This is a genomic window from Veronia pacifica, from assembly GCF_001707825.1.
In the GTDB taxonomy this organism is placed as follows: Bacteria; Pseudomonadota; Gammaproteobacteria; order Enterobacterales; family Vibrionaceae; genus Veronia; species Veronia pacifica.
In genome coordinates, this window is record NZ_LYBM01000016.1 from 1 (window position 1) to 97,210 (window position 97,210).

At 48.5% G+C, this 97,210-nt stretch carries 92 protein-coding genes, 2 tRNA genes, 1 rRNA gene, 2 pseudogenes and 2 riboswitches; of the genes and pseudogenes, 65 read left to right on the forward strand and 32 right to left on the reverse strand.

Annotated features, from left to right (window positions below; genetic code table 11):
- Positions 1–18 precede the first annotated feature (18 nt).
- The 10 genes from rrf (at position 19) to thiH (ending at position 6,989) form a co-directional block, all read left to right on the forward strand.
- A 5S ribosomal RNA gene (rrf, locus tag A8L45_RS10080) occupies positions 19–134 on the forward strand.
- Positions 135–227: 93 nt separating this feature from the next.
- A tRNA-Asp gene (locus tag A8L45_RS10085) sits at positions 228–304 on the forward strand.
- 317 nt (positions 305–621) lie between these two features.
- A tRNA-Trp gene (locus A8L45_RS10090) sits at positions 622–698 on the forward strand.
- 248 nt (positions 699–946) lie between these two features.
- Positions 947–1,330, forward strand: a complete 384-nt coding sequence (gene crcB / locus A8L45_RS10095) for a fluoride efflux transporter CrcB (RefSeq protein ID WP_068901840.1) — start codon at positions 947–949, stop codon at positions 1,328–1,330.
- A gap of 49 nt (positions 1,331–1,379) precedes the next feature.
- Positions 1,380–1,478, forward strand: a riboswitch (TPP riboswitch).
- A 95-nt stretch (positions 1,479–1,573) separates the two neighbouring features.
- Positions 1,574–3,481: a phosphomethylpyrimidine synthase ThiC gene (gene thiC, locus A8L45_RS10100; protein WP_068901841.1), complete on the forward strand. Its 1,908-nt coding sequence runs from the start codon at positions 1,574–1,576 to the stop codon at positions 3,479–3,481.
- A gap of 10 nt (positions 3,482–3,491) precedes the next feature.
- On the forward strand, positions 3,492–4,145 hold the full coding sequence (gene thiE, locus A8L45_RS10105) for a thiamine phosphate synthase (RefSeq protein ID WP_068901842.1): 654 nt from the start codon (positions 3,492–3,494) through the stop codon (positions 4,143–4,145).
- Positions 4,129–4,917: a HesA/MoeB/ThiF family protein gene (locus A8L45_RS10110; RefSeq protein ID WP_068901843.1), complete on the forward strand. Its 789-nt coding sequence runs from the start codon at positions 4,129–4,131 to the stop codon at positions 4,915–4,917. Before thiE ends, A8L45_RS10110 begins: the two co-directional genes overlap by 17 nt.
- Entirely contained in the window at positions 4,898–5,098 is a 201-nt protein-coding gene (gene thiS / locus A8L45_RS10115) for a sulfur carrier protein ThiS (RefSeq protein WP_068901845.1), read from the forward strand. Before A8L45_RS10110 ends, thiS begins: the two co-directional genes overlap by 20 nt.
- 2 nt (positions 5,099–5,100) lie before the next feature.
- On the forward strand, positions 5,101–5,880 hold the full coding sequence (locus tag A8L45_RS10120; RefSeq protein WP_068901847.1) for a thiazole synthase: 780 nt from the start codon (positions 5,101–5,103) through the stop codon (positions 5,878–5,880).
- The gene (gene thiH / locus A8L45_RS10125) at positions 5,877–6,989 is read left to right on the forward strand and encodes a 2-iminoacetate synthase ThiH (protein ID WP_068901849.1); all 1,113 of its coding nucleotides are present in this window, start codon (positions 5,877–5,879) and stop codon (positions 6,987–6,989) included. Before A8L45_RS10120 ends, thiH begins: the two co-directional genes overlap by 4 nt.
- Positions 6,990–7,061: 72 nt before the next feature.
- On the opposite strand, the gene A8L45_RS10130 is transcribed toward thiH, so the two are convergent.
- Together A8L45_RS10130 and A8L45_RS10135 are read right to left on the reverse strand one after the other, a co-directional pair.
- The gene (locus A8L45_RS10130) at positions 7,062–8,843 is read right to left on the reverse strand and encodes an aminopeptidase P family protein (protein ID WP_068901851.1); all 1,782 of its coding nucleotides are present in this window, start codon (positions 8,841–8,843) and stop codon (positions 7,062–7,064) included.
- Between the two features lie 112 nt (positions 8,844–8,955).
- A complete protein-coding gene (locus tag A8L45_RS10135) occupies positions 8,956–9,924 on the reverse strand; it encodes a LysR substrate-binding domain-containing protein (RefSeq protein ID WP_068902004.1) in 969 nt (322 codons plus the stop codon).
- A 99-nt stretch (positions 9,925–10,023) separates the two neighbouring features.
- Between A8L45_RS10135 and A8L45_RS10140 the strand changes: the two genes are divergently transcribed.
- Together A8L45_RS10140 and tsrA are read left to right on the forward strand one after the other, a co-directional pair.
- Complete coding sequence (locus A8L45_RS10140) at positions 10,024–11,226, forward strand: multidrug effflux MFS transporter (RefSeq protein WP_068901853.1); 1,203 nt, start codon at positions 10,024–10,026, stop codon at positions 11,224–11,226.
- A 184-nt stretch (positions 11,227–11,410) separates the two neighbouring features.
- Entirely contained in the window at positions 11,411–11,701 is a 291-nt protein-coding gene (tsrA, locus tag A8L45_RS10145; protein ID WP_068901856.1) for an H-NS-like global regulator TsrA, read from the forward strand.
- Between the two features lie 155 nt (positions 11,702–11,856).
- On the opposite strand, the gene A8L45_RS10150 is transcribed toward tsrA, so the two are convergent.
- Entirely contained in the window at positions 11,857–12,750 is an 894-nt protein-coding gene (locus A8L45_RS10150; protein WP_068901858.1) for a DMT family transporter, read from the reverse strand.
- A 129-nt stretch (positions 12,751–12,879) separates the two neighbouring features.
- Here A8L45_RS10150 and rmuC point away from each other — a divergent pair, with 129 nt between their 5' ends.
- From rmuC to hemB, 9 genes and pseudogenes are all read left to right on the forward strand, one after another.
- The gene (gene rmuC, locus A8L45_RS10155) at positions 12,880–14,400 is read left to right on the forward strand and encodes a DNA recombination protein RmuC (RefSeq protein WP_068901860.1); all 1,521 of its coding nucleotides are present in this window, start codon (positions 12,880–12,882) and stop codon (positions 14,398–14,400) included.
- An 85-nt stretch (positions 14,401–14,485) separates the two neighbouring features.
- On the forward strand, positions 14,486–15,265 hold the full coding sequence (gene ubiE, locus A8L45_RS10160; RefSeq protein WP_068901861.1) for a bifunctional demethylmenaquinone methyltransferase/2-methoxy-6-polyprenyl-1,4-benzoquinol methylase UbiE: 780 nt from the start codon (positions 14,486–14,488) through the stop codon (positions 15,263–15,265).
- Between the two features lie 9 nt (positions 15,266–15,274).
- Positions 15,275–15,889, forward strand: coding sequence for a ubiquinone biosynthesis accessory factor UbiJ (locus tag A8L45_RS10165; RefSeq protein WP_068901863.1), 615 nt, complete (start codon positions 15,275–15,277; stop codon positions 15,887–15,889).
- Positions 15,886–17,520: a ubiquinone biosynthesis regulatory protein kinase UbiB gene (gene ubiB / locus A8L45_RS10170; RefSeq protein WP_068901865.1), complete on the forward strand. Its 1,635-nt coding sequence runs from the start codon at positions 15,886–15,888 to the stop codon at positions 17,518–17,520. The genes A8L45_RS10165 and ubiB overlap by 4 nt, the downstream gene beginning before the upstream one ends.
- Positions 17,521–17,605: 85 nt before the next feature.
- Complete coding sequence (tatE, locus tag A8L45_RS10175) at positions 17,606–17,848, forward strand: twin-arginine translocase subunit TatE (RefSeq protein ID WP_068901867.1); 243 nt, start codon at positions 17,606–17,608, stop codon at positions 17,846–17,848.
- Between the two features lie 3 nt (positions 17,849–17,851).
- Entirely contained in the window at positions 17,852–18,193 is a 342-nt protein-coding gene (gene tatB / locus A8L45_RS10180; RefSeq protein WP_068901869.1) for a Sec-independent protein translocase protein TatB, read from the forward strand.
- 32 nt (positions 18,194–18,225) lie between these two features.
- Positions 18,226–18,981 (forward strand): twin-arginine translocase subunit TatC, encoded by a 756-nt coding sequence (tatC, locus tag A8L45_RS10185; RefSeq protein WP_068901871.1) that lies wholly within the window; start codon positions 18,226–18,228, stop codon positions 18,979–18,981.
- 66 nt (positions 18,982–19,047) lie between these two features.
- On the forward strand, positions 19,048–19,827 hold the full coding sequence (gene tatD / locus A8L45_RS10190) for a 3'-5' ssDNA/RNA exonuclease TatD (protein ID WP_068901873.1): 780 nt from the start codon (positions 19,048–19,050) through the stop codon (positions 19,825–19,827).
- Positions 19,828–19,875: 48 nt separating this feature from the next.
- Positions 19,876–20,915 (forward strand): annotated as a pseudogene (hemB, locus tag A8L45_RS10195) (porphobilinogen synthase).
- A gap of 43 nt (positions 20,916–20,958) precedes the next feature.
- On the opposite strand, the gene asnC reads toward hemB, so the two are convergent.
- Positions 20,959–21,420: a transcriptional regulator AsnC gene (gene asnC / locus A8L45_RS10200; protein ID WP_068901876.1), complete on the reverse strand. Its 462-nt coding sequence runs from the start codon at positions 21,418–21,420 to the stop codon at positions 20,959–20,961.
- 142 nt (positions 21,421–21,562) lie between these two features.
- On the opposite strand from asnC, the gene A8L45_RS10205 reads away from it, so the two are divergent.
- The 3 genes from A8L45_RS10205 (at position 21,563) to A8L45_RS24575 (ending at position 25,791) form a co-directional block, all read left to right on the forward strand.
- The gene (locus A8L45_RS10205; protein ID WP_245680698.1) at positions 21,563–24,703 is read left to right on the forward strand and encodes an ABC transporter substrate binding protein; all 3,141 of its coding nucleotides are present in this window, start codon (positions 21,563–21,565) and stop codon (positions 24,701–24,703) included.
- 73 nt (positions 24,704–24,776) lie between these two features.
- Positions 24,777–25,547 (forward strand): class I SAM-dependent methyltransferase, encoded by a 771-nt coding sequence (locus A8L45_RS10210; protein WP_068901877.1) that lies wholly within the window; start codon positions 24,777–24,779, stop codon positions 25,545–25,547.
- An 88-nt stretch (positions 25,548–25,635) separates the two neighbouring features.
- Positions 25,636–25,791 (forward strand): hypothetical protein, encoded by a 156-nt coding sequence (locus A8L45_RS24575; protein WP_175401966.1) that lies wholly within the window; start codon positions 25,636–25,638, stop codon positions 25,789–25,791.
- Between the two features lie 432 nt (positions 25,792–26,223).
- On the opposite strand, the gene A8L45_RS10215 is transcribed toward A8L45_RS24575, so the two are convergent.
- The 4 genes from A8L45_RS10215 to hemC are packed head-to-tail and all read right to left on the reverse strand — an operon-like array spanning position 26,224 to position 30,263.
- On the reverse strand, positions 26,224–27,411 hold the full coding sequence (locus A8L45_RS10215; protein WP_068901879.1) for a heme biosynthesis HemY N-terminal domain-containing protein: 1,188 nt from the start codon (positions 27,409–27,411) through the stop codon (positions 26,224–26,226).
- Positions 27,408–28,571 (reverse strand): uroporphyrinogen-III C-methyltransferase, encoded by a 1,164-nt coding sequence (locus A8L45_RS10220; protein WP_068901881.1) that lies wholly within the window; start codon positions 28,569–28,571, stop codon positions 27,408–27,410. Before A8L45_RS10220 ends, A8L45_RS10215 begins: the two co-directional genes overlap by 4 nt.
- Positions 28,558–29,328 carry a uroporphyrinogen-III synthase gene (locus tag A8L45_RS10225; protein WP_068901883.1) on the reverse strand — a complete coding sequence of 257 codons (771 nt, stop codon included), beginning with the start codon at positions 29,326–29,328 and terminating at the stop codon, positions 28,558–28,560. Before A8L45_RS10225 ends, A8L45_RS10220 begins: the two co-directional genes overlap by 14 nt.
- Complete coding sequence (gene hemC / locus A8L45_RS10230; protein ID WP_068901885.1) at positions 29,325–30,263, reverse strand: hydroxymethylbilane synthase; 939 nt, start codon at positions 30,261–30,263, stop codon at positions 29,325–29,327. Before hemC ends, A8L45_RS10225 begins: the two co-directional genes overlap by 4 nt.
- Positions 30,264–30,649: 386 nt before the next feature.
- On the opposite strand from hemC, the gene A8L45_RS10235 reads away from it, so the two are divergent.
- On the forward strand, positions 30,650–33,217 hold the full coding sequence (locus A8L45_RS10235; RefSeq protein ID WP_489886350.1) for a class I adenylate cyclase: 2,568 nt from the start codon (positions 30,650–30,652) through the stop codon (positions 33,215–33,217).
- Positions 33,218–33,219: 2 nt separating this feature from the next.
- Here the strand turns inward: A8L45_RS10235 and cyaY are convergent, their stop codons facing one another.
- Positions 33,220–33,531, reverse strand: a complete 312-nt coding sequence (gene cyaY, locus A8L45_RS10240; RefSeq protein ID WP_068901889.1) for an iron donor protein CyaY — start codon at positions 33,529–33,531, stop codon at positions 33,220–33,222.
- Positions 33,532–33,607: 76 nt separating this feature from the next.
- Here cyaY and lptM point away from each other — a divergent pair, with 76 nt between their 5' ends.
- The 6 genes from lptM to yigB are packed head-to-tail and all read left to right on the forward strand — an operon-like array spanning position 33,608 to position 38,198.
- Positions 33,608–33,772 (forward strand): LPS translocon maturation chaperone LptM, encoded by a 165-nt coding sequence (lptM, locus tag A8L45_RS23800; RefSeq protein WP_083228289.1) that lies wholly within the window; start codon positions 33,608–33,610, stop codon positions 33,770–33,772.
- 26 nt (positions 33,773–33,798) lie between these two features.
- Positions 33,799–35,052, forward strand: a complete 1,254-nt coding sequence (gene lysA / locus A8L45_RS10250; protein WP_068901890.1) for a diaminopimelate decarboxylase — start codon at positions 33,799–33,801, stop codon at positions 35,050–35,052.
- A gap of 8 nt (positions 35,053–35,060) precedes the next feature.
- Positions 35,061–35,891, forward strand: a complete 831-nt coding sequence (gene dapF, locus A8L45_RS10255) for a diaminopimelate epimerase (protein WP_068901892.1) — start codon at positions 35,061–35,063, stop codon at positions 35,889–35,891.
- Positions 35,888–36,559 (forward strand): DUF484 family protein, encoded by a 672-nt coding sequence (locus A8L45_RS10260; RefSeq protein ID WP_068901894.1) that lies wholly within the window; start codon positions 35,888–35,890, stop codon positions 36,557–36,559. Before dapF ends, A8L45_RS10260 begins: the two co-directional genes overlap by 4 nt.
- Positions 36,556–37,464, forward strand: coding sequence for a tyrosine recombinase XerC (xerC, locus tag A8L45_RS10265; protein ID WP_068901896.1), 909 nt, complete (start codon positions 36,556–36,558; stop codon positions 37,462–37,464). The genes A8L45_RS10260 and xerC overlap by 4 nt, the downstream gene beginning before the upstream one ends.
- Positions 37,465–37,472: 8 nt before the next feature.
- The gene (yigB, locus tag A8L45_RS10270; RefSeq protein ID WP_068901898.1) at positions 37,473–38,198 is read left to right on the forward strand and encodes a 5-amino-6-(5-phospho-D-ribitylamino)uracil phosphatase YigB; all 726 of its coding nucleotides are present in this window, start codon (positions 37,473–37,475) and stop codon (positions 38,196–38,198) included.
- A gap of 5 nt (positions 38,199–38,203) precedes the next feature.
- Here the strand turns inward: yigB and A8L45_RS10275 are convergent, their stop codons facing one another.
- From A8L45_RS10275 to A8L45_RS10290, 4 genes are read right to left on the reverse strand one after another with little or no spacing between them, the layout of a single operon-like run.
- On the reverse strand, positions 38,204–38,638 hold the full coding sequence (locus A8L45_RS10275; RefSeq protein WP_068901900.1) for a DoxX family protein: 435 nt from the start codon (positions 38,636–38,638) through the stop codon (positions 38,204–38,206).
- Positions 38,631–39,404 carry an HvfC/BufC N-terminal domain-containing protein gene (locus A8L45_RS10280; RefSeq protein ID WP_083228290.1) on the reverse strand — a complete coding sequence of 258 codons (774 nt, stop codon included), beginning with the start codon at positions 39,402–39,404 and terminating at the stop codon, positions 38,631–38,633. Before A8L45_RS10280 ends, A8L45_RS10275 begins: the two co-directional genes overlap by 8 nt.
- Complete coding sequence (gene bufB / locus A8L45_RS10285; RefSeq protein ID WP_139122356.1) at positions 39,401–40,255, reverse strand: MNIO family bufferin maturase; 855 nt, start codon at positions 40,253–40,255, stop codon at positions 39,401–39,403. The genes A8L45_RS10280 and bufB overlap by 4 nt, the downstream gene beginning before the upstream one ends.
- A 33-nt stretch (positions 40,256–40,288) precedes the next feature.
- Complete coding sequence (locus tag A8L45_RS10290) at positions 40,289–40,552, reverse strand: BufA1 family periplasmic bufferin-type metallophore (RefSeq protein WP_068901907.1); 264 nt, start codon at positions 40,550–40,552, stop codon at positions 40,289–40,291.
- Positions 40,553–40,794: 242 nt separating this feature from the next.
- Here A8L45_RS10290 and uvrD point away from each other — a divergent pair, with 242 nt between their 5' ends.
- Positions 40,795–42,975, forward strand: coding sequence for a DNA helicase II (uvrD, locus tag A8L45_RS10295; RefSeq protein ID WP_068901909.1), 2,181 nt, complete (start codon positions 40,795–40,797; stop codon positions 42,973–42,975).
- A 56-nt stretch (positions 42,976–43,031) separates the two neighbouring features.
- Here uvrD and ggt read toward each other — a convergent pair whose 3' ends face one another.
- On the reverse strand, positions 43,032–44,798 hold the full coding sequence (ggt, locus tag A8L45_RS10300; protein ID WP_068901911.1) for a gamma-glutamyltransferase: 1,767 nt from the start codon (positions 44,796–44,798) through the stop codon (positions 43,032–43,034).
- Between the two features lie 104 nt (positions 44,799–44,902).
- Positions 44,903–45,826: an EamA family transporter RarD gene (rarD, locus tag A8L45_RS10305; RefSeq protein ID WP_068901913.1), complete on the reverse strand. Its 924-nt coding sequence runs from the start codon at positions 45,824–45,826 to the stop codon at positions 44,903–44,905.
- A 279-nt stretch (positions 45,827–46,105) separates the two neighbouring features.
- On the opposite strand from rarD, the gene recQ reads away from it, so the two are divergent.
- The 4 genes from recQ (at position 46,106) to A8L45_RS10325 (ending at position 49,612) form a co-directional block, all read left to right on the forward strand.
- On the forward strand, positions 46,106–47,947 hold the full coding sequence (gene recQ, locus A8L45_RS10310) for an ATP-dependent DNA helicase RecQ (RefSeq protein ID WP_068902008.1): 1,842 nt from the start codon (positions 46,106–46,108) through the stop codon (positions 47,945–47,947).
- Complete coding sequence (locus A8L45_RS10315) at positions 47,940–48,260, forward strand: DUF3630 family protein (RefSeq protein ID WP_245680699.1); 321 nt, start codon at positions 47,940–47,942, stop codon at positions 48,258–48,260. The genes recQ and A8L45_RS10315 overlap by 8 nt, the downstream gene beginning before the upstream one ends.
- A gap of 106 nt (positions 48,261–48,366) precedes the next feature.
- Positions 48,367–49,032 carry a 7-cyano-7-deazaguanine/7-aminomethyl-7-deazaguanine transporter gene (locus tag A8L45_RS10320; protein ID WP_068901917.1) on the forward strand — a complete coding sequence of 222 codons (666 nt, stop codon included), beginning with the start codon at positions 48,367–48,369 and terminating at the stop codon, positions 49,030–49,032.
- 148 nt (positions 49,033–49,180) lie between these two features.
- Entirely contained in the window at positions 49,181–49,612 is a 432-nt protein-coding gene (locus tag A8L45_RS10325; protein ID WP_068901919.1) for a GNAT family N-acetyltransferase, read from the forward strand.
- Between the two features lie 214 nt (positions 49,613–49,826).
- On the opposite strand, the gene elbB is transcribed toward A8L45_RS10325, so the two are convergent.
- Positions 49,827–50,477 (reverse strand): isoprenoid biosynthesis glyoxalase ElbB, encoded by a 651-nt coding sequence (gene elbB, locus A8L45_RS10330; protein WP_068902010.1) that lies wholly within the window; start codon positions 50,475–50,477, stop codon positions 49,827–49,829.
- A gap of 427 nt (positions 50,478–50,904) precedes the next feature.
- Between elbB and polA the strand changes: the two genes are divergently transcribed.
- The gene (gene polA / locus A8L45_RS10335; protein WP_068901921.1) at positions 50,905–53,679 is read left to right on the forward strand and encodes a DNA polymerase I; all 2,775 of its coding nucleotides are present in this window, start codon (positions 50,905–50,907) and stop codon (positions 53,677–53,679) included.
- 125 nt (positions 53,680–53,804) lie between these two features.
- Positions 53,805–53,852 (forward strand): small protein SpfP, encoded by a 48-nt coding sequence (gene spfP / locus A8L45_RS25820; RefSeq protein ID WP_438616993.1) that lies wholly within the window; start codon positions 53,805–53,807, stop codon positions 53,850–53,852.
- 462 nt (positions 53,853–54,314) lie between these two features.
- On the opposite strand, the gene yihA is transcribed toward spfP, so the two are convergent.
- A complete protein-coding gene (yihA, locus tag A8L45_RS10340) occupies positions 54,315–54,989 on the reverse strand; it encodes a ribosome biogenesis GTP-binding protein YihA/YsxC (RefSeq protein WP_068901923.1) in 675 nt (224 codons plus the stop codon).
- A gap of 149 nt (positions 54,990–55,138) precedes the next feature.
- Here yihA and A8L45_RS10345 point away from each other — a divergent pair, with 149 nt between their 5' ends.
- On the forward strand, positions 55,139–55,756 hold the full coding sequence (locus A8L45_RS10345; protein WP_068901926.1) for a c-type cytochrome: 618 nt from the start codon (positions 55,139–55,141) through the stop codon (positions 55,754–55,756).
- Positions 55,757–56,077: 321 nt separating this feature from the next.
- Here the strand turns inward: A8L45_RS10345 and A8L45_RS24170 are convergent, their stop codons facing one another.
- A complete protein-coding gene (locus A8L45_RS24170; protein ID WP_139122355.1) occupies positions 56,078–56,389 on the reverse strand; it encodes a hypothetical protein in 312 nt (103 codons plus the stop codon).
- Between the two features lie 96 nt (positions 56,390–56,485).
- Here A8L45_RS24170 and A8L45_RS10350 point away from each other — a divergent pair, with 96 nt between their 5' ends.
- From A8L45_RS10350 to hemN, 4 genes are all read left to right on the forward strand, one after another.
- Positions 56,486–57,130 (forward strand): class I SAM-dependent methyltransferase, encoded by a 645-nt coding sequence (locus A8L45_RS10350; RefSeq protein WP_068901928.1) that lies wholly within the window; start codon positions 56,486–56,488, stop codon positions 57,128–57,130.
- Entirely contained in the window at positions 57,127–57,678 is a 552-nt protein-coding gene (yihI, locus tag A8L45_RS10355) for a Der GTPase-activating protein YihI (RefSeq protein WP_068901930.1), read from the forward strand. Before A8L45_RS10350 ends, yihI begins: the two co-directional genes overlap by 4 nt.
- Positions 57,679–57,681: 3 nt before the next feature.
- Complete coding sequence (locus tag A8L45_RS10360; RefSeq protein ID WP_068901932.1) at positions 57,682–58,176, forward strand: DUF2489 domain-containing protein; 495 nt, start codon at positions 57,682–57,684, stop codon at positions 58,174–58,176.
- Positions 58,177–58,269: 93 nt separating this feature from the next.
- A complete protein-coding gene (gene hemN / locus A8L45_RS10365) occupies positions 58,270–59,643 on the forward strand; it encodes an oxygen-independent coproporphyrinogen III oxidase (RefSeq protein WP_068901934.1) in 1,374 nt (457 codons plus the stop codon).
- Positions 59,644–59,763: 120 nt separating this feature from the next.
- On the opposite strand, the gene A8L45_RS25500 is transcribed toward hemN, so the two are convergent.
- The 5 genes from A8L45_RS25500 to glnA all read right to left on the reverse strand — a co-directional run bounded on the left by A8L45_RS25500 (position 59,764) and on the right by glnA (position 65,185).
- On the reverse strand, positions 59,764–59,886 hold the full coding sequence (locus A8L45_RS25500) for a hypothetical protein (RefSeq protein ID WP_281181510.1): 123 nt from the start codon (positions 59,884–59,886) through the stop codon (positions 59,764–59,766).
- Positions 59,887–59,897: 11 nt separating this feature from the next.
- On the reverse strand, positions 59,898–60,902 hold the full coding sequence (add, locus tag A8L45_RS10370; protein WP_068901936.1) for an adenosine deaminase: 1,005 nt from the start codon (positions 60,900–60,902) through the stop codon (positions 59,898–59,900).
- A 106-nt stretch (positions 60,903–61,008) separates the two neighbouring features.
- Positions 61,009–62,418 (reverse strand): nitrogen regulation protein NR(I), encoded by a 1,410-nt coding sequence (glnG, locus tag A8L45_RS10375; RefSeq protein WP_068901938.1) that lies wholly within the window; start codon positions 62,416–62,418, stop codon positions 61,009–61,011.
- Positions 62,419–62,427: 9 nt separating this feature from the next.
- Positions 62,428–63,498: a nitrogen regulation protein NR(II) gene (gene glnL / locus A8L45_RS10380; RefSeq protein ID WP_175401967.1), complete on the reverse strand. Its 1,071-nt coding sequence runs from the start codon at positions 63,496–63,498 to the stop codon at positions 62,428–62,430.
- 277 nt (positions 63,499–63,775) lie between these two features.
- Complete coding sequence (gene glnA, locus A8L45_RS10385; RefSeq protein WP_068901943.1) at positions 63,776–65,185, reverse strand: glutamate--ammonia ligase; 1,410 nt, start codon at positions 65,183–65,185, stop codon at positions 63,776–63,778.
- 562 nt (positions 65,186–65,747) lie between these two features.
- On the opposite strand from glnA, the gene typA reads away from it, so the two are divergent.
- On the forward strand, positions 65,748–67,577 hold the full coding sequence (gene typA, locus A8L45_RS10390) for a translational GTPase TypA (RefSeq protein WP_068901945.1): 1,830 nt from the start codon (positions 65,748–65,750) through the stop codon (positions 67,575–67,577).
- 113 nt (positions 67,578–67,690) lie between these two features.
- Here typA and A8L45_RS10395 read toward each other — a convergent pair whose 3' ends face one another.
- Positions 67,691–67,939, reverse strand: a complete 249-nt coding sequence (locus A8L45_RS10395) for a GlsB/YeaQ/YmgE family stress response membrane protein (protein ID WP_068901948.1) — start codon at positions 67,937–67,939, stop codon at positions 67,691–67,693.
- A gap of 133 nt (positions 67,940–68,072) precedes the next feature.
- A complete protein-coding gene (locus tag A8L45_RS10400) occupies positions 68,073–68,708 on the reverse strand; it encodes a DUF2959 domain-containing protein (RefSeq protein WP_068901950.1) in 636 nt (211 codons plus the stop codon).
- Between the two features lie 51 nt (positions 68,709–68,759).
- Between A8L45_RS10400 and A8L45_RS10405 the strand changes: the two genes are divergently transcribed.
- Genes A8L45_RS10405 through A8L45_RS10415 form a run of 3 tightly spaced genes read left to right on the forward strand, consistent with a single transcriptional unit; the run spans position 68,760 to position 71,106 of the window.
- Positions 68,760–69,722: a virulence factor BrkB family protein gene (locus A8L45_RS10405; RefSeq protein WP_068901952.1), complete on the forward strand. Its 963-nt coding sequence runs from the start codon at positions 68,760–68,762 to the stop codon at positions 69,720–69,722.
- Entirely contained in the window at positions 69,694–70,128 is a 435-nt protein-coding gene (gene dtd, locus A8L45_RS10410; protein WP_068901955.1) for a D-aminoacyl-tRNA deacylase, read from the forward strand. The genes A8L45_RS10405 and dtd overlap by 29 nt, the downstream gene beginning before the upstream one ends.
- Before the next feature lie 30 nt (positions 70,129–70,158).
- Positions 70,159–71,106: a bifunctional GNAT family N-acetyltransferase/hotdog fold thioesterase gene (locus tag A8L45_RS10415; RefSeq protein ID WP_068901957.1), complete on the forward strand. Its 948-nt coding sequence runs from the start codon at positions 70,159–70,161 to the stop codon at positions 71,104–71,106.
- Here the strand turns inward: A8L45_RS10415 and A8L45_RS10420 are convergent.
- The 4 genes from A8L45_RS10420 to hslR all read right to left on the reverse strand — a co-directional run bounded on the left by A8L45_RS10420 (position 71,095) and on the right by hslR (position 76,430).
- Positions 71,095–73,011: an AsmA family protein gene (locus A8L45_RS10420; RefSeq protein ID WP_068901959.1), complete on the reverse strand. Its 1,917-nt coding sequence runs from the start codon at positions 73,009–73,011 to the stop codon at positions 71,095–71,097. The genes A8L45_RS10415 and A8L45_RS10420 overlap by 12 nt on opposite strands.
- Before the next feature lie 159 nt (positions 73,012–73,170).
- On the reverse strand, positions 73,171–74,799 hold the full coding sequence (gene pckA / locus A8L45_RS10425; protein WP_068901961.1) for a phosphoenolpyruvate carboxykinase (ATP): 1,629 nt from the start codon (positions 74,797–74,799) through the stop codon (positions 73,171–73,173).
- 325 nt (positions 74,800–75,124) lie between these two features.
- Entirely contained in the window at positions 75,125–76,000 is an 876-nt protein-coding gene (gene hslO, locus A8L45_RS10430) for an Hsp33 family molecular chaperone HslO (RefSeq protein WP_068901963.1), read from the reverse strand.
- A gap of 19 nt (positions 76,001–76,019) precedes the next feature.
- Positions 76,020–76,430 (reverse strand): ribosome-associated heat shock protein Hsp15, encoded by a 411-nt coding sequence (gene hslR, locus A8L45_RS10435; protein ID WP_068901965.1) that lies wholly within the window; start codon positions 76,428–76,430, stop codon positions 76,020–76,022.
- A 288-nt stretch (positions 76,431–76,718) separates the two neighbouring features.
- Here hslR and gspC point away from each other — a divergent pair, with 288 nt between their 5' ends.
- From gspC to cysQ, 14 genes and pseudogenes are all read left to right on the forward strand, one after another.
- Entirely contained in the window at positions 76,719–77,648 is a 930-nt protein-coding gene (gene gspC, locus A8L45_RS10440) for a type II secretion system protein GspC (protein WP_083228292.1), read from the forward strand.
- Positions 77,649–77,671: 23 nt separating this feature from the next.
- Positions 77,672–79,669, forward strand: a complete 1,998-nt coding sequence (gene gspD / locus A8L45_RS10445; RefSeq protein WP_068901967.1) for a type II secretion system secretin GspD — start codon at positions 77,672–77,674, stop codon at positions 79,667–79,669.
- A gap of 40 nt (positions 79,670–79,709) precedes the next feature.
- Positions 79,710–81,199 (forward strand): annotated as a pseudogene (gene gspE, locus A8L45_RS10450) (type II secretion system ATPase GspE).
- Positions 81,199–82,419: a type II secretion system inner membrane protein GspF gene (gene gspF / locus A8L45_RS10455; RefSeq protein ID WP_068901968.1), complete on the forward strand. Its 1,221-nt coding sequence runs from the start codon at positions 81,199–81,201 to the stop codon at positions 82,417–82,419. The pseudogene gspE and the gene gspF overlap by 1 nt, the downstream one beginning before the upstream one ends.
- Before the next feature lie 51 nt (positions 82,420–82,470).
- Entirely contained in the window at positions 82,471–82,908 is a 438-nt protein-coding gene (gene gspG / locus A8L45_RS10460) for a type II secretion system major pseudopilin GspG (protein WP_068901969.1), read from the forward strand.
- Between the two features lie 3 nt (positions 82,909–82,911).
- On the forward strand, positions 82,912–83,478 hold the full coding sequence (gene gspH, locus A8L45_RS10465; protein WP_068901970.1) for a type II secretion system minor pseudopilin GspH: 567 nt from the start codon (positions 82,912–82,914) through the stop codon (positions 83,476–83,478).
- On the forward strand, positions 83,475–83,834 hold the full coding sequence (gspI, locus tag A8L45_RS10470; RefSeq protein ID WP_068901972.1) for a type II secretion system minor pseudopilin GspI: 360 nt from the start codon (positions 83,475–83,477) through the stop codon (positions 83,832–83,834). Before gspH ends, gspI begins: the two co-directional genes overlap by 4 nt.
- On the forward strand, positions 83,818–84,480 hold the full coding sequence (gspJ, locus tag A8L45_RS10475) for a type II secretion system minor pseudopilin GspJ (protein ID WP_068901974.1): 663 nt from the start codon (positions 83,818–83,820) through the stop codon (positions 84,478–84,480). The genes gspI and gspJ overlap by 17 nt, the downstream gene beginning before the upstream one ends.
- On the forward strand, positions 84,480–85,496 hold the full coding sequence (gspK, locus tag A8L45_RS10480) for a type II secretion system minor pseudopilin GspK (protein WP_068901976.1): 1,017 nt from the start codon (positions 84,480–84,482) through the stop codon (positions 85,494–85,496). Before gspJ ends, gspK begins: the two co-directional genes overlap by 1 nt.
- Positions 85,462–86,679 (forward strand): type II secretion system protein GspL, encoded by a 1,218-nt coding sequence (gene gspL / locus A8L45_RS10485; protein WP_068901978.1) that lies wholly within the window; start codon positions 85,462–85,464, stop codon positions 86,677–86,679. The genes gspK and gspL overlap by 35 nt, the downstream gene beginning before the upstream one ends.
- Positions 86,676–87,158, forward strand: a complete 483-nt coding sequence (locus tag A8L45_RS10490; protein WP_068901980.1) for a type II secretion system protein M — start codon at positions 86,676–86,678, stop codon at positions 87,156–87,158. Before gspL ends, A8L45_RS10490 begins: the two co-directional genes overlap by 4 nt.
- A gap of 1 nt (position 87,159) precedes the next feature.
- Entirely contained in the window at positions 87,160–87,909 is a 750-nt protein-coding gene (locus tag A8L45_RS10495; protein ID WP_068901982.1) for a type II secretion system protein N, read from the forward strand.
- An 11-nt stretch (positions 87,910–87,920) separates the two neighbouring features.
- Positions 87,921–88,475: an ADP compounds hydrolase NudE gene (gene nudE / locus A8L45_RS10500; RefSeq protein WP_068901984.1), complete on the forward strand. Its 555-nt coding sequence runs from the start codon at positions 87,921–87,923 to the stop codon at positions 88,473–88,475.
- 2 nt (positions 88,476–88,477) lie between these two features.
- Positions 88,478–89,293 carry a 3'(2'),5'-bisphosphate nucleotidase CysQ gene (cysQ, locus tag A8L45_RS10505; protein WP_068901986.1) on the forward strand — a complete coding sequence of 272 codons (816 nt, stop codon included), beginning with the start codon at positions 88,478–88,480 and terminating at the stop codon, positions 89,291–89,293.
- A 32-nt stretch (positions 89,294–89,325) separates the two neighbouring features.
- On the opposite strand, the gene sthA is transcribed toward cysQ, so the two are convergent.
- The gene (sthA, locus tag A8L45_RS10510) at positions 89,326–90,741 is read right to left on the reverse strand and encodes a Si-specific NAD(P)(+) transhydrogenase (protein WP_068901987.1); all 1,416 of its coding nucleotides are present in this window, start codon (positions 90,739–90,741) and stop codon (positions 89,326–89,328) included.
- Positions 90,742–91,000: 259 nt separating this feature from the next.
- On the opposite strand from sthA, the gene fabR reads away from it, so the two are divergent.
- Together fabR and A8L45_RS10520 are read left to right on the forward strand one after the other, a co-directional pair.
- Positions 91,001–91,645, forward strand: coding sequence for an HTH-type transcriptional repressor FabR (fabR, locus tag A8L45_RS10515; RefSeq protein ID WP_068901990.1), 645 nt, complete (start codon positions 91,001–91,003; stop codon positions 91,643–91,645).
- Positions 91,646–91,648: 3 nt separating this feature from the next.
- Positions 91,649–92,017, forward strand: coding sequence for a YijD family membrane protein (locus tag A8L45_RS10520; RefSeq protein WP_068901993.1), 369 nt, complete (start codon positions 91,649–91,651; stop codon positions 92,015–92,017).
- A gap of 70 nt (positions 92,018–92,087) precedes the next feature.
- Here the strand turns inward: A8L45_RS10520 and trmA are convergent, their stop codons facing one another.
- Complete coding sequence (gene trmA / locus A8L45_RS10525; RefSeq protein ID WP_068901995.1) at positions 92,088–93,194, reverse strand: tRNA (uridine(54)-C5)-methyltransferase TrmA; 1,107 nt, start codon at positions 93,192–93,194, stop codon at positions 92,088–92,090.
- A gap of 170 nt (positions 93,195–93,364) precedes the next feature.
- A riboswitch (cobalamin riboswitch) is annotated at positions 93,365–93,551 on the forward strand.
- 46 nt (positions 93,552–93,597) lie between these two features.
- Between trmA and A8L45_RS10530 the strand changes: the two genes are divergently transcribed.
- On the forward strand, positions 93,598–95,520 hold the full coding sequence (locus A8L45_RS10530) for a TonB-dependent receptor family protein (protein WP_068901997.1): 1,923 nt from the start codon (positions 93,598–93,600) through the stop codon (positions 95,518–95,520).
- 144 nt (positions 95,521–95,664) lie between these two features.
- The gene (gene murI, locus A8L45_RS10535) at positions 95,665–96,471 is read left to right on the forward strand and encodes a glutamate racemase (RefSeq protein WP_068902000.1); all 807 of its coding nucleotides are present in this window, start codon (positions 95,665–95,667) and stop codon (positions 96,469–96,471) included.
- On the opposite strand, the gene A8L45_RS10540 is transcribed toward murI, so the two are convergent.
- Positions 96,449–96,901 (reverse strand): RNA recognition motif domain-containing protein, encoded by a 453-nt coding sequence (locus A8L45_RS10540; protein ID WP_068902002.1) that lies wholly within the window; start codon positions 96,899–96,901, stop codon positions 96,449–96,451. The two genes, murI and A8L45_RS10540, sit on opposite strands and share 23 nt — an antisense overlap.
- Between the last annotated feature and the right edge of the window lie 309 nt (positions 96,902–97,210).

Below are 97,210 nucleotides of genomic sequence, written 5' to 3' on the forward strand. Positions count from 1 at the left end.
AAGACTTAGCAGAATTTGCTTGGCGACCATAGCGTTGTGGACCCACCTGACTCCATGCCGAACTCAGTAGTGAAACGCAACAGCGCCGATGGTAGTGTGGGGTCTCCCCATGTGAGAGTAGGACATCGCCAGGCTTAAACATCGTTTTCATCTTTTTGATAAAAAGATGAGAGCAAAAACAAATAAAGCAGCGACGATAAGACTTTATTTGTTACTCAGGATTGAGTGGAGCGGTAGTTCAGTTGGTTAGAATACCGGCCTGTCACGCCGGGGGTCGCGGGTTCGAGTCCCGTCCGCTCCGCCACTTATCAAGAAGCCTCGCTAGACATAGCGGGGCTTTTTTTCGTCTATGACACAGTGAAATTCATTCGGGATAATTAGCTGCAAACTGCACAGTAAGGTCAAAAAATTAGATTTTTTTGTGAAATGTCCTGATTGAAGACTGGCTGCGATAGTCAGTAGACGAACTTCACAGACCTAAAATGAAGAGGTCTAGAGATATCTGAAGATACCTGGCTTCGGTATGATTCGCACTTTTGCTTAATAAGTAGGCATTCAGTCTGTAGATCTGCATCTTATGCTGGTGATTTTAGTCTGACACGATACAATAGGCGTCATTAAAGGGGTGTAGCTCCAATTGGCAGAGCAGCGGATTCCAAATCCGCGTGTTGGGGGTTCGAATCCCTCCACCCCTGCCACATTTAAAGCCTCGGCAAAAATGCCGGGGCTTTTTTGTACCTGAGAGATCAGCCCGCAACAGTATGTGCACCCTTAGACTTCCTCTCCTCTAAGATTTCGACACAGTGGAAATAGACGTACTCTTTTTCCATCATACCTCGCTTGCACTATTGCTACTCCCACTACTGTTTTGTTGTTTCAACTGATCACGAAACCTATCACTACAAGGTATGATAGGAACTCTCCCATAGAAATTGGAAATCAGCCGATGACTCAACCCTTTATCCTTGGATTTATCGCTATAGGCGGTGCGTTTGGTGCCTGCTCTCGTTATTTGCTTTCTGAGCTTTGTGTGACGTTACTGGGGCGAGGATTTCCATATGGGACATTAACTGTCAACATTCTGGGCTCTTTTGCCATGGGGCTGCTGGTTGCGGCATTTGAACAGGGATTGCTGGCTACCTCTCCGTGGCGTCAGTTAATCGGTCTTGGTTTTCTTGGTGCCCTGACAACATTTTCGACTTTTTCGATGGATAATGTTCTGCTGCTCCAACAAGGTGCGTTTTTTAAGATGGGACTGAATATATTTCTCAACGTGACTGTCTGTATTTTTGCGGCGTGGGCCGGGTTTCAGCTGCTTATGCGTACTTAGTCTCAGAATTTTGCATTGCTGAGCGTTTAAAGGCTACATATACTGCAAAGCTTACTTGTCGGAGTGCCATTTGGCTGAGACCGCTACTGCGGGATCCGTTGAACCTGATCAGGCTAATACCTGCGAAGGGAACAAGAGAATGAAATTGTGTATCAGTGAAAACCTACAGAGTCAAAGTCTGATACCACTCTTGCTCAGCAAATCCGGCAAGCATTTATTCCCCATAATTACTGGAGTAATGCTATGTCGACCAGAAAACAAGCCCGTTTAGACGCCAAGTCGTTTATTGATAACCTGTCTGTACAACCCCTCCCTAATTCCAAAAAATCCTATATTACTGGCTCTCGGCCTGATATCCGCGTGCCTATGCGAGAGATTTCTCTTTCTGCTTCTCTGGTTGGCGGAACCAAAGATGATCCGGTTTTCGAGCCGAATGAGCCTGTGCATGTTTATGACACGTCAGGCGTTTATACCGATCCGGATTACGAGATTGATATCTATCAGGGGCTACCGAAGTTACGCGAGCGTTGGATTGAAGAGCGCCGTGATACAGAGCTTTTATCTGAAGTCAGTTCGGATTTTGCCAAAGAACGTCTAGATGACGATACGCTGGATGATATTCGCTTTGATGTGTTACCAGAGATCCGTCGGGCGAAAGATGGTCAGCGTGTGACTCAACTTCACTATGCACGGCGTGGGATCATTACCCCTGAAATGGAATATATTGCCATCCGTGAGAACATGGGGCGTCAGCGTTACCGCGATGATCAGCTCAATCAGCAGCATGCTGGACAGGCATTTGGCGCCAACTTGCCGAAAGATATTACCCCTGAATTTGTTCGTCAGGAGGTCGCTGAGGGGCGGGCAATTATTCCTTCAAATATTAACCATCCTGAGTCCGAGCCAATGATCATTGGCCGCAATTTTCTGGTGAAAGTGAATGCCAATATCGGTAACTCAGCCGTGACCTCGTCTATCGAAGAAGAGACCGAAAAGCTGGTGTGGTCTACCCGATGGGGTGCTGATACCGTCATGGATTTGTCGACCGGAAGAAATATTCATGAAACCCGTGAGTGGATACTGCGTAACAGCCCTGTTCCTATTGGCACCGTTCCCATGTATCAGGCGCTGGAAAAGGTTAACGGTATTGCAGAAAACCTTAACTGGGAAGTGATGCGCGATACCTTGATTGAACAGGCGGAGCAGGGTGTCGATTACTTTACGATACATGCCGGTGTCCTGCTGCGCTATGTGCCTATGACAGCGAAACGTGTGACGGGTATTGTTTCTCGTGGCGGCTCCATTATCGCGAAATGGTGTCTTGCCCACCATCAGGAGAGCTTTCTTTACAAGCACTTCAGAGAGATTTGTGAAATCTGTGCTCGGTATGATGTCGCCCTGTCTCTGGGTGACGGTCTTCGTCCCGGCTCGGTCGCCGATGCCAATGACGAGGCACAGTTCTCTGAATTACGCACACTGGGAGAGCTGACAAAGATTGCCTGGGAATATGATGTGCAGGTAATGATTGAGGGGCCGGGCCATGTTCCTATGCACATGATCAAAGAGAACATGGAAGAGCAGCTTAAGCACTGTCATGAAGCCCCTTTCTACACGCTTGGGCCGCTGACAACAGACATCGCTCCCGGCTATGACCACATCACCTCAGGGATTGGTGCGGCGATGATAGGTTGGTTCGGTTGTGCGATGCTCTGTTATGTTACTCCGAAAGAACACCTCGGCCTGCCGAACAAAGACGATGTTAAAGTCGGTCTTATCACCTACAAGCTAGCCGCCCATGCTGGCGATCTCGCAAAAGGTCATCCCGGCGCACAGATTCGTGACAATGCCCTGTCTAAAGCTCGTTTCGAATTCCGCTGGGAAGACCAGTTTAACCTTGCTCTTGACCCTGATACGGCAAGGGCCTATCACGATGAAACCCTACCTCAGGAATCCGGAAAAGTGGCCCACTTCTGCTCAATGTGTGGTCCTAAGTTCTGCTCAATGAAAATCAGCCATGAGGTCCGTGAATACGCCAAAAACCAAGAGATAGAATCTTTGGCGATAGACGTAGTGGATGCTGAACAGGGCATGAAGCAGAAATCGGCAGAGTTTCTGGCAAAGGGCAGTGAACTGTATCACCAAAAAGCGTAAGGAGGAGAGGATGAGAAACGCGTTTGCCTCTATGCCGGATGGGATTGGACCTTTGTATCCGGTTGTTGATGATGTAGAGCTGCTCAAACGTCTCCTGTCTCTTGGGGTGCGAACTGTCCAGCTCAGGGTGAAAGATCCGGCGAATCCTGATTTGGAACAGATGATAAGAGACACGGTGGAGGCTGGAAAGGCACATCAGGCTCAGGTGTTTATTAACGATCACTGGCAATTGGCACTAAAGGCGGGGGCCTATGGTATTCACCTGGGGCAGGATGATCTGAAAACGGCGGATCTTGAGGCGATTTGTGATGCCGGGATCCGGCTGGGCGTGTCAACGCGCACGACAGATGAGCTGAATTACGCGCTGTCTCTCTGCCCGAGCTATGTTGCCATTGGTCATATTTTCCCAACCCCGACTAAAAAAATGCCGACACCGCCACAGGGGGTTGAGGCATTGAAAAAACACCTGGCAACCGTCGCGGGTCGCTGCCCGACCGTTGCTATTGGCGGTATTGATATCAGCCGTGCTCCCGATGTGTGGCAGACGGGTGTAAGTGCGGTCGCAGTTGTCAGGGCAATCACTCAAGCCGATGATCTGCCTGACACACTCAGAGAATTTGGGGATCTGTTCACTGAGGAGGCAAGGTATGAAGGCACTAAATGATCAGCAGTTTACCCGCTACAGTCGGCAGATCATGTTGCAAGATATCGGCGAAGTGGGGCAGCGTGCTCTGTTGGAGACTAAGATTCTTATTATCGGGTGCGGCGGTCTCGGGACCGCAGCCTCTATGTACCTTTGTGGTGCCGGAATCGGGCAGCTGGTTCTGGCGGATGGTGATGACGTTGATGTATCAAACCTCCATCGGCAGGTTGCTTACCGGGAGCCTGATCTGGGCAGCAACAAAGCCAGTGCCCTAGCTCATCAACTCAATGGTATTAATCCCGATACCCGAACACGTACAGTCAATAAAATGTTGGACAGCGATCGGCTGGCGATGGAAGTGTCCATGGCAGATCTGGTGCTGGATTGTTCGGACAATATGGCGACTCGACAAGCGGTTAATCTGGCTTGTATCTCAGAGCACACGCCATTGATATCAGGCGCTGCCATTGGCTGGCAGGGGCAGCACATGCTGTTTGACTTTAGACGGCCCTCTCCGTGCTACCGTTGCCTGTTTGGTCAACAAGAGGATTTACCGGGAGGTAACTGTCAGACTGGCGGCATCGCTGGACCTGTGGTCGGTATTATTGGCAACATGCAGGCGCTTGCAGCAATAAAGTTGATATTAATGGACAGCCCTCAGCCTGCCGAGTTTCACCAGTTCTGCGGCAACACCCTATCAATGACAAGACTAGCTATTTCCCCCGATCCCTCATGTCCCGCCTGTTCACCTTATCATGCCAAGGAGGCACACCATGCAGATAGTCCTCAATGAATCGCCTCACACCCCGGAGTCAGCGACCGACCTGGCTGCACTGATTCAAGAGCTGGCATTGCCGTCTGAATCGGTTGCCATTGCTGTGGAAGGTGCTGTTATTCCCAGAAGTCAGTGGGCTGAGGTTCCACTGACTGAGGGGCTCAGACTTACCGTTTTTCAGGCGATAGCAGGAGGTTGAGCATGTTGAAAATCGCAGATAAAACCTTTGAATCACGTTTGTTTACCGGTACGGGTAAATTCTCAGGGGCCGCTTTGATGGCCAGCGCTATAGAAGCGTCTGGCTCCGAGTTGGTCACTATGGCACTGAGGCGGGTGGATATTCACAACCGGGATGATGACATTCTGTCACCTTTACTGGCCGCTGGTATCAACCTACTTCCCAATACATCAGGTGCGAAAACGGCAGAAGAGGCTGTTTTTGCTGGTCGTCTTGCCCGGGAAGCACTGGGAACAAACTGGCTCAAGCTGGAAATCCATCCTGACCCGCGATACCTGATGCCCGATCCTATCGAAACGCTGAAAGCTGCGGAATCTCTGGTTCAGGAAGGCTTTGTCGTTTTGCCTTATTGTCATGCCGACCCCGTGTTATGCAAACGGCTCGAAGAGGTGGGTTGTGCTGCTGTGATGCCTCTTGGAGCTCCAATCGGCAGTAATAAGGGGCTGGTGAGTGGTGACTTTCTCGATATCATTATTGAGCAGGCGAATGTACCAGTGGTGATCGATGCTGGAATTGGTGCTCCTTCTCATGCCGCACTGGCGATGGAAAAAGGTGCCGATGCGGTACTGGTTAATACCGCGATTGCAGCGGCTGTTAACCCCGTCGCCATGGCGACGGCTTTCCGGGGTGCAGTGGAGGCGGGAAGGCTGGCGTATGAATCTGGGTTGGCAGGACAGGTTCAACAGGCTGTAGCCTCAAGCCCCCTGACTGCTTTTCTTGGCACCTCTGAGGTGCAGGGATGAGCTTTTCAGATGTTTGGCGCACCCTTGACTGGGATGATGTTCGCCTGTCTGTGTATGGTAAAACGGCCGCCGATGTTGAGCGGGCCCTGACAAGGCCTAAACGGACGCTGGAAGATTTTAAAGCCTTGATCTCTCCAGCGGCTGAGCCTTATCTGGAGACAATGGCTCAGCAGTCTGCTGTGCTGACCCGTCAGCGATTTGGCCACACTATCAACTTCTTTGTGCCCTTGTATCTCTCTAACCTGTGCGCCAATGTCTGTACCTATTGCGGCTTTTCGATGGAAAACCGAATCAAGCGAAAGACATTAAACAAAGAAGAAATTCAGGCTGAATGTGATGCGATTAAATCCATGGGATTTGACAGTATTCTGCTGGTGACAGGCGAGCATGAGACCAAGGTTGGTATGCGCTATTTCCGCGATATGGTGCCTGAGATAAAAAAGGCGTTCAGCTATCTGGCAATGGAGGTTCAGCCTCTGGATACTGAAAATTATGCGGAGCTGAAAACACTGGGGCTAGATGCTGTGATGGTCTATCAGGAGACCTATCATGCACGAACCTATGCACTGCATCATCTCAGGGGCAATAAGTCTGATTTCGAGTATCGTCTGGATACGCCTGACAGGCTGGCGCAGGCAGGAATTGACAAAATAGGACTGGGTGCGCTGATTGGCTTAGAAGACTGGCGGACGGATTGCTTTTTCGCCGCCGCGCACCTTGATCATCTTGAGCGCAGATACTGGCGCAGTCGTTATTCGTTGGCATTTCCCCGTCTACGACCTTGTGAGGGTGCCCTTCAGCCAAAGTCAGTGATGACAGACCGGCAGTTGGTGCAACTGATTTGTGCGTTCAGGCTGTTCAGTGCCGATGTAGAGTTGTCCATGTCGACACGGGAATCGCCTTTTTTCAGGGACAGTGTTCTTCCTCTTGGTATCACCCATATGTCTGCTGCTTCCCGCACTCAGCCGGGTGGCTATGCGAACGGCGAGGAGGCTCTGGAGCAGTTTTCAACGTCAGATGAGCGAAGCGCTGCTGATGTGGCGGCTGCCGTCAGGCAGGCAGGTTTTGATGTGGTATGGAAAGACTGGCATAGGGGCTACTCTGGCTGAACGCCATCAGTATGTCTTTATATAAAAAGAGCCGGATTGCCCGGCTCTTTTTTTAACGAAAGCTCAAAAACGTTAGAGCGGTAAACAGGCCAGTTTAAGCCAAGCCAGATCGTCACCTTCGAGTGACGGGCTAATGGCCTGCCACACTTTTTGATGATAGTCATTCCACCACGATATCTCTGATTCTGTCATCAGGGACAAGTCAACCAGACGACGGTCAATAGGTGCGCGTGTCAGCGATTCAAAGCCCAGCATTGGACGGTCGCCTGAGGTTTCCACGTTGACCACAACTTCTAGGTTCTCGATACGGATACCAAAGCTGTCATCACGGTAATAACCAGGCTCATTCGATACCACCATGCCCGGTAGCAGTGCCACAGGATTATGTACCTTACTGATACGTTGTGGCCCCTCATGCACACTGAGGAAGTGACCGACTCCGTGGCCTGTGCCATGGTCGAAGTCGTAGCCGTGTGCCCACAGGTGCTGACGCGCAAGCGCATCCAATTGACTGCCTGTCGTGCCATGAGGGAAACGACTGGTCGCCAGTGCAATGTGGCCTTTAAGTACCAGAGTAAAGGTCTTTTTCACTTCGGCACTGCACTCACCAATGGCGACGGTGCGGGTAATGTCGGTGGTACCGTTCGGGTACTGACCGCCTGAGTCAACCAGATACACATTGTCTTGCTCCAGCTCGCCGGGAACAGACTGATTGAGGTGGTTGTAGTGACACATGGCTGCATTGCCGCCTGCTGCGGAAATGGTGTCAAAGCTCAGATCTGCCAGCGTTTCATCGACCTGACGGAATGCAAGCAGCTTATCAGCCAGTTCGGCTTCGTTCGGCATGTTACCTGCTGCCACTTCACGATCTATCCATGCCAGAAAACGGCTAACAGCCACACCATCACGGATATGACAGGCTCTGATGCCTGCCGCTTCGGTATCATTTTTAGCCGCCTTGATCAGCAGACAAGGATCGCTGCCATGAATGATTGTTGCGCCGGCTGCGGTCAGTGTCTGGCTAACCCATGCATTACTGGTTGCCGGATCAACCAATACCTTGCGGCCTGACTGAGCTTTCAAGACGTCAGCCATAGTATCAGGATCACTGACTGTCACACCTGAACCCACATGCGCGGCGAATTCCTGAGGTAGACGATGGCTGTCGATAAAGAAGGTGACAGCACCCGTGGCGTCGACGACAGCCTGAGATAACAGGACGGGAAGGCGCGATATATCACCACCACGAATATTGAGGAGCCAGCAAATACTGTCTAGCTGGGTAAGTACCGCCAAGTCTGCACCAATTGCTTGTAATTCAGCGGCGATCTGTTGGCGTTTTTCTTCACTGCTGACACCGACCAGTGACTGCCCCATCAGGCGGGCGTCGGTCAGGAGTGGTGTTGGACGTTCTGCCCACAGCGTGTCGATGGGATTGGCATCAATGCTCACCAGCGTCAGCTGCCCTGCGACTTTATCCTGTGCTGCCTGCAACCAACTTGCGCTGTGCAGTTTCGGGTCAATGGCTACTTTGCTGCCTGCTGGCAGTGTGTCCAGCAACCAGCCCAGAACAGGTTCTTCATGCAGATGACGGTACTCAAAAATGTCACCGGGTACCTGCTTGCGCACCTGAACCGTATAACGGCCATCAGCAAAAACAGCGGCGTTATCTCTTGTGACAACAGCAGCCCCTGCCGAGGCGGTGAATCCGGTCGCCCAAAGAAGACGTTCGTTGTGGGCAGGTACATATTCTCCGAGGAATTCATCCTCACGCGGGATCACCAGTGCGTCCAGTGCCTGGTCTTCCAGCCAGCGGCGCAGTTCTTCAATGCGGCTTGCGTAGTTGGCGTCCATGTTTCTTCCTATCTGTTGATGACTGACCGCAGTAAAAAAGCCTGATGTCAGTCTGGCGCGTTACTAAATTCGTTCTCTATCTTCGACTACTCTGAAGATGATTGTCTATAAGCTATCGGTTTTCCGCAGTAGCTGCAATTTCTGTCATTTGTCTGCAGCGTGAAATGATCAACTGCTTTAGCCAAGTATGTCCAGCGTCATTTTGCCTGTTCTGGTGCCAGAACAGAGTATATTCCATTGGTGGAAGGGGCTCTGGTAGGTCAATGACCACCAGATTCAACTGTCTGGCGACAGCTGTTGCGAAATGATGTGGGGCGGTGAACACCAGATCAGTGTGGGTACAAAGACTGGCAGCGCTGTTAAAGTCTGGAACATACATCGCAATATCTCTCTCCAGCCCCCGCTCAGCAAGTTTGATATCCAGTAGCCAGCGATCGTTGCCCAAACAGCGAACCTGAATATGTCGTTGCCGCATGTAGTTAGCGATATCCCATGTTTCATTGAGTACCGGGTGATTTTGCCGAACGATCACACTCTGGAAATCCTCATAGAGGGCTTCAGTAATGATACCCGGCGGCGGTGCCAGCGTGAGCACTGCGTCTTCGGGGTTGATATCTTTTCCTGTAATACCAAAGTCGACCTCTCCACGAGACATAGCGTCAAAGGTATTGCGGGTCCAGGCATGGGTATCGAGCGTGATGGAAGGCGCAGCCTCTAAGATCTCACCCAGAAATCGGGGCATCAGCAAGGGATATGCACTTTCCACCAAAGAAAAGTGAAAACGCCTGTCACTGGTTGCCGGGTCAAACTGATCGGGTGCAGTCAAGTTTTCCAGTCGACTCAGCAGGGCAGACAGTTCAGGTTTCAGGCTTTGGGCCTTAACCGTTGGGTGCAGCCCCCATGATGTGCGGGTAAACAGGGGATCATCGAACTGATTACGCAGCTTTGCCAGACATTTGCTGACCGCTGATTGGCTGAGATTCAGCCGCTGAGCCGCACGGGTGACATTGCATTCTTCGATCAACACGTAGAGGCAAACCAACAGGTTGAGGTCTACGCGTTGTAACTGATTCAGATTCACAGCCTGATATTCCTGATAAGAATGAGTGATGTGAATATAAACCATTTTTGTTCATATCACGACGACAGTAGACTGCGCGGCATAAGACAGGAGAGAGCAATGAATTCGACACAACAAAATAATCCTGCCAGGTTGATAGCCCTGATGGTCATTCTGGTGCTTTTTAGCCCAATGGCGATTGATATCTATCTACCGGCAATTCCGCAAATGGCTGCTGATTTTAATGTTAACCCGGTACTTGTTCAGGATACGGTGACACTTTTCATGATAAGCCTTGGCGCAGGTCAGTTATTTGCTGGCCCTCTGGCTGATCGCCTTGGCCGACGCACTGTCGCGATAGCGGGTATCGCTATTTACTTTGTCAGCTCCGGTTTGGCCTATGTGGCCCAGTCGCTTGATGCCTTACTGATTGCCCGGGTATTGCAGGGACTGGGAGCCTGCGCCACGTCAGTGTGTGCCTTTGCTGCGGTGCGTGACACCTTTGGTGCTAAACGCAGTGGTCAGATGATCAGCTACCTCAACGGCGCCATTTGTTTTGTACCTGCATTGGCTCCATTACTTGGCAGCTGGTTGACCCATCATTTTGGTTGGCGGGCTAATTTCAGCTTTATGTTGATTTATGCGCTTATCGGACTGGTTTTGGTCTCGGTGTTTTTCCGTGAGACGCGACCGGCTGATACTGACAGCTCTGGTCCATTATTCAGTCCAGCAAGGTACAGTGCAGTACTTCGTGAGCCAGTATTTCTTTATCATGCCAGTCTGTGTCTGTTGGCGATGGCGGTGATCATAGCTTATGTTACCTCAGCACCAAGCTGGCTGATCACCCACAAAGGCCTGACGATGGAGGCCTTTACTAAGTGGTTTGCAGCCAATGCGGTTTTGAATATCACGGCTGCCATGACCGCGCCAAAATTCATGGATAGATATGGTAGCAGAAGAGCACTGAATCTTGGCCTGACCTTATTGGTTGGCTCTGGTGCTTTAATGATGTTGCTGGCACCGCTCGATAGTGCCCTGAGTTTTATGCTGCCTATTTTTATTTCTTCGTTTGGCTTTGCTTGGGTACTGGGTGCGGCAGCAGGCAAGGCTCTTGAGCCTTTTGGTCAGCGTGCCGGAACGGCTGCGGCATTGCTTGGTTTGTTTCAGATGACTGGCGCTGGGGCATTGGTGAGTGCCACGCAGCGACTTCATCTCGATGCGCCAGCGCTGATGACACTGCATATGGTGTTGTTATTGCCGACACTGCTGCTGCTTTGGAGTGCGACAGGTAAGAGATTGCATTCGGCATGTCTTCCTGAATGAAAGCATCATAACTGACTGAAACGCTGCATATAAAAGTACATTTATTTTAAATTGGACATAAAGCCTGAAGTTTTTCTGACTTCAGGCTTTTTTTCTTTTGCTGATAGACAGTAATTAGGAGTATATTTGTTGGGCAATATCTTTTTTATTCTGTGATTAATTATAAACAGGCAGCAAATACATTATGTCGATGTCGACTATTGAACTGGCACGTCATCTAGAACTTCTGGAAGAATCGCCAGAGAAAATGATGTTCGGAAAACTACTTACCGAATTGAGTGGTATGAGTGAAGAGCGTGTTCAGAGCGCAGCGCGTCAGGTACCGGTAAGTGGTTTACGTGAATTGATTCATCAATTTAATAAAGTAATTGAAGAGCGCCGCTCAGAGCGGGTACAAGAATTGGCAGACTCAATGTCAAATGATGGTATTAGCGTAGAGGAATTACGCGAGTTTCTGACGCAAAGCCAGAATTAAAATGTCCATATAATCCGAAGTAAAGCCGTGCGAGCTTAACGGGTAAGAATTGTTATTCATTAAGTGAACTGCTCAATATATTAATAGAGCAGGGAGAGATTTCGACTCTACACTTTTTGTTACCATTTTTATTATTTAGCGGTCATATTGGTTATTTACTCCGAAGAATGAGATTTCTTCTTTTTCCACTGCTGAATCAAAAGACCAGCAACAATCATTATTAAGCCCGCAAGCGTGCTTGGGTGAATTTGTTCGCCAATTATTTGATTAAGTAATATCAGTGAAATAAAAGGTGAAATAAAAATAAGGTTACTGATACGGGCAGTGTTAGTAGCCTTTTTCATTGCTGTTAACCACAGAACGAAGGTTATACCCATTTCGAATAATCCTACATAACCTACAGCTAACCAGCCTTGAAACGGAATACTTTGCCAGCTCGCAGTATAAAAACTGGCGGCAAAAGAAAAGGGAAGAGAAAGCAAAAAACCTAATAATAATCCTAAAACAGGATCGGCCTCATTTTTCGTATTAAGAATCCAATAGCCAGCCCAGAGCAACGTGGATAACAGTGCAAGCCCAACCCCTAAGGGGCTCTCAAATTGCAGAGCCAGCAGATCTCCTTTTGTCGCAATCACCACAACACCTGCATAGCCAAGTGCGGCTGCCAGCCAGTCTTGTTTACTGATTTTCTGGCCCAAAAATACTGCCGCCATCATGGTCAGGGTGATCGCCCAACTGTAGTTAAGGGGCTGAGCCTGTGAAGCAGGCAGTAAATCGTAGGCTTTGAACAGCACCAGGTAATACACCAGTGGGTTAATGATACCCAGCAGGAGATAATAAAGTGGTCGTTGTCTGAAAGTGACAACGAGTTTAGACAGTGTTCCCTGGCACGCAGCGACAACAGCTAGCGCAACACTGGATACCAGACTTGCTGCAGCCAGCATCTGGATGGGTGACATGTATTCAAGCGTAATTTTAAAGGCGGTAGCAACAGTTGACCAAAGCAACACCGCAGCCAGTCCATAGCTAATTGCAAGGCGGTCGTTCATCAGTGTGACATTCTGAAATAAAGATACGCCAGTCTAAAGCATCGACACTCAATGCGAAAAGCTGGACATTTATCCAGTGTCTTATTAGCCTTCTCAAGATAAGACAAAAAGTGAGATAAAGGTTTCGGCATGATGGCAGACGGCGTGACTCTGGAAACAGCTCTGGCAGTAACAGCAGGCGCAAGCAGCCTGTTCACCCTGATTTTATTCGGTATTTTTCATCGGTTGTCGATAAAGCAACAGAGGGAACTCAGTCAGCAGCAACGAGAGGCCGACAACCAGCTTCATCAGGCTGCCACAGATCAGCTCACCCAGACAAACGCTGAGCTGCAACAGGAGCTTGACCAGCTGGATATCGAAAGGGACAGATTGACGGCAGAACTGAAAACTCAGTACGGACGGCTGGCGACAGCGGTTGAGAAACTTCGTCAACTCGAGGTCTTACGGGGTGAGAAACAGGACCTGACTGAACAACTTGATGTGATGAGAGATGAAAAAGTTAGCCTAGAGATTGCCCTTCGCGAGCAACAGACCCGCACAGAGCAACAACTGGAAGCGGCCGAAGAAAAGATCAGCCTGTTAGAGGGCGCTGAAGAGAGGCTCCGAGTGCAATTTGAGAGCCTTGCCAACCAGGTATTTGATCATAAAACCCGTACTGTCGATGAGCAAAACCGCCAGAGTCTTGAAACTTTGCTTGGGCCACTGAAAAGTCAGCTCGAAGGATTCCGTAAACAGGTAGGTGACAGTTTCGGTGAGCAGGCCAAAGAGCGACATACCCTTGTCCATGAAATTCGTAATTTGCAGAAGCTCAATGAGGATATGACCCGGGAAGCGGTCAATCTCACTCAGGCGTTAAAGGGTGATAACAAGCAACAGGGTAATTGGGGCGAGGTGATTCTTGCTCGGGTGTTGGAAGAGTCGGGCTTACGTGAAGGATACGAATATCAGACTCAGGTTAGCCTTGAAAACGAGCAGGGTAAGCGTTTTCAGCCAGATGTTGTTGTTCGTTTGCCACAGGATAAAGACGTGGTGATTGACGCCAAAATGGTGCTGGTGGCGTATGAGCGTTATTACCACGCAGAAGATACCGCAGAACGGGATATGGCTCTGCGCGACCATATTGCCGCGATCCGAAGTCATATCCGGGGGCTGGGGCGCAAAGACTATCATCAGCTGCATGGCATCACATCGCTTGACTACGTACTGATGTTTATTCCGGTAGAGCCTGCATTTCAGATTGCGCTTGAAGCAGAACCATCGTTAATTCGTGAAGCCCTTGATCAGAACATTATGTTAGTGAGCCCCACGACGCTGCTGGTGGCACTTCGCACTATCAATAACCTCTGGCGCTACGAACATCAGAATCGCAACGCCAAAGAAATTGCAGACAAGGCTGCACGGCTTTACGACAAGGTGCGACTGTTCGTTGATGACATGGAAGGGCTTGGCGCAGCGTTGGACAAAGCGACAGACAACTACCAAGGGGCGCTGAATAAGCTGGCAACAGGCAGGGGGAATATATTGCGTCAGGCTGAGAGTTTTAAAGCGCTGGGGGTTGAGGTGAAAAGAGATATCAGCCCAGCCACACTAAGCCGGGATCCACACAGGGAAGATACTTCACTCAAAGTTCTTGATGGCTCAAAAGACTGACCCTTTGCCCTCACTCTATTCGGAACTGCTTTGAGCAACCCCGCTGTATCAAGTACACTTAGCAGCAAAGACTTAGGGGTTAAAAATGACTGAATCGACACAGGGCGTGAACCACGACGCAGACTCGGAAACCACTCATTTTGGGTTTCGGGACGTGGCTAGAGACGAAAAAGCAGGCATGGTAGCCAGTGTATTCCACTCTGTTGCAGCCAAATACGACATCATGAATGATGTGATGTCGATGGGTGTTCACCGGATCTGGAAACGCTTCACTATTGACTGCAGCGGTGTACGTCCGGGTCATAAAGTACTGGACCTTGCGGGTGGCACCGGTGACCTTACCGCAAGGTTTTCCCGTATTGTCGGCGATAAAGGACAGGTTGTCCTCGCTGATATCAATAATTCCATGCTGAATGTGGGCCGCGATAAACTGCGAGACCTCGGTATCGTTGGCAACGTTAACTATGTTCAGGCTAACGCCGAAGAACTGCCGTTCCCGGATGATTATTTTGACTGCATTACCATTGGCTTTGGCCTGAGAAACGTGACAGATAAAGATAAAGCACTCCGTTCTATGTACCGGGTGTTGAAGCCGGGCGGCCGCCTGCTGGTACTGGAGTTTTCCAAGCCTGTGATTGAACCTCTGTCGAAGGCGTATGACGCCTACTCGTTCCATATCTTACCGAAAATGGGCCAACTGATTGCTGGAGACGCAGAAAGTTATCAGTATTTGGCAGAATCTATTCGTATGCATCCTGATCAGGAAACCCTGAAAGGTATGATGGAAAACGCGGGTTTCGAACAGACCAAATATTTCAATCTGACGGGCGGCATTGTTGCTCTCCATCGCGGATATAAGTTTTAGGACACAGATATGCCCCTGGATCCACTGGTTACAGCGGTTGTTGAAACCGGACTGAATACTCTCATTACTCAGGATGCCGATAGCCAGCGCCGCCTGCAACGGTTGAAGGGGAAGGTGCTGCGTGTGAGGTTGACAGATATCAATAAAACGCTGAATTTTGTATTCAGTCATCAGGTTGATGTGCTGGCATATTACGAGGGAGAGCCGGACTGTGAGCTGGCTTTACCTTTGACAACTGCCCCTGAATTAAATGACAAATCAAACCTCACCCGGCTCATCAAAGAAGACAAACTCGAACTGGCTGGCGATATCGATGTTGCCCAGCAGTTTTCTGGTTTGCTGAGTGGACTCGATGTCGACCTTGCTGAGTGGTTATCGAAATACACAGGAGATGTTGTCGCTCATACACTGGTTAACGGTCTGAAAAAAAGTGTTGGCAGAATTCGCAGCAAAGCTAAGCAAAAACAGGCCTATATCGCTGATATTGTTGTCGAGGAATGGCGTCTCGCCCCGGGAGCGCTGGAGATCACGCATTTTTCTGACCAGGTGGATGATGTACGTTCACAGGCGTCAAGACTGGAAGCGAGACTCAACTCATTAATAGATGCGGTGGATACACTATGAGACTGAATGAGATCCGCCGTCTTTATAAAATTATTCGGGTTCACCTCGAGTACGGGCTTGATGAGCTGGTACCGGATAACTCACTGACCCGCTGGCCACACTTTTTACGTCGTGGTCTTTTTTGGCTTAAAAACAAGCACAGCGACAAGGAAGAGGGAGACCGACTTCGGCTTGCTCTTCAAGAACTTGGCCCTGTCTGGATCAAGTTTGGTCAGATGCTATCGACCCGGCGTGATTTGTTTCCTGACGATATTGCTGACCAACTTGCGTTGTTGCAGGATCAGGTTATGCCTTTTGACAGCAAACTGGCTAAAGAAGAAATCGAAAAAGCCTTGGGCGGTCCGGTAGAAACCTGGTTTGATGACTTTGAGATGACGCCGTTGGCATCGGCCTCTATTGCTCAGGTACATGTTGCGAGACTGCGTGAGAACGGACGCGAGGTGGTACTTAAGGTGATCAGGCCGGACATACTGCCTGTGATTCAATCAGATATTAAGCTGATGTACCGAATGGCCGGGATTCTGTCTCGCTTCTTGCCTGTGGCTCGCCGCCTTAGACCTGTTGAGGTGGTTCATGAGTACGAAAAAACGCTGATTAATGAGCTGGATTTGCTACGCGAGGCGGCGAACGCGATTCAAATGCGGCGTAATTTTGACAACAACCCCATCTTATATGTCCCTGAAGTGTTCAGTGATTTCAGCCATAAAAATCTGATGGTCTCTGAGCGTATTTACGGCATTGGCGTGTCTGACATCGATACCCTGACTAAACGAGACACCAACCTCAAATTGCTCGCTGAGCGCGGGGTTGAGATCTTCTTTTCTCAGGTGTTCCGTGACAGTTTCTTTCATGCGGATATGCATCCGGGAAACCTCTTTGTGTCTTATGACAACCCGGACGATCCGACATGGATTGGTCTTGACTGCGGCATTGTTGGCACCCTCAACCGAGAAGACAAGAGGTATTTGGCTGAAAACCTTCTGGCCTTCTTCAATCGCGACTATCGCAAAGTTGCAGAGCTGCATGTCGACTCTGGGTGGGTACCTGCGGATACCAACGTTGATGAGTTTGAATTTGCCATTCGTACCGTTTGCGAGCCAATTTTTGAGAAGCCGCTAGGTGAGATCTCATTTGGTCATGTACTTGTCAATCTCTTCTCGACGGCACGCCAATTCGATATGGAAGTGCAGCCGCAACTGGTATTACTGGAAAAAACCTTGTTGTATGTCGAGGGGTTGGGGCGTCAACTGTATCCTCAGCTCAATCTCTGGGAAACTGCCAAGCCGTTTCTAGAAGATTGGATGTCCAGACAGGTTGGACCCAAAGCGGTATTGAACGCGATCAAGGAAAAGGCGCCTTTTTGGGCAGAGACCTTACCTGAGTTACCCGAGCTGGTTTATGATAGCCTGCGTCAGGGGAAAGCCGTCAGTCAACGAATGGACGAGATGTACGGCGCTTTTCTTGAAGGGCAAAGACAACAAAATCGGGTTCGTTTTCTGCTTGGTATTGGTGCCAGTTTACTGATCACCTCGGCAATACTCTTTACACATCAGATAGAGACATTACCTGAAATAACCTGCGTCACGGCTTTGGGAAGCTGGTTATTTGCATGGCGGGCAGCGAACAAATAAGCTGTACTTAATATGTACGCTTCTTCGATAAGCGAAAAAGCGTTAATGGACAAATTTATATTTCCTTTACAGAGGTAGATCAATCATGGGTGGTATTAGTATTTGGCAACTTCTGATCATTGCAGCAATCGTCGTGCTGTTATTCGGAACAAAAAAACTGCGCAACATAGGTGGTGATTTGGGTTCTGCCATCAAGGGGTTTAAAAAAGCCATGAATGATGATGAGAACAAAGGGAAGGATGCAGACTTCGTCCAAAATAAGTTGGAAGAAAAAGATTCAGCAGCCCCAACGTCTAGCAGCGATTCAAAAAACAAAGAGCAGGTTTAATCCGTGTTTGATATCGGCTTTTGGGAACTTGTACTGATCTCAGTCGTGGGTCTTGTGGTACTCGGACCGGAGCGTTTACCAGTGGCAATTCGCAATGTTGCCAGAATGGTTGGCACCGTTCGTCGTATGGCAGGCTCAGTGAAAGACGAGCTGGAACAAGAGCTGAAGATCAAAGAGTTGCAGGACAATCTGAAAAAGGCTGAAAATATGGGGATGCAAAATATAGCGCCAGAGCTTCAAAAGTCGGTCGATGAGCTGAAGCAAGCGGCCGAAGATGTTAAGCGTCCCTATCAATCCGATGCCAAAAGCGAGAATCCTCAGTCTCAGTCAACCAAGGAGCAATAGCCGCCCGCGACGGTTTATGTTGTTGAGTACCTATGTCATCTGTTGAAGATACCCAATCTCTTGTCGGCCACCTGATGGAGCTGCGTGATCGTTTATTGCGCTCATTGCTTTCGGTCTTGGCGGTTTTTCTTTGTCTGGTTTATTTTGCCAACGATATTTACTCCTTTGTCGCGTCACCATTGATCGATAAATTGCCGCAAGGGGCAACAATGATTGCGACTGATGTGGCCACGCCATTCTTTACGCCGATCAAATTGACGCTGGTGGTGTCTGTGTTTATCGCCGTGCCCATGATCTTGTATCAAATCTGGGCTTTTGTCGCGCCCGGGCTCTACAAGCATGAGCGACGTTTGGTGATGCCCCTGTTGTTTTCCAGCTCATTGCTCTTTTACGCAGGCGTGTCATTCGCTTACTTTGTCGTTTTTCCATTAGTCTTCGGCTTTTTTACCGCCATTGCCCCAGAGGGTGTTCAGGTATCACCTGACATTGCCAGTTACCTTGATTTTATTCTGGCATTGTTTATGGCTTTTGGTTTTGCCTTCGAGATCCCTATCGCCATTATTCTTTTGGTATGGGGTGGTGTGGTTGAACCTGCTGATTTGTCAAAGAAGCGCCCTTACATTGTGGTTGCGGCGTTTATTGCAGGCATGCTGCTGACGCCTCCTGACATTATCTCTCAGACATTGCTGGCCATTCCTATGTGTTTGCTGTTTGAGGTGGGTTTGTTCTTTTCCCGTTTTTATCGACCTCGTCATGAAACGGATGGTGAAGAAACCAGCCAAAATTAAGAATCACAGAAAGGCCAGTGTTACACTGGCCTTTCTGTTTTTAGACCTGACAAAAGGGACAAGTCTTTGATTGATATCGGTGTGAACCTTACCAGCAGTCAGTTTGATGCCGACAGGCATCGTGTTGTTGAGCGGGCAAAAGAGGCAGGAGTGTCAGCCATGGTGCTGACGGGGACAGATCTCGACTCCAGTGTGGCCGCTCTCTCGCTTGCCCGCCAGTACCCCGGCTATTGCTACTCGACAGCAGGGGTACACCCTCACGATGCCAAAACAGTTGATGATCTATCCCTGCCTGTAATTCGGGAACTGGCACAGCATGACGAAGTGGTTGCTATTGGTGAATGTGGGCTGGATTTTAACCGTGACTTTTCACCAAGACAGCAGCAAGAGGCCGTGTTTGAAGCCCAGTTATCGCTGGCGGCTGAATTAAACCTGCCAGTGTTTATGCACTGTCGTGATGCGCATGAAAGGTTCAGCGATATTTTCCGTCCCTGGCAGGATAAGTTGCCGGGAGCGGTACTTCACTGTTTCACTGGCAACGAAGACGAGCTGAACGCTTGCCTTGATATGGGGATGTCGATAGGTATTACTGGCTGGGTATGTGATGAGCGCCGAGGGGCCGATCTTAAGGCTCTGGTGAGTAAAATACCCGCAGACCGACTGATGATTGAAACGGATGCACCCTATCTCATTCCCCGTGATTTAAAGCCGAAGCCTAAAACCCGTCGTAATGAACCTTGTAATTTACCTCACATTGCTGATCGAATCGCCCAGTGTCGAGACGAGAAGTATGAGGATTTGATCACATTCAGCGGTGAAAACAGCCGTCGATTTTTCGCAATTTAATCTCTATCATTCTTGAGGTTATAGGCACTTAACGTAAAGGAGAATACCGTGAGCGTTTCGATACAAGGGGCCTTTCCCGCCCGACGCATGCGTAGAACACGCAATCATGATTTCAGCCGTCGGCTGATCGCTGAAAACACGCTGAGCGCGTCTGATCTGATTTATCCGGTATTTGTTTTGATGGGGAAAAACCGTCGAGAAAGCGTTGAGTCGATGCCCGGCGTTGAACGCTTGTCTATCGATTTGCTTCTGTATGAGGCAGAGGCGCTTGCAGAGCTTGGCATTCCTGCCATCGCCCTGTTTCCTGTCGTTGCACAAGATGTGAAGACCAGCTGTGCGTCTGAGTCCTTCAATCCCGAAGGTCTGATCCAACGCGCTGTGCGCCTGCTGAAAGAGCACGTTCCACAAATGGGAGTCATTACTGATGTGGCTCTGGATCCGTATACCATTTCCGTCAGGACGGCCTGACAAACGAAGAAGGTTACGTGTTGAATGATGAGACGACAGAGGTGCTGGTCAAGCAGGCACTGTCTCATGCTGAGGCTGGAGTCGATATCATTGCTCCGTCCGACATGATGGACGGCCGTATCGGTGCCATTCGCGCAGCACTGGAAGACGCAGGCTACATCAATACCCAAATCATGGCCTACTCAGCGAAGTATGCTTCCTGTTATTACGGTCCTTTCCGTGATGCTGTCGGTTCTTCAGGTAACCTCAAGGGAGGTAATAAGAAGAACTACCAGATGGATCCGGCCAACAGTGATGAGGCGCTTCACGAAGTCGCTATGGACGTGCATGAAGGTGCGGATATGGTGATGGTTAAACCGGGAATGCCGTATTTAGATGTGGTGCAACGGGTGAAAACTGAGCTGAAGGTGCCGACATTTGCTTATCAGGTGTCTGGGGAATATGCGATGCACAAGGTGGCGTTTGAGAATGGCTGGTTGAAAGAGCGCGAGACAGTCATGGAGTCACTTCTATGCTTCAAGCGTGCCGGAGCCGATGGCATTCTGACATATTTCGCGAAAGATGTTGCCCAGTGGCTGTCAGAAGATAACGCAAAATCAGATACTTCTGCTGAGTCGTAAATTCGGCGATTGATGAAGAAGACGCCTGCATTGCAGGCGTTTTTTACGGCTGTACGTTACGTTTTATTGGATTTTGCAGGGAGATCAGGGTCTCAGTGGATTGCACTTCTTTGATAGCCTGCAGTTTATCGATCAGTACGTATTGCAGTTCCTCAATAGAGCGACACATCAGTTTGACGAAAATATTGTATGCGCCCGTGGTGTAATACGCCTCTACCACTTCGTCCAGTTGTTCCAGCTTTTCCAGTGCCGAGTGGTAGTCTCTGGCCGCATAAAGATTAATACCGATAAAGCAGCAGACGTCATAGCCCAGTGCTTTGGTATTAACCAGCACCTCTGTCCCCGTGATGATACCGGCCGATTTCATCTTTTCGACCCTAACATGCACAGTGGCTGGGCTGACAGAGAAGCGTTTGGCAAGTTCAGCATAGGTGATACGTGCATCGTTCATCAGTATGTGCAGGATCTGTCTGTCGAGCTCATCCAGCTTGGTTATGTCGTTCATACCTGTCCTTTTTGGGAACCATGATACAGCCCGATTAACAGTTTTGACTCAGGCAAGGTTATCAGTGATAAATCTGCTGATATGATAACTTTTTGTACAAAAAATCAAATATTAAGCAGTCGGAAGAAGGCAAGGCGATTTGATGAGATGGTTGTTACTTTTATTACTCACCACGATGGTGTCCTTCGCGCAGGCCAAGACTCCTGTTTTGGTTATACACTCCTATCATCCGGACTTTGAATGGAGTAATCAGGTCAATCAGGGCCTTCAGGAGGGGCTTGAAGGAACTGATGTCGAGATTCAGACAGTGTATCTCGATTTTAAACGCTATCACTCTCCAGAGCTCTTTAAGCAGCTTAAAGCACTCTACCGTATCAAGCTTGCTGAACACAATTACAGAGCGATCCTGACTGTCGATAATGCGGCTCTGAATCTAGTTAATGAAATGGCGGATGTCGTTGGCTCAACACCCGTCATTTTTTCTGGCCTGAATCAGTACTCCCGTGAGAGATATAAAAATATTGATTTACTGACTGGCGTCAACGAGGTTGTCAGTCTGCCAGACAATCTGCAATTGATGTCCAAATTACACCCGGACGCAAAACGGGTGTATGTGATCCTTGATGAAACGCCAACCAGCGAAGAGTACTGGAGGATGTTTCTTCAGCAACTGGAAAATATGCCGTCACTATCGATGGATGTCGTGCCATGGCAGGGCCTCAATTATCAAGAGCTAATGGACAACGTCCGTCAGGTGAAAAAGGACGAACTTATTTATTTTCTGTCCTTCTTTAAAGACGGCGACAATAATTATATCGGGCATGAAAACCTTCTTGAAAGCTTGAGTGAAACCGCCAGTGTTCCGGTTTATGGAGCGGGCAGTTTTATGCTCAAGTACGGTCTTGCTGGCGGTGTGATGGTGGATGGCGTGACGCAGGGATGGGAACAAGCCGCTTTGCTGAAGCAGATTCTGGCAAACCCAGATTCAAAGATGCCCCCTGTTATCGATGGTAAGCCACTGGCGAAGTTGTCTTTCCATGCCATTGAGCGTTTTTCACTAGATAAAGAACGTGTCTCCGGTGTTGAGGTAGCGCTGACGCCAGCCTCTATTTTGAAAACCAACCCTAAATTAGCCGCGATCAGTGTCCTGCTGGTTCTTTTTCTGTGTCTGGTGATCGCCGGGCTGATTTACCTTATTCAGCAGTATCGCCACAATGCAAAGGCACTGGCAGAGAGTCAGGCTCTTTTCAAAGGGGTATTTGATCAGAGTAACCAGTTCATTGCGCTTTTGGCTGAAGACGGTGTTGTTATATCCGCCAATGAGGCTTTTTATTGCCTTTATCCGATGTGGAACCGTTTTAAAACCTCACCAATCTGGACATGGAAAGAGTGGCTAAATGCTGACGAACTCAAAAAAGAAATTGTCGCGATTAAAGATACAGGCACTCGACGTTTTGAGGTCCGGATCCTCAGTCAGCTGGATACTGAAGTCATACTGGATGTCGCACTAAAAAGTGTTGAAGCGCCTGATGACAATCGACATCAGGTATTGTTTGAAGCCCGCGATATCACCCAGCGCAAGCTGACTGAACAAAAACTTCAGCGCAGCGAGGCCGAATATCGGATGCTTTATGATCAGCAGCCTGTCATGTTGCTGACTATCGACAGACAGTCACGTATCCAGTCAATCAATGAGTGTGTGACAGAGTGGCTGGGCTATGCCAAGCGAGAGCTGCTCGGCCATAAAGTGACTGATTTTTACCGCGATGAAGTCAGTTCTCCTTACGAGTTGGTGACTAAGCGCAGTCAGTCCGGTGACAAGATCTGGCGTCGGGAGATTTGCTATGTCAACTGTTACGATGAAGAGATATGGATTCGTGAGTCAATCCGGACGACGCAGGTGAAATCGCAGTTGCTGCTGGTGGGTGAGGATATTACCAACCACCGCCGGATGGAGTCCATGCTCCGTCATCAGGCGCTCAGGGATCCGTTAACCGACCTTTATAATCGAAACCATTTTGAACGTATCCTGACTGAAAAACTGAGAAGTGTTAACGAGGAGGGATTAACCCACGCGCTTTTCTACATCGACCTCGATCAGTTCCGGGTGATCAACGACACCCTGGGTCATGAAGCTGGCGATAAGGCGCTTAAATTCACCGCCAGAAAGTTACTGAGCCTGTTACCGGATGAAGCCATAGTGGCCAGACTGGGTGGTGATGAGTTCGCCATTATTTGCTCTGACTGCGACGATCAGGAAGCCCTTGAAATTGGCCACCATGTCCTTGAGCAGCTCAACGAGACGGAACTCTACTGGAACCGCGTTCGTATGTCTCTGGCCTGCTCTATCGGCGTCAGGCTGTTGGACAGAAGTGTTTCGTCACCGCAGCAAGCTCATGCTCAGGCTGACACTGCCTGCTACGCAGCGAAAGACAAGGGTCGTGCAAGATTACACGTTTATCGACAGGACGATGAAGAGGTGCTCCGGCGTGAGCGCGAGATGGCATTTGTGAACCAAATTCATTCTGCCCTGTCCGAAGACCGCTTTGAGATTTACGCCCAGCCTATCGTGCCTGTTGCGGACAACAGAAATGGCAAAATGTATTTCGAAATCCTTGTCCGCCTTCGGGATGAACATGGCGATATGGTGCCTAACGGTCTTTTCATTCCAGCGGCTGAGCGATATAACATTGCTCACTTGATTGATGCAGAGGTCGTGCGGAAAACCCTGCGTTGGTTTCAGGAAAACCCCGAGTATGTTGAACGTATCGGGATGATCTCGCTTAACCTTTCCGGTCGCTCAATGGTGAATGACGGATTTGTGAGCCTTCTGATGTCGTCGATAAAGTCGAGCGTGATCCCGAGTGAAAATCTGTGCTTCGAAGTTACCGAGACCGCAGCGATCAGCAATATGTCTGATGCCATTGAGGTACTGACATCACTCAAAGCACTCGGGTGCAGTATCGCATTGGATGATTTTGGCTCTGGCTTGTCATCCTTTGGTTATTTGCGGCAGTTACCCATCGACTTAGTGAAAATTGATGGTCAGTTCGTCTGCGGCATTGATGAAGATGAAACGGATTTCTTGATTGTAAAAGCTATTCAAGAGCTTGCTCATCAAATGGGTAAGAAGACGGTTGCCGAATTTGTTGAGAGTCGGGAAATCCTGTCGCGACTTGAAACGCTGGGTGTTGACTATGCACAGGGCTACCACCTCGGTCGTCCTCAGCCAATGGTTTCTCTGGTCAAGTCAGCCTTCCCGGAAATTGAGCAGGTAAGCTAACTCGGTAACGACTGACTGTGCTTGTGCGCTGCGCCTGATATACTCTGCGGGTTTTAATCACGGGAGAATTCAGGTGCAGATTGCTTTACTCGACGAATCGGCGTCATCTGACCGCCAGCTCAGTGAATTGGCTGAACGTTGGGGGCTGACTCATGATGATGATTCACCATTTGCTCTGGTTCTGACACCGCAGCGGCTTGAACTTCGTAAGACCGACGAACCAAAGCTCGGTGCTATTTATGTTGACCTGGTGGGTGGTACTGCAGGTCATCGCCGTAAGTTTGGCGGCGGAAAAGGGCAGGCTATAGCGAAAGCCGTTGGTCTGAACAAAGGCGTTACACCGAGAGTACTGGATGCCACTGCTGGGCTAGGCCGTGATGCATTTGTGCTGGCGTCTCTGGGCTGTCAGGTTGTTATGATAGAGCGAAACCCTGTCGTTGCAGCCCTGCTGGATGATGGACTCACCCGCGCAAAAGCGGATCCTGAAATCGGTACTTGGGTCAGTGAGAGAATGAGCCTGAGTCATGCCACCAGTCAGGACGCACTGGCTAAACTGGCCGAAGATCCCGATTTTGATAGGCCAGACGTCGTCTATCTTGACCCCATGTATCCTCACAAGAAAAAATCAGCATTGGTAAAGAAAGAAATGCGGGTATTCCAGTCGTTGGTGGGCAGCGATATGGATGCTGACGCCCTGTTTGAGCCGGCTTTTGCGTTGGCAATGCGTCGTGTAGTGGTAAAACGCCCGGATTATGCGGAGCCACTGGCAAATCAATCACCATCAACCAAAATCGAAACGAAGAAAAATCGGTTTGATGTCTACGTTAAGACAGCAATGTGCTGAATTAAGGTGATATAAATTGAGGGAAATATTAGCCACGCTAAGCCGCTCGGGGTAGCTCACCCGCAAGCAGTAAAAGGAATGAGATAACATGGCGAAGACCCTGTGCAAGTGGCGTAATGCCCAGATTGAAAGTGAACTGAAGGTTTTGAAGAAGCTGGTGAAAAAACCAGATGTTGTGTGCAGCAAGTGTGCCCGGGTTGCCAACACCAAGAAAGTGTTATGTAAACCCATGTCGATGAAATAAACCAATCTTAGAAATCAGTATCTCTCTTCAGAGCGAGATACTGATTTACTCATCAGAAAGTGTTGTGAAATATCTTTTCATCATCCGTTAGTGTCTATTTACTGGTGACGATGAGCCATAATCTCTTCTTGCTTCAGATACCCTACCAATTATTTCACTGGTCAACGTCGGCTAAGACGGCTTAATTATTTGAACCTTCTACCGTAGTAAAGGCGAATAGTGCTTTCAGAATAGCTGGGATTAGGCTGGTGATAAGGCTGCCAATAAATATATTTCACAGATATTTCTTCTATGATTTCGGTCTCTATGCGTGCCCAGTATCAGTGAGGATTGGCGCACGATAGGTCTGTCAGTTTTGGTAAACCTCACTAAAAGGTGGAAATAAAAAACGCCCAAATGGGCGTTTTCTTGTCGAAATGTTATTGCTGAATATTACGCTTTGTTGGGCAGGGCCATTCGTAATGCCTGACGGGAGACATTGTTCGCTTCACCCGATTCGTTGAGTTTCTCCAAGGTATCAACCAGCAAGGCGTAGTCGGCGACATCCGGTCTTACCTCCAAGGCTTTTTCGAGGTGCTCACGGGCTTGCTGGTAATTACCATCGCGGAAGTTCAGCTGACCCAATGCGCTGTGAGTCACTGGGTTATTCTCGTTGTATCTCAGTAAATCTTTAAGAACAACAATCGCCGGGTGATAGTCACTCAGAGTTAGTTCTGGCACCAGCGCAATCAGCTTTTCATCAGGATTTTTCTTCAACGATTCTTTGAGCAGGGTAAATGCTTCATTATCAGCACTGCGTTCAATCAGCAGGTTCACCAGACACTTGATGCTATCTGGTTGCTGACGTAGCTGACGGGAAAGGCTATGCCAGTGTGTGAGTAACCCTTCACTCCCTTTATGGCCAGCGATCTGCGTCATCAGTCCGCACTCTGCTTCGATGTTAAGCTGTTTCTTTTCATCGTCGGTGATCACTGACACTTTCTTCAGCAACGGAAGCAGCTGTAACAGCGACTTCCACTCGTTGAGCTTGATGTAAGTGTCTTTGAGCAATGAAAGCATCATAGGGTTGCGTGGATGATGTTGTTTCAACCCCTCAAGGTTTGCCAACGCTTCTTCATACTGCTCCTGACGGAACTGCAGCTTGGCTTTGGTCAGAGTCATCGCCAGTTCATTATCTCCGCAGTCAGCGGCACGCTGGAGATAGCGATCCCTTTCGTCGGCATCACCACGGCTTTGAGCAGCTTCTGCTGCAGCAAGATAATTCAGCAGCGGCGCTTCACTGTGTGGAGCAGCTTTAATCACCAGTTTCTCAGCCTGTTTCCAGTTACCTTCAACCAGTTTCAGCAGACCGTTGTTTGTCAGCTCACGTGCTTTGCGGCGTTTACGTCCACTGAACCAGCTACGGGTGGATGTCATGCTTGATAGCATGGCGCGCAGAAGATATTCGATAAGGAAAAAGACCCCGAACAAGGCCACAATCAAAATGAGCATGGTAGTCAGGCTCATTTCCAGCGTCTGGTCGGCCGCAGAGATCAGGACATATCCCTGATTACCAGCCAGCTCAGGGCCGACAATCAAGCCAGCAATGAGGGCGGCAATCAACAAAATGATCTTAATCATAGTGTGGTGTCCCCCGCATCGACATGCGCCAGATTACGCTGCAGGCGGTCTGCCACCAAGTCACTGATCAGCGACTGACTGGACAGTTTTTCTGGATAGGAAACCTGAACAGATTGCAGATTAAGTTGTTTTAGCTCTGCGAGGAAGCTCTTGGTTGACTCTGCGTCCTGATTATAAAAACGTTTGGTCCACTCTTCGGCCATACTCAGCGATTCGTTGAACAATCGTCCCTGCTCGCGATAAACAGCCGTAATAGCCTGATCCAGTTTCGCCTTAACATTTTCCTGCAGTCTGAATGTTTGGGTCGGCGTCAGTAACGGGATCACACTGCCGTCGCGTTTGCGATAGGTGACGAACTGACCGACAAAGTCATTTAACGACGCCTTGAGGTTGTCTTGCCAGTCATTAACTGAAGAAGACACGGCAGGTACCTCTTCTTCCTCGGCTGCAGGTAGCACCGCATTTGCAAGAGGGAGACGACTTATCTGCTGCTGTAAACTCGACAAACGAAGTACGATACCATCGCGATCGATACGTTTGACGGCTTTTAGCGCCGTGATGTCGTTAGCCAGCGCTTTTCTGACGGGCATCAGGGATGGGTCATTGAGTTCGGCAATACGACGGTCTGCGGTCTGCATCAGGGCGGTTGCTGACATCACGTCGTGTTCCAACCAAAGTTTGCGACCAGCCTGTTTTACCAGATAGTCTGCTTCCGCTATCAGCCAGTCGTTAGGCCGTCTACCTTTCATGTCGGCCAGCGCCGTTTGCAAGCTGGTGATCGTTTGCGCTTGCTGCTCAATCAGCGTCTGCTGGTGGGTTTGCTTTTGAGTCGCATCGGCAAGGGCTTGCTGGGCGCGTTCCGCGTTAGCACGCATTTGTTGCTCAAGCGTACTCATTTGTTTGGCGAGAGTCTCCACGTCCTGTTGTGCCTGAAGAGCTTGTTGTTGGTCGTGATAATAGAGACCACCGCCCATTGCAAAGACGAGTATGATGGCTACAACAGCCAGCGCTTTTCCGCCTTTCTTCTCTTTTTTCTGATCTGTCTGGTTATTAGTAGGCGTGTCAGCAGCTTTTGCTGATGTCTTGCCAGCGTTCTTGGACGAAGTTGATGTTTCGGGTTTTCCTGTCCCGCTGTCCTTGGTATTTTTATTGTCTGTCATCCGAATTTCCCGGGTTATGCATATTGACCAGTGCCGAATAAAATTGCGCATTTGACGCGCCTTCAACATTGGTCACTTTTGAAAATCCAATTTCTTTAGCCAGATTGTAAACTCGTCGGCTAGGCACCAGTATATGGCAGCGCTGCAACCAATGCCGATGATTATCTGAGACGCCCTTAAAAAGCAATGTCAACTGTTCGCCACTGGATACGACCAGCGTGTCGACCTGAGCAGCAGCCCACTCATCCAGTGCGGACAAATATTGCTCATCCGACCAGTTTCGCCGATAGACGGCTAAATAGCAAACATTGGCACCGCGCTGTTGCAGGGTTTGGGAGAGAAGTTCACGCCCGGTATCCGCACGCAAAATCACAATATCCTTACCGTCAGGGTGCTGAAGCTGCGGTAGGGTGAGTAACCCCTCACTGTCTTCCCTTAAAGGTGTGTGTGCGGATACGTCTGCCAGTTCCTCCCAATAACTGGCCGTTCTCTCGCCAACAGCGATGTAGGTCAGGTCGTCACGCCATTCTGCTTTATCTTTCTGCAATTGCTGGCAGGAAAACTCCACAGCGCGGCGACTGATGACAATGACTATGCTGTCAGCTGGCAAGCGGTTCAGTGTTTTTGTCAGGATGGGTAACGCATCTCCTGATGTAAAAGTGAGCATGGGTGCAGACAGGGCCGAGAGCCCTGCCTTTTCGAGTTCTTTTACCAGTGCTTCAGATTCAGGCGCTGGTCGAACTACCGCAATGGTCACGAAGACGCCGAATGGTAAAGCTTGTCGAGAATAGGTCTAGCACCATCTGACAACAACTGTTCAGCCAGACCCGCGCCCAACTCTTCGGCCTTCTCAAGAGGACCAGTGACTTCTCCGCGGATAATTTCACTACCATCTGGTTCACCAACCAGTGCGCGAAGGTAAATCTGGTCTCCCTGTATGACTGAATAGCTGCCAATCGGAACCTGACAGCCACCTTGTAGATGATTGTTCATTGCACGCTCACACAGTACGCGAACAGAGGTATTTGCGTCGGAAAGTGGCTCAAGAAGAGTGCGCACACGCTTGTCATCAAGGCGGCACTCAATTCCAACAGCGCCCTGGCCAACAGCAGGTAAGATTTCCTCAGGTTCAATTGGCATCCGGATACGGGATTCAAGCCCCAGACGTTTTAAACCTGCGGCTGCGAGAATAATGGCATCGTAATCGCCGTTATCCAGTTTACCGAGACGCGTCCCCACATTACCACGCAGATCTTTGACAACCAGATCAGGGCGTTTAGCTCGAACCTGACACTGACGTCGAAGACTGGATGTACCCACCACTGCTCCTTCGGGAAGAGCGTCGAGGGATTCATACTGGTTTGAGACAAATGCGTCGCGTGGATCACCGCGCTCGCAGATGGTTACTAAACCCAAACCTTCAGGGAAGTCTACCGGAACATCCTTCATAGAATGTACTGCAATATCGGCGCGGCCATCCAACATTGCCTGCTCTAATTCTTTTACAAACAGACCTTTACCACCCACTTTCGATAGCGGTGAGTCCAGAATGATGTCTCCTTTAGTGACCATTGGCACCAGCTCGACAACAAGGCCGGGGTGACTTGCTTCGAGCGCGCTTTTGACAAATTCAGCCTGCCACAGGGCCAGTGGGCTTTGGCGGGTCGCAATACGAAGAGGAGATGAATTCATAGTTTTTTCCGTCAGTTTGGTATGTGTTAATCGTACCACTGCTCTTCCCCCGTTGATAAGTTTGATCTGTTTAAGGAGGTGACGTGGTGCATTAACCGAGTAGATAGGCTATAGTTTTGTGATCGTGATCGAGGTAACCTGCCTGTAAATCGAGCATTTAAGTGTGATCTAAGTCATTAGTGGTTCTTTTTTAAGAATTCATGTTGTCCTGATCACAAAAATGGTCATATATTGAACGGTAGGGTGGGCAAAAACAAAACAAGTTGATGACTTTACGCTCCACCTCAAAAGTGTTAGATTGATCACGTTTTTATCCCTGTTAGGCGCCACCTCTCGGTTTTTGCCTTTTCAGGTTGACAGGATGTCGGCGAGATTGGATGTTTCCTTTGCAAAATTATGTTGATCAGCAAATAGCGAGATTAGACACCTTCAATCAATTACGATTGGAGCGTGCACGTAGCGCGATGCACACTCAGGCACAGAGTGTTTTCAATGTATTGCCTGTATTACTGCACTACAACCATCCTGCCATTCCCGGTTATGTTGACCAGGATGTGGCGCACGGTATCGCCTCTTTTTCCCTTAACGATTATCAAAAAGAATTCGTCAGCGACTGTATGCTGACATTCGGACACGCTCTCCCCTTGCAGACTCCCGATAAGGTTTTACCTATTAAGGGTATGTTTTCTATGGGCAGTACCGCGTCAATGGGACAAAGCTTTACCAGTGACTTGGATATTTGGGTGTGTGTTCAACCTTGGGTAACAGAGGATGAGCGGGCTTCAATCGACAGCAAATGCTCATTGGTGTCTGACTGGGCCATGACGCAGGGTGTCGAAGTTAACTTCTTCATGATGTGTGAAAACCGCTTCCGCAAGAACCTCTGTCAGGAAATGACCTCTGACAACTGCGGGTCGAGCCAACATTACCTGTTACTTGATGAGTTTTACCGTTCGTCTGTGCACCTCGCAGGGCAACGTCTTCTGTGGTTTATGGTTCCGCCCGAAATGGAAGCCTGTTACGAAGACTACGTCGTTCAGCTGGTTGAAAATAGTGACATTGAACGGCATGAGTGGGTCGATTTTGGTGGTTTGCCCTCAATACCCGCAGAAGAGTACTTTGGCTCCAGCCTTTGGCAGCTATACAAGAGCATAGATTCACCTTATAAATCCGTCCTTAAAGCCATCCTTTTAGAATCTTACTCATGGGAATATCCCGGTACTCAGCTTTTGAGCGTCGACGGCAAGCGACGATTCTTTGCGGGTATGCTCGATGTCTACCAGTCTGACGCTTATTACCTGATGCTTGAGAAAGTGACCCGATACCTCGAAGGTATTGGAGATCAGCGCCGTCTGGATTTGGTTAGACGTTGTTTCTATCTCAAAACACATGAGAAGCTGACCCGTGATCCCGGTCCGAGCTCAGTACCGTGGCGTCGTGAAGTATTGTGTATCTTGACCCGTGAATGGGGCTGGGATAACGAAAAACTGGCTTGTCTGGACAACCGCCGTAACTGGAAAGTAGAAGAGGTGAAAGAGGCCCATAATGAGCTGCTTGAAGCACTCATGCTGAGCTATCGTAACCTGATTCGCTTCGCACGCCGTAACGACATCACATCATCGATAAGTCCAGAAGAAATCAGTATTCTGGCACGCAAGCTATACGCTGCGTTCGAGGAGTTACCGGGTAAAGTTACCCTTCTTAATCCACAGTTGTCCCCCGATCTGCATGAGCAGGACTTGTCGTTTATTCAGGTGCCAGAAGGGCGAAATAATCCGCCGGGCTGGTATCTTTACAAGCACTCTTTGATTCCGCACGACATTATCGGCCGCTCACCGTTGGAGCATAACCGTTACTTGTCGAAGTTGGTGTCATGGGCATTTTTTAATGGGCTACTGACCGAGTCAACATCGCTGCATTCAGTGGTAAGAGACTGTGATGTGGACATTGATAAGCTTTATCAGCTTGTCAGTGACATCCGCAATACGTTCCCAATCCGTCGCCCGCAGCCTTCGTTGAAAGCGTTGTCGAGCCCCTGCGAAATACGCAAGCTAGCTTTATTCGTTAACCTTGAGGATGACCCAACGAATATCCTGAAACAGCCTGCTGTGCGTTTTGACTTCCGCAATACTGACATTTTTAGCTACGGCCCTGATCAGAAATGTTTGGTCGGCAGCATTGATATGGTGTACCGCAACTCGTGGAATGAGGTGCGTACCCTAAACTTTTCTGGCCCTAATGCCATTCTGGATGTACTTAAAACCCTGCTGGGTAAAATGCATCAGGATGCGATGGCACCGGAATCGGTCGATGTGTTCTGCTACAGCGGAAAAATGCGCGGTCTGATCCGTAACTTGGTTTATCAGCTGGTTGCCGAGTGTATAGAAATGAGGTTGCAGCCTGTCGATCAGGAGAAGCGTCGTCGTTTCAAAGCATTGCGTGTTGCTGACAAAACATTTGGCCTCTTTTTTGAGCGTCGTGGCGTGTCAGTGCAGAAGCTTGAAAATTCTGTCGACTTTTATCGCAGTATCTCCACCAATAAGGTTAATGGTTCACCATTGATGCTGATGGATAACGACAAGGAGATACAACCACCGGAAGCGGTAGACGCGTTTGCCAGTGAGGGACTGATTCAGTTCTTCTTTGAAGATTGCGATAAAGGCTACAACATTTACGTGTTGGACGAGAATAACCGGGTTGAAGTGTATCGGCAGTGCCACGGTGACAAGGAAGAGGTGATTCAGGGCGTTAACCGCTTTTACACCTCGTCTGCTAACGACAAAGTCAGCTTCAGCAGTCATACGGTTAATTTTAATCTGCCGCAGTTTTATGACATCGTTCGTCTTGAGGGTGGCCGGGTGCAGGTGATTCCGTTTAAAAGCGATAAAAACTGGCCACGGCACAACAGCAGAGATTTTGGCAGCCTGCCGCCGCAGGCCGCATCAATGAAATAGGGTTACCAGACTACATCTTCGCCTGCGTGCTTTGAGCACTCCTGTTTGACCATGTCCATGAAGAGCGTATTGGTTCGGGTACACACCCATTGCTCGTCACGATAGGCGAAGTGGTAGCCCCCAGATTTTGAAGCCAGCCATATTTCCTGCATCGGTTCTTGACGGTTAATAATGACCTGACTTCTGTCTTCAAATTCCAGTGTCATCACGTTACCCGTTGTTTCATAGTCGATGTCAGCACCACTTTCATCAATGCCTTCTTCGATGATCAGCCATTCTTTATCGACCAACTCGTGGTATTGGCTTGTATTCATTGTTTTCATCCTATTGCTTTTCAGTGTGTTGATGCGATTATAGAGGGCATTAACTCTTGGATCACTGGCAAACTCAATGCGACCTATTCTGAATGTATTTTTGTTTCTGACAATCGTTATCCTATCTGGCTGCGGCCAGCGTGGTGCTTTGTACTTCCCCGACGACGTACAAGCCACTCAGGACGGCGGTGCAGGCAGTAATCAGCAGAGTACCGTACCAGAAAATACCAAGACACAGTAAGACGAAAGAACAGGGAAGAAAATAGCTTGGATTACTTCAATTATCATCAGGACGGTCAGCTGTGGGCTGAAGATGTCTCACTTGAGAGCCTGGCAGAGCAACATGGCACGCCACTGTATGTCTACTCTCGGGCTACTTTTGAACGTCACTGGAACGCGTTTGATACGGCCGCCGGTGATCACCCCCATTTGGTATGTTATGCCGTCAAAGCCAACAGTAATCTGGGCGTACTGAGTGTACTTGCTCGTCTGGGTTCTGGATTCGACATTGTGTCACAGGGAGAACTCGAGCGGGTTCTGGCTGCGGGTGGTGATCCGAAGAAAATAGTTTTTTCAGGTGTAGGTAAAACGGCAACCGAAATGCGTCGTGCGCTGGAACTGGGAATAAAATGCTTCAATGTGGAGTCTGAGGCCGAGCTGGACCGTCTTAACGAGGTCGCAGGTCAGGTGGGTGTTGTTGCACCGATCAGTCTGCGCATTAATCCTGATGTCGATGCGAAAACTCACCCTTACATCTCAACCGGGCTAAAAGAGAACAAGTTCGGTATCTCGTTTGATCGTGCACGTGAAGTGTATCGCTATGCATCGGAGCTACCTCATCTCAATGTGCAGGGGATAGATTGTCACATTGGCTCACAGCTTACCGACTTGGCTCCTTTTATTGAGTCTACAGACAGGCTGCTGGGTCTCATCGATCAACTTCGTGAAGACGGTGTCGAAATTTGCCACCTTGATGTGGGTGGTGGCCTTGGTGTGACCTACAACGATGAGAAGCCGCCTCAGCCCTCTGAATATGCCAGTGCGTTACTGGAAAGATTACAGGGACATAAGGATATCGAGCTGATTTTTGAACCTGGCCGGGCGATCGCAGCTAACGCTGGCGTGTTACTGACCCGTGTTGAGTACCTTAAGCACAACGAAGAGAAAAACTTTGCCATTATTGACGCTGCGATGAACGATTTGCTCCGTCCTTCCCTTTATCAGGCATGGCAAGACATTATCCCTGTTACACCGCGTGACAGTGAAGCTAAAACCTATGATTTAGTTGGACCAGTCTGCGAAACGGGCGATTACCTTGGCAAGAACCGCAGTTTAGCATTAGAGGCAGGTGATTTGCTTGCAGTTCGTTCTGCTGGCGCCTACGGTTTTGTTATGTCGTCGAATTACAACAGTCGTTGTCGGGCCGCCGAAGTACTGGTCGACGGCAATGTTGCTCATGTTGTCCGTCAGCGTGAAACGCTGTCAGAGCTTTGGCAACAAGAGCAGGTTCTCCCCCAATAGAGGCACGAATGCAGATACAATTTTCTAAAATGCATGGTTTGGGTAACGACTTTGTAGTTGTAGATTGTGTTACTCAAAACGCATTTTTTTCACCAGATATGATCCGCCGGCTGGCGGATCGCAACACTGGTATTGGTTTTGACCAGCTATTGGTCGTGGAACCGCCCTATGATCCGGAGAGTGACTTCCACTACCGGATCTTCAACGCCGACAGCAGTGAAGTGTCCAACTGTGGTAATGGTGCTCGTTGCTTTGCTCGCTTTGTCCGCATGAAAGGTCTGACCAACAAATATCAAATTAATGTCAGTACCAGTTCAGGCAAGATGATCCTGAACATAGACAAAGACAACATGGTGCGGGTAGACATGGGTGAACCCATTTTTGTGCCGTCTAAAATCCCTGTCCGTGCCAATGCAGAAGAGAAAACCTACATACTTCGCGTGGCTGACAAAACTTTATTTGTCGGCGCTGTCAGTATGGGAAATCCCCATTGCGTCACCGTAGTTGATGATGTGGATACCGCAGACGTGAGCACGTTAGGTCCTTTGATCGAATCACACGAGCGCTTCCCCGAGAAAGTGAATGCTGGTTTCATGCAGGTGGTATCGAGAGACGCTATCCGTCTACGTGTCTACGAACGTGGTGCGGGTGAAACACTGGCTTGTGGCACAGGGGCCTGCGCTGCTGTCGCAGTGGGCATTGTTCAAGGGCTGCTGGATGACAATGTTGAGGTGACATTGCCTGGCGGAAAACTTTATATCCAGTGGCGCGGACCGGGCCATCCTCTGATGATGACGGGACCAGCCTCACATGTTTACGATGGACAGATAACAGTATGACAGACATCTCACGGATAACCCCTCCTGAGACCCTGAACAGTGAAGACGTACTCCGCTACTTAGAAGACAATCCTGAGTTTTTTCGTTGCCATCCTGAAAGCTTGCAGCACATCCGAGTCAGTCATGATGAGAGGGGCACAGTCTCATTAGTTGAAGCCCAGCTTGATAGACTCAGAACACGGGTTACCGAGCTGGAGGAAGAAATCACCCAGTTAATGGGAATCGCTGCGGGAAACGAGCAGCTTTTCAGGTCGTTTTCTGTCGCACATCAGGCGCTGTTTACTGCCAATGAGTTATCTGATGTTCACACTGCACTGGCAACGTTAGCGGAAAGGCTACAGCTAAAAGTCAGCCTGCGCCTTTACCAGACGAATGAGCCATCACCTTTGACCCGTCAGTCCGTAGATAAATTGTGCGCCAGCCGCTTTTCCGGTCAGCGTCTTTATCTGGGCCGTTTGCGCCGTCAAGAGGGTGAGATTTTTGTCAGCGAGGCGCCTGAGCTTGGTTCGTACGCGATTTTGCCCATCTTCTTTTCTCAAGAGCTTGGGTTTTTGACGTTTGCCAGTCAAGACGGTGGGCACTTCCAACCCAGTATGGACACCCTTTTTCTTGAGCAACTGGCTGACCATATTGCGGTTCTCCTGAGTCGTTGGCAGGTTGAGGTATGAGCCTACCCGCAACACTGACAAAACCTCTCTCGTTGTTTTTCGACTATATGATAAGAGAGAGGGGTCTTAGTACTTACACCGAGAAAAATTATCGCAGGCAACTCGAACCCATTGCTGAATTTTTGGCGGGACAGGACATTTTTCAATGGCATCAGGTTGATGCGGGTTGGGTAAGACAGATTGCCAGTCAGGCAAAACGCGATGGGCTAAAGCCCGGCAGTATCGCTCTGCGCCTTTCTGCTCTTCGCAGCTTCTTTGATTATCTTGTTCATCGCGGTGATCTTAGCGCCAATCCTGCCAAAGGTGTGGCTGCGCCCAAGCAGGGGCGCGCTCTGCCGAAAAACCTCGACGTAGATGAAATAAACCAGCTGATGTCGGTGGATGAAGACGATCCACTGGCTATTCGCGATCGTGCAATGATGGAACTCATGTACGGAGCTGGCCTGCGTCTGTCGGAGCTGATTGGCCTTGACGTGCGGGATATTGCCCTTCGAAAGGGCGATCTGCGTGTCATAGGTAAGGGCGATAAAGAGCGTATTGTTCCTTTTGCCGGACAGGCTAAAGAGTGGCTGATGAACTGGCTGCGGGTCAGGGGGCAGTTACTGAAAGGACCGGAAAACGCATTATTTTTGTCGAAGTTAGGAAACCGTATTTCAGCCCGGGCCGTACAAAAGCGTATGGCTGAATGGGGACAGAAACAATCGGTTAACAGCCATATCAACCCGCATAAACTTCGACACAGTTTTGCGACCCATATGTTGGAGTCGTCTGGGGATTTGCGTGCGGTGCAGGAATTGCTGGGTCATGCGGATTTGTCCACGACCCAGGTGTATACCCACCTTGATTTTCAACACCTTGCTAAGGTGTACGACGCCGCCCATCCGAGAGCCAGACGAAAAAAATAGGGAATGTGATGAAATTTTACCGTCGCCTCGCGCCTTTTCAGGCACTGACTTTCGATCTCGATGACACCCTTTACGATAACCGCGTGGTGATCATGCGCGCTGAGCGAGCTTTGAAAAAATGGCTGCTTGATCATTGTCCGGCCATGGAGGCGTTTGACACAGCGGCATGGCAGAAAATGCGTCAGGATGTCCTCGACGCTAAACCGGACTTGTTCGGCTTTATTACTGAGATCCGCGCGGCAGTTCTCCGTCTGGCGGCGACCCGTTGTGGGCTGTCAGAGCAAGCGGCGGCGGCCTTGTCTGCTGATGCCGTGGCGTTTTTCCTCCATCACCGCAGCGACATTACTGTGCCAGAGGCTGCTCGGGAACTTATCATAGATATCAGTCAGCATTATCCGCTGGTGGCTATGACCAATGGCAACGTGGATACTGACAGATTGGGGTTGAACCCTTACTTTTCTGCCATTTATCGTGCTGGTGAGCACGGAGCACCCAAGCCTGCCGCAGATTTGTTTGCGCGTGCTCAATCTGCATTGGAATGTTCCTATGGGGAAATATTGCATGTCGGTGACCATTTGAAAGCAGATATCCGTGGGGCAAAAAGGCTGGGTATGCAAACATGTTGGTTGAACGAGAGTGGTCAGTCATTGCGTCACCAGCGTCATGCGACAATGCTTCCGGATGTCGAGATCTCGACGCTGGGACAATTGCGAACTCTGTTGCCTGAGCTCTAAGAGGGTTACTTACTTTTGGTGATTTTATCTACTGCCAACATACCAGGACCTAACACCACATTGGCCAGCAGCATCACACCCCACATCTGATGGTCAAAAAAACCTTTATCCCACAATGTTGGATAAGAGACCACAGCGACAATGTTGAACACAAACAGTGCAAGTGCAGCAGGTCTTGCCAGCAGACCTAAGGCGAGAAAAACAGGTAACACCAGCTCCGCACCGGTTGCGAGATAGGCAGCGAAAACGGGCGGTAGCAGTGGAATATTGTATTCGTACTCGAACAGCAACAAAGTACTGTCCCAGCCAGAAAGTTTAATCATTCCGGAACGGAAAAATACCCAAGCGACCCACAGGCGGCATACCAGCAGCAGTGCGGGGGTCAAAGGGGCCAGAAGGTTTTCAATCAGGGAATCTGCGCGCCGAATAAGCTCACTCATCATTGTTCTCCTTGTGTTGGGCGGGCGAAGTGAGGGAGAAACCACTGAATACCCCGAGTTGAACCAAGTGCCTCAGTTGTGGCATCAGTTCAGGGGGAAGTGCTCCCAACGTTTGCTGCTGGCTTAATTCGATAAAGCGCAAGGCTTCATCGCTGAGCGGAATAATCTCAACACCAGCAAGCGTTTTTTTCATTAATGTTTGTTCAGGCTGTTCAATTCTTAATTGGCTTATAACATCGCGGTCATCAGCTTTTACTGCCTCCCAGAGACTGCGAATACAAAATAAACTGCGGTGCCAGCCTATGTTGGGTGCCGTGATCAGGCTCAGTTCGCCGATTTGCTCGGGTGTGAGTTTACTGAGCGCCTCTATGGGAAAAAGAGGAGCGTTATAGTCACGCTGACTGACCATTAGAAACTGCCACTCAAACCCTGCCATGTCAGCAAGGTAAGGCGCTGGTTCATGAATATTGGGTAATGAAGACAGGGTGTTATCAAATCCGAAGCCATACGTCTCGACTCTGGCGTCTGTCATCGGTGTAGTCAGCACATGGTGACGGGTTACACCGTCAAAACACTCTTCTCCGGCCAGCATTTTTACAGCGGGATATATCCTGTCCATGCTTTCTTTCAGAGATACCACAAACTGATTGCGATATATCTGCAGCAACGCCTCCTCAGAGCCTCTTCCCTTCAAATTGGGCATAGAGAAAGGCTGATAGTGCAACGCCTGACTAAATTGCCGTTGCAAATTAGCTAAATCTTTCACGATGCACTCTCGACCTGAGAGGAGGTGAGTGCCTCACTGGCAATGTCCCGAGCTTTTTGTGCTTCGTTAAGAAGCACATCAGGTTCTGGTAAATCAGCATCCCACTCGATCAGGGTTTTACACATGCCATGTTTGGCAACCCAGTAATGGTAGAGATGCCAGACGGGTTCAGAAACAGGGCGGCTATGAGTATCTATCCAGATTTCACCGCTGTCAGTTGAAGACACGGTATACCCTGCCAGATGAATTTCCTGCACCGTTGTTGGGTCAATGGCCTCCAAATACGCTTTGCTGTCAAAGCCGTGGTTAAAGGCACTGACGTGAATATTATTGAGGTCAAGCAGCAGTCCACACTGTGTTCGCCTTTGCACCTCTACCAGAAATTCCCACTCCGGCATGGTTGAATGTGAAAAGGACAGGTAACTTGAGGGGTTTTCAACTAACAGCTGACGTCCGAGATAATCCTGAGTTTGGCTGACATTGCGACAGAATACATCTAACGCCTCTTCGGTGTAGGGCAGCGGCAGGAGATCGTTAAAATACTGGCCGTCAACACTGCTCCAACTCAGGTGCTCAGACACCAGAATTGGGTTAACCGCATCAACGAGGGTTTTCAGCTGGGCAAGATGCGCGGGGTTTAGCTGGTCAACAGACCCAAGCGACAACCCGACGCCATGGCAGCTTATGGGGTACTGTTCCCTGAGTGACATCAGGGTGGTGTGAGACACCGAACCGGGACGGAAGTAATTTTCACTGTGAATTTCAAGCCATCCGATATCAGGCCTGTTTTGCTGAAAGTAGTCATGGTGTTGTCGACGAAGACCGACACCTACCTGATTCTCGATTGAAATATTCACATTACGCTCCGGTTCAGTATCAAACTGTCATTTAGCTGTCAGCGAGCTTCCCGCCAGACGATCACAAAGCTTTTCAGGCATCAGAATGAAAGCATCTTTCTGACCATCGACCGTTGACGTTCCTGCACAAGAGCTGTTCGAGGTTGCGCAGTCGTTTTTACCCGCCTGAGCGACGCCATAACATTTTACTTTTGCTTCTTTTGCCATAGCAGGTGCCGATGTCAGAGCTGTTGCACCCATTGCCAGTAAGCTGGTTACAGCTGCAGCAGCAGCGATATTAGACTTTTTCATTTTTAATCCTCTTGAAATATCGATAAGTGGACAAGCATGTCCTTATTTGCGATTTGCACATTAAGAGAAAGGCAGAACAGATATTTAATTTCGATTTTTATAGAATTTTTTTTCTGAGCTGAGCGTTTTTGTTTTAACTAATTAGAAAAAAACAACAAAAAAACAGTGAGTGAACAGGGGAGAAATTATTCTTGCTGCTGGTATAATCTCTAACCAGTGTATATATAACCAGTGAATTAAAGATGGATGTTTCCTACCTGATTGATGGTCTTAACGATAAACAACGCGAAGCGGTGGCTGCTCCTCTGGGCAATCATCTTGTTCTCGCCGGTGCTGGCAGTGGTAAGACCCGGGTATTGGTCCATCGAATTGCCTGGTTGATGCGTGTTGAACAGGCCTCACCCTTCTCGGTGTTGGCGGTAACCTTTACCAATAAAGCTGCCGCAGAAATGCGCAGCCGTATTGAGCATTTAATGCAGGGGACGGCATCCGGGCTTTGGGTTGGTACCTTCCACGGTTTATGTCATCGCATTTTGCGGGCGCATCACCTTGATGCCAATTTGCCTCAGGACTTTCAGATCCTCGATTCTGATGATCAGCAACGCCTGCTTCGTCGACTGATCAAGGCGCAGAATCTTGACGATAAACATTGGCCTGCCCGTCAGGCATCCTGGTATATCAACGGCAAAAAAGACGAAGGTCTACGCCCCCGCCATATTGATGCAGGCCATGATCCGGTCGAAAAAACATGGTTGCGGGTTTATGCCGCCTATCAGGAGGCCTGTGATCGTGCGGGGCTGGTCGATTTTGCTGAACTGCTGCTTCGTTGTCATGAGCTACTGCGCGACAAAGCCCACATCCGCGAGCACTATCAGGCCCGGTTCCAGCACATACTGGTGGATGAGTTTCAGGATACCAACAACATCCAATATGCTTGGCTGCAAATGATGGCAGGCAATCAGGCCAACGTGATGATTGTCGGTGATGATGACCAGTCCATTTACGGCTGGCGCGGAGCAAAGATTGAGAATATTCAACGTTTTCTGGGTGACTTCTCTGGCTCACAAACCATCCGGCTTGAGCAGAATTACCGCTCTACAGGTAACATCCTCAACGCTGCCAATCAGCTGATTGCCAACAATGCTGAGCGTATGGGTAAAAACCTATGGACTGAGGGGAAAGAAGGCGAGTTGATTTCTGTGTACAGCGCCTTCAACGAGTTGGATGAAGCGCGTTTCGTGGTCGGTAAAATCAAGACCTGGCAGGATGAAGGTGGGACACTTAATGATACCGCGATGTTGTACCGCAACAATGCCCAGTCGCGGGTGTTGGAAGAAGCCCTCATCCAAGCTGGCCTGCCGTACCGGATTTATGGCGGTATGCGCTTCTTCGAACGTCAGGAAATCAAGGACTCGCTGGCGTACCTGCGATTAATGGCAAACCGCCTCGACGATGCCGCATTCGAGCGGGTGGTCAACACTCCTGCGAGAGGTCTCGGTGATCGCACGTTGGATACGATTCGAATGGCAGCCCGCGATCGGGGTGCCACCATGTGGGAAGCCAGTAACCAGTTACTTGAGGAAAAAGCGCTTGCCGGACGTGCTGCCAACTCTCTTCGTCGGTTCATTGAACTGGTCAATGCCCTTGAGGACGACACCCGCGAGATGGCTCTGTTCCAGCAAACCGACTACGTGATTCAGCATTCTGGGCTCAAAGCTATGTATGAGGCGGAGAAAGGTGAAAAAGCGCAGGCGCGTATAGATAACCTTGAAGAACTGGTGACAGCCACACGTCAGTTTGAGGTGCCGGAAGAAGTTGAAGAAGACATGACGCCATTGTCCGCTTTCTTGTCACACGCTGCCCTGGAAGCGGGCGAGGGACAGGCTGACGAGTTCGAGGACGCCGTCCAGTTAATGACGTTGCACAGCGCTAAAGGGCTCGAGTTCCCACTGGTATTCATGGTTGGTGTTGAAGAGGGGATGTTCCCAAGTCAGATGTCGTCAGAAGAGGCAGGGCGTCTTGAGGAAGAGCGCAGGCTTTGTTATGTCGGTATGACCCGGGCGATGAAGAAGCTCTACATCACTTTTGCTGAGATGCGTCGCGTATACGGCAAAGACAAATTCCACAAATCTTCCCGGTTCATCCGTGAATTGCCGGAGGAGTGTCTGGAAGAGGTTAGGATGCGCGCCAAAGTGACCCGTCCAGCCGCTGCCAGTGGCCGCTTTTCAACAACCCAAAGTCAGGAAAACTTCAATCAGACGGGATTCAGCCTTGGTCAGCGTGTTACCCATCCAAAGTTTGGTGAAGGCACCATCATCAACTTTGAAGGGAGCGGTAATCAGAGTCGGGTACAGGTTGCCTTCAATGGCGAGGGGATCAAGTGGCTGGTGACACAATACGCCAAACTTGAAGTGCTCGGTTAAAATGCTTTGTTCTATAACATATTAAAAGAAGCGGCCGAATGGCCGCTTCTTTGCGTTTACTTGGATGTGTCACTGAGCACTATACCTTCTCGCCTTGGATCTGCACCGCCTCGCAGACCATTTTTCTCGATCAGAATGGCGTGAATGCCAGAAGTCAGGTCTCGGATATTCACTTTAAAGCCAAGCGCTTCAAGCGGTGCCTTGAAAGACTCCGCTGTGCTGCCTTTCTCAAGATCATAGGTACCAAAACGGTTGACCAGGTGTGGCAGTTCAATGGCCTGCTGAATGCCGAGTCCCCAATCAAGGTGAGCAATCAGCGTCTTGGCTACATAACCGATGATTCTGCTGCCACCTGGCGAGCCAATAGCCAGATAAGGTTTCCCCTCATGCATCACAATGGTGGGTGACATGGATGAGCGTGGCCGTTTTCCCGGTTCAACACGGTTGGCGATGGGCACCCCATTTTTGTGTGACGAGAAAGAAAAGTCTGTTAACTCGTTATTTAATAAGAAGCCCCTTACCATGAGACGGGAACCAAACCCATTTTCAATGGTGGTGGTTATTGAGACCAGATTGCCGTCAGGGTCAACGATGCTGAAGTGACTGGTCGAGGGGAGTTCCAACGCATCATCATCAGCTAGCCTGATAGCATGACTGAATGCTGGCTCACCGGGTGACACACTGCTCAGTGCATTTTCGCCTTCAAGCAGTGAAGCACGCTGCTTTAAGTATTCGGGAGCCAGTAATCCCTCCACCGGGACAGGTACAAAATCGCTGTCCGCGACATAGCGTCCCCGGTCAGAAAATGCCAGTCTGGATGCATCACCGATAAGCCGCCAGCTTTGCACAGCATCTTTACCCATTGAACTGAGAGGGTAGTGACTGAGCATACCCAGAATTTGACCGACAGTGATCCCGCCTGAGGTGGGTGGTCCCATGCCGCAGACCTGATAGCTGTGATAGGCAGAACAGACAGGCTCGCGTTCTTTCACCCGATAAATAGACATGTCCTCCTTGCTCAGTACCCCGGGGTTACCCGGTGCCTGTTGAACTGTCTTAACGATATCATCGGCGATCTTGCCCTGATAAAAGTGGTCGATATTCTCGCTGACCAGCTTCAAGGTTTGTGCGTAGTCCGGGTTTTTCTTCATGTCCCCCGCTTTCAGTGGCGCTCCATCCGTGTCAAAGAAATAAGCTGCTGTACTTTCAAAGCGTTTCAGTTTTTCAGCATCTCCAGCAACCAATTTGGCCAGTCGGGGAGAGACAATAAATCCTTTTTCTGCCAGAGAGATAGCGGGTTCAAGTACCTGCTCCCAAGACAGTTTTCCATATTTTTTGTGGGTATCGTGAAGCAGTTTTAGTGTACCGGGCACGCCAACAGAACGGCCGCCGACAACGGCATCATAGAATCGCATTTTGTTGCCATCATCAAGCTGGAACAGGCGGGGAGTGGCGGCAAGCGGTGCAGTTTCCCGACCATCGAAGGTCGTCAGTCGATTAGCTTTATTGTCCCAGTAAACCAGTAAGGCGCCGCCGCCAATACCTGAACTTTGCGGTTCTACCAACCCCAGCACTGTCTGTACTGTCACCATGGCGTCAATGGCATTTCCACCTGCGTCGAGTATGGCTGCACCCGCCCGGCTAGCATAAGGGTTAGCGGCACTGACCATCCACTTCTTACCCGTGACTTCAGATACTTGTTGTGTGCCGGTTGCCAGTTCTGGTGCGATAGCATCCGTCACTTGCTCACAGAATGCAGGCTGAGTAAATGTCAGACCAAGCAGAATGTTGGAGGTGAGAAAAAAAGATGTGATTGGTTTCATTTTTGCACTCCGGTTGTTTTTTGCCCAGAGTACACTTGCACCGGAGTCACCGTCATTGCACATAAGTGGCTAATGACGGTTTTTTTTGAAAGTTAGACAGAAATCTAGACAGGATCTTCTGTCGGTTTTGGGTGAGCCGATTTATTTTTCTGGCTCTGCCGGATGGCATCGTAAATAAACAATGCCAGCGCGCACCAGATGAAACCAAATGTCGTGGCTTTATCGAGACTGAATGCTTCACCGAAGAAGGTAACAGCCATGAAAAACATAATACTGGGGCCGATGTACTGGAAAAAGCCCAGTGTGGACAGCCGTATCTTGGTCGCGGCACTGGTGAAGCAAAGGAGGGGTACTGTCGTTATCCAGCCAGCTGAAAGTAATAGCAGATTGAGCGACATTGGATTTTCTGTCATGTCTGAGGTTGCGGAGTCCGCAAAAATAAACAGATAAATCAGCGCAACGGGCAACATAAATAATGTTTCAACGAACAAACCCGTGATGGCGTCGAGATTGATTTTTTTACGCAGCAAGCCATAACAGCCGAACGAGCTGGCAAGAGCGAGAGCGATCCACGGTAACGAGCCAAATGCGACGATTTGTACGAGAACGCCTATGGTTGCCAGTGCAACGGCGAACCACTGCAGTCGACGAAACCGCTCACCGAGAAAGACCATTCCCAAGATAACGTTAAAGAGTGGATTAATATAGTAGCCAAGACTAGCATCGAGCAGGTGGCCGTTCATGGCTGACCAAGTGAAAAGCAACCAGTTGACAGAAATCAGCACCGAGGTGATCAGCAGATAAACCAAACTTTTTGGCTGTTTGAAGAGCTTGCGTACCTGTGAAAGATTGTTGCCGACAAACAATAACGCAGCAAGCAGCACGAATGACCAGATGATGCGGTGGACCAGAACCTCCTGTGCAGGCACATAGTCGAGAATTTTAAAGTAGATGGGTGCGACGCCCCATATGGTATAGGCCGCCAGCGCCAGCATGACACCCTGGCGGGACTTGTTTACGTCACTCACACGGTTTTCCTTCGGGTCAGAGAACAAGATAATTCAGTCAGTCAGGCTTAGCCTGATAGCTTCCATGCATCAAACTTTTGGATATATCAGTCATTGGCCGAATAATGTACTGACCAAAGCAGTATATGTGTGATTGTTCTCTGTTGACATACTTGTGAGTGACGAAAGGGAGAGACAAGGCAAAAACAGACAAAAATATCGCCAATAGCGAGAAACTGGTACTTTTCTGAACGTCCCGCCGGGTTTAGAATGGCCGCCGGTAAAATTATGAGGGATGTTATGACCAGCATCGAACAATCTGCGTCGCGGCCTGATAGCGAAACTGTGCTTCAGGAAGTATTTGGTTACCACAAGTTCCGTGACGGCCAGAAAGAGGTGATCGATGCGGTGATACATGGCCAGAGTTGTCTGGTGATCATGCCAACGGGTGGCGGGAAAAGTCTGTGTTATCAGATCCCGGCTTTAGTGCTTGATGGACTTGCCATCGTTATCTCTCCCCTCATCTCTTTGATGAAAGATCAGGTCGACCAGTTACTGGCCAACGGCGTGCAGGCTGCCTGTCTGAATTCTTCCATGACGCCAGAAGCTCAGTCGGAGACCTGGCAGCAGCTGCATCAGGGAACCCTGAAGCTATTATATGTCTCGCCTGAGCGCGCATTAATGGGCGACTTTATTGAGCGGATGCAAACCAAGTCGGTCAATTTGATTGCCATCGACGAAGCGCACTGTATTTCCCAGTGGGGACATGATTTTCGTCCAGAATATGCTCAGCTCGGTACGTTGCAACAGGCATTTGGACATGTACCTATCGTCGCACTGACAGCAACCGCCGATGAGGCAACCCGGCAGGATATTTGTCAGCGTCTGAGCTTACAAGATCCCCACATTTATCTCGGCAGTTTTGACCGGCCCAATATCCGTTACACCTTAATGGAAAAGCATAAGCCTCAGGCGCAGCTGATCCGTTTTCTCGAAACCCAGCGCGGGATGAGTGGCATCGTCTATTGTAACAGTCGCAAGCGGGTCGAGCAGGTGAGTGAAAAGCTTCGGGAGCAACAAATACGTGCAGCTGCTTATCATGCAGGTATGAGTATTGAGCAGCGAGCCCAAGTTCAGGAAGGTTTTCAGCGTGACGACATTCAGGTCGTTGTGGCAACCGTCGCCTTTGGTATGGGGATCAACAAGCCTAATGTCCGTTTCGTGGTTCATTATGATATTCCACGCAACATCGAATCCTATTATCAGGAGACAGGACGTGCTGGCCGGGATGGTTTGCCTGCCGAAGCGGTAATGCTATACGACCCATCAGATATCGGCTGGCTTTATCGTTGTCTTGAAGAAAAACCGGAAGGCCCTCAGAAACAGGTTGAAAGCCACAAACTGCATGCCATGGGTGCATTTGCTGAAGCACTGACTTGTCGTCGACTGGTGCTGCTGAATTATTTTGGTGAGTACCGCGAATCCCCTTGCGGTAACTGCGATATTTGCCTTGATCCACCGAGTCTTTTTGACGGCACAGAACATGCTCAAAAGGCATTGTCCTGCGTCTATAGAGTTAATCAGAGTTTTGGTGTGGGATATGTGGTTGAAGTGCTGCGTGGCATGCAAAACCAGCGTATCAAAGATCATGGTCACGAAAAGCTGACGACCTACGGCCTTGGTAAAGAACACAGCCATGAGTATTGGGTCAGTATTTTTCGCCAGCTGATTCATCGCGGCTACCTGCTGCAGAACATCGCCCGAAGTTCGGTGTTGCAGTTAACAGAGGAAGCGCGTCCTCTTCTCAGAGGCGATATTGCGCTTGAGCTGGCTGTACCGCGTCTTGGTCTAAACCCGAGAAGCAAGGCCGATAAGCTGGGTAAACGTAATTACGATAAGAAGCTTTTTGCTAAGCTCCGTAAATTACGCAAAGCCATTGCGGATGATGAAGATATCCCGCCTTATGTGGTATTCAACGATGCCAGTCTGATAGAAATGGCAGAAATGATACCAACATCGCAGGGAGAACTGCTGGCTGTTAACGGCGTAGGGCAGCGTAAACTGGAAAAATATGGTGATGCGTTTCTTGATGCAATAGAAGATCACATCATGATTGGAGATGAGGATATATCTTTTGGCTGAGTTAACCCTGCTTCCCTATAATCCTGACTCTGGACGCTTGATCCTGACAACGTCGGCACTGGATTTTGACAGTGCTGAATCTATTGCCACATCCTTTTTCGACCTGATTGGTGCCACAGTGAAAGACAGCCAGCAGGATGCGGATTTACTCAGCTGGCTGCTCGATTTTGAAGGTTGTCCACTGATGGCGAGAGCGGAGCACTACTCCGCCAGTCTGTGGCTGGAAACCATGGGTGACAGCGGTCAGGAGGAATTACTGTTTCTCTCGCAGTGGTTGCCCAGTCAGATGGGAATAAAGATCGCCTGTTTCTAGCTTATCGCTTTGATGTATAATTGTCCGCTTTCGCGTCCATCGGTCAGTCCGGCGGGCAATTAGACACTTTGGGTTCCCTCGCCCCCAAATGACAAAAAGGTACAATATGAACTCCTTTACCCCTTCGCAGCTTCGTAAGGCGCTGTCTTACCTTGTTGTTTTCCACCTCCTGATCATTGCATCCAGTAATTATCTGGTACAACTCCCGTTTACTCTGTTTGGCTTTCATACCACTTGGGGCGCGTTTACGTTTCCTTTCATCTTTTTAGCCACAGACCTGACCGTGCGAATCTTTGGTGCGGCGATGGCGAGACGTATCATTTTTTGGGTGATGATCCCTTCACTGCTGATTTCCTATGTGTTGTCCGTAGTCTTTTTTGAAGGTCAGTACCAGGGATTTGCTAATCTGACCAACTTTAACCTTTTTGTTGCTCGCATAGCGGCCGCCAGCTTCATGGCCTACCTGTTGGGTCAGATCCTTGATATCCACGTTTTCAACCGTCTTCGCAGTATGAAACAGTGGTGGATCGCACCAAGTTGCTCGACGCTGTTTGGTAATGCATGCGATACATTGGCATTTTTCTTCATTGCTTTTTATAACAGCCCCGACGCGTTCATGGCTGAGCACTGGAAGGAAATAGCGCTGGTGGACTATGGATTTAAGTTAGTGATAAGTCTTGGGCTCTTCATCCCTATTTACGGTGTGTTACTTAACTACCTAATCAAGAAACTGACATCAGCAACAGATTCCCCCCGCTCACAAACTGTCTGAATATCAGTAAAAACCGACCACGAGGTCGGTTTTTTATTCTTTGATAATCAATCACTAAACGGCTATTTTTCCTCTGATCAAAATGGTGGCGCTATACTGGTAATGCAAGACTGGTAGCGTAGAATTCTGTTTTTAATGAGGGGATCTTATGGATATCCGACAGGGCACACTTGCCGAATCCCTTGAAGTTTTAGCCAAAGTCAAAGAGTTCGAACAGACCGAAACTCTCGATTCAATGAGGCGGCGGATCGGGGATAAACCCTGTCTTATTCTGGTCGCCGATAATGGCGATGAGTTGGTTGGGGTGAAAATTGGCTATCAACTCGATGATGACTGCTTTTACAGCTGGCTGGGCGGCGTTACGTCGAAAGGTCGTCGAAAGGGAACCGCAAAGGCCCTGCTGTTAGAACAGGAAGCTTGGGTTAAGCAGAGGGGATACCAGACGATTAGGGTAAAGTCCCGGAACTGTTTTCCAGCCATGGTTTGCCTATTGTTAAACAATAGCTACCAAATAGAGCACCTGGAGAAAAAGGAAAGTGTTGATCAATATCGCATTCATTTTGTGAAGAAGATCACGTAAAGGTGATCATTTAAACATTTTTCAGAAAAAGAATTTGCCAAATACTAATGAGAATGATTATTATTAACTTGTTTCCAGCGCACTGAAACTTCAGCGGGTTGGAATACACGACATTGCTCACATTGCTTCCAGTAAATTTGCATATGGCTTGCGGTTTTTTAGCCAACTATCATGCAAGCGACGCTCACAAAAGCGTCGCTTTTTTCTTTCTGGCTTATGCAATTCCTACCAGTTTACTGACCAGCTTATTAATACCGACAGATGCCTCACTGATTGAACCTGCCAGCATATAAGCGGGCGTGGACAGCAGCTTACGCTGTTCATCATAAACAATGTCTTCTACCGAACAGTCAACATGCTTACCGCCCATTGCGGAAAATGCTGCGGCTGTTTCTGGGTCGGTGCCAAGGGTTGCAGTTGCTCCCTCGCCGTATACTGCAGGTATCATAACGGGTGCAATACAAACATAACCGGCTGGTTTTCCCTGATTAGCAAAGGCCTGACAGACCGTTTTGACTTCAGGATCTACTGTCATCTCAGCGCCTTTCACAGCGAAGTCACAAAGATTTTTTGCTACACCAAATCCGCCTGGAATCAGCAGTGCATCAAAAGCTGAAGGGTCCAGTTCTGCCAGGGGGGCGATATTTCCCCGTGCAATTCGAGCGGACTCCTCAAGAACATTTCTACTCTCGACGGATTCTTCGCCGGCTTTGTGGTTAATCACATGATGCTGTTTGACGTCTGGTGCGAAGCAGTGCCAGCTTGCGCCATTTTGTTCGAGGGCAAGTAAAGATAACACTGACTCGTGAATTTCAGCGCCATCAAATACACCACAACCGGATAGGATCACCGCAACTTTTTTCATCATTTCCCCTCATTTTTGTCGGGCCAAAAATCGATACTAAAAACATGAAAAGTGATCAATCAATATAAGATCAACATAACGATCACAATATGCCAGCAAAGATAAAACCTTTTCAGATCTCCCTGTTACAGATGAGAAGTGTGATGGAAATTTTTGATCCAGTGTTGCATACGGTATTTATTTTTCCACAGTGAATGATCCCAGATCGATCCTATAATCGATCATTGGTTTAGATCTAACATTATGAAATTTATCGTTTTTAAATATTGTAAGAAGTTGCTTTAACGGTTGATCTAAATATTAAAAAATAAATACTAACAAACTTATCCACAGACTGAGCGCTAATGTATGAAAAGCAGGGTTAACAGAAAACGCCAGTCATGGCATCCTAGCTTTCTTATTAAATTTCCGGCTATCTGACTATATTATGGCGACTATTCCTGAAAACCCGTTGATCCTCGTTGACGGCTCTTCTTATCTTTATCGTGCTTATCATGCCGCGCCCAACTTCACCAACGCGCAAGGTGAACCTACAGGTGCTGTTTACGGTGTTGTTAATATGCTTCGCAGTCTGGTCAAACAGTTCCCGACATCGCCAGTTGCGGTCATTTTTGATGCCAAAGGTAAAACGTTCCGTGACGATATGTATGTTGAGTACAAGGCGAACAGACCGCCGATGCCTGACGATCTTCGCCAGCAAATCGAGCCTCTCCATGCCATCATCGAGGCAATGGGCTTTCCTATGCTGGTCATCGAGGGGGTAGAGGCTGATGACGTCATTGGTACGCTCGCCGTTCAAGGGTCTGCAGCTGGTATGCCCGTGCTGATCAGCACTGGTGATAAGGATATGGCACAGCTTGTTGATGAAAACGTCACGCTGATCAATACCATGAACAACGTGGTAATGGATACGCAGGCCGTTCACGATAAATATGGATTCGGTCCTGAGCATATTATCGACTATCTGGCACTGATGGGGGATAAGGTCGACAACATCCCTGGTGTTCCGGGTGTTGGTGAGAAAACAGCGACGGCGCTTATTGCAGGAATCGGCGGGTTGTCTGCGCTTTACGATAACCTTGATGATATTGCTGCGCTGGGCTTCCGTGGTTCAAAAACCATGGCAAAAAAGCTGACGGAAAACAAAGAGAATGCCTATCTGTCGTATGAGCTGGCGACAATTAAACTCGACGTTGAACTGCCTGTTAAACCACAGGATCTGGTTAACGGTGAGCCGAACACTGAAAAACTGGTCGAACTTTATACGCATCTGCAATTCCGCCGCTGGCTTGCTGAAGCCAAAGAGGGCATTGCAATGCCCGTTGCCAGCGATAAACCCTCTGATGCGCAGGGTGAAGATATATCTGAGCCGGCAGCGACAGACATTGATCGCAGTCAATATGAGACCGTTCTGACAGAAGAAGCGTTTCATGGCTGGATGGAGAAATTACGCAGTACCGATGTGGTTGCCTTCGACACAGAGACTGACAGTCTTAACTACATGGAAGCCAATCTGGTTGGGGTCTCTTTCGCTGCAGCGGAAGGGGAGGCTGCATATGTTCCTGTCGCGCACGACTACCTTGATGCACCGGAACAACTGGACCGTGACTGGGTATTGGCACAGATGAAGAGTTGGCTTGAGGACCCCGCTGCCGCCAAAGTAGGACAGAACCTTAAGTATGATGCCAGTGTGCTGGCCCGGTATGATATCGCGATGCGAGGTATTGCCTACGATACGATGTTGGAATCTTATGTTTTCAACAGCGTTGCTGGCCGTCATGATATGGACAGCCTTGCACAACGATATCTCAATCACACCTGTATCAGCTTTGAAGAGATAGCAGGCAAAGGGAAGAAGCAGCTCACTTTCAATCAGATTCAGCTAGAGCAGGCGTCTCCTTATGCAGCCGAAGATGCTGACGTGACACTGCGTTTACATAACCACCTCAAAGAAAAAGTAGAGTCCGATCCCTCGCTGAAAACCATCTTTGAGCAATATGAGATGCCACTTGTTCCAGTGTTATCACGCATGGAGAGAAACGGTGTTCTGATCGACAGCATGATGTTGTCTGCTCAGTCAACGGAGCTGGGAGCAAGACTCGACGAGATTGAAAAGAAAGTCTTTGAGATCGCGGGTGAGGAGTTCAATTTAAGTTCTCCCAAGCAGCTACAAGCAATCCTGTTTGAAAAAATGGGGCTGCCAGTGGTCAAGAAAACCCCTTCAGGCACACCTTCAACCAATGAAGAGGTACTGCAGGAGCTGGCGCTGGATTACCCGTTACCCAAGTTAATTCTTGAGTATCGTGGTTTGGCAAAGCTCAAGTCTACCTACACAGAAAAGCTGCCTAAGATGGTCAATCCACACTCAGGGCGTGTGCATACCTTCTATCATCAGGCGGTAACAGCGACCGGGCGTCTGTCTTCAACTGATCCTAATTTACAGAATATTCCGGTGCGAAACGACGAAGGACGACGGATCCGTCAGGCATTCGTTGCTCCTGAGGGTAAAACGATTCTTGCTGTCGACTACTCACAAATTGAGTTGCGTATCATGGCTCACCTTTCGGGCGATGAGGCACTGCTAGCTGCGTTCCGTGAGGGCAAAGACATTCACACGGCGACAGCTGCTGAAGTAATGAGTATCAGCATTGATGAGGTGACCTCTGAGATGCGTCGCCGGGCAAAAGCGATCAACTTCGGCCTCATCTACGGTATGAGTGCGTTCGGTCTTGCCAAGCAACTGGGTATACCCCGCGCAGAAGCTCAGAAGTATATGGATTTGTACTTTGAGCGTTATCCCGGTGTCAGGCAGTACATGGAATCGACCCGTCTGAAAGCCTCTGAGCAGGGATACGTAGAAACCATCTTTGGTCGTCGCTTACACCTTCCTGAAATCAAATCACGTAACGGCATGCGTCGTAAAGCGGCAGAGCGGGCAGCGATTAATGCCCCTATGCAAGGAACGGCTGCAGACATCATTAAACGGGCAATGATTCTGGTTGATAACTGGATACAGCAACAACCCGAGGGAACAGCTACCCTTATCATGCAAGTACACGATGAATTGGTTTTGGAAGTCAGTAACGAAAAATTGGTAAGTGTCGAAGCAGAAATTTGTCGTTTGATGGAATCTGCCGCTGATTTGGCAGTGCCCTTGGTTGCAGAATCTGGCACAGGTGACTGCTGGGATAAGGCTCACTGATTTAAATCACTTTTATCGCAATAAAGTCCGTTATCTACGGGCTTTTTTTGAAATTAAATTACACTTTGCGCTTTATTTAATCAGCCAATTGTTATACAGTTCTCTTCGTAGGGTACAGAGGTAAGATGTTCTATCTTTCAGACCTTTTGTTTCACGTTATTGGATTTGGCTGATTCAGCTGCCTCGATCTTCAAATAAGGTCGGGGCGTTTTTTTTTGTACTTTTCTAACTAAACAATCATCTCCTGCCTAATTTTTCATCATTATTTCTATTTATGGCTAATTTTTAGCCTGTAAATCTATGCTTACACATTTCACATACTCATTTTAGAGTAATTACTTTAATTTATTTTTACTCTAGATATAATGTAATTAACTTCTTGTTCTTGATGTGTTCAAGCTGTTGATGAGTCATTTTTCAGCAGTTTTTGACGAAGTTTCGGCCGATCATTTCTTTCGATCGGCTTTTTTATTTCTGTAACTTTATTTCCTTTTTATTCTCCAATAGTCTTCATTATCAGACTTAATAATTATTGAGAATTATCTTTTTACTGAGTAACTCGATGATTTTGAACATCTAAAAAAGGAAAAAAGAAAGGCAGTGACCCACCCGGAGACCCCGGGCGGGGGAAAACGTTAGTCTGGCTGGTCTGTCGCTACAATATCTGAATCAATCATTTCCAGATCCGATTCTGTCACTTCCTGTTCAACTGACAGGAACCAGTCATCAAGCTTACGACGAAGCTTATCGACACCCAGCCCTTTCAATGATGAAAAGAGTTCAACCTGAACATCACCACAAAAGGCCAGCGACGCTTCCTGAATTTTCATCAATTGTGCCTTTCGGGCTCCACTCTTCAGCTTGTCAGCTTTCGTCAGTAACACCATGACAGGTAACTGGCTTTCTACCGCCCAGTAGATTAACTGCTGGTCAAGATCTTTCATCGGATGACGGATATCCATCAGTACAACCAGACCTTTCAGCTGCTCGCGCTTTTGCAGATATTCACCCAGCGACTTCTGCCACTTCTTTTTCATCTCAAGCGGGACCTGAGCGAAACCATAGCCGGGAAGATCGACAATATGACAACCCTCATCTACTTTAAACAGATTGATCAGTTGGGTTCGGCCGGGAGTTTTACTGGTCTTCGCCAGACTCTTTTGGTCGCAAACGCGGTTAAGTGAGCTTGATTTTCCCGCATTTGAACGGCCCGCAAAGGCGATTTCGATGCCTGTGTCATCAGGTAGATGCCTGATATCTGGTGCACTCGTGATGAAGTGCGTGTTTCGATAGTTGAGTGAAGGATTCACTGTTAACTCCGTCTCGACCTGATGTTGCCGAATAGTTACTTTTATGTAAATTTGTGTAAAATAATAGTGCTCGTTTTTTGCCCGCTCATTGTACCATGAAGGCGCAAACAACGTGTCACTGGAAGCTTAAAAACAATAAATGGAATGTCATGAAGAAATTAGCGTTAATTCTAACCCTATTTGCAAGTTTCTCGGCATTCGCCGGAGGCGATGTAAAAGCAGGGCAAGCAATCTCGGCAACATGCGCTGCATGCCATGGCGTAGATGGTAATAGCGCAGTAGCAATTAACCCCAAACTTGCAGGCCAACACCCGAAATACCTTCTTAAACAGTTGAAAGAATTTAAGAGCGGTATGACCAGCCAAGGAAAAACCGGGCGTTACAATGCAGTGATGGGCGGCATGGTTGCTGCGTTATCTGAAAAAGACATGGAAGATCTGGCAGCCTACTTCGGTTCTCAGGACGCAATACCCGGTACAACACCTGAGTCGTCTATCGCGGTAGGTCAAAGGCTCTACCGAGCTGGTGATCCGTCTCGGGGTATCGCAGCATGTATTGCATGTCACGGCCCCCGTGGTAACGGCACGCCGCTCTCTGGTTTTCCTAAAATTTCAGGCCAGCATGCCGACTACACCAAGCTGCAACTCGAGATGTTTCGTTCCGGTAAGCGAAATAACGATATGAACGGTATGATGCGCTCGATTGCAATGAAGATGACTGACGATGAGATTTTGGCTATCTCTCAGTATCTCGGTGGGTTGCACTGATCAATCCCAACCACATCGCTGGTTGATCGACAAAAAGGCGGCAAATGCTGCCTTTTTTATCCTTATGGGATCTGTCTGATAAACACAGAAATTCCCTCTCTTCCTAAAAGTCATCCCTTCTTGTAAGACATTGACCATTTCTGCCTGTATTTTTGGATTATTATTATTTGCAGATTGATAGTTAAATCCATATAAATCATTCAGTTATGTTTTTAATTGGTATGTCAGAGAAGATTTTGTGACTTTTGTCGTCTTTTTTGTCAGACCAAAATTCGTAAACTTTCTCATGTCGACAGGGGAAACGACATGGAATAAAGGACGTCAGGAACGACGGAGCAGGATGCTCAAAATAACACTGGATGTGGCAAGGAAGCACGGAGCAGGCAACTGCACTGGATGACACGGAAGCTGCGTATCTCGGATGATACGAATTAAGGATAAACTCTCAACGGATGAGAGAAGAGGAATACCGCTTAGGATGGCGATGTGCTCAGGATGAGACCAAGAGGAAATTGAAAACTCATCAGGATGATGAACAACAATAAACAACGCTGGAAGCAATGATTTAACAGGATGTTTAGCCACCGGGATGTGGGCGACCATTAAGGAATAATGGCGAAAGAATAGGTTCATTATGAACACTTTTACAGCGACAGGTTTTTACCTGTCGCTTTTTTATTTTTTGGGTTTCTGATACATTTCCGCCATTCGGTTTGTAACAGGATCCTTATGTCTCAAAAGTGCCCGCTGTGTCCCTCTATGACACAGACTTTATTCCACCAGGATAAGCGTCGGTGCTACTTCCGTTGTGAACACTGTTATCTCGTATTTGCTGACCCTGCCACTCGTTTGTCTCCTGAGCAGGAAAAAGCCATTTATCAGCAGCATGAGAACAGTCCGCACGATGAGGGATACAGGACATTTCTAAACCGCGTTGTTGAGCCTCTTCTGGCTCGCATACCGCCCGCACAGCAAGGACTGGACTTTGGCTGTGGACCCGGGCCTACTTTGTCGTTGATGTTAGAAGACAAGGGGCACAGTGTTGCTCTTTATGATCCGTTTTTCGCGCCCAACGACGCTGTACTGAAATCAGTGTATGATTTCGTCACCTGCACGGAAGCTATCGAACATTTCTACTGCCCTGGCAAAGAGTGGGGGCAGTTGTTGCGTTTGGTCAAACCCGGCGGATGGCTGGCATTGATGACCAAACTGGTGAAAGATGCTGATGCGTTTAGTCGCTGGCATTACAAAAACGACCCAACCCACGTGAGCTTTTTCAGTCGCGAAACCTTCTGTTTTCTGGCGGACCGTGATGGTCTTGACGTGGACTTTGTTGGTAACGATGTCATTTTACTGAGGAAGAAAACTGCATGACCCGCAAGAAAAGAAGCAGAAAAGTTGGCTCTGAAGGGCCAGCGCAATATGACGACCGCTCGCCAAGCCAAACTGAGCTTGAAGGACGTCTTCAGAAAAAACTGAAAAAACGCAAAGGCTTGAAAGCTGGCTCCCGTCATTCTGATACAGCCACCTTGTCTGCGAGAAAGCAGGCAGAGAAGAAAGATCCCCGCCATGGAAGTAAAAAGGCGGTTCCTTTGATTGTTGAGAAAAAACCACATCCAAAATCTGCCGAGGCGAAAAAAGCACGCCGTCTCAGCGCAGAGCAGGAACTTGAGATGTTGGAAAACGATGCACAACTGAATGTGCTGCTTGATCGTATTGAAAACGGTGAAAGTCTGGGTGCAGGGCTTCAAGGCTATGTTGATGAGAAGCTTGACCGTATCGAGGTGCTGATGAAGCAGCTTGGCATCATGGATGAGTCTGAACCCGAACCCGAAAAAGAAGAAACACCTTCATCGTCAAAAAAACGTACCGATGACGACTTGTTAGCGGCGTTTGAAAACCTGGATATAGATCAGGAGTAAGCTTTGGATACATTACGGTTAGCTTTGATCGTGCTGGGTGGGGGGATAATCCTTGCCCTTTCAGCCTATGCTGGATGGCTGCTGTCGCAATTGAGAACACAGAAGCGCCAACAACAGGCCCTGATGGATCAGGCAATAACGAAAAGGAATGACAAGATCATTGAGAGCGTAGACGTAATTGCCATGGCTGCCCTCCAGGACCAATGCGACCTGTCAGAAGCTGCGATCCGTCTTTATATGATCATGGACCATTTGCAGGGCGAGAAGCGGATTGAATTTCCTACCGCGTACCCTGCACTTTACGAACTGTATGATGTTGTTAAAGACATGCCACGCGGTGACGCTAGAAAAGACCTTAAAAAACGTGAGAGAATGCGCTTTGATATGACGCGCATGAAGGCTGAATCTCGTCTTCAGGTTGCTATCCATACCGAGCTGGAAGAAATTCTGGCTTTTACCGGCGCTAAAATGACGCCGGTTCGCCCACTGGCGAGCTAAATTCCTGTCGCCCTGCCGGTATCCGCCGACAGGGCATGTTCGGCGGCATCGCCCTTGGTTGTGTCGCTGGACCCAACTAAAGTGGAAAGAAAGATGTCTAAGCAGCAAATCATCTGGGATCAGGCGCTGATAGAAAAGTACAACTATTCAGGGCCCCGTTATACTTCATATCCCACGGCACTGGAGTTTCACGAAGCCTTCACAACCTCTGAGTTCGATACTGCCTGCCAGCAATACCCTGAGCGTCCTCTCTCGCTATATCTCCATATTCCCTTCTGTCACACCCTCTGCTACTACTGCGGTTGCAACAAGGTGATCACCCGGCATCGTCACAAGGCTGACAAGTACCTTGATGTCCTGGAACAAGAGATCAAACAACGGGCGACACGGTTTGGTGCCAGAAAGGTCACCCAAATTCACTGGGGAGGGGGCACTCCAACATTCCTCCAGAAAAAACAGATCTCTCGTCTTATGGGACTACTGCGCTCGCTGTACACTGTGATGCCAGATGCAGAGATCAGTATTGAGATTGACCCAAGAGAAATTGAGCTGGATGTGCTCGATCACTTGCGCGATGAAGGTTTTAACCGCATCAGTATCGGCGTCCAGGATTTTGATAAGAAAGTCCAGCAGGCTGTTAATCGTGAACAGGATGAGACCTTTATCCGTGATCTGGTTGCGCGCGCTAAGACGTTGGGTTTCCGCTCCACCAATCTTGATTTGATTTATGGTTTGCCACATCAAAATTTGGAAACGTTTAGTGACACACTGGCGAGAGTGATTGAGATGGAGCCCGGCCGTCTTTCAGTGTTTAACTATGCGCATTTGCCAACACTGTTTGCTGCTCAGCGAAAGATTAAAGATGCTGACCTCCCGAGTCCCTCGCAAAAGCTGACGATGCTGGAGCAGACTATTAATACCCTGACTAATGCGGGTTACCAGTTTATCGGCATGGACCATTTTGCCCGGCCAGATGACGAATTGGCGATTGCCCAGCGTGAGGGCATCCTGCACCGGAATTTCCAGGGTTACACGACGCAGGGCGAATGTGACCTACTGGGAATGGGAGTGTCTGCTATTTCTATGATTGGGGATGTTTACGCCCAGAATCAGAAAGAGCTCAAACATTATTATGCTCAGGTCGCTGAAAAACAGCACGCGCTCTGGAAAGGGGTGCAACTGACGCAGGATGATTTGTTACGCAGAGAAGTGATTAAGAATCTGATTTGTAACTTTGCGCTTGATAAAGCGTACATCGAGCAGACATTTAACCTTAAATTCGATGAGCACTTTGCTGAAGATATCGCTTTGCTGGCACCGTTTGTTGAAGACGAACTGGTAACTATTGATGAAACATCGGTGAAAGTTACCCTGAAAGGGCGTCTTCTCATCCGAAATATCTGCATGTGTTTTGATACGTATCTGAGAGATCGCGCCCGGCAACAGAAGTTCTCCAGGGTTATTTAAGTAGACTCGATTCAATAAAAAAAAGCAGCCAAGGTAATGGCTGCTTTTATGTCTTTGGGTTATGTCACTGTTCATTGTCTGTGAATGCAAAATCCACAAGTGCCGAAATCATCAAAGTGTTCAGACGCCTGAGCTGAACAGGGCGAGCACGATTGCCAGCAGAGCAGCAAGCAGACCGGGTGTCGATGAGACTGCTTCACCACTGGCATTGGCGAGCTCACCAGCTATAAAAAGGTTTTCCATTTTCTACTCCATCACACTCTGGCGGCGGCTTTTTCAATCAGCTCGCGTTTTTCACTGTCTGACAGATAGGCGATTTTCATCCCATTTTCTTGTAACTGACGGATCTGCTCAGCGGACAGTCCCGCCTGTGGTGCTGCCACTTCGTATTCGTAGGGAAGTTCAATACCTGAAACGGCCGGGTCGTCGGTGTTCAGTGTTGCCAGAATACCGTGTGAAAGGAATTGTTTCACGGGATGGCTGGCGAACGAAGCAACAGTACTGGTTTGTACGTTTGATGTCAGGCATGACTCTATGCCAATGCCTTTCTCCGCCAGAAAATCCATCAGTTTAGGATCTTCTATCGCTTTTACACCATGGCCGATACGGTTAGCGCCAAGCTCATTGATCGCTTGCCACATACTCTCCGCACCAGCGGCTTCGCCTGCATGGACGGTAATATTCAGATCTGCACTGCGGGCTTTGGCAAAGTGTTCTGTAAACTGGTGGCCCGGCTGGCCGAGTTCGTCACCCGCAAGGTCAATGGCGACCAGATGCTGTTTTTGTGTCAGTAAACCATCCAGCTCCTGCATACAGGCATCAGTACCAAACGTGCGGCTCATGATGCCGATGAGGTTGGTTTTGACACCAAAATCACGGCTACCTGCCTGCACACCGTCAACAACGGCTTCAACTACGCCAGCGATAGGAAGACGATGCTTCATGGCCATGTAATAAGGCGAAAAACGCAACTCTGCGTAGTCAATGCGGGCATTGAGTGCATCTTCTACGTTTTCGTAGGCGATGCGGCGGACCGCCTCAAGATCACCCAGTACTGCCACACCCCAGTCAAGCTTGGACAGGAAGCCAACAAGATCCGGCTCATTGGTCATCACCTGCACATGCGGGCGAAGCGCTTCCAGTGTATCGGCAGGTAAGTCCATGCCAAACTGCTGGCCGAGTTCAAGAATGGTCGAAATACGAATATTGCCATCCAAATGACGATGTATATCCGTCAATGGCAAGTTCGAAGTGATCATAGCCGAGGTCCTTAATGCAAATGAAAAGCAAGTATAATGACCAGTGTGATTTAAGCTAGATAAATGCAACGCTTTGGTGATGAAAAACTCACCTCTGGAATAACGATCATGAGTGGTGAAGCTCCTTCAGTTTCCTCGTCAGCGTGTTTCGTCCCCATCCCAGCAGTTTGGCGGCTTCTTGTTTACGTCCCCGGGTATGCTGGAGTGCCTCGTCCAGTAAAATACGTTCAAACTCGGGCAAGGCATCGCGTAAGAGGTTTTCATTACCGTTGGTAAGAGACTCTCTGGCCCACGAAGACAACGCCTGTTGCCAACTTCCCGCCTCAATTGTTTTATCGGTTTGTGGATCACTTTTCACCAATTCAGGGGGTAGATCGGCGGGTAACACCTCTTTACCGCTGGCCATAACGGTGAGCCAGCGACAGGTATTCTCCAACTGTCTGACATTGCCCGGCCATTGCAATTCGGTAATGAGTGTTTCTGTCTCTTTGTGAAGTGTTTTCTCTTCTACGCCCAACTCTTTAGCCGCCAGTTTGAGGAAGTGACTGGCGAGTTTGGGAATGTCTTGTCTGCGCTCGTTGAGGGAGGGCAAATGAACCCTGATTACATTGAGGCGATGAAATAGGTCTTCCCTAAAATCTCCCTCTGCGACTCGCTGCTCTAGGTTCTGGTGGGTTGCAGCAATGATTCTGACATCGACCTTAATGGCTGAGTGTCCGCCAACGCGGTAAAACTGACCGTCTGCCAGTACCCGCAGTAGTCGGGTCTGTACCTCAAGAGGCATATCACCAATTTCATCAAGGAAAAGGGTGCCGCCATGCGCCTGTTCGAAACGTCCCTGCCTGATTGTGTTGGCGCCGGTAAAGGCCCCTTTTTCATGGCCAAAAAGCTCTGATTCAATCAGATCACGGGGAATGGCTGCCATGTTGAGTGCGATAAAGGCATTTTTTGCTCTCGGACTGTGGCGATGAAGAGCTTGTGCCACTAATTCTTTACCCGTTCCGGACTCACCATTAATTAAAACCGAAATTGATGAGCGGGACAGTCGGCCAATTGCCCTGAACACTTCCTGCATGGCTGGTGCTTCGCCAATGATCTCGGGTACAGGTTGGTCTGGCGTAATAGGTTGTTGTTTGCGTTTCTGCTCCTGACTATGACTGACGGCACGGTCAACTAGGGTGACGGCTTCATCAATATCGAAGGGTTTTGGCAGGTACTCAAATGCACCTTTTTGATAAGCACCGACAGCTGCATCTAAGTCTGAATGCGCGGTCATGATGATCACAGGTAAATCAGGGTAATCACGCTGGAGACTTTTTAATAGTTCAAAGCCGTCAGTGCCGGGCATGCGTATATCAGAGACCAGAACATCTGGGACACTGCGGTTAAGATTTTCAAGCACACTGTCTGCATCGGCGAACGTTTCGCACGCCATACCCGCTGCAGTCAGTGTTTTCTCAAGCACCCAGCGAATGGAGCTATCGTCGTCTACTACCCAGATTAACCCTTTGCTCATGTTGGTCCCCTAACGTCGAATCGGCAGAAAAATGGTGAAGGCAGTATTGCCAGGCCAGCTGATCACATCGATTTTGCCGCTATGCTGGTCAATAAGATTGCGTGTGATCGACAACCCCAGTCCAGTGCCGCCAGCCCGACCTGTCACCATGGGATAAAAAAGCGTGTCTATCAGCGACGGCTTAACACCCGGTCCGTTATCTATGATTTCTATTTTTGCCACCAATCGGTGACGTTTTCCATGAAGCAGAACCTGATGCTCGGTTCTGGTGCGCAGCAGGATTTCTCCACCCTTATCAGCCAGTATCTGACAGGCATTGTTGACTACATTGAGAATTGCCTGAACCAGCTGGTCTTCATCAATCAATATCTCTGGCAGACTGGGATCGTAATCCCGTTTGATCTCAACGTTGTCTGACTTGTCCAACTGAACCAGCTGACGGACTTTCTCCAACACCACATGGATATTCTGTTCTTTTTGGGCTCCGGGTTTTTGTGGCCCCAGCAGGCGATCGACCAAGTTTCTCAGTCTGTCAGCCTGTTCGATAATGATACCTGTGTATTCATTAATAGCAGGATCTGGCACCATTTTTTCCATTAGCTGGGCCGCGCCGCGCAGTCCGCCAAGAGGGTTTTTAATTTCATGCGCCAGACCACGTACCAACTCTTTGGCGGCCTGTTGTTGTGCATGTTGTGATATCTCCTGACTAATCCTTTGCTGCTGACCAATCGGTTTTATCTCCAGCAAAATCGCTTGCTGAGTTTGCCAGCTCAGCGGACTGGCACTGAGTTCGACTTTGCGTTGCTCTCCATCAATCACAATAGTGACATCGCTATCCGTGAGTCCTTGTCCGTTAGTCAGAGTGTCACGAATCAGACTGAGGTCAGCCGAGCAATGTTGCAGGAGCTGAGGCAATGGTTTTTCTTTCAAGCGTCGCGCACTTTGACAAAACAGCTGTTCAGCTGCCGGGTTGGCATAGACTGCGGTGAGGCTACTATCCAACACCATTACGGCGGTGATCAGATTATCTAAAATTGTTTCTGTCATTGTTGCCACGTTACCATCCCTGTATTGCACCATATTGGTGCATTCAGTTTACCCGATGCGGTCTTTTTGTGCAGACCTTAATTTGATTTCAATTTAATCTGCTGTTTTTGTTACATTTTTTAACAGTGCCGAGTCGTTATGTATTACTACTATAACAAAGCAATTAGCTTGCCAATTTGATGCGTTGTGAGTGAGAAGAGCGTCAGTTAAGTGGCAGTGCGGTGCGAATAAATCAGGTGGCCACTCTCTGTGTGCGCCAGAATAAAAAAGCCCGCATTCGCGGGCTTTGTTTTACCTTAGACCTTAAGTTTTATACTGAGTAGTACAGCTCAAACTCAACAGGGTGAGTCGTCATTTGCAGACGCTCAACGTCCTGAGACTTAAGACCAATGTAAGAGTCGATAAAGTCGTCAGTGAAAACGCCACCTGAAGTCAGGAAGTCACGGTCGTCACTCAGCGCTTGCAGAGCCTGCTCCAGTGAAGATGCAACAGTTGGGATCTCCGCTGCTTCTTCTGCTGGCAGGTCATACAGGTCTTTGTCCATTGCATCACCTGGGTGAATCTTGTTCTTGATACCATCAAGGCCTGCCATCAGCATTGCGGCAAAACACAGGTAAGGGTTCGCTGTTGGATCACCAAAACGAACTTCGATACGACGTGCTTTCGGACTAGGTACAACCGGAATACGGATAGAAGCAGAACGGTTGCGCGCTGAGTAAGCCAGCATAACAGGGGCTTCGAAGCCCGGAACAAGACGCTTGTATGAGTTAGTTGATGCGTTAGCAAAGGCGTTGATCGCACGTGCGTGTTTGATGATACCGCCGATGTAGTAAAGCGCAGTTTCAGACAGACCGCCGTACTTGTCACCAGCAAACAGGTTTTGACCATCTTTTGCCAGAGACTGGTGAACGTGCATACCTGAACCGTTATCGCCTACCACGGGCTTAGGCATAAAGGTTGCAGTTTTGCCAAAAGCATGCGCTACGTTGTGAACAACATACTTATAAATCTGAATTTCGTCTGCTTTTGACGTCAGGGTATTGAATCGAGTTGCAATCTCGTTCTGACCTGCTGTTGCTACTTCATGGTGGTGAGCTTCAACAACAAGACCCATCTCTTCCATCACCAGACTCATCGCACTACGGATGTCCTGTGAAGAATCAACCGGTGCAACAGGGAAGTAACCGCCTTTAACGCCCGGACGGTGGCCTTTGTTGCCGCCTTCGTAGTCTGTGCCGCTGTTCCAGCATGCTTCAACGTCATCGATTTTGTACGATGCGCCAGACATATCAACAGAGTACTTCACGTCGTCAAACAGGAAGAACTCAGGCTCTGGACCGATAAGTACGGTATCTGCAACGCCAGTAGAGCGCATATATTCTTCAGCGCGTTTAGCGATAGAGCGTGGGTCACGATCGTAGCCTTGCATAGTAGCAGGCTCGAGAATGTCACAACGGATGTTCAGAGTGCTGTCTTCGGTAAATGGGTCAAGAACGGCAGTGCTTGAATCTGGCATCAGTACCATGTCGGACTCATTAATGCCTTTCCATCCCGCAATAGATGATCCGTCAAACATTTTGCCTTCTTCAAAGAAGTCATCATCGATTTGATGGGTAGGGATAGAAACATGTTGCTCTTTACCCTTAGTGTCGGTAAAGCGCAAGTCGACAAATTTTACTTCGTGTTCTTGAATAAGGGAGAGAACGTTTTCGGCTGACATGTGAATAAACCTCCGTTGTCAAATGTTAGTACGCGACGAGTGCCTCCTGCCACGTGTGTTGATTGCATCAATGCTAAATGCGTGCCAGTTCCTGAAAGCCAGTCTCCGCCTGTGTTTGACAGATGATGCATGGTTTTGGTTCATACCGATTGCATCATATTGGTGCATCAAATGCACCAAATTAGTGCGGGCGGGAGGTTTCCTCGGCGCCGTCTCCATTCAGCAGTGCCAGCCGGACATTGTCAATGCTATCACGGCACTTTAGAGCAAATGTAGTGTGTCTGTGTGACATTGATCATTGCCTGCCAGCCTGAACATACTCTTAGGGTCGCCGAACATAGTGACCATCGTATGAATGAAACTTGCTGATCAATAAATCGCAGTAAAATCTGGGTGTTTGCGCGGCAATCGATAAATATCCGTAGACCAGCCTCACATAGTTGGTGGGTTTTGGTCGAAAATCTGTTAAATTACGGCCGTTTTTTTAATCAAGTGGCGGTGGGCATCCGATTAATCATTTTTGGATCGCTAACGACAGACTTTTTTGAGTGAAAGAGTACCCATGTCTACGTTACAGATAGATAAATTGAGAAATATCGCGATTATCGCGCACGTTGATCACGGTAAAACAACCCTGGTTGATAAACTGCTTCAGCAGTCCGGCACCCTAGAAACCCGTGGTGAGCAAGAAGAACGTGTCATGGACTCGAATGATATCGAGAAAGAGCGTGGCATTACCATTCTTGCAAAAAACACTGCGATTAACTGGAACGATTTCCGCATCAACATCGTTGATACCCCGGGACACGCAGACTTCGGTGGTGAAGTTGAGCGTATCATGTCCATGGTCGATTCTGTGCTGCTGATCGTTGACGCTGTTGACGGCCCAATGCCGCAAACCCGCTTTGTAACACAAAAAGCCTTTGCACACGGTCTGAAGCCAATTGTTGTTATCAACAAAATCGACCGTCCGGGTGCACGCCCTGACTGGGTAATGGATCAGGTGTTTGACCTGTTTGATAACCTGGGAGCAACTGATGAACAACTGGATTTCCAAGTTGTTTATGCATCTGCACTGAACGGCTGGGCAACTTTGGAAGAAGGCGAAACTGGCGAAGATATGGAACCACTGTTCCAAGCTATCGTTGATAACGTTGCTGCGCCATCCGTTGACGTTGAAGGTTCGCTGCAAATGCAAATCTCTCAGCTCGACTACAGCTCTTACGTTGGCGTAATCGGTGTTGGCCGTGTTACCCGTGGTTCTATCAAGCCAAACCAGCAGGTTTCTATTGTCGGTTCAGACGGTAAGACCCGCAACGGTAAGGTGGGTACAGTGCTGGGTTATCTTGGCCTTGAGCGTCACGAAGTGGAAGAAGCAACAGCAGGCGACATCATCGCTGTTACTGGTTTGGGTGAGCTGAAAATCTCTGACACCATCTGTGACGTAAACGCAGTTGAAGCGCTGCCTGCACTGAGTGTTGATGAGCCGACAGTGACCATGACCTTCCAGGTGAATACTTCACCGTTTGCGGGTAAAGAAGGTAAATACGTGACGTCGCGTAACATCCTTGAGCGTCTGCAAAAAGAGCTGGTTCATAACGTGGCTCTGCGTGTTGAAGAAACTGATGACCCGGACAAGTTCCGCGTATCTGGTCGTGGTGAACTTCACCTTTCAATCCTGATTGAAAACATGCGTCGCGAAGGCTTCGAGCTGGCGGTATCGCGTCCTGAAGTTATCATCAAAGAAGAAGACGGCCAGAAAATGGAGCCGTTTGAGACTGTGACCATCGACGTTCTGGAAGAGCACCAGGGCGGTATCATGGAAAACATTGGTCTGCGAAAAGGTGAACTGACTGATATGTCACCAGACGGTAAAGGCCGTGTGCGCATGGACTTTATGATGCCTTCTCGTGGCCTGATTGGCTTCCAGACTGAGTTCTTGACTCTGACTTCAGGTTCTGGTCTGATTTACCACAGCTTTGACCACTACGGCCCACACAAAGGCGGTACTATTGGTCAACGCAACAATGGCGTACTGATCTCTAACGCAACTGGTAAAGCTCTGACTTACGCACTGTTTAACCTTCAGGAGCGTGGTCGTCTGTTTGCTGAGCATGCTGATGAAGTTTATGAAGGCCAGGTGATTGGTATCCACAACCGTTCAAACGACCTGACAGTAAACTGCTTGAAAGGTAAGCAGCTGACTAACGTTCGTGCATCAGGTACTGATGACGCGCAGGTACTGACTCCTGCTATCAAGTATACCCTTGAACAGGCACTGGAATTCATCGATGACGATGAACTGGTCGAAGTGACGCCTGAAAGCATCCGTATTCGTAAGAAACTGCTGACGGAAACAGATCGTAAACGCGCAGGCCGTGCGGCGAAGTAAGCATTAGCTGTCTAACCCATCTCTTATGGGTCAGACGACGTAAAAAAGCCTCCTCTGGAGGCTTTTTTTATCTTGGTTAAAAACACAGTCCTCTGAATGCTTACGTGTCGCCGTCAACGAAAGTGTCTGACGTAGATGAGCAAAGGAATGATGGCACCGATGACAGCAGCTGTGAGGCCGATAAAACTCATCTCCTTCGGGCTGGTCAGGCTTAGCAGGGATAGGGTCCACCCCGCAGTGACAGCGCCGCCTATTCCCAACAACACGGTGATATAGGCCTCGTCGGGTCGCCTGACAGGTGTCAGGAGTCTGGTCAGTACACCGAAAAAAAGACCAGATAAAATCCATGAAATGATTCCCATCGGATAGCTCCTCAGGCTTCAGCAGTTCTGCTGTTACACTGGCTCAACGCTACGCTAAATCCCCCGTTTTTGCTGGCTTATCAGTGGGACTGTCTCGTTGTTCTCGATAAACCACAATATTTGTCAATCACGTCTACTGCTTGAGCGTCTTCAGGAAGCGATCTGACTCTGCAATCGCGACCTCCATATCACGGATAGCCAGGCGAATATCTTTCTTAAGGACAGAAAACTCCTGTTTTAGTGAGCCTATTGCCGCAGCGTTCAGGTTATGTTTTAAAAACAGGGTATTGTCTCTCAGCGTATCCAGTACCGGAGTCATCTTTTTCTCAGCTTTGCGCATGGCACTGAGCATTTGCTGGTAACTGCGTCGGGTCATTTTCAGTTTCTTCTGACTGTCCTGACGCAAGCGCGCGCTGGAGTAGAGCTCGAGTTCATCTTCCCATTCCGCAAACAGTGCCTCAGAGACGCCTTCGACGGCTTCAATACGACTACTCACCTGCTTGGCTGCACTCTCACTGGCTTCGTACTTGTCATTGAGTGAGTTATAAACCTGCTCAAGTTCTCCACCGTTAAACTGGGTCAGTTCAGAGAAAGATGTCAGTGCATCAGTAAAGGTCTCCTGCGCGTCCTGCTGCGCCTCTGAGGCTTCCTCAACCCGGTCTGCCATAATATCCCGTTTGTGAATACCGACTTTCTCCAGTGTCGAATAATAGGTTGACTCACAGCCAGCAAGGCCGAGAAGTAAGATACCAATGGCTAAATTACGCACACAATTCTCCTTATTGTTTTGGTGTATGATGAGGGTCCAATCCCCAACTCAATGATAGGTGTTGTGATCATCCAGAAAGAAGCCTTACACAGATGGCTACAAATATCACTGGCTTTTAGCCACCATTTACGCCTGCGTCTCAGCCATGACAGGCTGACCGTCAATGCTGGCTACATGGCCTATGTCACCCTATTATCTCTGGTGCCTCTTCTTACTGTTTTATTGTCTGCTTTGTCAGCGTTTCCTGTATATGACGGTGTGGCGCAGGCCGTTCAGAAATTTGTGATCACCAACTTTGTTCCTGCTTCAGGAGAAGTGCTTGAGACATATCTGAATCAGTTTGTCGCCAATGCTGGAAAAATGACCGCGATAGGCGTCTCGTTTTTATTTGTTGTTGCCCTGACGTTGATCTCTTCGATTGATAAGAGTCTGAATTATATATGGCGGGTCAAACAAAAACGTCCGCTTGTGGTATCGTTTTCGATTTACTGGATGGTACTGACTCTAGGGCCAATTTTGGTGGGTACCAGTATTGCTGTCAGCTCTTACATTACCTCAACGGTTGTGTTTAAAAACGGTGTTACCGACCAACTGGTACCGGGATTATTACGCTTGTTACCTTTTATGCTGACGACACTGGCTTTCCTCGGTCTTTACACCTTGGTGCCAAACCGGCCGGTCCGGGTCATTCATGCTCTGGCTGGCGCCATTGTGGGCAGCTTGTTATTTGAGCTTGGCAAAAAAGTATTTGCTGTATATCTCGCTAACTTCCCCTCTTATCAGCTGATATACGGTGCGCTGGCAGTGATCCCTATTTTATTCTTTTGGGTTTATATCAGTTGGTGCATTGTGTTGCTTGGCGCAGAAATAACGGCAGCACTTGGCGAGAAATCTATGTGGCGTCCGCAGCATCGCCAGCAGAGTGAAAATAAGATGGACAGAGTTATCGACAGCATGGCAGAGATGGGTATAGGAGCAAAAACAAATGATTGCGCTGATTCAGCGGGTAAGTGACGCACGGGTTGTTGTCGATGGTGAAACCGTTGGAGCCATTGGAAAAGGTTTGCTGGTCTTATTGGGCGTTGAAAAAGGCGATGATGAGAAAAAAGCCCACCGTCTTCACGAAAAAGTACTCGGCTATCGGGTATTTGAGGACGCGGAAGGAAAAATGAACCTTAATGTACAACAGGCTGGTGGTGAGGTGCTGGTTGTATCGCAGTTTACACTGGCGGCTGATACCAAGAAGGGCATGAGGCCCAGCTTTTCCGGCGCAGCGCCAGACGAAGCAAACCGTCTTTACGAAGTGTTTACGCACTACTGCCGGGAATCTGGTGTGCAGACCGAAACAGGACGTTTCGCTGCAGACATGAAAGTCAGCCTGACCAATGACGGTCCGGTGACGTTCTGGCTTCAGGTTTAATGGATTAATGACACCAGGAGAGTGACAATTATGTTCCGACTGTTAACACCAACCAGTGATCAGCAGCTGACAGATTATTATCAGTTTCGTTGGAAGATGCTGCGTGAACCATGGCATCTGCCTCAGGGGTCGGAACGTGATGCCTATGATGTGAGTGCACATCACAGGATGATCGTAGATAGCAAAGGAGAGCCTGTTGCTGTTGGAAGACTTTATCTGACGCCTGAAAATGATGGTCAGATTCGATACATGGCGGTGACTCCGGATTATCGTAACCGAGGCCTCGGAGCACTGCTATTGATGGCGCTGGAGTCGCTGGCGCGTCAGGAAGGTGCATTGCGCCTTGTATGTAATGCGAGAGAAGACGCTGTGGGATTTTACAATCAGCACGGCTTCAACAGCCAGGGAGAGCTCAGTGAAGAGCGAGGCCCTGTGCGTCACCAACAAATGCTTAAGGCACTCGATCCTCTCTCTGACGTCGTGAGGCGACCGGAGTGGTGTGCAGAGTTACAGCAGCGTTGGCAAAGTCAGATCCCAATCAGTGACAAAATGGGTATCCGTATCAGCCAGTATACGGGTTATCGGTTTGAGTTGACCGCGCTACTCAATGCTAACCTGAACCCCCACCACAGCATGTTTGCCGGCAGTATTTTTAGTATGGCAACACTGACTGGCTGGGGTATGGTGTGGTTGTTGATGAAAGAGCGCCGCCTAAATGCTGACATCGTATTGGCAGACAGTCACATTCGCTACAAAGCCCCAATCACAGAGAAACCACGTGCTGTAGTCTCTCTGGACAGTTTAAGTGGCGATCTTGACCGTCTGGCAACAGGTAGAAAGGCTAGAGTTAAGCTTGAAGTCGCCATATTCAGTGACGAGACTGCCGTCGGCACCTTTACCGGCACATTCGTCTTGGTACCGAAATCGGCAGAAAACCACGATGATCCATCAAAAAATGAGGAAGAGTTAGTTTCCTGATTGAACTCTTTTGGGGGCTGGTGTTACGCGAATGCCCCCTTTTTGACTCACCAAGTCCCAGTTAGCCCGCATCCTGTACGTATCATCTGCCGTCGAAGAGACTGTGACGGATTGCATTTTTATCCTTCCCCTGTCTGCGACAAGCTTTATTGGGCTGACTGCTACGGTTTTAGCTTCAGATCCCGAATGATTTTGGGGAGTCGCGGTAAACAATGATTCAAGGCTGTTCTCCAGCGAGCTGTCATTGTCGACAGTCAACACACTGTTGTGCAACTCAGCGTTCAGCGAGCCATCCAGACTGAAACTAAAGCTCTTCCAGTCTGTCGCCAGGCCTGACAGCGAAAGTGATACATCATGTTCACCACTCAGCGGTAGGTTAAGCCCAGCCCAGCGTTGATAGATCCCCGTCGGGATGCCCAGCCCTTGTGCCTCGAACTGCCATTGCTGACTCGGGCTTTTCAAATCAATACTGCCTTTTGCATTACCCTGACCTTTACGAAACGACAGGGTTGCTTGCTGTAATTGCCAGAGACCGTCTGTTGCTGTCATTTTGATGAAAGGGGTCATTAACGCGACTCGATTGATGTTGGCGAGCGCGGCATCGGCTGTCAGGTCACCTTGCCACATCTGAGACTGTCCTTGATGTTTGAGCGTCAGCTCAGAGCCTCTGACGTTGACTGCTTCGATAAATATCGGAAAGCTGTCGTCATAAACCGCCAGACCGAGATGTTTAAGGGTGAGCTGGCCGATATTCACAGAATCAAGTGAGCCCCACCACTGATATATTTTTTCTGCTTCCTCAGGCTCAAATGTCAGGCTGACGCCACTTAGCAGCGCATCGTCGAGTTCAAGTTTACTTTTCGTTGCCCTCCCTGCAAGGCGAATGAACCCCTCCTGAAATCTCGCTGACAAACCTGAGATGTCTATACCATCAGGACGGACAGCGAGCTCTGCAATTGCGTCTGCCAGCACGTAATCACCTGAGCGCAGCAACGTCGCGTTGAAAGAGATTTGTGTCCCCTTACCTGTTTGCCAGAAGACGGTATCGTTCTCAAACCCAATGTCGTAAGCCGATAGGTTCAGGTGTTCAACTCCCCACTCTGAAAAATCAGCACTCAGATCCAATATGTCTAATCGCTCGAGCTGAACCTTATGAGCACGGGCAAATGAACGGGTATTGTTGAGAAGTGCCTGCGTATTTTTGGCTGATTGTAATCTACCGTTACTGATGGTCAGTTGATTGATGGTCAGGTTCTCGTCCGGGGACCAGACGGCACGCCCGGAGACAGATGCAGTTTCTAGATCAAAAGACAGGCCTTTGATAATCCATTTTTTATTCTGATAAAAGCTATTTACCAGTAATTTCGACACCGTCTGTTGATGCCATATTGCACTGGGTGCCTCTAGCTGAAAATCACCATGAATATTCGGGTGACCATTTGCGTCAACGCTCCATCTGGTCGTTTGTATCTTTGCATTTGACAGTTGAAGTGTCGGGCTAGAATAGACAAGGTTCTCGATAGCAAGCGTATCAATTTCCAGTCCCGGCGGGAGGTCAAGTGAGAGCGGCTTATCAACCACTGTTCCGTTGATGGTGAGGTTGTTAAGTTTTAGAGGTCCTGTCAGCAAAGACTTCGGAGCCAGTGTTGCCGAAAGAAAGTCAGCTTTTGCTATTGGCTGAGATTTATTTCTCAGCTCAAGCTGCGACAGTGTCAAAGTCCATGGTCTGTCGAGCGAGTAGGTCATTTCTCTGGCTTCCAGCCTAAAAGGTGTCATCCAAGTCAGGTAAAGTTGCACCATAGGCAAGCCTGCCTGAGTATGCAGGATTGCCAGCACAGAGCCAGATATCAACAAAGCCGTGATCACCAATATGGCAATCAGTTTTAATACAAAGCGAATGGCCACTGAGTCTTCCCCACAAAGAATCGTTTCTTTTCATCCATGAATGAGTTCAGGTTGGCGTAAAAAAGGTTCCTATTCAACCTTCATCGAGAGGTGGCGTGAAGAGGTTAATAAAATAAAAGCCCCGATACAGCGGGGCTTTCAAGGAAGTTAGCTACTATGTCAGAGCTGAGGACCTGCTTTGACCAGTGCTTCACCTTCTGCAGTGTCTGTGTATTTCGCGAAGTTTTTAACAAAGCGCTCAGCAAGATCTGTCGCTTTCTCTTCCCACTCTGTGCTGTTTTCGTATGTGTCGCGCGGGTCGAGGATCGCTGGATTCACACCCGGCAGTGATGTTGGCACGCTGAGGTTAAAAATAGGCACATTTTTCGTCTCAGCTTTGTCAATCGAACCGTCTAGAATGGCGTCTATAATACCGCGTGTGTCCTTAATCGAAATCCGCTTGCCTGAGCCGTTCCAACCCGTGTTAACCAAGTAGGCTTCCGCATTTGACGCTTCCATACGTTTGACCAGTACTTCCGCATATTGAGTTGGGTGCAAGGTCAGGAAAGCGTTGCCAAAGCAGGCTGAGAATGTTGGCGTCGGTTCTGTAATGCCACGTTCAGTGCCTGCCAGTTTAGCGGTAAATCCTGAGAGGAAGTGGTACTTGGTTTGTTCTGGTGTCAGTTTCGATACCGGAGGGAGAACACCGAAAGCGTCGGCTGAGAGGAAGATAACTTTGTTGGCGTGACCGCCTTTTGAAACGGGTTTGACGATATTGTCTATGTGGTACAGGGGGTAGGAGACTCGGGTATTTTCCGTTTTGGAGCCATCATCAAAGTCAACCGTTCCGTCATCCCTCACTGTCACATTCTCTAGCAGAGCGTCACGGCGAATTGCATTGTAGATATCGGGCTCTGCTTCCTTCGACAGGTTGATGGTTTTTGCGTAGCACCCCCCTTCGAAGTTAAACACGCCATCATCGTCCCAGCCGTGTTCGTCGTCTCCGATAAGTTCACGTTTGGGATCAGTGGACAACGTAGTTTTGCCTGTGCCCGATAAGCCGAAGAAAACAGCAACATCACCTTTTTCGCCCATGTTTGCTGAGCAGTGCATTGAGGCGATTCCCTGCAGTGGAAGGAAGTAGTTCATCATCGCGAACATACCTTTCTTCATTTCACCGCCGTACCAAGTTCCACCGATGAGCTGCATACGCTCAGTGAGGTTGAACACGGTGAAGTTCTCAGAGTTTAGGCCTTGCTGCTGCCAGTTTTTGTTCACGCATTTTGCGCCGTTTATCACAACAAAATCTGGCTCGAAGGTTTCCAGTTCCTGTTCGGTCGGGCGGATGAACATGTTTTTCACGAAGTGAGCCTGCCACGCTACCTCGGTGATGACTCTGATGTTTAACCGAGTATCCGGGTTGGCGCCGCAGTAGCCGTCAACAACGAAGACTCGCTTACCAGTCAGTTGTTCACAGACCTGCGATTTGAGGTCATCCCAGATATCCTGAGAAATGGGTTTGTTGTCGTTAATGCCTTGATCTGACCACCACAGGGTGTCTTTGGTGGTGTCATCTTTAACAATGTATTTGTCTTTCGGAGAGCGTCCAGTAAAGATACCTGTGTCGACGGAGACCGCGCCGAGCTCAGTCACCACACCTTTCTCGTAGCCACTCAGGCCCGCTTTGGTTTCTTCAATAAAGAGTTGCTCGTAAGAGGGGTTACGAATAATCTCTTCAACTTCATAAAGACCGTGGCGTGACAGATCTATCTGTTCTGCAACCTTTTGTTCGACGTTCGAAACGGTCATAGGTGCTCCTTGGGTAAGATGTTATATTTTATCGTCCTTGCTAAAACTTTAGGCCAATTTGTGGTGTAGGGTACGCATGGCCCAAAAGAGCAAATTAAGTTTACAAGCTGCAAATCGAGACAACTATCCCTCCCAGCGCCCGCGCACATATCTTACCGTCTTGTAACAGGATTTCGCTACCCATAAACAATTATTAATTAATCAAAATTAACTGATGGTAAATATAAGAAATCACTCAGTTTTTTGTGCGATGAGGCACAAAAAAAGCCACCTTTTTAGGCGGCTTTTCGTAATTTTGAGTCGAGTTAATTCTTTTTGCAAAAAATCAGTGAACGCTATCAGGTGCAGCTGATGCATCATTAAAAATTGCAGCGATATCAACACTATCAAAACTATAGTCTGAACCGCAGTAGTCACAGTGAAGACTCAATGAACCCATTTCAGCGACCATTTTCTCTACTTCTGTACGCTCAATGGCGGCAATAGCAGATGCACTGCGTTCACGAGAACAGGAGCATTTAAAAGTTACAGCCTGAGGCTCATAAAGTTTTACTTTTTCCTGATGATATAGTCGATAAAGCACTTCTTGAGCGTCAAGAGTGAATAACTCTTCGTTTTTCACAGTTTCGGTTAACTGCGCCAAGTGTTCGAAATCGTCTTCTGTCCCTTTTCCATCCGGAAGAATTTGCAGCAGCATACCAGCAGCTTTGACGTTGCCGTTTTCAATACCGCTTTTCAACCATAACCGGGTCTGCAACTGCTCAGAGCGCATAAAGTAGTCTTCTAGGCATTCCTGAAGGGTTTCACCCTCAAGGCCGACGATACCCTGATAACGTTCACCGTTAACGGGCTCTATAGTAATGATGATTTGACCTTTACCCACCATCTCACGCAACGTTTCAGGCATATCAACGCCTTCTTTCCAGCGGGCAGTGCCACGAAGCACCTGTTCATGGTTTCCGTTGATCACGGCGAGTGACAGGGGGCCATCGCCTTGTATCTGAACGCTGATGTTACCTTCAAATTTTAGGGTGGCAGTGAGAAGGCTGGTGGCAGCCAGCATCTGACCCAGAAGCTCTCTTACTGGCTCTGGGTAGGTTTTCGTTTCTACCATTTTCTGAAAGGTATCAGAAAGCTGAACCAGCTCCCCGCGAACCGACACGCCATCAAACACATAGCGGTGCAAACTGTCTTGGCTCATAGAAAAATGCTCTCCAGCGTTAATCGTTTGTCTGTCTGAATTTAATGATGTCCCGGCGTTGTTTTTTGTCTGGACGCCTGTCAGGACTGGGGTTGTGGGCGTGAAGCTTGCGAGCAAGACTTTGCTGTTCTCTTTTTTGCAAGCTGTCATCTGTTTCCTGATACAAAAGTTGCGCCTCAGGAGCGCCACGCCGCTGACCGCTCACGTTAAGTATTACGACCGTTTTTTCGTCGTGTCCCTGCCGAAGACGAACCTCTGCCCCCACTTCGACAAACTTACTGGCTTTAGTTCGCTGACCATTGTAGTGAACCTTACCACCGTCAATCATGGTTTTTGCCAGTGAGCGCGTTTTGTAAAAACGTGCTGCCCACAGCCATTTATCCAGTCTGACTTGCTTATCGTTTGCATTGGCTTTTTGATCCGGCTTCAATATTTCCCACCATTTTTCATCTAAGGAGTAAACTTAACATAAGAAAGTAGTTTGATCAGCATCACACTGTTAAACGCAATATGTGGGCTGAGCGTTTACCTTTCAAGGCCAGATTGCAGTATGACAGGCAAAAAAACGCAGTAAAGTGTAAGAATGCAGAAAAAAAATGTTAGATTGCACAAGATAGAATTTGCCGTATCTGTGCAGGTAGCATTAGACAATTCGCGGCACGTGTAATCAGTTAATAAACAACGTATTGCAATTATTAGACGGGTTGGATGCACATAGATGTTGGCGGTAAATACAAATGTAAATAACCTCTTTTCTGGCGTAAGTAGTAAGGTTAATGACAAATTCATCAAACGCTTAGCGTCGTTTGTCACTGTAATTTTGATGGTCGTCTTTGCGTGGATACTCGGCCGGCTTGTCTGGCAAGCGTGGCAGCCAGAGCAGACGACATTTGTTGCACCTGTTGCAGCGCAGGTAGCCGCTAAGTCAACGGGTAAAGAGGCGTCTTATCAGCTTTCTTCTCTCGTAAACCAAAACTTTTTTGGTCGGTACACGGGCAACACCAAGTCCAAGCCTGTTGTGGCACCTATCAAAGATGCGCCTAAAACACGCCTGAATCTGACGCTTGTCGGCGTGGTGGCGACAAGTGACGAGTCACAGGGGCTGGCCGTTATTGCGAATCGTGGTCAGCAAAGTACTTATGGCATTGGAGAAGTCATTCAGGGAACACGAGCCAGTCTTGCCCGTGTGTTACCCGACAGGGTATTTATCCGAAATAATGGTCGTGATGAGGTACTCATTTTGGCGGGTGTTGATGAAAATTCCGCTGGAAAAAATGCGAGTACAACCTCCAGGCCAGTAAAGTCGTCTAGTAAAAGACCCTCTCCAAATGCGAATAATACCGTCGATGTATCGAGTATAAAAAAAGAGATCCTCAGCAACCCTCAGGCGTTACTGAAATACATCACCTTGTCTCAGGCAACGGACAGTTCAGGATTATTGGGATACCGGGTTGGTCCGGGCAGCGATAAACGTTTTTTTGATGCGTCAGGACTACAAAATGGTGATATCGCCGTCGAGCTCAATGGTGCCGACCTGCGAAATCCCTCAGAGTTGGGTCAGATCTGGCAAAACCTTGCTGATGCCGCTGAAGTCAGTCTGACAGTTATGCGGAATGGTCAACAGCACGTCGTATACATCAGTTTATAAAACGCTAAGAAGTGGAGAAAGAAGTGAAATACTGGAAGAAACCAAATGCCTGGATTCTGGCTGGTGCCTTAGCGTTCCAGAGCACATTCGCTATGGGCGGAGAATTTAGTGCTAGCTTCAAGGGTACGGACATTCAGGAATTCATTGAAATAGTCGGTCGTAACCTTGAGCGGACCATCATTGTTGATCCCGCAGTCCGCGGCAAGGTCAATGTCCGCAGTTATGACGTATTAAATGATGAGCAATATTATCAGTTTTTCCTGAATGTGCTTGCCGTGTACGGTTTCGCTGTCGTCGAAATGGAAAATGGGGTGATGAAAGTCATCCGCGATAAAGATGCTAAGCAGGCTGCTGTACCCGTGGTCGGCGATGGCTCAATTAAAGGCGATGCGGTAGTGACCCGAGTCGTTTCTGTTAAGAATGTATCAGTACGTGAGCTATCCCCGTTGCTGCGTCAGCTCATCGATAATGCTGGTGCAGGTAACGTGGTGCATTATGAACCTGCTAACGTCATCATGCTTACTGGGTCGGCGGCGGTTGTTAACCGGTTGGCTGAGATCATCGAGCGGGTTGACCGTGCGGGTGACAAAGAAGTTGAAGTTGTACCTTTGAAACATGCGTCAGCGTCAGAAATGGTACGGATTGTGGAGAGCCTCAAGAAAAAAGGCAACGAGAAAAGTTCATCTCCTTTGTTACAACCACAATTTGTTGCTGATGAACGAACTAACTCAGTGCTTATTTCGGGCGAACCTCAAGTCAGAGCAAGGATTCGCAAGCTGATTTCACAACTTGATCGAGAAATGGCCACTATCGGTAACAACCGGGTGGTTTATCTGCGTTATGCAAAGGCAGAAGATGTTGTTGAGGTGTTGCAGGGCGTATCAGAGAATCTGGTTGCTGAAAAACAAGGTGGCGCTAAATCTGCCGCGACTAAATCTGACGTGAAAATTTCAGCCCACAAAGGAACCAACTCGCTGGTGATCACTGCTCCGCCTGACATCCTCCGAGCACTTGAAAATGTTATTTCACAGCTCGATATCCGTCGTGCACAGGTTCAAATTGAAGCGCTGATCGTTGAAATATCGGACAATACTGGTGCCAATTTAGGCGTGCAGTGGGGCTCGTTGGATGGTGGTGGTATCCAGTTTGGTAGTTCGGGGGCGTCGGTGAGCAACTTCATAGCTGCTAAAGAGGCTGCCAAGAGTAGAACAAAAATCCAAACTGACAAAGACGGTAACATCACAAAGCTCACTGAAGATGGTGACCGAACGGCATTGGCCAAGGTGCTTGGCGGGATTAATGGATTGGTAACTGCAGCCGTGCTTGGTGACTGGACTGCGCTTGTGACGGCCGTTGCTGCTGACAATGAATCCAATATTCTGTCCTCACCTAACCTGACCGTACTCGACAATGAGGAAGCATCGTTTATCGTGGGTGAAGAAGTTCCGGTGATAACTGGCTCACAAACGGGCTCAAACAACGATAATCCATTCCAAACCGTTGAGCGTAAAGATGTTGGTATCAAGCTGAAAGTCACACCTCAGATAAACGAAGGTGATTCAATTCAGCTCAAAATCGAGCAAGAGATATCCAACGTCATCGGAGCCAGTGGTGCTGTTGATATTCGCTTCGGCAAGCGTCAACTTACCACATCGGTGCAGGCTAATGATGGTCAGATGTTGGTACTGAGTGGCTTGGTTGATGAGCGAACGGCTGAAAGTGAGCAGAAAGTGCCTTTACTGGGCGATATCCCTCTGTTAGGCAACCTGTTCAAGTCTACCAAATCAACCCGTGAAAAGCGCAATCTGATGCTGTTTATCAAGCCAACCATTATTCGTGATGGTCTTACTGCTGACGGAATCACTCAACGAAAATATAACTACATCCGTGCTGAGCAGATCCTGCGTGCGCAGGAAGATGTGAGTCTGATGCCTGGCGTAAAAACTCCCGTATTGTCATCTTATGGTAGTAACAAAACATTGCCTGCCGAGATCAGAGCGATTCTGAATGAATTGAGGTAGAGAGGATATGGATACCGAGGTTGTAGAATTCAGCCCGCAACTGGCTGACGAACCTTCTCTCCCCGTAGTCACCCGCTTGCCGTTTAGCTTTGCTAAGCGGCATGGTGTGTTAGTGGAGAGAACAGAACAAGGGTGGCTTTTGTATTACCGTGGGCAGCCCAAGCCTTCGGTCTTGGTTGAAGTAAGACGGTTTCTTTCAATGCCCTTTTCACCGATAGGGCTAATTGACAGTGAATTTGATGCCAAGCTTACGCGTCTCTACCAACGGGACTCTTCAGAAGCGCAGCAATTGATGGAAGACCTTGGCTCTGACGATGATTTTTTCGCGCTGGCTGAAGAATTACCACAAAACGAAGACCTTCTGGATTCTGAGGATGATGCTCCTATCATCAAGCTGATCAATGCCATGCTTGGTGAGGCAATTAAGGAAACAGCGTCAGATATTCACATTGAAACCTTTGAGAAGAAATTGTCGATTCGCTTTCGCATAGATGGCGTGCTGCGCGAAGTACTGAGCCCTGCGCGTAAATTGGCTCCATTACTTGTTTCAAGGATCAAGGTGATGGCCAAACTGGACATCGCTGAAAAGCGGGTGCCTCAGGATGGTCGTATTTCGCTGCGCCTGGGTGGCCGTGCGGTTGATGTCCGTGTATCGACCATGCCCTCGTCGCATGGTGAGCGGGTGGTGTTACGTTTACTCGATAAAAACGCCACTCAGCTCGACCTTGAAAGTCTTGGTATGACCTCAACGATTCATGACACTTTCCAGGAGCTGATAAAACGCCTCACGGCATTATTCTGGTGACGGGTCCCACGGGGTCGGGTAAGTCAACCACGCTCTATGCGGGTCTCCAGAGTCTGAACGGTGAAGAGAGAAACATACTTACCGTAGAGGATCCGATTGAATTTGATATTGATGGTATTGGGCAAACGCAGGTTAACTCCAAGGTAGATATGACCTTTGCCCGGGGTCTCAAGGCGATTCTGCGTCAGGACCCGGATGTGGTGATGGTAGGTGAGATCCGTGATTTGGAGACAGCACAGATAGCGGTCCAGGCATCGCTTACGGGACACCTCGTTCTTTCCACGCTTCATACCAACACAGCTGTCGGTGCTGTGACTCGACTACGTGACCAAGGTATTGAACCTTTCCTCGTTTCATCTTCACTGCTTGGGGTCTTGGCTCAGCGACTGGTGCGCACCTTATGCCAGAACTGCCGCGAGCCCTTTGAAGCTGACAGTCAGCAGAAAAAGTGGTTTGGTATCGATGAGAAAGACCCTTTGACACTATACCGAGCCGTGGGTTGTAAGCGCTGTAACCAGAAAGGATATCGCGGTCGTACGGGCATTCATGAGCTCTTAGTGGTAGACAATGAGGTTCAGGAACTGATTCATAACGAAGCAGGCGAGCAGTCGATAGAAAAGTATGTCCGGGCATCAACACCCAGCATCCGTGATGATGGTTTGAGTAAGGCGCGTCTTGGGATCACCACACTCGAAGAAGTACTGCGTGTGACCAAGGAGGCATAGTGGCGGCGTTTGAATATAAAGCTCTGGATGCCAAAGGCAAAACCAGTAAAGGGGTGCTTGAAGCTGATACAGCCCGTCAGGCGAGGCAGATACTGCGTGACAAGGGGTTGGTTCCGGTTGAGATAACCGCCACTCAGGAAAAGGAGCAAAAGAAGAATAAACAAGGCTTGAGCTTTAACCGTGGCATCAGCACCACGGATTTATCTTTGATAACTCGGCAACTGGCAACACTGGTGCAAGCTTCCATGCCGCTAGAGGAATGTCTAAAGGCAGTTGCAGAGCAGACAGAAAAGCCCCGATTAAAGAACATGATGACGGCCGTGCGTGCGCGGGTTGTTGAGGGATACACGCTGTCCGATAGTTTGGGTGACTATCCTCATATTTTTGACCAATTGTTCTGCGCTATGGTTGCAGCCGGTGAAAAATCTGGCCATCTTGGCCCTGTTCTAGAGCGTCTTGCTGATTACGTTGAGAATCGCCAACAGATTCGCAGCAAACTCATCCAGGCAATGGTGTATCCCATCGTACTTGTCGTGGTGTCTATCGCTATCGTGGCATTTTTGCTGGCAACTATAGTGCCTGACATTGTTGGGAACTTTGCTCAGTCGGGGCAAGAGTTACCGCAAATCACTCAGGTCTTGCTTGCAGCCAGTGATTTTGTGACTCACTGGGGATGGTTGGTGGTATTGGTGCTTGTGACCATCATAGTGGGTACAAAACTTGCCCTAAAGGACGAGGGGCGCCGTCTTGGCTGGGATAGGAAGACACTTGTACTTCCGATTGTTGGCAGGGTATCACGTGGTCTCAATACCTCTCGGTTCGCCCGTACGCTGGCTATTTGCACATCAAGTGCAATTCCGCTTCTTGAGGGAATGAAAGTAGCCTCTGATGTTATGACTAACACTTGGGTGAAAAGTCAGATTATTGAGGCGTCAGAGAGAGTGAGAGAGGGAGCCAGTCTTCGAATGTCACTCGAAAAATCGAAACTTTTTCCTCCAATGATGCTCCATATGATTGCAAGTGGAGAGCGAAGCGGCGAGCTTGAACCAATGTTGACTCGTGCAGCAGACAATCAGGATCAGGATTTTGAAGCACAGGTCAATATTGCGTTGGCAGTGCTGTCGCCGATGCTGATGGTGGTGATGGCGGGCGTCGTATTATTCATCGTGGTGGCAACATTGATGCCTATGATTGCCATGAACAGCCTAGTTGGGGCTTAATTTTATTTTTTAACAACAGATGTTTTGTTGTTTTCGGAGGAGCGCGTTTATATGCAACGTCGTCAACAGGGTTTTACCCTTTTAGAGATCATGGTTGTTGTCGTGATCATTGGGATTTTGATGAGTCTGGTTGTGCCAAACCTACTTGGCAGTAAAGATCAGGCTGATAAGCAAAAAGCAATAGCAGACATCACGACGCTGGAGTCTTCTCTTGATATGTATTACCTCGATAACAGTACCTATCCGACCACGGATCAGGGACTGGAGGCATTAGTCAATAAACCGACAAGCACGCCAGAGCCGAGAACGTATCGCGATGGAGGATATATCAAGCGTTTACCGAAAGATCCATGGGGTAACGAGTATCAATATTTGAACCCGGGTGAAAATGGTAAGATTGATATCTTCACGCTGGGTGCTGATGGTCAGGAAGGCGGTGACGGCACGAGCCAAGATATCGGTAACTGGAACATGCAGGATCAGAAATAACGCATGTATTACCGGCGTCAGACGGGTTTTACACTGCTGGAGATCATGCTAGTACTGGTCGTACTGGCATTGAGCGCAGCAGTGATCCTTCCAAATATCCCCACCAATAAAAATGATGCAGTGAAGGAAGAGTCTCAGCGATTTTTCCGTCTTGTTCAATTGTGGTCGGAGCAGGCTATGCTCTCGACAGACACCTTCGGTGTCAGGGTAGACAACAATAACCGCTATCACTTAATGCAGTTGACCTCAGATGATTGGGTCAAGGTTACGAAAGGGCGCTACAGCAAAGACATTGAGTTGCCTGAGGGCGTGACGATTGAGTTGGAGGTGGGTGGTTTCACTGATCAGGAAGACCGTCTGTTTGATCGCGACAGCCTGTTCGATGACACTCTTTTTGCCGACGAGGAAGAGAAGGAAAAAGTCGAACCACCACAAATCATTCTCATGGGTAATGGCGAGATCATTCCTTTCAAGCTCACTTTCTACACCGATGATACCCCTCTTTGGTTGGTCGAAGGTAACGAGCTGGCTTCTTTTAAGCTCGAACAATTGGATAAGGATACCGAGTGAGAATAAGAGGTTTCACCCTTATCGAAGTGTTGGTAGCGATGACAGTGTTCGCTGTCGCAGCGTTGGCTGTGATCAAGTCAACCAGTCAGCATACCCGTTCACTGAGCTATTTAGAGGAAAAAACCCTTGCCTCCATTGTGGCTGACAATCAGTTGACTCTCTTGTTCTTAAACGGAGAAAAGCCCGCGTCAGAAAAAAAAGGCAATGTTGAGATGGCGGGTAGGACTTGGTATTGGACGCTTAAGCCGACAGCAACACAAACGGGACAGCTTCGTGCGATAGACATGCAGGTCTTTACCTCAAAAGAACGGGCCAACAATATTATTTCAGTGAGGACGTATGTACCGACGTCCTAACAGTATTAAAAAAACACATGGTTTCACCCTCATCGAAGTGATTTTGGCCCTGGCTATTTTTGCCTCAGTGACCCTTGTCGCCAATCAGGTATTAAAAAATATCCTGACCAGTAGTAAACAAACTGAAGAAGTAAGTGAAACCCTGAAGCAACTTCAGCGTGCTTTGGTGATCATGGATAGCGACTTTAGACAGATTCTGGCCCGTCGCTACCGCAATGGGGGCGAAGAACCGCAAAATACGCTGATTGAACTCGGTGACTCTGTCATCGGTTCAGATGCCGCAGGTGTTCGCTTTGTCCGTGGGGGCTGGGTTAACCCGCAGAGCCTTTTTCCCAGAGGCGAGGTGGTTAAAGTCGGTTATAGACTGACCGATGAAACACTGGAACGTGTCAGGTGGATGTATCCTGACGATAGTTCAGCCACAGAGCCCGCTGTGGCGACGGTACTTGATAACGTATCCTCTCTGTCGTTCGAAGTGTTCGATGACGGGGAATGGAAAAAAAATTGGGATAAACCCGATGTCATGCCAAGCGCTATTCGGATAAAAATGACATTGGCGCGTTATGGTGACATTGAGCGCGTATACCTTCTGCCTGCCCAAACGCTTCCTTCACTGGATGGTGTGCAACAAGGGGACATATTCTGATGAGCAGAAGACAACGCGGCGTCGCTCTCTTGGTAGTGATGTTTATTATGGCTCTCATGACGTCGCTGGCGATGAATATGACAGGCCGTCTGTTTGTTAATTTCAATCGTGTTGAGAGTCAAATACGCTACGAGCAAGCTTATTGGTACACTATGGCGGTCGAGCAATTGACAGGCGCTGTACTGAAGGCATCTATTCCTGACTCTGGTGCTGTGACGCTTGCTCAGGCATGGTCAGTAAAAGATCAAACTTACCCGGTCGACGGTGCGACTGTCACGGGTAGTATCATTGATAGGCAGGCGTGCTTTAATTTAAATGCGTTTCAGGCGGAGAAACCCACACAGAACGGAACGAACCCGCCACTGGTGACAGCGTTACAGCAACTGCTCATCTCGCAGGATATAGACAGCACGGAGGCGGAGAACATTGCTTCTGCCACCTGGGAGTTTATTGACCGAGACACTAACGTTCAGTCGGCTCTCGGCGTCGAGGACAGTGAGTATGAATCGCGTAACCCTGCTTATGTAACGCCGAATGGCTTACTTGCAGATGCTACGGAATGGCGTGCGGTTAATGGAGTGACCCAACAAATTGAGCGAAAAGTTGGTCGTTTTCTCTGTGCCATTCCCTCAGATACCGCTACCTTAAATGTAAATACGTTGACAGAAGATGATGCGCCTGTTTTGGCTGCACTTCTTCACCCAAACCTGTCAGTCGACCAGGCGCGTACTCTGATAAAGAATCGAGACTCAGTGGCTGGCTGGTCTGATGAAGATGCATTTTTGTCCGACCCCATTTTTGGGCAGTTGGGCCAACCAGAAAAAGACAACCTCAAAAAATATATTGGCGTTCGCAGTCGTTTCTTTGAGGTGGACAGTACGATAAAGCTTGATGAGGCACGCTTCCGCACCCGTGCTCTTTTGATGCAGGATGAAAATGATAGCAAATATACGGTTGTGCGCCGACGCTTCGGAGGAGTGAGTGAGCGAAATACTGACGATAAGACTAAGCAGTGATGCAACGTCACCAATACCTTGGCTGGTGTGGTCACCCACTCTGCAAAATGTCATCGCATCGGGTGAGGCGGACAGTCTTGCCCAATTAAAAACATATAGCAAAGAACGTGAAATCGTGGCACTGGTTGATGGCTCGGCCGTGTCTGTGATCAGCGTTGAAATACCCAAGGGCAGTGAGCGTCAACTCGAGACTGTTTTACCTTACCTGTTAGAAGATGAGTTGACGCAGGATGTTGAGCACCTCCATTTTTCCTTGTTGTCGAAAAAAGGGAGCACAGCAGATGTCGCCATCGTCTCCCATCACCAAATGGAGAGCTGGCGAGGGCGATTAGAAGAAGTGAGTATGCCGGTTAGGCGGCTCATCCCTGACTTCATGGCATTGCCAGTTACTGAAGACGCGGTCAGTGTTGGTCAATTGCAGCAGCAATGGTTAGTGAGAGCGGACCAAAAAAATGGAGCTACGCTTGACTGGGAATGGTTGCCTCTGTGGCTGACCAATCAGTCCTCGGATAGCGACAGTGATGATGTGTCCTTGCTTGAAATCGCATGCTATAGCCCGCTACCTGAAGAAGAGGTTGTGGGAAACTGGCGTGTAGAATCCGAAGAGCTTTTTATGTTGACACTGGCTCAGGAAGCTCATCGCTCGACGGTTAATTTACTCACTGGCCGATACAAACAGCAAAGCCAACTTCTTAAGTACATTAAACCTTGGCGACCTGCTGCGATTGCAGCCACGCTGGTTGCCGCTGTACTGGCGGGTGAGCAGTTCATGGCGATTACACAGATGGAGTCTCAGGTCGATGCCTACCGTCAACAGAGCGAGCAACGCGTCCGTTCAGTTCTGACGGGCATTCGAAAAATTCCGACCGAGAGATATCTGCGCCGGATAGTGAATAATGAAGTAGAGCGGCTTGCGGGGAGTGGTGACTCATCCGGCAGTGTTCTTTTGTGGTTAAGCGAGCTCAGGCCAATGCTGGCTTCAGTGCCTGTACTGACACTTGAATCGCTCCGGTATGACGGTAAGCGACAGGAACTTAGGATGAATGCCAGAAGCAAGGATTTCTCTGATTTTGAGCGCCTTAGAGGTGCATTGTCTGATAAATATCAGACAGATCTGGGACAGCTCAAACGTGATGGCTCTGGTGTGACAGGCTCGTTTGTTCTGCGGAGGAAACAAGTATGAATGCATTGGTGACGTATTGGCAGAGTCTTTCATCACGTGAACAACGCTTTCTGCTTGTGGCCTCAGGGTTCATCTTTATCGCTGTTCTATATTGGGGGGTGCTCGCGCCCCTGCAACAGCGGGCAGAGATAGCAGAAAACCGATTGCGGTCAGAAAAAAATCTGTTGAACTGGGTAGAAGGTAAGGCAGCTGAAATAGAAAGCCTGAGAGCAATTAAAGGAACAGGTCAGGCAACAGGTAGACCCCTGCAGCAGGTGGTAACAAGCAGTGTCGGTCGGTTCAACCTTGAAATTATTCGGCTAAACCCGGTAAAAGATGAAATTCAGGTCTGGCTCAAACCTATGCCATTTAATATCTTGTTGAAGTGGATCGATCATCTATCTGTCCAATACGGTGTAGGAGTCATATTCCTCGAGTTGGGTAAAACCGATACTCAGGGCCTTGTTGAAGTTAAACGCTTGCAGTTGGGGCAAAAGTGATATGAAACGAAAGATTTCGCTCTCTTTACTGCTAATTGTGGTATTTACTGTTAGCTTGGTAGCTCATTTACCCGCCAGACTTGCTGTAAATTATTTGCCCGCTTCAATGGGTGTCCGATTGGCTGGTGTGGACGGTACTGTCTGGCAAGGCACTGCAAAACAGGTCAGCTGGCAGAACAAGCCCATGGGACGATTATCGTGGGAGGTACACCTCCTTCAGCTGTTTCTCGGGAAAGCCGATGTGTCAGTAGAGCTGCGTGGCGGGGTTAATGGTCTGGACGGCAAAGGACATGTAGGTGTCAGTTTTGGTGGACCGTATGCCACCGACTTTATACTCTCAGCACCTGCTGAGATGGTGCTGAGAAATGTCCCCGCACCTATTCCTGTGACGGCCACCGGATCTGTCAACTTAGTGGTTAAGCGGTATGAGTTTGCTTCGCCATGGTGTAAAGAGTTAGACGGTCGGTTGAATTGGGTGAATGGTGCCGTCTCTTCTCCCGTCGGAGATATTAGCGCCGGGGATGCAATGGCGAACCTGTCCTGCAATGCGGGTAGCCTTTCTGTAAGAGGTGACAGTAAGTCAGCTTCTCTTACTTCTAATTTCTCTCTGGAACTTGCTCCGGATCAGTCGTACAAAGTGGATGGCTGGTTTATTCCCGGCAGTGAGTTTCCAAACCAGCTGCGTCAGCAGTTGAGCTGGCTGGGTCAGCCAGACAGTAACGGAAGGTATCCGCTTAAATTCAATGGCTAGGTGTCTTGCTTATGGTAAAGAAAAACATAGGGCCGGAAATTCTTGATTCCCGCATTGTCGCGAGTTCTCGTCTGTTCAAAATAGAGTCGCTGGATTTGCGTTTCAGCAATGGTGTTGAGCGAACGTATGAACGGATGAAGTCCAGTGGTCGCAATGCCGTGATGATTGTTCCTGTCACAGAGAGCAACGATCTGTTATTAGTGCGAGAATATGCCGCTGGTACAGAGAGATATGAACTAGGCTTTCCTAAAGGGTTGATCGATCCTGGTGAAACTGTTTTGGAAGCGGCAAACCGGGAGTTAAAAGAAGAAATTGGCTTCGGTGCTGCGACATTGCTGCCACTCAAAGAGGTGGTACTGGCACCATCGTACTTTTCCAGTAAGATGACCCTGTTATTAGCAAAGGGCTTATATCCAGAGAAGCTTGAGGGCGATGAACCTGAACCACTGGAATTGGTCCGTTGGCCTGTTAGTCAGGCTGAAGAGTTAGTGTCACATGTAGATTTTGGGGAAGCCCGCAGTATTACAGCATTACTGCTGGCACTGAAACAGCTTTCACAGGAGTAGTCATGGAGCTGTCACAGCTGCTGCCATCCGTTGTGGAGATCGCCAGAGAGTCAGGTCAACTGATACTCGAGATTTACCAGGATGGTAATTATGAAGAGAACATTAAAACTGACGACACGCCCGTCACCAGTGCAGATATTGCAGCCCATAAGCTGCTGGTGGAGCGTTTGTCGGCGCTGACGCCTGATATACCTGTTTTGTCTGAAGAAGATGCAGAAATCCCCCTTGAGCAAAGGGAGAGATGGAAGCGTTATTGGCTGGTTGATCCTTTGGACGGCACACAGGAATTCATCGCTCGAAGTGGCGACTTTGCGACCATTATTGCTCTTATTGAAGATCACCAACCTGTGATGGGCGTGGTATACGTTCCTATCTCTGATGTTGCTTATCACGCATACAAGGGACAGGGAGCATGGAAGGTGATGCCGGATGGGACCAAACACCGTCTGTCTGTTCACAAGCATGAAGATGTGATGGGATCTCTGTCTGTTGCAATCAGTCGACGACAGGATATTAAAAAAGTGACTGACTGCCTTGAGCCGAGCCGTCACTATGATCTGGTACCTCTAGGGTCTGCTGCCCTTAAATCCTGTTTGGTTGCCGAGGGAGCAGTCGATTGTTACCTGCGTCTTGGCCCGACGGGCGAGTGGGACACAGCAGCCACACAGTGCATCGTTGAAGAGTCTGGTGGGCGTATTCTGGATATGACACTGTCTCCGCTGTCTTATAACGAGAGAGAGTCTCTGGAGAACCCAAACTTTATCGTCATGGGTGACATGGCTCTGCCATGGAAAGAGATCATCCGGTTGGAAAGTTGACGGAGCCTGCTGGCTCCGTTTTTATGTTCGGTTCAGAATAACCGATTAAGGCCGTTGAGAGCGGCAACGCGATACGCTTCCGCCATCGTTGGATAGTTGAACGTGGTATTGACGAAATAATCGATAGTATTACCTTCGCCTTTCTGCTCAAAAATCGCTTGTCCAATGTGTATGATTTCTGCCGCACGTTCACCGAAACAGTGAATACCAAGAATTTCACGTGTGTCTCTATGAAACAGTATTTTTAGGCTGCCAACATCCATCCCCGCTATCTGAGCACGGGCGAGATGTTTAAACTGTGCTCGTCCCACTTCATAAGGTACTTTTGCTGCTGTGAGTTCCTGCTCTGTTTTACCTACTGAGCTGATCTCTGGAATGGTATAAATACCTGTCGGTATATGGTCAATGAGACGGGCAGTGGCCTGTCCATTATTGATTGCCTGAGCGACAATGCGTCCCTGATCGTAAGCGGCACTTGCAAGGCTTGGATAGCCAATAACATCGCCAACGGCATAGATGTGGCTGACGTTTGTCTGATAACTGTCATTGACGTCAAGTTGACCTCGTGAGTCCACCGTTAGCCCGACTGCATCAAGATTCAACGTGTCAGTATTACCTGTTCTGCCGTTAGCGAAGAGCAGGCAATCGGCCTTCATTTTTTTGCCAGACTGAAGGTGCAATACAATACCGTCATCTGTCCCTTCTATCTGCTCGTAGGTTTCATCGTTGCGGATGAGCACCCCGTTATTCCAGAAATGATAGGACAGAGAATCTGACATCTCGTTATCCAGAAACGAGAGCAACCTGTCGCGGGTGTTGATCAGGTCAACCTTTACACCCAGCCCACGGAAAATTGATGCGTATTCACTGCCTATGACGCCCGCTCCATAAATAATCACATGTCTTGGGTCGTGCTCAAGAGACAAAATGGAGTCGCTGTCGTAAATGCGCGGATGAGAGAAATCAATATCGTCAGGGTGATAAGGTCGTGAGCCTGTGGCAATTACAAATTTATCAGCAGTGTAATATTCAGACGTGCCGTCACTCTGTCGCACTTCAATTTCATGTTCACCGGTAAAACTGGCTGCACCCCGAAGTATGGTGCACTGATTACGATCGTAAAATCCCTGACGCATTCTGGTTTGTTTGCCGATCACAGATTGCGCATGGCTGAGAATGGTCGAAAACGTGCTGTGGATGTGGCTGTCGTTCTGTGTGTAGATTGGACTTTGATTGAATTCAATGATCCGGCTGACAGTATGCCGGAGTGCTTTCGAAGGAATCGTACCCCAATGGGTACAACCACCGCCGACAGCGTCCTCTCGTTCGACAATGGCGACGTTTAGGCCGGCTTTTGTCAGTCCCATAGCGGCACCTTCTCCTCCCGGACCACTGCCAATAACAATGACATCGAACTGGGACGATACAGTAGGGGAAGCGTTGCTCATATCCTTTTGGCCTTTTTGTTTTTGTGTTGTTAATTGATTGACACCATAGTTTAACTAAGGGCGAAATCTCATGAAACAATCAACACATTTCCAGCGTAGCTGATCACGGATATTGTGCTGAAAGAGCATCATCCTAGGGGTAATCTTAGGTGATTTGGTGATCAGGTGCAGGAATCGGTCGCTGGTGTTTCATAGAAACTGAACAATGAAGAAAAAATCGGTATAGTCTGCCGTGACAGTTCATAGGGTAAAACAGGCGATGGGAATTCGAGCACAACAAAAAGAAAAGACCCGGCGTTCATTAATTGACGCGGCATTCAGACAATTGAGTGCAGACAGTAGCTTTTCCAATCTGAGCTTGAGGGAAGTCGCCCGGGAAGCAGGGATTGCCCCTTCTTCTTTTTATCGTCATTTTAAAGACATGGATGAACTGGGCCTGACGATGGTCGACGAAGGAGGACTTATACTCCGTCAGTTGATGAGGCAGGCCAGACAACGCATAGCCGCGGAAGGCAGCCTGATAAGGACATCAGTTGAAACTTTCATGGAATTTATTGAAAGTAGCCCAAACGTGTTTCGCTTGTTGCTTCGTGAACGTTCGGGAACCTCGTCTGCTTTTAGGGCAGCTGTGGCCCGGGAGATCCAGCACTTTGTTGCTGAGCTGACCGAATATTTTGAGGCCAGTAACCACCTTACGCATGAAGAAGCCTATAATCAGGCAGAGGCATGCGTGACTTTGGTTTTCAGCTCCGGTGCCGAAGCTCTTGATCTTGATAAACGAGCAAGGGCGGAACTTGCAGAACGGTTAATCATTCAGTTGAGAATGATTGCAAAGGGTGCCCTCCTGTTCCGGATAGAACGGGAAAAAGGGGCATCCAAGGATAAACTAGCATTAGGTAGGTAAAATATGGATTCTAATTCTCACTCAGAGCGCAAATTTCTGGTTCTGGCCACACTGGCTGGTATTTGCGGGAGTGCGTCGGTGGCGACCTTGTTTGTAAGCAGTGTATCTTTTTCTTTCTTCCCGATCATCGCCTTTGCTTTGGCTGTGTATTGCTTCTATCAGCAACACCAGAACCAGCCATTGACTGAAGGAACGCCTTTGATCGCTTTTGCCTGTTTCTTGGTTGGAGCTTTCGGCTACTCTGCATTTATCCGCATGCAAGTGCCAGATCTTGGTAGTAACTTCTTCTCTATCATCATCACTATGGCACTTGGACTTTGGGTATGCCATAAAACGGGTGTATTCGACAACCAGAATACTGTGAGCAAGTAATCTTCTTATTGATTACAGGTTACCCCTCAAAAACAAAAGGAGCTTTTCAGCTCCTTTTTTGTGTTAGAGATTATTTTCTCTCAAGCATCACGCCGGCTTCCATGTGATGGGTATAAGGGAACTGATCAAATAGCGCGAAGCGAGTAATACGGTGCGTTTCTGATAGCATCGCCAGATTGTCTTTGAGCGTATCTGGGTTGCAAGAAATGTAGAGTATACGATCATAACCTTGCACCATTCGGCAAGTATCGTCATCCATACCTGCTCGCGGTGGATCGACAAAAATCGTATTACATTGATAGCTTTTCAGATCTATATTCGCTTCCTGTAAGCGTCGGAATTCGCGTTTCCCTTCCATCGCCTCGGTAAAGTCTTCGGCAGACATACGAATAATCTGCACATTGTCGATGTTGTTAGCCGCAATGTTGTACTGAGCCGAGACAACGGATGGTTTCGCTAACTCAGTAGCCAGTACTCGGTCAAAATTCTCCGCCAATGCCATAGAGAAGTTACCGTTACCACAATAGAGCTCAAGCAAATCTCCTTGGCTATCCTGCGTGCAGTCAATCGCCCACTCCAGCATTTTTTCAGCGACCTTACCATTTGGTTGGGTAAAGCTGTTTTCAACTTGCTGATAAGTCAGCTTACGGTCACCAACAGAAAGCTGCTCGACAACATAGTCCCGATCCAGTATCCATTTTTGCTTCCGAGCGCGGCCGATTATATTGAGGTTGAAGCCTTCATCATTCAAACGTTGTTTAAGGGCTTTTGCTTCTTTTTCCCACTCTTCATCGAGCTGACGATGGTAAAGAAGGGAAACCAGAATTTCGCCACTCAGCGTGGAGAGAAAATCAACCTGAAAAAGCTTACGACGCAGTGTATCAGAGGGCTTCACTCCATCGAGAAGCAGCGGCATCAGATCATTGATGAGCCTGCTCGCTTGGGGGAATTGGTCAACACGATACTTTTGCTTCGTTGTCTGATCAAACATGATGTAATAGAGGTCATCTCCCTCGTGCCAGACGCGAAACTCCGCCCTCATTCTGTAGTGCTTCTCCGGTGAGGGAAACACTTCAAGTTCAGGTGCATTGTACTCGGCGAACATGGATGTCATGCGTGCACTTTTTTCATCCAGCTGTGCCTGATACTGTTCAGTGTCGAACGGGGTGTTGCTCATATTACGGAACCTGCAATTTCAAAAATGAGCGCAAATTGTAAGAGCCTCGTGGACATTGTCCAGCATTTCGTTGACTTTTTCGCCAACACAGCACTGAAACAAACGTACCAATTCTGGCTGTTTTCCCAGCGTAATACTGAAGACAACATAGTTTCTTATTCTAATTATATGATGTGACTCGTATAATCTGTCGTTCTTTCATCAGCTGGGAATCCGGTGAGACTCCGGAACTGACGCGCAGCGGTAAGAGGAAACGAAAGTAGCAGGGTTAAGAGCCAGACACTGCAGAATTCTGTGGGAAGTCGCTGCCGTAGGCTGTCCTTAAGTCCGAATATCAGCTGGTATAACAATATGGTATCAGGATCTCCTGACATCATTAGATACACGCGAACATGGATCTGATATGTCTAAAAAACACCTGGTAGCAGGACTGCTACCTCTGGCGGCCTTCGTGCACGCCCAAACCGCGCTTGCGGCCGATGAAACAATAAAAGTAATAGGGCGTTCAATATCTGACTCAAACGTTCTCGACATACCCGCCAATATTAAAGTCATCACCGCTGAAGATATCGAAGCCAGTGGTGCAACTGATTTGTCCACTCTACTCCGCGGTAAGTCGGGCATCGAGATCAGTGATACCAACAGTGGCCCCGTTTTTTCAATGCGGGGATTCGGCGCAAACGGCGCCCACAATACCCTCATATTAGTTGATGGCAGAAAGTTGAATAAATTTGATCTGTCAAAGCCTCAAATTGACTCTATCCCTCTCAACAACATTGCGTTCATTGAGATATCGTCTGCCAGCGCTGGCGTATTATATGGCGACCAAGCTGTAGGTGGCGTGATCAACATCATTACCAAAGCACCGACTCAAGCAGGTGGCACTCTCGGGCTTGAAGTAGGAAGTTTCGATACTCGTGGGGGAAATGTAAGCTTCGCCGGTCCGCTTAATGATGATTGGAGTTACTACGTCTCTGGTAGTCAAAAGAACAGTAAAAACTACCGTGATCACAATGATAGTCGGCTCGGCAGTATTCTTGGCCGTATCCAGTTTGATGGAGAAGGCAGGCAGTTCTTTGCTGAGTCTAGTTATTATGACAATACGCGTTTCTATGCAGGCTCAATCACCAAGCAGCAATTTGAAGAGAATCCAAGGCAGGCTAACGCTGGCAGTGGGAATGACTATAGCCATGAAATGACATTTGCTAATCGCATAGGATTAGAACAGCAATTGACTGATGGTTGGATATTGCAGACTAAACTGATTAGCGATCAGACCAAGACGAACGGTTACCTTTGGAGTAGTTTTACCCGAAAGCTGGAGAGTTACAGCGGAGATGTGCAGCTAGAAAACAGTTGGAAGTCTGCCAATGGCAACGGGAAGCTTTTATTAGGCATTGATGCTGCAAAATCTCGATATGTCTATTCAGCAAATCGAGGATTAAAACAAAACAAGCTATCTTTGTATTCGGTATTGAATCTGCCCCTCAGTGAAGGCTTTTCGGTAACGGCTGGTGGCCGCTCAAGTAAAGTAGAAGATAATGTCAGAGACTCAGCATTATATCCGCAGGGAGAAAAGCTAGAGGCATCAGCAAGTGCTGCTGAACTGGGAGTGAATTATCAGTTCTCCAAGGCCCAACGTGTATACGCCCGAATCGATCAAAACTTCCGTTTTGCAAAGATCGACGAACAGGCCTACACATCACCGGGTGTATTTGGGCTTAAACCACAAAGAGGCACATCCCTTGAGTTTGGTTGGAGCGCTGATTTTTACGCGCATTCACTCTCGGTCAATCTTTATCGTCTAGATATCAAAGATGAGATCATTTTTGATAGTTCTGCTCCAACGCCGATTAATGGTTCTTTCCAAGGTGCGAATGTCAATGCGGATAAATCCCGACGCGATGGCGCGAATATAAATTGGACATGGAATGTCACACAAGAGCTGTCGACAGGCTTGGACTACAGCTACATTGACGCAAAATATACCGCAGGGAAGTACAACGGTAATAGGCTTCCTTGGGTCTCCACTCATTCCGGCAATGTATTTGCTAACTATATGCTGACACCTGCTTGGAATATCTATGCGGGAGCCAGTTATTCTTCAGAGCGCTATGTGTCTGGTGATAAGGCCAACCAAATCGAAAAATCAGATGCCTATTGGCTAGGTAGCCTCTCTACACAATATCGTCTCAATGACTGGAGTCTAATGCTGAGTATCGAGAATGTTACCGATGAGAGATACTCCGCCAGCACCAACAGTTGGGGAGGTTACTATCCGGGTGATGGACGAAGAGCAACTATTAGTGCTAATTATGATTTTTAACGTTTAAATTAGGCGGGATGCTATCGTAAAACACGGATGAGTATCCCGCTTCAACGATCATCTCTGCTACCGACGCGTCGTTCTTCACTTCGAACATCTCTGTCAGTATGATAGTTACCAGCTAACAGTTATGGGGTAAAAGCTTTGAAATCTATCCTGGTATTTGATTCAGGAGTTGGTGGCTTGTCTGTATATCAGGAGATTAAAAGAAAGCTCCCAGACCAACACTATATTTACGTATTTGATAATGAGGCCTTCCCATATGGCGAGCTTGACGACGATGTACTCATTGAAAGAGTCAGTGGAATAATCAATACACTATGCCAGCAGCATGAAGTCTCTCTAATTGTTATTGCGTGTAACACCGCTAGCACTATCGTTTTACCCATCCTAAGAAAGGCTCATACTATTCCCATTGTCGGTGTCGTTCCGGCAATAAAACCTGCGGCTGCTTTGAGTAAAAAAAAGTCGATTGGAGTTTTGGCAACGCCTGCTACGGTCTCTAGAGATTATACCCAGTCACTCATTAATGAATTCGCGCCAGATTGTGAAGTAACGCTTGTTGGAACAACAGAGTTAGTTTACATGGCAGAAAATAAAATAATGGGTAGAGAAATAAGCAAAGTAACACTTAGCCAAATATTGCAGCCTTTTTATCAGAAGACTGACTGTATTGTATTAGGGTGCACTCATTTCCCATTACTCAAAAATGAAATTCAGGAAATACTTGGAAAAGGTTATACCGTTGTTGATTCTGGAGCAGCCATTGCGAGGAGAGTAGGCGAGTTATTAAATAGTGTTGAAAGAATTGGCGATGAAAATTTCACCGCCCAAAGTGAACGACCAAATATTGCTTATTGCAGTGCCTATAAAGATCAAATACAACAAATAGAAAAAGAGTTGGCCACTGCATTCGATTTAAAAGAAATTAGGCGCGTGCCGTTTTTCTAGGGTCATTCGCCTCACGCACCTTAAGGGTACGATCACCATACTCACTATTATTTAGATTTTCGATGGCAGTAGGCGCTTGTTCAGCTGCCATAACAACAAATCCAAAACCACGTCGCTTTCCAGTTCTTTTATCTTTCATCAATCTCACAGCAAATACTTCACCATGTTGTGAAAAGAGTTCTTTTACATCAGCCTCATTTGCACGGTATGGCAAGTTACCAACATAAATTGTTTTACTATGAACAACACCAGCTCCAGACGGGTAGCTAGATTGGAGTCTGGTAACAATTAAGGTGAGTACTACACCTGTTGTAATTGAGCCAAGAGCAAAAGAGTAGGCTGTCGATAGTGTGGGGTTAGAGATATCAAGCAATAAAGAGCCGCCGATGGCTAATATTGCGGTAATTAATAAGCAAATGGTTGGTCTCATAATCGTATAACTTATTTGAGTGGACAGAATTTAAAGAAAATAACAAATCAAACTGGTTAAAATTAAATCACATGTAATTTTGATATTACGTAGATTGCTAATCAATTGCTAGTTAGTGAATGTGATGATTATCCAATGTTGCAATAACTTGTTATTAAGAGAGTTTAGGGTGAATTTTGAACACTCAAAAATATTTCTTATAAAAACCCTTGCCAATGTGATCTTTCTCTCTATAATGCCGCATCACCGACACGGAGAGCGGCTCCAAAATTGGAAAGCGCTTCAAATCGGTACGACGAAAACGGCATC

Excerpts from the sequence above, each read along its gene's own strand:
- crcB (WP_068901840.1), top strand. The coding sequence starts at position 947 with ATGACTCAACCCTTTATCCTTGGATTTATCGCTATAGGCGGTGCGTTT.
- thiC (WP_068901841.1), top strand. The coding sequence starts at position 1,574 with ATGTCGACCAGAAAACAAGCCCGTTTAGACGCCAAGTCGTTTATTGAT.
- thiE (WP_068901842.1), top strand. The coding sequence starts at position 3,492 with ATGAGAAACGCGTTTGCCTCTATGCCGGATGGGATTGGACCTTTGTAT.
- A8L45_RS10110 (WP_068901843.1), top strand. The coding sequence starts at position 4,129 with ATGAAGGCACTAAATGATCAGCAGTTTACCCGCTACAGTCGGCAGATC.
- thiS (WP_068901845.1), top strand. The coding sequence starts at position 4,898 with ATGCAGATAGTCCTCAATGAATCGCCTCACACCCCGGAGTCAGCGACC.
- A8L45_RS10120 (WP_068901847.1), top strand. The coding sequence starts at position 5,101 with ATGTTGAAAATCGCAGATAAAACCTTTGAATCACGTTTGTTTACCGGT.
- thiH (WP_068901849.1), top strand. The coding sequence starts at position 5,877 with ATGAGCTTTTCAGATGTTTGGCGCACCCTTGACTGGGATGATGTTCGC.
- A8L45_RS10130 (WP_068901851.1), bottom strand. The coding sequence starts at position 8,843 with ATGGACGCCAACTACGCAAGCCGCATTGAAGAACTGCGCCGCTGGCTG.
- A8L45_RS10140 (WP_068901853.1), top strand. The coding sequence starts at position 10,024 with ATGAATTCGACACAACAAAATAATCCTGCCAGGTTGATAGCCCTGATG.
- tsrA (WP_068901856.1), top strand. The coding sequence starts at position 11,411 with ATGTCGATGTCGACTATTGAACTGGCACGTCATCTAGAACTTCTGGAA.
- A8L45_RS10150 (WP_068901858.1), bottom strand. The coding sequence starts at position 12,750 with ATGAACGACCGCCTTGCAATTAGCTATGGACTGGCTGCGGTGTTGCTT.
- rmuC (WP_068901860.1), top strand. The coding sequence starts at position 12,880 with ATGATGGCAGACGGCGTGACTCTGGAAACAGCTCTGGCAGTAACAGCA.
- ubiE (WP_068901861.1), top strand. The coding sequence starts at position 14,486 with ATGACTGAATCGACACAGGGCGTGAACCACGACGCAGACTCGGAAACC.
- A8L45_RS10165 (WP_068901863.1), top strand. The coding sequence starts at position 15,275 with ATGCCCCTGGATCCACTGGTTACAGCGGTTGTTGAAACCGGACTGAAT.
- ubiB (WP_068901865.1), top strand. The coding sequence starts at position 15,886 with ATGAGACTGAATGAGATCCGCCGTCTTTATAAAATTATTCGGGTTCAC.
- tatE (WP_068901867.1), top strand. The coding sequence starts at position 17,606 with ATGGGTGGTATTAGTATTTGGCAACTTCTGATCATTGCAGCAATCGTC.
- tatC (WP_068901871.1), top strand. The coding sequence starts at position 18,226 with ATGTCATCTGTTGAAGATACCCAATCTCTTGTCGGCCACCTGATGGAG.
- asnC (WP_068901876.1), bottom strand. The coding sequence starts at position 21,420 with ATGAACGACATAACCAAGCTGGATGAGCTCGACAGACAGATCCTGCAC.
- A8L45_RS10205 (WP_245680698.1), top strand. The coding sequence starts at position 21,563 with ATGAGATGGTTGTTACTTTTATTACTCACCACGATGGTGTCCTTCGCG.
- A8L45_RS24575 (WP_175401966.1), top strand. The coding sequence starts at position 25,636 with ATGGCGAAGACCCTGTGCAAGTGGCGTAATGCCCAGATTGAAAGTGAA.
- A8L45_RS10215 (WP_068901879.1), bottom strand. The coding sequence starts at position 27,411 with ATGATTAAGATCATTTTGTTGATTGCCGCCCTCATTGCTGGCTTGATT.
- A8L45_RS10220 (WP_068901881.1), bottom strand. The coding sequence starts at position 28,571 with ATGACAGACAATAAAAATACCAAGGACAGCGGGACAGGAAAACCCGAA.
- hemC (WP_068901885.1), bottom strand. The coding sequence starts at position 30,263 with ATGAATTCATCTCCTCTTCGTATTGCGACCCGCCAAAGCCCACTGGCC.
- cyaY (WP_068901889.1), bottom strand. The coding sequence starts at position 33,531 with ATGAATACAAGCCAATACCACGAGTTGGTCGATAAAGAATGGCTGATC.
- lptM (WP_083228289.1), top strand. The coding sequence starts at position 33,608 with ATGCGACCTATTCTGAATGTATTTTTGTTTCTGACAATCGTTATCCTA.
- dapF (WP_068901892.1), top strand. The coding sequence starts at position 35,061 with ATGCAGATACAATTTTCTAAAATGCATGGTTTGGGTAACGACTTTGTA.
- A8L45_RS10260 (WP_068901894.1), top strand. The coding sequence starts at position 35,888 with ATGACAGACATCTCACGGATAACCCCTCCTGAGACCCTGAACAGTGAA.
- xerC (WP_068901896.1), top strand. The coding sequence starts at position 36,556 with ATGAGCCTACCCGCAACACTGACAAAACCTCTCTCGTTGTTTTTCGAC.
- yigB (WP_068901898.1), top strand. The coding sequence starts at position 37,473 with ATGAAATTTTACCGTCGCCTCGCGCCTTTTCAGGCACTGACTTTCGAT.
- A8L45_RS10275 (WP_068901900.1), bottom strand. The coding sequence starts at position 38,638 with ATGAGTGAGCTTATTCGGCGCGCAGATTCCCTGATTGAAAACCTTCTG.
- A8L45_RS10290 (WP_068901907.1), bottom strand. The coding sequence starts at position 40,552 with ATGAAAAAGTCTAATATCGCTGCTGCTGCAGCTGTAACCAGCTTACTG.
- uvrD (WP_068901909.1), top strand. The coding sequence starts at position 40,795 with ATGGATGTTTCCTACCTGATTGATGGTCTTAACGATAAACAACGCGAA.
- ggt (WP_068901911.1), bottom strand. The coding sequence starts at position 44,798 with ATGAAACCAATCACATCTTTTTTTCTCACCTCCAACATTCTGCTTGGT.
- recQ (WP_068902008.1), top strand. The coding sequence starts at position 46,106 with ATGACCAGCATCGAACAATCTGCGTCGCGGCCTGATAGCGAAACTGTG.
- A8L45_RS10320 (WP_068901917.1), top strand. The coding sequence starts at position 48,367 with ATGAACTCCTTTACCCCTTCGCAGCTTCGTAAGGCGCTGTCTTACCTT.
- A8L45_RS10325 (WP_068901919.1), top strand. The coding sequence starts at position 49,181 with ATGGATATCCGACAGGGCACACTTGCCGAATCCCTTGAAGTTTTAGCC.
- elbB (WP_068902010.1), bottom strand. The coding sequence starts at position 50,477 with ATGAAAAAAGTTGCGGTGATCCTATCCGGTTGTGGTGTATTTGATGGC.
- polA (WP_068901921.1), top strand. The coding sequence starts at position 50,905 with ATGGCGACTATTCCTGAAAACCCGTTGATCCTCGTTGACGGCTCTTCT.
- A8L45_RS10345 (WP_068901926.1), top strand. The coding sequence starts at position 55,139 with ATGAAGAAATTAGCGTTAATTCTAACCCTATTTGCAAGTTTCTCGGCA.
- A8L45_RS24170 (WP_139122355.1), bottom strand. The coding sequence starts at position 56,389 with ATGAACCTATTCTTTCGCCATTATTCCTTAATGGTCGCCCACATCCCG.
- A8L45_RS10350 (WP_068901928.1), top strand. The coding sequence starts at position 56,486 with ATGTCTCAAAAGTGCCCGCTGTGTCCCTCTATGACACAGACTTTATTC.
- yihI (WP_068901930.1), top strand. The coding sequence starts at position 57,127 with ATGACCCGCAAGAAAAGAAGCAGAAAAGTTGGCTCTGAAGGGCCAGCG.
- hemN (WP_068901934.1), top strand. The coding sequence starts at position 58,270 with ATGTCTAAGCAGCAAATCATCTGGGATCAGGCGCTGATAGAAAAGTAC.
- A8L45_RS25500 (WP_281181510.1), bottom strand. The coding sequence starts at position 59,886 with ATGGAAAACCTTTTTATAGCTGGTGAGCTCGCCAATGCCAGTGGTGAA.
- add (WP_068901936.1), bottom strand. The coding sequence starts at position 60,902 with ATGATCACTTCGAACTTGCCATTGACGGATATACATCGTCATTTGGAT.
- glnG (WP_068901938.1), bottom strand. The coding sequence starts at position 62,418 with ATGAGCAAAGGGTTAATCTGGGTAGTAGACGACGATAGCTCCATTCGC.
- glnL (WP_175401967.1), bottom strand. The coding sequence starts at position 63,498 with ATGGTGCAATACAGGGATGGTAACGTGGCAACAATGACAGAAACAATT.
- glnA (WP_068901943.1), bottom strand. The coding sequence starts at position 65,185 with ATGTCAGCCGAAAACGTTCTCTCCCTTATTCAAGAACACGAAGTAAAA.
- typA (WP_068901945.1), top strand. The coding sequence starts at position 65,748 with ATGTCTACGTTACAGATAGATAAATTGAGAAATATCGCGATTATCGCG.
- A8L45_RS10395 (WP_068901948.1), bottom strand. The coding sequence starts at position 67,939 with ATGGGAATCATTTCATGGATTTTATCTGGTCTTTTTTTCGGTGTACTG.
- A8L45_RS10405 (WP_068901952.1), top strand. The coding sequence starts at position 68,760 with ATGATAGGTGTTGTGATCATCCAGAAAGAAGCCTTACACAGATGGCTA.
- dtd (WP_068901955.1), top strand. The coding sequence starts at position 69,694 with ATGATTGCGCTGATTCAGCGGGTAAGTGACGCACGGGTTGTTGTCGAT.
- A8L45_RS10415 (WP_068901957.1), top strand. The coding sequence starts at position 70,159 with ATGTTCCGACTGTTAACACCAACCAGTGATCAGCAGCTGACAGATTAT.
- pckA (WP_068901961.1), bottom strand. The coding sequence starts at position 74,799 with ATGACCGTTTCGAACGTCGAACAAAAGGTTGCAGAACAGATAGATCTG.
- hslO (WP_068901963.1), bottom strand. The coding sequence starts at position 76,000 with ATGAGCCAAGACAGTTTGCACCGCTATGTGTTTGATGGCGTGTCGGTT.
- gspC (WP_083228292.1), top strand. The coding sequence starts at position 76,719 with ATGTTGGCGGTAAATACAAATGTAAATAACCTCTTTTCTGGCGTAAGT.
- gspG (WP_068901969.1), top strand. The coding sequence starts at position 82,471 with ATGCAACGTCGTCAACAGGGTTTTACCCTTTTAGAGATCATGGTTGTT.
- gspH (WP_068901970.1), top strand. The coding sequence starts at position 82,912 with ATGTATTACCGGCGTCAGACGGGTTTTACACTGCTGGAGATCATGCTA.
- gspJ (WP_068901974.1), top strand. The coding sequence starts at position 83,818 with ATGTACCGACGTCCTAACAGTATTAAAAAAACACATGGTTTCACCCTC.
- gspK (WP_068901976.1), top strand. The coding sequence starts at position 84,480 with ATGAGCAGAAGACAACGCGGCGTCGCTCTCTTGGTAGTGATGTTTATT.
- A8L45_RS10490 (WP_068901980.1), top strand. The coding sequence starts at position 86,676 with ATGAATGCATTGGTGACGTATTGGCAGAGTCTTTCATCACGTGAACAA.
- A8L45_RS10495 (WP_068901982.1), top strand. The coding sequence starts at position 87,160 with ATGAAACGAAAGATTTCGCTCTCTTTACTGCTAATTGTGGTATTTACT.
- nudE (WP_068901984.1), top strand. The coding sequence starts at position 87,921 with ATGGTAAAGAAAAACATAGGGCCGGAAATTCTTGATTCCCGCATTGTC.
- cysQ (WP_068901986.1), top strand. The coding sequence starts at position 88,478 with ATGGAGCTGTCACAGCTGCTGCCATCCGTTGTGGAGATCGCCAGAGAG.
- sthA (WP_068901987.1), bottom strand. The coding sequence starts at position 90,741 with ATGAGCAACGCTTCCCCTACTGTATCGTCCCAGTTCGATGTCATTGTT.
- fabR (WP_068901990.1), top strand. The coding sequence starts at position 91,001 with ATGGGAATTCGAGCACAACAAAAAGAAAAGACCCGGCGTTCATTAATT.
- A8L45_RS10520 (WP_068901993.1), top strand. The coding sequence starts at position 91,649 with ATGGATTCTAATTCTCACTCAGAGCGCAAATTTCTGGTTCTGGCCACA.
- trmA (WP_068901995.1), bottom strand. The coding sequence starts at position 93,194 with ATGAGCAACACCCCGTTCGACACTGAACAGTATCAGGCACAGCTGGAT.
- A8L45_RS10530 (WP_068901997.1), top strand. The coding sequence starts at position 93,598 with ATGTCTAAAAAACACCTGGTAGCAGGACTGCTACCTCTGGCGGCCTTC.
- A8L45_RS10540 (WP_068902002.1), bottom strand. The coding sequence starts at position 96,901 with ATGAGACCAACCATTTGCTTATTAATTACCGCAATATTAGCCATCGGC.